Below are 83885 nucleotides of genomic sequence, written 5' to 3' on the forward strand. Positions count from 1 at the left end.
CGCCGGGCTGCCGAAATCACGTCTGCCGCTTGAAACCACACTGACGGAAGTTTAATCCCCTGCCTAAGCCGGACGCCCGTCCGGCTTTTTTCACCTTTCTGCCAGGTTCCTCAATGATCAATGGCGCGAAGTGCCAGGTTTTACATCGCTAGTGTTAACTTCCTCTCTCAACCCATTGAAAAATAAATAACATTTAAAACTGGCACGCCGTTTGCCATATCTGGATACCCCCTATCTGGATGAAGGAGAAAACGGCGTGACACCGGTTTGCGCCTACGATGGCGATATTGTCACCACGGGGTTGGCCCTCCCTGGCATGTCATCAAAATCGGGCGCTAAACCCAACGTTATAACGGGTTTGATTGCCATCACTTAACCCTGCCGTTTGCGACAGCCCGGCGAAAGCGGACACCGTTGCCGACAGCGGAAAATCTGCGCCAATCGCGATATCAACCCAGTTTTTATCCTGCGTTTTTCCGTCGCGGCTAAACGTCAGCGCGGTCGATTTAAGGCCGCCGTTCGCCACATACGTATCATCGCCAAACTGACGGCGATAATTAATCTGCGCCCAGGAGTGAATGATGCTGTGGCGAAGATCCAGACGCCAGCCAGCGCTACCCACCTGCGAATGGGCGTTTTGGTCGCCAAAACGCATTGATGTACTGGTATTGAGCTTCTCGCTATAGCCATTAACGTGGCTGTAATCCCATGCATATTGCAGCATCGGTCCGGTCGTTAACCACGGCATCATGACAAAATCATAACCACTGGTTAACCTCGCGCCCCACAGCCGACCGTTGGTTTCGCCCTCTTCCACCCGTCTTAGCGCACCGAGCGTTATACTGCGCTGAATGTTACTGAATTTAGCGGACAGATAGTGTAAATCGCTATCCAGCCACGCCTGACCGGCGCGCAAATGGCTGAATACGGCGGCCTGAAAACCGCGGGCATCATAACGATAATTATCGTCAGGATGTTGCTTATCCAGAGAACCGGCTATCAGCCCTCCCAGCAGTACCTGCTCGTTAAGCTGATAATCGACGCCAACCGTCAGATTATTATGATTACCGTTCCCGTCGGCCTCATTATTATCATAACGTTGATATCCCCCGCTGTATCCGCCGAACATGCCCAGTGAACCAACAGGATTTTCCCCCTGGCGAAGCTGCTGATAACGGCTGTCAAGCGTGGTACGACTGCCTTGCGCCATCGACTGAACGCTTTGGTTCAGGTATGTCGCCTGTACCGGCGCGGCAATGATCGACTGGATATATTGCGCAATAATGGTATGGACCTGCGGACCGGGATGTAAATGATCGGCAAACAGATAGTCCTGTGATGCATTAAATCCAGGCATTGCCGAGGAGCACGCCGAAGCGGATACGCCCGGCGGGCAGGCCATACCTACGGTATTTGTCAGACCAAACGCCTGCGGGTTGGCAAGAATTTCCTTAAAGAGGCCGTTGATATCGGCACGGGCTATATTGCCGCCGTGTTGCTCCAGCCCCTTCTCTTCCATCTGATTATAATAATCGGTCAGAGCTGACGCCTGCTCTGCCGCCGTTTCATAGCCCGCCAGCAGTTGATCAACGAGCAGTTGCTGAATAAATGGATTGCTGCTTACCGTTGCAGCCGCCGCCAGCAACGCCTTGCGGATCGCCTGTTGCCGACTGGCGAAATCGGGCGTAGATCCCCCCGCCAGCGCGTCTAACGCCGCTTTTAGCGCCGGAGGCGCCGCTGCGCCCAGCCCGGCGGTGATTACCGCCTCCAGAAGCATTGGCGTCGCACTAATATCCGGTACGTTTGGCACCACGACCAGCCCGGCGCCGGCATCCAGTAACAGCCCTACCTGCGCCGCCGCGCTAGTGGCGCTATTACCGGCTATTTGCTGTGCCATGGTTGGTTGCGCGATGGCCGCCGCCAGATCGTTTCCGCCGACCCAGTGAATATACAAACCGTTGTGGTCGGCTTTTCCCCCCGTTTTGGCAAGCCACTGCCGTACCTGATCCGCGGTATTATCCTGCGGGTTTAATTCCGGGGTCGCCGTCGCGCCGCCGGCGGCATAATTAGAACCGCCATTGTTGGAAGGGCTTAATGCCAGCCCAAATCGTTCGGCCAACTGTTCGTCGTAGAGCTTATTTTGACCACTATCCCAGGTCCAGCGACCGTTATTCCCGGTATCGCTAAGGCTATCGCCAAATACCGTAAGAGAGTCAAACGCACAGGCAGATAATGGCGCGGCCAGCGCCAGCGAGAGTATGCCGTATTTTAGCAGGGTACGCTTTTGGGTCATCCGATGTTCCTTAATGTTATTGTTGATAGGTACGACGGTGCTAATCATCATCCGACAGAAACATTGCAATCGTTTTAAGCATTCTGGTTAAAATGTTTTCATCCATTGTTGACGAACTGGCGCCTGTTCAAAAAGAGGGAACCGCGTAAAATAACGACGTTTATAGGGCGCTGGATAAAATATAGCGTATGGATAACCCCTGAAGCGCTTTTACCCGTCTGTTGCTGATTATGCCTGAAGCGCAGGCGTCCTGATTTGCATAAATGCCATTCAGCAGTCATCATAGGCTGCTGTTTATAAAGGAGAGATTATGCAGGAATTGATATCCCGGGTAGAAGATTTAGCGGGAATTGAAATGAATCACACCACGTCGCTGGTGGTGATATTTGGTATTATTTTTCTGACAGCAGTTGTCGTGCATATTATTTTGCACTGGATAGTACTGCGCGCTTTCGAAAAACGTGCCAGCGCCAGTTCCCGCCTGTGGCTGCAAATTATTACCCAGAATAAATTATTCCATCGTCTGGCTTTTACGCTGCAAGGCATCATTGTCAATATTCAGGCCGCGCTCTGGCTACAAAAAGGCAGTGAGGCTGCGGATATCCTGACGACCTGCGCGCAATTATGGATTATGACCTACGCCCTGCTGTCGTTATTTTCTCTGCTGGACGTGATTTTCAATCTATCGCAAAAATGGCCTGCCGCCTCTCAGTTGCCGCTAAAAGGAATATTTCAGGGCATTAAGCTCATCGGCGCAATTATCGTCGGCATTCTGATGATCTCACTACTGATTGGCCAGTCACCAGCAATTTTAATCAGCGGGCTGGGCGCGATGGCCGCGGTATTAATGCTGGTCTTTAAAGACCCGATTCTTGGCCTGGTTGCCGGTATACAGCTTTCCGCCAACGATATGCTCAAACTGGGCGACTGGCTGGAAATGCCGAAATATGGCGCAGATGGCGCGGTCATTGATATTGGTTTAACCACGGTAAAAGTACGCAACTGGGATAATACCATCACCACCATTCCCACCTGGTCGCTGGTTTCCGACTCGTTCAAAAACTGGAGCGGCATGTCTGCGTCCGGCGGGCGCCGGATTAAACGCAGCATTAATATTGACGCGACCAGTATCCATTTTCTGGATGATGATGAAAAACAGCGGCTGTTAACCGCGCACCTGTTAAAGCCGTACCTTACCAGCCGTCATCAGGAAATCGATGAATGGAATAAACAACTGGATGCGCCGGAATCAGCCTTAAATCACCGCCGAATGACCAATATCGGGACATTTCGCGCCTATCTGAACGAATATTTACGCCACCATCCGCGCATCCGTAAAGACATGACGCTGATGGTACGCCAACTGGCGCCTGACGATCATGGTTTGCCGATAGAGATCTACGCCTTTACCAATACCGTCGTGTGGCTGGAATATGAGAGCATTCAGGCCGATATTTTCGACCATATATTTGCGGTGGTGGAAGAGTTCGGCTTGCGTATTCATCAGACGCCGACCGGCAGCGATATTCGCGCGCTGTCAGGGACATTGCGGCATTAATGGATTGCCCGATCGCATGAGCATGGGATCGGGCAAAAAAGTTAATGAGCCTTACGGCGCAAAACTGTAAACGCGATAAACAGGAATACAATCCATACCGGCAGCAAAATCGCCGACAATCGCATATCGTCCATCGTACACATTAACACCAGAATCAGCGCCAGAAACGCAATGCACAAATAGTTTCCGGCGGGATAGAACAGCGCCTTAAATTGCGTCTCGCGCCCTTTACGACGCATCGCCGCGCGAAAACGTAAATGCGCGAGACAGATCATTATCCAGTTTAGCAATAGCGTCGCGACAACCAGCGCCATCAACAGGCTAAACGCTTTTTGCGGCAACAGATAGTTGATCAGCACCACCAGCGAGGTAATCGCTCCGGAAAGTATCAGCGAGTTCACCGGTACGCCGCGATGGCTGACGCGGGTTAAAAATTTCGGCGCGTTGCCTTGTACGGACAGGCCGAACAGCATTCGGCTATTCGAATAAACGCCGCTGTTATACACCGAAAGCGACGCGACCAGAATAACGAAATTCAACGCCGAAGCCACCACATTACTGTCCAGGTTATGGAAGATCATCACAAAAGGGCTGCTATTGGATTTCACCTCTACCCACGGATAGAGCGCCAGCAACACCACCAGCGAACCGATGTAGAACAGCAAAATACGGTATACCACCTGATTCACCGCTTTCGGAATGCTTTTTTGCGGATCGCGCGCTTCCGCCGCAGTAATGCCGATCAGCTCCAGTCCGCCAAAAGAAAACATAATCACCGCCAGCGACAGAAGCAAACCATGCCAACCGGTAGCGAAGAAACCGTTATAACGCCAGAGGTTATCAATGCTGGCATGTTCGCCGCCGTGGCCGGAGAACAGCAGCCACAGACCAAAACCTATCATGCCGATAATCGCCAGCACTTTAATGAGCGCGAACCAGAATTCCGTTTCGCCATACAGACGAACGTTCACCAGATTTACGGCATTAATGATAATAAAAAACGCCGCCGCCCATATCCATGTTGGTACGTCAGGCAGCCAGTACTGCATATAGATGCCCGCCGCGGTCAGCTCCGCCATCCCGACCAGCACAAACATGACCCAATAGTTCCAGCCCGACAAAAAGCCCGCAAACGGCCCCCAATATTTCCAGGCGAAGTGGGCAAACGATCCGGAAACCGGCTCTTCCACGACCATTTCACCCAACTGGCGCATAATGAGAAAAGCGATAATCCCGGCAACGCCATAGCCCAACAAAACAGCCGGCCCCGCCATTTGAATCGCCGGGCCGATGCCCAAAAACAGTCCGGTGCCAATGGCGCCGCCCAGCGCGATTAGCTGAATATGGCGGTTTTGCAACCCCCGTTGAAGCGTCGGTTCATTATTCGACGCGGCATCCGACACGCTGGCGCCGGATGCAGTTGACGCGTTTTTCACGTCCTACCCCTGTATCGTTTTTATTGAGGGGCACCTTTTAACATTTCGCTCTCGCTGCCGCAAGGCGCAATCGTTTGTCAAGGCTCAACTCCGGACGTTAACGTTATCTTGTAAAAAAAGATGTCGCGGGGAGTAAAAAGAAAAGAGTGCGCGCCGATATAGAACGTTACAGGTGACAGACGCTGGGTATAAAATATGTGAATAACTCTGGACGAAAAGTACGACACCCTACAGAATACATTTAGTATTTTTTCAGTATTTTCAAAAAGGTGAATCAGACCTGGTATCTGTTATCCGTTTTTGAGCCACGCCAGGCATCAACGTCATGAATAAGATCATCAAACGTTTAGAGATCATCAAAAGCGCCATTGAACTTGAGGACGAAGAGATTATCCGTCAGCAGCTCATCTACCTGAAAAATGAGCCGCAGGATGCCGTAATCAGCGCGATTGCCCAGGCGATTGAAGCTCGTCGATTCAGTGACGCCATGCAAGAGATCGCCGCCTGGCTACAGGCTCAACGGGCGCTCTCGACGTGGCAAGATCCCTCTATTGCCGCCAGTAAACTGGAGCTGAAAGCGCTTGAAGCCCAGCTTCGCGATCTGATTGACAAACGAAATGCGCGGGTACAAATCCTCGACGATTTCAACGATCTCTATCATCTGCGCCTCGGGCCGTTGATGAGCCGTATTCTGGAGTTGCGTAAACAGCTCGCGGTGAGTATGCAGCGTAAGCAAGAAGCCGAAATAAAACGCCGGGAAAAGGATTATCAATCCTGCCTGCAATTTATTTCCCAGGCCGTGGATCAACTGGCAACGCTAAAACAGCAGTGGACAGGATTGAATGCCGCCTCGCGCGAGGCGGTGGGCATCCGTCAGCGAATCCAGCAGCAGACGGAGTTAATCACCGCGTTGCTGGCGGAAATTCGCGAGCTGGAAGCGGATTTTTCCCATCAGGACGACAGCGCATTCCGCCAGGCGCAGGAAAATGCGGAACAGGACTATCACCAGTATCGGGAGCAGCAGCAGGAAGCGCAATTCCGCTACGCCCGCGATCAACGTTTGTCGGCTGACGAACGCAGTGAATTGAAACGTTTGTGGCGTCAGGCCAGCCGCCTGTGTCACCCGGATGTGGTCGCCGATGAATTGAAAGAAAAAGCGCACCAGATGATGGTACAGCTTAATCAGGCGCGGCAGAATGCCGATCTGGCGGCAATTCGCGCGTTATTGACGCAGCTGCAAAGCGGCCTGGAACCGATGATGGCAAGCGACAGGCTAAATAATCTGGAACATCTGCGCCATAAAATACGCCAGCTCCGCACGCAAATCGACGCGCTGTTGAAAGAGATAACGCAACTGGAAACGGAAAACGCCTGGCGGCTCGCCTCTTCCGTTGCGGATAAGGAAGCCTATTTCTCCGAGCAGGAACGGGCGCTAACCGAAATTCGCAATACGCTGGAGGCGCAGGTTCAACAGGTGGAACAGGAACTTCTGTCAGGGTAGTCCATCATTCATCAATAAATTGTCGGATGGCGCAAGCGCCACCCGACGAATCGCGGCATAAAGAGGGTAAGAGGGGCGCTACTGTCGCTGTAAAAGTAACGAACGGGCGGAGTCCGCCATGATCATCACCGCACCTGCCAGCATTAACGTATCTTTTAATACCAGCCGCCCGGCGCCCGATAAATACGGAAAACCATAATGCGCATCGCCCAGCGGCATAACCCAGGCCTCCGGCGTGGTGATTAAAAACGACAGCGTGACAAATGGCGTCAGGAATGCCAGCACGCCGCCCGCCAGCCCTAACCAGCGGCTGACAGGGTTAGCCAGTACCAGCGCCGCGATAATCAATTCCACCACGCCCAGACCATCCGAAAACGCATACGTATTATTGGCCGTTTGCCAGGCGCGTTCCTCCGGTTTTAGTTCGCCCTCATGAGTCAGATGCTGACGATATTCTTCAGGATGTTCATAGAAAAAAGACATAAACGGACTGTTCGCTACAAACGGGGTAATACTGTCTGCCTCATAGGGCACAAATTTTAGTAGTCCAATCCAGATAAAAACGATGGCGATACTCAGGCGAATTAATGTTAATCCCAGCCGATCCCCCTGACTTAACAGACGAAGATATTTATCCATCTCAGGCTCTCCTTATTTATATAATATCGCAGTGGCGTAACCCGTATTATCAATACGCATGGACGTAATTTTCCATGACGACGCCTGTTTACTTTGCGCCAGTCTGGCAATAGCGTCTTCAAGCATTGACGGCGTTGCTGCCACCGCAGAAACGCTGATATATTCAACGTCAGTTAGCGGCTGGGCGGAGGCGGAAAACGCCAGCGGCGCAGCCAATAATGAAGCAATAAGCGTGGTAATTTTTAACATCGAGATTTCCAGTCGTGGGTTATTTCAATGGTGTTATAATACGTTACGCCTGACTAAAGCCTTTTCTTTCAGACGCCAGCATATTTGTCCTGGCGTATTTTTATAGCCTGACAGGCAAAAAAAAGCCCTGATTAACAGGGCTACGTTATTTATGTTTTACTTAATGAGAGAGAAGAGATCGTTTAAAGACTCACTCATTGTAGGATGGGTAAATATCTGGTCGCGTAACACCGTATAAGGTAAATCTGCATCCATAACGGTTTTAACGATATTAATCATTTCATGAGAATCGACGCATAACAATGACACCCCTACAATACGCTGCGTATTCACGTCCACTACCGCTTTTAGTACGCCACGGGTATCGTTCATAACACGGGCGCGAGGGATCGCCGCCACCGGTAATGTCACCACCTGCACCGTTGCGCCGCTTGCCCGCGCTTGCTCTTCCGTCAGCCCGACACGAGAGAGCGGCGGCGTCATAAAGACGGAATACGGAACGTTCTGGCGATCGCGGGTACTGCGTTTGCCATCTCCCAATAACCCGTCGCGTACAATACGAAAATCATCCAGTGAAATATAGGTAAACTGCAACCCACCGGTAACGTCGCCCATCGCCCAGATATTGTCCGCCGTGGTACGCAGGTAATCATCCACGATGATCCCGCCGCGTTCGTTCACCGCCACGCCGGCGTTCTGCAACTGTAAGCCAGCCGTCGCCGGTTTTCGCCCCGACGCCACCAGCAGGGCATCCACAAGATGCGCGCCTTCCGGCGTTTCTACTTGTACCGCGCCCTCCTTTGAGGATACGGCCTGTACGTTGGCGTTTAAAATCAGCTCGACGCCCTTTTCCTGTAAAATACGGGTAATTGCCTGCGCGATATCCCGATCTTCACGAGGCAGGAATTGCGGCGCTGCTTCAAAGATAGTGACCTTCGTACCGAAGTTGGCGAACATTGAGGCAAATTCAAGGCCAATATAACCGCCGCCTAAAATCCCCAGGCGCGCCGGACGCTGGCTCAGGCTGAGTAGCCCGGTGCTATCGAACACCCCTGCCGTCGTTGTTAAGCCCGTAATAGCCGGGATCACCGACTCTGCGCCAGTATTAATGAAGATCTTTTCTCCCCGTAACACCCGCTCGCCGTCCGCCTGAAATACCCGTAAGGTATGGTTATCAATAAACTCCGCCCTTCCCTCAATCACATCGACATTGTCCAGGTCGGCAAGATTATGAAAATTTTTGTCGCGTAAAAAATTTACGACCGCCGCTTTACGTTGCATGGCGACAAAAAAATCGCCCTCACGTTCCGCATCATGCACCAGCGTTTTCGTTGGAATACAGCCAATGTTGATGCAGGTTCCGCCGAACATACTGGCGGACTGTTCGATAATCGCCACGCGCCATCCCGTCTTCGCCAGAGTTGCCGCCAACGTTTTTCCTGCCTTGCCAAAACCAATAATGAGCGCCTGATACTGTGTCATCTTCTTTCTCCGCCAAATCACCATCTGTTTGTCAGGACAAGTATAAATAACGTCAAAAAAGACAGGGTTATCCGTAACGCGCCAATTTTTGTCTTATCGTCTAAATTAGCGGTTAGCAAAAACAAGAGTAGAAATGACATTGAGTCCGAAATATAGTGAACAGAGACAAAAATGGTTATCCCTATTTTTGAAAAAGAATCTGTTCTGGAGTCTATATGGATGCGCTTAGTCGGCTATTGACGCTTAACGCCCCTCAGGGCTCAATCGACAAGAATTGCCCGTTAGGCGGCGACTGGCAGTTGCCGCACGCCGCTGGCGAGCTATCGGTGATTCGCTGGCATACCGTTACGCAGGGCGAAGCGCAACTGGAAATGCCTACCGGCGACGCCATGACGCTTACGCCGGGAAAGGTGGTGATTCTGCCGCAAAACTCCGCCCACCGTTTGCGCCAGTCTGGCGAAGCACCGACACATATCGTGTGCGGTAGTCTACGTCTGCACACAACGTCACGTTATTTCCTTACCGCGTTGCCGGAAGTGTTATGTCTTGCCCCGCCGCCGCATAGCCCCGCCAGTATCTGGATTAACGCCGCCATTTTGCTGTTACAGCAGGAGTCAGAACGCCATTTACCTGGCGCTGAGGTCTTATACAGTCAGCAGTGCGCCACGCTGTTTACCCTCGCCGTTCGCGACTGGCTATCGCAGGCTGGCACGGCGAAAAGCGTGCTCAATTTATTACTGCATCCCCGGCTGGGCCGCGTGATCCTTCACATGCTGGAAACACCGGCGCATCCCTGGACGGTCGAAACGCTGGCGCAACGGGTACACATGTCGCGGGCGAGCTTCGCCCAGCTATTTCGCGACGTGTCCGCTACAACGCCCTTAGCCGTGTTAACAACGCTGCGCCTGCAAATCGCCGCCCAGACCCTGTCGCGTGAAGCGCTGCCGGTGATGGTGATTGCCGAGTCGGTAGGTTATGCGAGCGAATCTTCTTTTCACAAAGCGTTTGTCCGTGAATTCGGTTGTACACCAGGCGAGTACCGCAAACGGGTCAATGCGCTCGGACGATAAGCGTATACTGAACCCGCCTGCAGTTTGACTGCCGCAGGCGGGCGACACACGTTAGCCGCAAGGCGACGATGCCTGCGCAGCCACATCAGCTTGTAGGCTGCCGGAATGATGAACAGCGACAGCAACGGCGCGGTAATACGGCTCATCACCTCAGAACCCGCGCCGGTCCCCCATAAAACAGGTAGCAGACCGGCGATAATCACCGCTACCGTCATGGCTTTTGGCCGCCCCCGGAGCACCGCCCCGTGGTAAAGCGCCTCATCGAGTTTTTCTGCCGAAAAGGTGTTGGGAGCTTGCGCTTTGAAGGCCGCGCCTGCTGAATCACCGGCGATCCCATCATGCTGCGCAGAGCGATCAGTAATTTACTCTCTAATACAATGCGCTATACGCCGCCGGGTAAAACCATTACTCTTCGGATAAAAGAAGCGGACGACCAGATGCATATTATTGTTGAAAACCCCGGTACGCCAATCGCGCCGGAACATTGCCGCGCCTTTTCGATCGTTTTTATCGCGTTGATCCCTCCCGCCAGCGTAAAGGGGAGGGCCGCGGTATAGGCCTGGCAATTGTAAAATCCATCGTCACTGCGCACCGGGGAAAAGTTTCTGTCACCTCCGATACGCGCGCTACTCGTTTTATTTTGACATTACCCAAACACCTCCGTTGAACTGTAGCGATAGTGAAAGGCGCTATCACTAGCCAGCAAAATAATCTGATATAATCGTCATTATCCCGTCACGCGCCAGACCCAATGACTGTTTTATTATTTCTCTTCTTAACCCACACCGGAGAAATAAGATAAATAAGTTTACATCCCTTTTAGCTGTCGTTTTTTTATTTCAGCTGGCGTAAAAGCCGCAGAGAAAATGGAATCCCGCCAATTATCCGCCACGGCGCATGAGATGATGAATAACGGTGACGCCTTCGCGCATCAGCAAATAGCTCAGACACAGAAACCCAGCGCCCCGGCTACTGTGGAAAATGCGACCCCCTTTTCTGAAATGGACGACCATGAAAAAGCAATGGTCATCCATCAATCGATGAATAATGCCCATTCTTTCTCCCACGAGATCCAAGCTGAGGAGCACCATAAACAGATTAAACGCAATTAGTTATTTGCATATTAGCGTCACGTACTGCGGATGGCGCAACATCGCCGCCGCAGAAGCTTACGGATTAACGTAATTTTGAGAGGTTAAATGACGCGCCCTGCAGAATTCGAACCTGCGATCCACGGCTTAGATGTTCCTGGAACTAACTGAGTTAACAACAAGTTATCCCATTACTACGGCGCTCACTCGCCCCACCTTCGAAAAACATGCAAAGCCTTGCAAGCCGATGCAAAGCTTTGTGTGTCCCGTTTTTGTCCCAAACTACTTAGCAATCAGTAGCCCCAATTGATCGGTAACAACGATCAATTAATAAGATAACAATAACTTTAAACTATTAAATACCACATTATTGATCGTTTATATCGATCAAAACAATTTGTAGTGCTACACTCCAGACCTTTCCGAATCCGCTGATTTTCATAATGTTGAAGTTATTCGCTAAGTACACATCGATCGGTGTTCTTAACACGCTTATTCATTGGGGCGTATTTGCTTTTTGTGTGTATGGGATGCATACGCATCAGGCGTTGGCGAACTTTTCCGGTTTTGTTATCGCCGTATCGTTTAGCTTCTATGCCAATGCGCGCTTCACCTTTAACGCCAGCACCACCACGCTTCGCTACATGATGTACGTGGGATTTATGGGAACACTGAGCGCTGTTGTTGGCTGGATGGCTGACAAATGCTCCTTGCCACCACTCCTTACTCTTATCACCTTTTCAGCTATCAGCCTGATATGCGGATTCATTTATTCAAAGTTCATTGTCTTTAGGGATACGAAATGAAAATCTCTCTTGTCGTTCCAGTTTTTAATGAAGAAGACACGATACCGATTTTCTATAAAACGGTACGTGAGTTTAATGAACTAAAAGAATATGAAGTGGAGATCGTTTTTATTAATGACGGAAGCAAAGATGCAACTGAATCAATAATTAACAAAATAGCTGCATCTGATCCGCTCGTTATTCCGCTTTCGTTTACGCGAAACTTCGGTAAAGAACCTGCTCTTTTCGCGGGGCTCGACCACGCAACCGGGGATGCGGTCATTCCTATTGATGTCGATTTACAGGATCCGATAGAAGTAATCCCCCATCTCATTGAGAAGTGGCAGGCTGGCGCAGATATGGTGCTGGCTAAGCGCTCAGACCGCTCAACTGACGGGCGCATGAAGCGTAAGACAGCTGAGTGGTTTTATAAGCTGCACAACAAAATCAGCAATCCGAAAATCGAAGAGAACGTTGGCGACTTTCGGTTAATGAGTCGTGAAGTTGTCGAAAATATTAAATTAATGCCCGAACGCAACTTGTTCATGAAGGGTGTGCTGAGTTGGGTTGGGGGACACACTGATGTTGTGGAGTATGCGCGCGCGCAACGTGTGGCTGGCAACACTAAATTCAACGGATGGAAGCTATGGAATCTGGCGATAGAAGGTATAACTAGCTTCTCAACTTTTCCTCTGCGTATGTGGACCTATATCGGTCTGGTTGTCGCAGGAATGGCTTTTATTTACGGGGCGTGGATGATTTTGGATACGCTCGCCTTCGGAAACCCAGTAAGAGGATATCCTTCATTACTCGTCTCCATACTTTTCCTTGGAGGGGTGCAGTTGATAGGGATAGGCGTGCTGGGAGAATATATTGGCAGAATTTATATTGAAACCAAAAAACGTCCAAAATATTTACTTAAGGATATTAAAAAATGACCAAAAAGGGGCTTTCGGTAATATTAGTTTTTTTGATATTTTCATATATTTTTACCGCATTAAGCTATAAATTTATCCCAAGCTCTGACAGCATGAGTGGTATTTTAGAGGCTGCTGACATTGCAAACGGAAACATAACACTAAAAGGATGGTACTTATCTACAGTAACTTTCTATTTTACTGACTTAGTCTGGTTTGCTCTTGCTATAAAGCTTTTTGGTTATTCTGAATGGATAACATACGTTATACCTGGATTAATGGCTGGTAGCCTGTTCGCTTCATGCTATGCACTGGGAACAATTTCTGGCTACAAAAAAGCATGGGCTTTGCTACTGTTCCTTGCTTTCCCTGGTGCTGCTGTCAGTTACATGCTTTCTGTAGCGATAATCCATGTCCCTACATATACTTATATCGTTGTTTCATATATATTAATTGATTTTTATTGTCGCAGAAGAAATAGATTATATTTATTTCTATCATCAATAATCGCATCTTTAACGATATTTAGCGATGATATAACAATATATTTATTTTTTTTGCCAATTGCATTGAGCTGTTTTATAGCCAATGAAAATGCAAAAGATAAATTTGTAATATTTTCGTCTTTGGTTTTTTCGTATTTTTTATTCAAGTTAATCTTACATTTTACTAACTCGGCTGATTTTTTTTATTTGCCAGGGGTTGGTTCGCCTACATTTGTTAGTTATGACAAGTTAACTTTTAACATCTCGCTACTTTTTAAAGGGCTTTTGATATTATTCAACGCTGATTTTTTTAGTAAAATAATCAGTTCACCTGAAGGAATATTCTCTTCTTTAAAATTCACATCATTAGTTATATTTTTTATACTTTTAATTTCTTCGCTTATAAAAATAAGAAAGTTTAGTCTCGTTGACGCCGCGCTATTGATAGCATCTCTTATTATGATTCCTGCATATGCCTTAAGCGATAAACCAGTGGATGAGGGTACAACAAGATATTTAATTCCTGTCATTATTTTTGGTTCAATTTTCTTATGTCGAAATGCGAATGTACCAAAGATATCAAATATAGTTTTATGGTTTTTTTCAATTTCAATTTCTGCTTATTCATTAATATATGTAAATCAGCCTGATTTTTTATTTCGCAATGACAGAACCACATCAAAATATAGGCTTATATCTAATTTTTTGACTCAACACAACTTATCTAATGGATATGCAACATTCTGGAATGCGGCAGCGGTGAGTGTGGAAAAGAAATTCAATATAGCCCCTGTTAACATCGACATAGAAAATAAAAAAGTTTTGCCATCTTTTTGGTTAACAAAAATATCATATTTTAACAATGGAAATAACTTTTTCATTGTTGATAATGACCAACAAAAAAAAGTCATAGAAGAATTATATGGCAAACCAAAATTAACATATATGGTGTGGGATTCCCCCATCCTGGTTTACAGTCATTCTATTAATATTTATGATGGCGATATAGAAGGAAGTGCCAATGTAGTAAAAAGTGACTTCAAGGTTGGGGACAATAATCAAATATGCAATGCTGGCGTACAAGGCATGGTTGCATATGGGCCCTATAAGACTCTTGGTCGTGGGTGGTATTCTTTAAAAATTAATGCACATGGCGATCAGTATGAAGCATTAATTTTTTCTTATATAACAGGAAAAAAAATCAAGATGTCTGATAATAAATATAAAAATGGTTCTTATATTTTCGAAATAAACGAAGATATGCCATCTGCAGAAATACAGTTATTCGCTCAAAAAGATTCAAATGTATGTTTTGAGTCATACTCACTTCAGCATATAAAATAATAAAGTCATGGAAAAGCGTCAGTAATTAATACAGGCGCTTTTTGTCTATAGAAAACTCATGCTGTTAAGCGGGTTTTGGTTGAAATGTTCCGAAAATCGGAATAGTTATTCCACACCAGCGCTATGAATTAGATGGCGAAGAGCATGCCGTAACCCCCTACTATAGTAGCACCTTCAGATTGAACATACATGGTACCAATCTTATATAATTGCCTGGCGTCGAACGCCCCGATAAGTACCGTACCAGTAGTTGCCGTCGATTATGTCTGGCGAGCGCCGATAACTTTCATGCCGCCTACTGAACAAGATGTTACCACATTAAGAGAGGAGACCAGCGATTACGATATTGCATCTGTTTTCGACACGTAGTCGTTCTCAATAGAAGAGGCGAAAAAACACCAAGCCACTTGATGGCGTTTTTTATTAGAGGCAATAAATGTCGGCTTTGGCAATGAAGGTTTTGAAATGCTAATCGCAGGAAATGTCAGCATCACCAGTGCTACTCTTACTTCTATTGCGTGTGATCTGAAAAAGAATATTAATGGTGACGGCTTTGACACGCCATATGATCCAGCAGGCTTCCGCAGATGTGTCTGGCTTGTTCAGCAGTCTCCAGAATCAGGGATACATCCGAAAAACGTCAAAATGAGTTCCGGAATTCAAAGATACCCTCAGTAAATCGGACTCCCTCGTTGCGCTGTTAAAGTCTGAAATGGAGACACGCAGGAATGTAGCACCAACAACTCGCTAGAGAATCAAAAAGCTGAGCCAGATGCCCCCGGAATCACACAGCCTCACACTTGATGATGCCAGTGTATTTCTTCAAGTTACCAAACCCATCGCTACTAACTGGATTCACACAGGCTGTCTGTAAACATCATGTAAAGATTCCGCCAAGTCAGTCAATAGGTATGCATAAATTTAACCGAACACGCTAAGCAAATAGGCGTAATATTGAACGATTGTGTCCCAGCTTCCCCACAATGAAAGAGCAGAGAAAATAAAAGAAATGTAATTTGTTGATTTTTAGATGGCGCGCCCTGCAGGATTCGAACCTGCGACCCACGGCTTAGAAGGCCGTTGCTCTATCCAACTGAGCTAAGGGCGCCTTGTGAAGTGAAGACTTCGTGTAGACGAAACGCGAGAATTATACGGTCAGGCACTCCTGAGTCAATGGCTTTTGTTCTGGTTGCTGACTAAGTGTACGAATATCGTCTTTTCTGGCGCAATGCCAGGTTCCAGGAAATCGCCTGGACACATCTCAGCACGCATAAAGTGGGAATTAAGGCCGCCAGTATTTAGATAATCAATCAGTTTCTTTAATATTTCACCATGATTCACCTGCCGTGTAGGATATTTTTTATGCTGAGTATCGCTATTAAGGAACAAAACAGTCACTTTGAGCATGGGTTGAAAATCATCATGACGCGTCTGGCGAATCAATGGCAGCAGAAAATTGACTTTCTGCCGCCAGAAGAGATAGATAATGCCGATATCGCTTTTCTGGCCCTGGATGATGATTGGTTCAGCGCAGGTTGTTACCAGATACCTATGCATACCCAACATCAGCTACGGGTGATTATTTGTAATAAATGCGATAAAGAAAAGCTCATGTTCAGACCATGTCTGTATATGCTGCCGCATATTTATCGGGAAGATGATGTTGAAGAAATTACCCGGAAAATGATATTGATCTTACATAAGCGAGCGCTTCGACATAGCGTCCCTTCTGGCATTTGCCACTACTGCACGACTCGTCATTTTTCAGTAACAGAACGTCACCTGTTAAAACTGATCGCCAGCGGTTATCATTTAAGCGAAACGGCTGCTTTACTTTCACTTTCTGAAGAGCAGACAAAGTCACTCCGCCGGAGCATTATGCGAAAATTACATATTAAAACGGAGCAGCAGTTTTTAAAGTATATTAGAGTCAACCTTCATTTCTTACTCAGTAAGTAAACTCACTTAACTTTTTACAAGGCTTACGAAATATCTCACCAATAATTAAGTAACGATACCTACAGGCATTTTTTTAACGCTGCCACAATGATGCCCATAATATCCTGATAGATTCAGGGGTCAAAAATATATGGCTGCATCATAAATGCCTGGAGGAGTGTTTGGTGGCACAGGGTACTTTATTAAAGGAAAGGATAAATCCCCCACACCTGGCGTCTTCGCCAACACGTCATTTATATCTCAACAGCGGATTGTTAAAATCTGAGCCAATCGTTCATCTCTCAACTGCGCAATTAATCGGCTATGAGGTTCTGACGCAACTTCCGTCAGAACATGATAGCGAAGTTTTTTTTCAGCAGTTAATGCTGATGGAAGGCATTGAAACATCAGAGCAACGAAGCATTGCTTTTTACGCTGGTGCAACGATGGGACAAGGTTATTTATGGCCAGCCATATTACCAGATATATATTAGAGCAATGGAAAAAGCAGGATGCGCAGCGTACCACGCAGGGAAAGACACCGCCGTTTAAGAAATGCCAAAGACTGCGCCTGCCGTTATCACTCTCCAACGCCGCAGATATTTGATCGCCTTGAGTTACTGAACCAACAGCTTAATTATGCCTTGCCGGTTGGTATCATTTCTCAGGCAATAATTACAACTGACAACTACCTCGGCTATTCGCTGAGTCATTACTTATTTTCCGGAAAACGTACCGCTGCATTCCGCTCATTAGATGACATTTCTTTGTGGATTGAAAAGGGGTCGCTCAGACAACTGATTGTAGATATGGAGACGCTACCTGTCTCCTGTATTGAGGCGCTTAACCAGCTACGCGCGCTCAGTTGGCAACAAAGCGATATCCAGATTTACCTGCTGGTATCAGATAAAACCCCCGCTATAGCTCAGTTTATCCGTATGGCTGGGCGTTTTTTTGTCCTGTCGCGACGACAAAATCTGGCCTCTGTACGCGAAGCCTTGTTATCAGCCGCCGAACCTCGCTTATCGGAAAGCTTTAGCCGTACTGACTGGTTGATGATTGAAACTTTAGCGCAAGGCGCCTCTTTAAAAGAAATAGCACGGCAGCAAAGCGTACCTTATCATCGTGTGGTTTACCGGATTAAACAACTTATCACCCTCCTTAACCTTCCCCACAGGCAAAGCTTTCTTCGGCTGATCCAGCAGCTAAACGTTACTTTCCACGATATTTTTTAACGAAGTAACGTTTTGGTGAATAAGATTTTTTAAGAAATTACTTATTTTCACTTCCATTAAATGTAAATATTTCACATAAAATTAATATTTACAACTCGTCCTGGTAAGCGATAAAAATTTTTTTCTTACACCGTCCCCTGTTCCTCCTCGTTTTTTGAGGTCTCCAGCGTAAACATGTTTCTGTTATTACATAACAAATACTAAACAATTAGTCTTTCATATTATTTTTATACTTAAAAACAACAGTTTAAACTACTCAATGTCAACTCTAAAGAAAATAGCTCTACCACGAACAAATTTTCTATAACGCCACAGAACATCCTACCCGCTATCCATAATTCGCATTTCGCAAGACTTTTCCGAGAAATCAGACCAGGTATAATCCATATTGTTTTTACTTAATCAGAAATTTCTTTTTTGTTGGTGCGAAATGGATATTCCACATATTTATTACTCTTACGCAAAATAGCCAGTCAACAGGGAGGTCTCATTCTTTATTATTGCTCCACTGTGTGGTGTGTAGATCTGGCTATTTCACAATCTTTAAGGTGTCTGACGCTTATTCTAAAACGAAGGACGCATAACAGTCTGAGGCATACAACAATGAAACCTGCATCTGTTATCATTATGGACGAACACCCTATTGTAAGAATGTCGATCGAAGTTTTACTCGGTAAAAATAGCAATATCCAGGTTGTCCTGAAAACGGATGATAGCCGAACAGCGATAGAGTATCTGCGCACTTATCCTGTTGACCTTGTCATTCTGGATATTGAATTACCGGGCACCGACGGCTTTACCTTACTTAAACGAATCAAATCTATCCAGGAACATACCCGGATACTTTTTTTATCGTCAAAATCAGAGGCTTTTTATGCCGGAAGAGCAATAAGAGCGGGCGCAAACGGATTTGTAAGTAAACGCAAAGACCTCAATGATATTTATAATGCGGTAAAAATGATTTTATCCGGCTATTCTTTTTTCCCATCTGAGACGCTTAATTTCATCAGTAATACCCGTCCCCCCAAAGGCGGGCACCATGATATGCCACTATCTAACCGCGAAGTTACCGTGCTGCGCTATCTGGCCAATGGAATGTCTAACAAAGAAATTGCCGAGCAACTTTTATTGAGTAACAAGACTATCAGCGCGCATAAGGCCAATATATTTTCTAAACTTGGCCTTCACTCTATCGTTGAGCTTATCGATTACGCCAAATCACACGAATTATTGTAAAGGTACTCCCGGCGAATTATCGTTCGGGAGCCACAATAACGGGCATTAATTGTAATTGATCAGGAAAGTCGCATCCGCGTTAGCAAGTCCGGGCTGCACGCCATCTGCTAAGGCGATATAGTTCGCATAGAATTTCAGGGTAGCATTGCCGTTGTTGTCAATATCGACGGCCTTGCTGGCCTGTTCAAGTGGCAATCGACGTTGATCGCCATCGCGAATTTCAATCGCCAGTTTTTGCGCCATTGCCGTATCAGCAAGCGCCAGTAATGCCGTGCCAGGCGCTGGCGTCCCGGAAAACGTTATAGACGCCGACCCCGGCGGGCAACCTTCAAGTTTTAGGCTAAAGGCTACCGGTTGCGTGGCGTCACCGACGGCGTGAAGCTGTTTTGTCGGCCAGGTGCCGAGATTAACCGACTTGTTACTGTCGCCCGCCACCACGGCGCAGGTAAAATCCACCACGTTACCGCGCAGTTCAATATTCACTTCGCCCAGAGATGAGGTGGCCTGACTCAGCGGGCTTAACAAAACACAACCGATAGCGATGAAAACGCGCCGAAGGATCATTATGCCTCCTTAATCATAATCGACTCGTAGATAGCCGCGCGCAGTAAACGGCCCTTCCACCGGTTTATTCCCCGTCACGCTGATCGGCCAGGCGCGAATACCTACGCGAGCGGCGGCGTTATCATCAAGATGAAACGGAATTTTGCTCGACAAATTATTGGGTGTGAGCGGCGTACCGTTGCTATTAGCAACCACAAAGCCTAAATCCGGATTATCGGACACCATCGCCTGTCCTGAGGCCTTTTCGGCTTCAAGCCGCATCGATAAATAGGCCTGCGCCGCGACGTTGGTACATTTGATAGCAATGGTTTTCGTTTGCGGCGTGACGCCTTGCGGACGATTACCCGCCCCCGCCTGACTAAATAACGACGCGCCGATATCGCCGAAATCAAACTCCACGACCTGTCCGGCATTCACTTCACAGTTTTGCGGTACTTCCACTTTGCCGCTGTAGCTAATGGTATACACCGGCGTGCTCAACGCGTCGCCGGTAGAGGTCGTCACATAGACGGTAAACATTGTCTGGCGAGGGATCGTCACCATATTAATAAAAGGCCGTATCACTTTTAATTTAAAAACCAGCTTTGAGTCCTGCACGCCAAACGGCATTTGCTGCGACACGTTAGAATCGACGCCCATGCGAATATAGTTACGGGGCGGATAAAATACGCCAGCGACACTATCGGTGATGCTCATCGCGCCCAGAAGGTAGTCATTCAGTTTGAGGTATTTAAAATTTCCTTCGGTGCTTCGTACCGGTAATTCTGATACATAGCTTCGGTAGGTATAATTTACCATTGTCCCCTCCGGGCACGTCGCGTTTACGCCGACCCAACCTGATTTTTCCGGCAACGTCACCACCTGTCCCGGCTGATTATTGCCGCTGGTGAAAACATCTGACAGGTCGTAAAAGATATCGGTCGCCGTCCCGTTTGAATTGCGGCAAACCGTCGCCAGCGCGGGATGGGTGAAAAAGAGCGCGGTCCCCGCCAGCAATAGCGCTGAGTATATTTTCATCTCTATTTTTCCTTTTATGACGCCGGACGGATACAGGTCGCGCTGGCTATCGTAATCGCCTGCTTCAGACTATCCTCCGCCAGGGCGTAAGGGGCGATACAACGTGCGTTTTTCCCCTCTCCCCACTGGATGAACAATTCACCTTTTAGCGGCAAGCCGCTCAGATAAATTTGCCCGTCATCGCCGACCATACTGGTAATGCCGCTGGCGGTTTCTCGTACTATCGCGCCAAACGGTAACGGACGTCCGCCAAGCCTCGCGGTAATGATTGCCCTTACGCCTATCCGCGTATCAAAAGCAGCCCGCACCAGCGCGCCCTCTGTCGGCACTACGCTGCTGACGTTATTTTCGACATCGGTATGGTTGTCCATCGTGTTGGTATCTAACGCGACGCGGTTATAGCGATATACCGTGGCGTAGGGCATTACCGCATAGCCCCGCCAGTCCGTTTTCACGCCGGTCTGGTTTTCGATGCGCACGCCTTTCGCTCCCGGCGCTTTAATCAAGACATTGGTATCGCCCAACGGTTGGCTAAACGTAATACCATCCGCATGACCGACCACGCCGCCGGAAAGTTGCCAGTTATAGTCATGCTGATCGCGATCGTAGTTATATCCCACGCCCAGCGTGCCATACGTCGCCTGCCAGCTAGCGCTGGCGCTGCCGCTATAACCATTGGTACTGCTACGCCCCTGCGTCACGCTGTAGCTCAGATTACGTCCTTCCAGAAGCGTGCCGCCCACGCCGGTCTGCCAGCTATTGTCGCCGTCGCGGTTGCGGTTGGCGTTAAACGTGGCATAAGTACGATCAAGAATAGTGTCGCGCGCATAGCGCCGTCCGGTCAGAACGCTAAACGGAACGGACATATTGAATGCCAGAATGCGGTCGGCGCCTGAGATCCCCACCGACTCGCTCCACGACCATGACAGCGAATAACTTATGCCTTGCCATCCACTGGCGTATCCCAGTTGATACCAGGTATTGGTATCCGCCGTATTCCAGTAATTTTGTTGACTGCCGGAAAGATACAGTGACCCGTAATCCCCCAGGTTTTGCGAAATATTGACCTGAAAGCGGCCTTTTTTGCTGTAACGGAGATTGTGGTAGCTCTGCGCCACCGGCACTTTATGGCGGCGTCCGTCGCTATCGTATTCGTAGTCGTACCCTTCCATACTGCGATATACCACATCATCCAGGGTGTAAAATCCGCGCGTGGAATAGCGGTAACCCAGCAATTGAAAATTCGTCCCGTAATTATTCAGCGATTTGGCGTACAGAAAACGCAACGATTGCCCCTGATGGGTGCTGTCATCTGCCAGTTGGCTACGCGCATGTGTGACATCGACCGACACGGCTCCCCAGTCGCCCAAATTTCGCCCCGCCCCGACCACCACGGCACGGTAACGATCGGCAAGTTGCGTACCGCCGTAAGCCGTCAGCCCCGCAGGCAGGCCGGCAATCACCGTTCCCTGGAAAAAGAATGGCGAAGACTGCTGACTATTGCCGCTGCGAAAATCCCCGGCCACCAGGTCATACTTCACCCTGCCCTCACGCTGCAATAGCGGAACGGTAGAGTAAGGCACCGTGTAACGTTGTTGGCTACCGTCTTTTTCATCTACCGTCACCTCAAGGTCGCCGCTGGAAGAGGTAGGATTAAGATCGGTAATCGCAAACGCGCCCGGCGACACATAGCTTTGGTAGATAACATACCCGTTCTGTCGTATCGTCAGCTTTGCCGCCGTCCGGGCGATCCCTCTGACCGTGGGGGCGTAGCCCTGCAGGCTATCGGGATACATATTGTCAGAAGAGTACAGCCGCGCTCCGCGAAAGCCGACGCTGTCGAAAACATCGTTCCCGGTATTGCTGTCCCCCATGACCAGTTCGCTTTTTAGCGGAATGATGGCGCGCTGTACCCAGGTGCCAATGTTGTTCCAGCGTTGCGAATGATAGCCGTCCCCTTTCGAATAGTTCCAGGCTCCGTTATTACGCAGCCGCCAGGGGCCATAGTTCAACCCGCTCAGCAGACTCAAAAAATAGCTATCGCTGTCTGTTCCGCGGCTACCGGTAAAACTGTAATTGATGAGTGCGGCAGGTATCCCTTCATCCCACTCTTCCGGCGGGATATAGCCACGCGCGCTGTTGAGCAATGACGCCTGCGGCAAGCTAATATTTAAGCGCATCAACGCAAAATCAAACGCGACCTCCGCGCCCGGGATTTTCTCAGGAAGGTGAATACACGTGGTATCGACGCCTTTATCTGAGACAGGGAACGCCGCGGTATTCACGCCCAGCCGTTTAATCCACTCCGGTGTAAAACAAGGCATCAGGCCGCCGGATTTATCGCCGGCGCCCACGGCGCCCGCCTCAAAACGAATATCCTGCGTCGCTACGAATTCGTCGTTACGCCAGATATCCACCCGGTAAATACCGGGCGGCTGATGATTACCTTTTTCAAAGCGAGATAAATCCGCCACGGACGCGGTATCCGCCGACAAAAACGCAGGGTTGAAATAACTTTCGCCGCGGCTCGTCAGCGGACACAGCGCCGCCAGCACCGACAGCGCCACGCCGTTTAACGGTGATACATAGCCGGGAAATCGCCCTGCAAACCAGGTTGTCTTCTTCATCGTGTTCTCGTGTGGCTTCACGCTCTCTGCTTAACCGAGACTGGCCGTTGTCGCCGACGTCAATGCGCCGTAATCATTGACGGTCTGAAATGTCACGCTGCCCTGCGCGCCAGTCGGTAAGGGAATTTGCATGTCGCTTTTTGGCGCGATCATCACGTTATCAATCTTTTTCGCGCCCACGCTGATATTGACCAGCGTGAGGTAATAAGCAGATGGGTTGGTTATCTTGAGATGGTTGCCGACACGGGAAAATTTCAGCAAGGTCGGCGCGTCTTCCGGCGTCTGCGGCAAATTCGCCGGACGCACGAACAGTTTGATGCGCGACAGAATCGCCAGTTGCAGAACGTTTTTTCCTTCAATATGACTTTTATCGACCGACGGGATGGCTTTCACGTTCATCCAGAATAACGACTCCCGATCCCCGGGTAGCGGTTGCCCGGCGTAGATAATACGCAGCGTGTTTTCGCTTTTGGGTTCGCTGACGAATAAAGGCGGCGTAACGATAAACGTTTTTTCTTTCTGCCCGGCGCTATTTTCGATCCATGAATTGACGAGGTAACGTTCTTGAGTATCGCTATTACTGATTGCCAGAGAAGTCTGTTTCGCCTCCGAGGGATAAATAACGCGCGTGGCGCCTAATGCAATCCCCCCCGCTGCCTGTACGTTCAGCGAAGTAAATAACGTGAGAAGAACAATAAAGCCTAATTTTATACTATTCAGCATGGTAAAAAATACCTTTTGCATTGAGTCACGTCGGCAAGAAAATTCATGGGTAAACCAGCGTAAACCACACTTCTGTATGAATTCGTCCCGGCGTCATATTTTCTGAAATTGCCCGATAGCGGGCAGTAAAATGCAAAGTCATTTCTGACGTTAAAATGGGCGTGTAATGAAGCGGTAACGTGTTAGGTATGATTTGCCGCTGCTGGTCATCAAATAATGCCAGGCCGATTCCGGCATTACCGATACCCTCGCCGCTGGCCAGAAAAACATGGGGATCTTCCGCAGGCGTAACGCCGGCAAACGCAATGCCGACATGACGCCAGACCTCCGCGCTACAGGAGATTAACCGTAACGAAAATGGAACGCTGACGGGAGCGAAGCTGCCAGGACCGGTAAACGCATTCGTGCGGTACTGTCCCATCAGTACGCGCAAATCCTGGCTTTCAGTGGCGACAGCGCAGCCGCCATTGACCAGTTGTCCGCGCAGGTGAACACGCCCGCTCTCCACCATTACCGGCTGCGCAATGACGGGCGACATCAAAACAAGCCCCGCTAGCGCCGCACCTTTCCTTATCATCTGCTATGTTCTCTATTTATCCCCGATAGCCTCTTCCGTTGAGGCGCCTCCCTTCCCTGGCGTTCCCTGACGGGATTATTCGTATTTCATGATAAAGGTGGCGTCGGCATTAGCCTGGCCTGGCGTCGTGGCGGTGGCGGTTGCCTTATAGCGTGCGGTAAAACGCAGCGTATTGGTGCCTTCAACCAGCGCCTGCTTCGCCGAGAAGGTTGCGCCGTCCGGTTTCAACGGTGAGGAGGTGTTATCAAGAATCTCAATCCCGACGCCGGTTGCGGTAGTGCTATTGTCCGCAGAGGAGACAGCCAGCAAATTAGGGTTGGTGTTATCTGCCTGACCAGAGAAAGCCACGGCAGCGGTAGCCGCCACTTTCGGATCGCAGTCATTCAGGACGATGGAGAAAGGCACCTGCGCGGTCGTATCATCAATCGCCGTAAAGCTGGCGGTACGGTATTGACCCAGCGTCACCGTTTGATCGGCGGATTTAGTGCTAACGGCACAGGCTGCATTAACCAGTTTACCTTCGAAATGAATAGTACCGCCACTCACGCTCACCGGAGTAGGATCAGCCGCAACCGCTGCGCCAGCGACAAACATCAGACTCGCAATAGTAGAGGTCATTAATTTATGTTTCATGGATTTCCCTTGAATTACACACACCCGGTTTCGGCATCCTGTCGGCTCCGTTTGAATTATTATCGACATAGCATGTCAGAAAAGTTATCTCTGCATCCTGTAAAGATAGATATCGCGGATTAATTAGTTTTCTGTTTCTCCCCTGAGTATCAGACGCAGTAATTAATCTTTGCAAATATGACATTTCGTCACGGTAATAAATTAAACATTTCGCTAAATAAAAAATAGCCGCAAACTCTTTTAATGACCTAAGCTAATTCTTATTGGGATATAAGAAGGGTCTAATCTTATTTTGTATAAAATGTCGCATTATGCCGCCCGATGCTATTAACGGCGAGGGATTACGGTAACCATAACCAGGGTGATGAATTGTTTCTTTTTGGTTAATCATGGCTCGCTTACTGGTCACGTCTCAGTATCGTCAACAGACGGGGGAGACGTCGCGTTTGCATCGGAAACACAAACGTTAACTGACAGCGAGGCCCGCTTCTGACAAAATAGCGTCATCCCCTTTGACTTGAAGTAACAGATGGAATCTTCTCTCTGATGGCAGCAAAGATTATTGACGGTAAAACGATTGCGCAGCAGGTGCGATCTGAGGTTGCTCAAAAAGTTCAGGCACGCGTCGCAGCAGGTCTTCGCGCTCCCGGCCTGGCTGTGGTGCTGGTCGGCAGCAATCCGGCCTCACAGATTTATGTCGCAAGCAAACGTAAAGCGTGCGACGAAGTGGGATTCGTCTCCCGCTCCTATGACCTGCCAGAAACCACCAGCGAAGCCGAACTGCTGGCGCTTATCGATACTCTGAATGCAGATAACACAATCGACGGTATTCTGGTGCAGTTGCCTTTACCGGCAGGTATCGACAACGTTAAAGTGCTGGAGCGTATCGCGCCAGATAAAGACGTAGACGGTTTTCATCCTTATAACGTCGGTCGTCTGTGCCAGCGTGCGCCGCGCCTGCGTCCCTGTACGCCCCGCGGTATTGTGACCCTGCTTGAGCGTTACAATATTGATACCTACGGCCTGAATGCGGTGGTCATTGGCGCGTCCAATATCGTTGGACGCCCGATGAGCATGGAGCTGCTGCTGGCTGGCTGTACGACTACCGTTACGCACCGCTTTACCAAAGATCTGCGTCACCATGTCGAGCATGCTGATTTGCTCATTGTCGCCGTAGGTAAACCGGGCTTTATTCCCGGCGAATGGATTAAAGAAGGCGCAATTGTGATTGATGTCGGTATTAACCGTCTGGAAAATGGCAAGGTCGTTGGCGACGTCGTGTTTGACGAAGCCGCGGCGCGCGCGTCATACATCACGCCAGTTCCGGGCGGCGTCGGCCCGATGACGGTCGCTACGCTTATCGAAAACACGCTGCAGGCGTGCATTGAATATCACGATCCACAAGGAAAATAACATGGCGACATTCTCTTTAGGCAAGCACCCGCACGTCGAGCTGTGCGATCTGCTCAAGCTGGAAGGCTGGAGCGAAAGCGGCGCACAGGCGAAAATCGCCATTGCCGACGGGTTGGTGAAGGTTGATGGCGCGGTTGAAACGCGTAAACGCTGCAAAATTGTCGCCGGGCAAACCGTTAGCTTTGAAGGCCAAAGTGTGAACGTCGTGGCCTGATACAGAGTGCCGGATAGCGACGCAAAGCGTCTTATCCGGCCTGATTACGCTGTCTTTTCAGATAATCATCCACTTAATCCTCTGCGTTCCAACTGCTAGCATGGCTATTTCCCTGTGAACCATCGCTATGCCTACCGTTATCACCCACGCCGCCGTTCCCCTGTGTTTTGGCGCAGGCTTAGGCCTGAAAGTTATCCCTCCTCGCCTGCTGTTTGCCGGTGTTGTGCTGGCGATGCTCCCCGATGCCGACGTGCTGGCCTTTAAATTTGGCGTCGCCTACGGCAACGTTTTCGGCCATCGCGGATTTACCCACTCTTTACTTTTCGCATTCGTCCTCCCCCTGTTGTGCGTACTCGCGGGACGACGATGGTTTCGAGCTGGGCAGGTGCGCTGCTGGCTGTTTTTAACCGTTTCATTGTTGTCGCACAGCCTGCTGGATTCGATAACCACGGGGGGTAAAGGCGTCGGCTGGCTGTGGCCGTGGTCAGATGAACGTTTTTTTGCGCCCTGGCAGGTGATTAAAGTCGCGCCGTTCGCGCTTTCAAGCTACATCACGCCGTATGGGCATCAGGTCATTCTCTCAGAATTGCTGTGGGTGTGGTTGCCGGGAAGTATTTTAGTGTTATTTCTATGGGTACTTAAAACGCATATTAAAAGGAATCAATATGAATAAAATGACATTCGCCGCCGCGGTCATCTGTTTCTCATTTTCCCACGCCAGCTATAGCGAAGAAATGTCTGCCACTGGCTGGTATGCGGCATCGTCTGCGGTTGTCAGCGTGGGCAGTTCCGCACTGGTTAGCGGAATTATACTCTCCCCCGTACTGCTGCCGCTCAACCTGATCATTGGATCTGTTGTCGAAAATAAAAAGCAAAAAACCGCGCTGATAACCACTAAGTCTCCCGATAACAAAGACATTAAAATGCAAGTTCCGCTAAATGTCGTCAAAGAAGGCAACCTCAAAGCAGGTGATAAAGTCACTCTGGAAAAAACGCAGGAAGGCACCGGCGCTTATTTGAAAAAAGAGGGCAAAGTCCTTGCCCATATGGTAAATCAGGACGACGCAGGACTTTCCAGCAACCAGACGGTACCGGCCAAATGAAGCGATTCGCGTTTGCCCTGTGGCTCAGCGCAATCTCGCTCAACGCTTATGCAGACAGTGCTAACTGTCACCAAAAAGCAAACACGCCGGAGAGCATCGCAGCGACAATGGATCAGGCGCTACAGCTCAAACAACAGCTTAACAGTCAACCCGATCCGGTCGTCATTCTGGTTCGCCAGGGGCAAGATATGTCGAGCCGACATTTAACCTGGTCACATGCTGGCTATGCCATGCGCCAGCTAAACGGAGACTGGCGGGTTTACCATAATCTGAATACTTGCGGAACCGCTGAATCAGCGCTCTATATACAAGGTCTGTATGAGTTTCTGGCTGATGACCTGGTGAATCAGAGCATTGCCGTTTTGCGCCCGCGTTCAGATATCGCGACGGCATTACAAACGCTCTTACATAGCGCTATCAAACTCAATCTCTTCCACAGTCCCCGCTATAACCTGATTGCGTGGCCTTTTTCCGGCCCTTATCAGAATTCGAATGGCTGGCTTCTCGAAGTGTTTGCGCGAGCAAACGATGCGCAGGTTTGGTCACGCAATGATGCCCGCCGCTGGTTGCAGCTTCAGGGTTATCAACCCTCTATCGGTAGTGCTGGCACTTTTGAACGATTAGGCGCAAAACTGTTCACCCCTAACGTTTTCACCGACGATCAGCCAGCAGAATTGCTGCGAAAAGGAAATGTGGGGCTAAACAGCGGCGACAGCGTCATCCGCTTTATTGCCCATTACAGCCGGGCAATACCCGGGTGTGAACATCAGAATCTGGGGGAGTCGGTGTGTGTTTATCTTTCGCCCGGTGCGAAAAAATAAAAAACAGGCCGTTCTATGCAAATAGAGCGGCCTGTAAAAGCGCTTACTTACGCCGCCAGGTGGTGCCCTGCGGGCCATCTTCCAGAATAATACCCATTTCAGCGAGACGATCGCGCGCCGCGTCCGCCGCCGCCCAGTCTTTCGCTTTACGGGCATCCAGACGCTGTTGAATCAAGGCTTCAATTTCCGCAACTTCACCGTCATCCGCCTGCGCGCCGCTTTGCAGGAAAACATCCGGCTCCTGCTCCAGCAGTCCCAGCACGCCGGAAATCTTCCGCAGATGAGACGCCATCGCATTCGCGGCGGTCATATCCTCGCCCTTCAGACGGTTGACTTCACGCGCCATATCAAACAGGACGGAGTAGGCTTCCGGCGTATTGAAATCGTCATTCATCGCCTCCACGAAACGCGCTTCAAACGCTTCGCCGCCCGCCGGGGCCGCTGATTTATCCGTTCCACGCAATGCAGTGTATAACCGCTCCAGCGAGGCGCGCGCCTGCTTGAGGTTCTCTTCGCTGTAGTTCAGTTGGCTACGGTAATGCCCGGACATCAGGAAGTAGCGCACGGTTTCCGCATCGTAGTATTTCAGCACGTCGCGCACGGTAAAGAAGTTGCCCAGCGATTTGGACATCTTCTCGCGATCCACCATCACCATACCGGAGTGCATCCAGTAGTTGACGTATTCGCCGTCATGCGCGCAGGTAGACTGGGCAATCTCGTTTTCATGGTGCGGGAACATCAGATCGGAACCGCCGCCGTGAATATCAAAATGGTTGCCCAACTGCTTGCAGTTCATCGCCGAACATTCAATGTGCCAGCCCGGACGCCCTTCGCCCCACGGCGACGGCCAGCTCGGCTCGCCCTCTTTCGACATTTTCCACAGCACGAAGTCCATCGGGTTACGCTTCACATCAACGACATCCACGCGCGCGCCCGCCTGAAGCTGCTCAAGATCCTGACGGGAAAGCTGCCCATAAGTCGGATCGGTCGGTACATCGAACATCACATCGCCGTTATCCGCCACATAGGCGTGCCCTTTCTCGATTAAGGTGCGGGTGAGCTCGATAATTTCCTGAATATGGTGCGTCGCACGCGGCTCGCTGTCCGGACGCAGAATATTCAGCGCGTCGAAGTCCTGATGCATTTCCGCAATCATTCTGTCGACCAGCGCGACAAAACTTTCGCCGTTTTCATTGGCGCGTTTAATAATTTTATCGTCGATATCGGTAATGTTACGCACATACTTCAGCTTATAACCGAGAAAACGCAAATAGCGCGCGACAACGTCAAAAGCGACAAACGTGCGTCCGTGGCCAATGTGGCAGAGATCGTAAACGGTGATACCACACACGTACATGCCGACTTCCCCGGCATGAATGGGTTTGAATTCCTCTTTTTGGCGCGTCAGTGTATTAAAAATTTTTAACATCGAAGATTCCGTATAGACGTGTGTGGGTAATAATCTTCGTATGATACATATTATTCGTAATCGAAGCAGCACACTTTGCAAGGTGATCGCAGCTTACGGTTATGCTATAACAAGCCCCTATATGTGCCCCATTGCGGGCTAAAGCACCACTCTCTTGGAACAGGATGCAAAAATGGTTACTTTCCACACTAATCACGGCGATATCGTAATCAAAACCTTTGATGATAAAGCGCCTGAAACAGTTAAAAACTTCCTGGACTACTGCCGCGAAGGTTTTTACAACAACACCATTTTCCACCGTGTGATTAACGGTTTTATGATTCAGGGCGGCGGCTTTGAGCCGGGCATGAAACAGAAAGCCACCAAAGAGGCGATCAAAAACGAAGCCAACAATGGTCTGAAAAATACCCGTGGTACGCTGGCAATGGCGCGTACTCAGGCGCCACACTCGGCTACCGCGCAATTCTTCATCAACGTGGCAGACAACGACTTCCTGAACTTCTCCGGCGAAAGTCTGCAGGGCTGGGGCTACTGCGTCTTTGCGGAAGTCGTAGAAGGTATGGACGTGGTAGATAAAATCAAAGGCGTCGCCACTGGCCGTAGCGGTATGCACCAGGACGTACCAAAAGAAGACGTCATCATTGAAAACGTGACCGTCAGCGAGTAATCGTGGCGACACTGTTTATTGCAGACTTGCATCTGCAAACGGAAGAACCGGCGATCGTCGCCGGTTTTCTGCGTTTTTTAGCCGTGGAAGCCCGTCAGGCCGACGCGCTGTATATTCTTGGCGATCTCTTCGAGGCCTGGATTGGCGACGACGACCCCAACCCGCTACATCGTGAAATGGCCGTTGCCATTAAATCGCTGGTTGATTCCGGCGTCCCCTGCTTCTTTATTCATGGTAATCGCGACTTCCTGATTGGCAAACGCTTTGCCCGCGAAAGCGGCATGATTCTACTGCCGCAGGAAAAGGTGCTCGACCTGTATGGCCGCAATGTATTGATTATGCACGGCGATACGCTCTGTACCGATGATGCCGGTTATCAGGCGTTTCGCGCCAAAGTCCATAATCCGTGGGTGCAACGACTGTTCCTTACCCTGCCGCTGTTTATCCGCCGCCGTATCGCCGCCAGAATGCGCGCCGGCAGTAAAGCCGCCAACAGCAGCAAATCGCTGGATATTATGGACGTCAATGCGCAGACCGTCGTCGCCGAAATGGAAAAACACCGCGTACAGTGGCTGATTCACGGTCACACCCACCGCCCGGCGGTGCATGAACTTTCCGCCAACGACCAGCCCGCATTCCGCGTGGTGTTAGGCGCATGGCATCATGAAGGTTCAATGGTAAAAGTCACACCGGACAACGTGGAGTTAATCGCCTTCCCCCTGTAAATGTTCGTCGAATCGTCCGTTATGGCGCGCACGCAACCGTTTTCCTTGCCTGATTATCATGCTATTCTCTGACACCTCAAAAGCAGCGTGTCCCGCACCACAGGAGTTTTAAGACGCATGTCTTCCCGCAATAATCCGGCGCGTGTCGCCATCGTGATGGGGTCCAAAAGCGACTGGGCTACCATGCAATTCGCCGCCGAAATTTTTGAAATTCTGGATGTCCCGCACCATGTAGAAGTGGTTTCCGCCCATCGCACCCCCGATAAGCTGTTCAGCTTCGCCGAAACGGCGGAAGAGAACGGATATCAAGTGATTATTGCCGGCGCGGGCGGCGCGGCACACCTGCCGGGAATGATTGCGGCAAAAACGCTGGTCCCGGTGCTCGGCGTGCCGGTACAAAGCGCTGCGCTAAGCGGCGTGGATAGCCTTTACTCCATTGTGCAGATGCCGCGCGGCATTCCGGTGGGTACGCTGGCGATCGGTAAAGCCGGTGCCGCTAACGCCGCCCTGCTCGCCGCGCAGATTCTGGCGCAACACGACGCGAAACTGCATCAGCGCATTGCCGACTGGCGCAAAGCACAAACCGATGAAGTTCTGGAAAATCCCGATCCGCGGGGGACGCTATGAAGCAAGTTTGCGTTCTCGGCAACGGACAACTGGGCCGAATGCTGCGCCAGGCGGGAGAACCGCTGGGTATCGCCGTCTGGCCGGTTGGCCTGGATGCAGAGCCTACCGCCGTGCCGGTACAGCAGAGCGTCATTACTGCAGAGATTGAGCGCTGGCCGGAAACCGCGCTTACCCGCGAGCTGGCGCGCCACCCGGCCTTTGTCAATCGTGATGTATTTCCGATCATCGCCGACCGTCTGACACAAAAACAGCTTTTCGATAAACTGGGACTCGCGACCGCGCCGTGGCAGCTGCTGACCAGCGCCGACGAGTGGTCCGGCATCTTTGACCGTCTGGGCGAACTGGCGATTATTAAGCGTCGCGTTGGCGGCTACGATGGTCGCGGGCAGTGGCGTCTACGCGCGGACGAAACCGGGCAACTGCCGGATGACTGCTATGGCGAATGTATTGTTGAGCGCGGTATCCATTTTTCCGGCGAAGTGTCGTTAGTCGGCGCTCGCGCTCATGACGGCAGTACCGTGTTTTACCCGCTAACGCACAATTTGCATCAGGACGGCATCTTGCGGACCAGCGTCGCGTTCCCACAGGCGAACGCCGAACAGCAGGAGCAGGCGGAATCGATGCTGTCAGCAATTATGCAGGCGCTGAACTACGTCGGCGTAATGGCGATGGAATGTTTTATCACGCCGGAAGGCCTGCTAATCAATGAACTGGCGCCGCGCGTGCATAACAGCGGACACTGGACGCAAAATGGCGCCAGCATCAGTCAGTTTGAATTGCATTTGCGCGCGATTACCGGCCTGCCGTTGCCCGCGCCGGTGATTAACGCCCCGTCGGTGATGATCAACCTGATCGGCAGCGAGCTGAATTACGACTGGTTGAAGCTGCCGCTGGTACATCTGCACTGGTATGATAAAGCGGTACGTCCGGGGCGAAAAGTCGGCCATCTGAATCTGACCGACAGCGATACGTCACGTCTTAGCGCCACCCTGGAAGCGCTCTCTCCGCTCCTGCCGGGCGAATACGCCAGCGGCATTATCTGGGCGCAAAGTAAGCTTAAATAAACAGCGTGGGCGGCGCATTCTCTGTCGCCGCCCGTCGCGATCACAGACAGATGCAGGTTCCCGCCCTGCCCGCCAGGGTATCGTCAATACGCGACAGCGCGCCAATCCATGCCGGCTTTCCGCACCGCTTCACATACCCGCTTACCGCGGTCACCTTCGGCCCCATCGCGCCATCGGCTTTGGCAAACGGCGCCAGCTCATCGGGCGAAGCCTGACGAATAGCGCGCTGCTGCGGCGTTCCCCAATGTTCATACACCGCATCCGCATCCGTCAAAATGATCAAACCATCGGCCGCTATCTGCTCCGCCAGCAATGCCGCCGCCAGGTCTTTATCTATCACCGCCTCGACCCCTTCGCCCTCACCGGCAACAGGAACCCCGCCACCGCCGCTACAAATCACCACATGGCCCTCTTTTAGCAATAACTCAATAGCGGCGCTTTCGATAATCTGACGCGGCGCCGGGGAAGCGACGACACGGCGCAGATATTTTCCATCACGTTTCATATGCCAGCCATAAGTCGCTTCCAGCGCCATTTGCTCTTCTGGCGAATAAACGGGACCAATAAACTTTTCCGGTTCAAGAAAAGCAGGATCGTCCGCCGATACCTTTATTCGCGTTAATACCGCAGTCACCGGCGGCATATCGGGTTCAAGCGCCAGACGCTGCGCCAGCATATAGCCGATCATTCCCTGACTTTCCGCCACCAGCACATCCAGCGGATAAGGCTCAACGGCTTTCCAGGCAAGGTTCTGTAAAGCCAACAGGCCGACCTGGGGGCCGTTGCCATGTACTATCGCCAGCCGATACGAGCGGGCAAGTCGCGCCAGCGCAGGCACCGCGTCGGCAATATTGCGATATTGATTCTCTGCCGTTAGCGCTTCTCCGCGCTGCAATAATGCGTTGCCGCCAAGAGCAACTACCAACGTTTTCATTCCCTATCCTTTTACTATTTGTTGTCCAAGCCAGAACCCCAGCAGCGTATCCGCGCCAGAGGTGTGCCCCAGCGCCAGCAGTCCATCAATCGCCGTTTCTGTGCGAGCATCTCGTCGCAGCGCATGAATAAAGTGGAGTAAAGGCGACGCGAAATAACCCATAGCCGCATAGCGTAAATAGCTGACGCTCACGAGCGTCGTCGCCCGATCAAGGCTGCCGGATTGGGCAAAAAAATTACGCCCGGCGCGTTCATCTATGGCGCCAAAATACCAGGCCGCCAGCAACATTCCCGTCAGCGTGTCGTCATGACTGGGCGTTAAGCCCGGCCCTTTACCCAGCCATAGCCGCCAGTCAGTCGCAGCACCTGCAAGCGCCGACTGAAAGCAGTGACAAAACTGGCGAAGTTCCGGACATAGAGGCTGAGCTGCGGCGACGGTTAACGGCCCAAACAGTCCCGTCTCCTCACTACGCTGCATGTACGTCGCGTTAAGACGCGGCGACGCAAGATAGCGTGGAACCCGCAGCGAACAGCGCCTCTCCGGCTCGCATAAAAGAAACTCGCCAATCTGAATACCGGCAGCGGTTGACTGCGGTTTTTCGCCATCGGTGAGCACATCGCGCAAGGCGTCAAAATCGCCGCCGCGCAGTATCCACCCTCCCGGACTGAAGCCGCTCCCCCGACGGTGAAGCGTTAATAACTCACCGCTTTTCGCCACAAAATTAATAGAGCGACGCCATACCCCTGACATCTGCCAGGGTTGCCGATAATCCGCCGATTGTCGGCTTGCCATAAGAGGATGGATACGTTTCATGAGGCGCTCTCTTAACTTACGCCCATGCTTTCCGCCAGCGCTTCCAGCGCCTGCTCGAAACAGGCCAGCGGCGCACGGACGGTTCCCGCGCCAATCTGTCCAATCCCCGCCTCTTTATGCGCGATACCCGTGTTAATCAGCGGCGTAATTCCGGTCTCGACCACGCGGCGGATATCCAGTCCCAGACAGGCCCCCTGAAAATCCCAGCCGGGGATTTGTAGCTGCATGTTGCGTTCGAGATAAATTTCAGCCATCTCTTCAGAAACAGATTTCGCCGCTTCCATTCCCCCGGCACCGACAAAACGCGTTACGCCAGGCGCGGCAATCATCGCTGCGCCGCCAATACCAAACGTTTCAGTAATGGCGCTGTCGCCCATGTCCGGGTTGGCCTGATCCTGCGAAAAACCGGTAAAAAATAGCCCCTGCGGCGTATTAACAGGCGCGGTGAACCAACGGTCGCCCAGACCGCTAACCCGAATGCCAAACATATCGCCATTACGGGTCATCGCCGTCACAATACTGCCGGCGCGAATCTGCGCGCCCGCGTCCATGGCGGCTTTACAGTAGGCCATCGCCAGATTAAGGAAGAATTGATCGGTGACGCTCAGAAAATCCATCACTTCCGCTATCTGCTGCTTATCGTGTTCCAGACGGGCGATATGCGGCGCCAACGTGCGCATCAGCAATGCGGAAGAAGCGATATTGCGCTGGTGGAATTCATCTCCCATCGTAATGCCCTGCGCCATCATTGCGGTCAGGTCGAGGCCCCGCTCCAGACGTCCCAGCGCCGCGCTTAATACCGGCATCAGCACATCGCGCATCCAGCGCAAACGTTGCTGAACATCCTCGCCATAGGCGCCGAAACGCATCACCTTGCCGATCCCTTCGTTGAGATTGCAGTACGCGCGATTGCCGTCGGTGATATTTTCCACGACCAGCATCGGCATACTGGCTGAGGTAATACCGCCCATCGGCCCCACAGCGTTAACGTGATGGCAGGGAATAAAGTTGACCTTTCCCTGCTCTAACAGCGCGAGCGCGCTCATTTCATCTTTGGCCCATCCTTCAAACAGGCATGCGCCGATACAGGCGCCTTTCATCGGGCCGGTCATCTCTTGCCAGCGCATCGGCGGCCCGGCATGAAGAAGCGTTTTCCCCTGATTGAGCACGCTAATTAATGAAGAAGCTGGCTTCACATCCAGCCAGTGCGGACGTGCGCGACGAATTTGTTCGATGACTGCAGCGTTGGCTTGCGCCACTGATGTAAACATGGGAACCCCTTATTGCAAACGTTCTAACAGACGAGCCAGTTTTTTATTACCGCCAGCGACAGGCGCCCACTGGTAGTGCACCACGGGCATACCGGCAGCCTGTAAATCCAGCGCGAAGCTACGTAACCCGGCATTAATCACCGCTACCGCTTCCAGTAACCGGGGAGCTGATGGATGAGTGGAAGAGAGAGTGGGTCGAATCAGTTCCGCGGCCAACAGAGTGGCTTCGGGAAGAGAATCCACTACCGTGATGCCGGCATCTTCGAGCGCGGCGATTTGTTGCGAGCGGCACTGAGGATCGCGTTCCGTTCCGGTGACGGTTGCGATGGCGAACAGCGGCTGGTCGCTGGCGCGTGCGGCACATGCCTTCTGCCAGGCCTGAATCAGCGATGCGGCGGGATCGGCGGTCGCGCCAAAACCAATAACGACGTCCACTAATAACACGCGTACCTGCGGCTGTGCGCCAAGTCCGGCGATAAGCTGATTACGTAACGCCGGGTCGATCATCGGATGTGGTCGCCCAACGGTATAAAAGTCATCGCCCAGATCGATAATCTGGTGGCCGTCAGCGTCAAGCATCATGCCATGGTGATGTTCCGTATCCGCCGCGACGCCCAGGTAGCCGGCCAGCAGCCCCGCCGCTTCCGCCGCCAGCGTTCCGCCGGTATAGAGACCACGAATCACGCCGCCTGTTGAAACCATGTCTTTACGTTGCGACGTCACGCGAGACAATAAACATGCCAGCCGGGCGGCTTCATCCAGCGTCGAGGCAAACCAGACGTTTTCCTCACGCGCAACGGGGGAGGAAAACCCTAAGAACAGCGCTACAACGGGTTTGCCGGTGGCTTTCATCGCCGCGATAATATGCTGACGAACCGCATCGGCAGGCGGTTTGGAGACAAAGGCCAGCACCTGGCTCTTTTCATCCGCGCTGAGTATGTCCAGTGCCGTTAGCGCGCTGATCCCGCCGACCTCGGCGCTCAAATCGCGTCCGCCAAGCCCGATGGCATGGGTAATCCCTTCCCCCGCCAGCGCAATCTGTGAACAGAGCTCCTGAATACCGGTGCCGGAAGCGCCAATCACCCCGATGTTGCCCTCTGGCATGACGTTAGCGAAAGCCAGCGGCGTATTGGCGATCATAGCGGTGCCGCAATCCGGCCCCATGACCAGCAGTCCTTTATCACGCGCCCGGCGTTTTAGTCTGATTTCATCGTCCAGCGTGACATTATCGGAGAAGATCATCACGTTCAACGAACGATCCAGCGCCTGCTCTGCCAGTTCCGCCGCATATTCGCCGGCCACCGATACCAGCGCCAGATTCGCCTCTGGCAGTTTCTGACAGGCGCTTTCCCAGCGTCTGACCTGGATTAACGACTGGCTGCCGCTGCTTCCCTGCGCCAACTGCTGCAATGCTTCTTCGAGCTGTTGCACAATCACCTGCGTAATGCCGTCATCTACCGCTTCGGTACGAATCGCCACGCAAATGTCATTGGGCGTAGCGCCATGAAAATCGTCATGCCAGAAACCGGTAGTTTCCAGCAGCGACTTATTCGCAGGCGTTCCCATCATTACCGATACATCATCAACATTTTCGGACTCACTCAGCTTTCGAGAAATAATCATTAAGCTGACAGAGTCCTGAAAACACCCTTTTTTAATAAAGGCGTGGATCATAACAACTCCTTAATAATTGCACCCATTGCAATTGCACGAGCAGTGTTAATGTGCGCTTCACGGTATATATCCGGGAGGGTAAATAGAGTGATTAACGTCACATCAAATTTATTAACAAAAGAATTCAAACAACGGCTAAAGGATTAGTTATGATTTTCTAAAAAAGCTTTTTATTTAAGCAAAAAGATAAAACCCGCCTGATTATCAAATAAATTCTAATTATATTTTTTTGCCTGTCTGGATCACATAATCATTTTATTTTCCCGGTATGTTAATCGCAGTCATGCTTCACACCGTCGTTAAAAAGGAAGACAGATGAAAATCAGTCGGGAAACACTCCATCAGCTTATCGAAAATAAGCTTTATAAAGCCGGACTAAAACGTGAGCACGCCGCCATCGTCGCCGACGTACTGGTTTATGCAGATGCCAGAGGTATTCACTCACATGGCGCCGTACGCGTTGAATATTATGCCGAACGAATTTCAAAAGGCGGCACCAACCGGGAGCCGACGTTCCGCATTGAGAATACCGGTCCCTGTACGGCGATACTGCATGCCGATAATGCTGCCGGACAGGTCGCAGCCAAAATGGGAATGGAGCATGCTATTGAAATAGCCAAAAAAAATGGCGTCGCGGTTGTCGGCATTAGCAGAATGGGCCATAGCGGCGCCATCTCTTATTTCGTCCGCCAGGCTGCTCGCGAAGGCCTGATTGGTCTGTCTATCTGTCAGTCCGATCCTATGGTCGTGCCGTTTGGCGGGGCGGATATTTACTATGGCACTAATCCGCTGGCCTTTGCCGCGCCGGGCGAAGGCGATGACATCATTACCTTTGATATGGCCACCACCGTGCAGGCCTGGGGAAAAGTCCTCGATGCACGGTCCCGCAATGAGTCCATTCCGGAGAGTTGGGCCGTCGATAAAAATGGCGCGCCGACACATGATCCTTTTGCCGTCAATGCGTTATTACCCGCCGCAGGCCCGAAAGGTTACGGCCTGATGATGATGATCGATATTCTGTCCGGTATTCTGCTGGGGCTGCCGTTTGGCCGCCAGGTCAGTTCGATGTATGAAGATTTACACGCCGGACGCAATTTAGGACAACTTCATCTGGTCATTAATCCGGCGTTCTTCTCTTCCTGTGAATTATTCCGCAAACATATTAGTCAGACCATGCAGGAACTCAATTCCGTGAAGCCCGCCCCCGGTTTTAAACAGGTTTATTATCCTGGACAGGATCAGGATATTAAACAGAAAAATGCCGATATGAATGGTATCGATATTGTTGATGATATTTATCAATATCTGATTTCCGATGCCCTCTATCTCAAGTCATACGAAACAAAAAATCCCTTTGCCCAATAATTATTGAAACAGGAATTTTCTATGATAAAGCATTTTCGCCACGCGATAGAAGAAACATTGCCCTGGCTCTCTTCCATTGGAGCCGATCCTACGGGTGGAATGACGCGTTTACTTTATTCGCCTGAGTGGCTGGAAACACAGCAGCAGTTTAAAAAGCGAATGGCAGAAAGCGGTCTGGAAACACGCTTTGATGACGTCGGAAATTTATATGGCCGCCTTTGCGGCACACAGTTTCCGGAACAGGTGATTTTAAGCGGTTCGCATATTGATACGGTCGTCAACGGCGGCAATCTGGACGGGCAATTCGGCGCGCTTGCCGCCTGGCTGGCGCTCGACTGGCTAAAAGCGACCTACGGCGCGCCGCTGCGCACCGTCGAGGTAGTATCAATGGCTGAGGAAGAAGGCAGCCGTTTCCCTTACGTTTTTTGGGGCAGCAAGAACATTTTTGGCCTGGCGAATCCTGAAGAGGTACGCCATATCCAGGACGCCAAAGGCACAGGCTTTGTCGACGCTATGCAGGCGTGCGGATTTACCCTTCCCGCCGCGCCGCTCGCTGCACGAACCGATATCCGCGCCTTTGTTGAATTGCATATTGAGCAAGGCTGCGTTCTGGAGAGCAACGGACAGTCGATTGGCGTCGTCAACGCCATCGTCGGGCAACGTCGCTACACGGTGACGCTCAACGGTGAGTCCAACCATGCAGGCACAACGCCAATGGGCTATCGTCGCGATACGGTGCATGCCTTCAGTCGTATTTGCAGTCAGTCCATTGAAAAAGCCAAACAGCATGGCGATCCCCTGGTATTAACGTTCGGCAAAGTTGAGCCGCAGCCGAATACGGTCAATGTTGTCCCTGGAAAAACCACATTTACAATCGATTGCCGGCATACGGACGCCGCGGTACTTCGCGAATTTACCGAACAGTTGGAAAACGATATGCGCGCCATCTGCGATGAAATGGATATCAGCATCGATATCGATTTGTGGATGGACGAAGCGCCGGTGCCGATGAACGCCGAACTGGTCGCGGCCCTCACCAGGCTGTGTGAAACCGAACAACTGAACTATCGCATAATGCATAGCGGCGCAGGTCATGACGCGCAAATTTTCGCGCCGCGCGTCCCTACCTGTATGATTTTCGTCCCCAGCATTAATGGTATCAGCCATAACCCGGCGGAACGTACCAACATTAATGACCTTGCTGAAGGGGTCAAAACTCTGGCATTAATGCTGCATCAACTTGCCTGGCAAAAATAAGGAGCCATCAATGGGATATCTGAATAACGTCACGGGTTACCGCGATGATTTACTGGCGAACCGCGCCATTGTGAAACACGGTAACTATGCGCTCTTAACGCCGGACGGTCTGGTGAAAAATATTATTCCCGGCTTTGAAAACTGTGACGTCACCATCCTTTCGACGCCGAAGCTGGGTGCTTCTTTCGTCGATTATCTGGTTACCTTACATCAGAATGGCGGCAACCAGCAGGGCTTTGGCGGCGAGGGGATTGAAACTTTTCTCTATGTCATTACGGGAAATATTGAAGCTAAAGCAGAAGGAAAAACATTCTCTTTAACTCAGGGCGGATACCTCTATTGTCCACCGGGCGAGATGATGACCTTTAGCAACGCTCAAACGGAAGACAGCCAGCTATTTTTATATAAACGCCGCTATACTCCTGTCGAGGGGCATGCCCCGTGGTTGGTTTCCGGCAATGCCAGCCAGCTGGAGCGTATTCATTATGAAGGCATGGAAGATGTTATTCTGCTGGATTTCCTGCCTAAAGAGCTGGGCTTCGATATGAATATGCATATTCTGTCGTTCGAACCGGGCGCCAGCCACGGCTATATTGAAACCCACGTCCAGGAACATGGCGCTTATATCCTTTCCGGCCGGGGGGTTTATAACCTCGACAACAACTGGGTGCCGGTGAAAAAAGGCGACTACATCTTCATGGGCGCTTATTCCCTGCAGGCCGGATACGGTGTAGGTCGTGGCGAAGCATTCAGCTACATCTACTCCAAAGACTGTAACCGCGACGTTATGATTTAACGGCGGACAGCCCTCCTGATTATTTTTAATTTAGCTATGTTGGATTTTGCCACGGTGAGAACCGTGGCTTTTTTTATGCTTAACGAGTCCCGATATCCTGGCCAAGTTTGATGACGCGGGCAATATTACAGGCGCTGTGGTAGAGATTTTGTTCACCGTTCGCCAGAACTTCCGGCAAAGGCGCCAGCCGCGGCAAAATACTGAATACCGCATCAATACCGTGGCGATGAACCACTTCCACGCCGTCTCCCAGTACGCCGGCAATGCCGATAACCGGGACGTGATGCCGTTTCGCCACTGACGCGACGCCTATCGGCGCTTTTCCTCCCGCCGTTTGCGAATCGATTCGCCCTTCTCCGGTAATCACCAGCGAAGCCTCTTTTACCGCCTCCTCCAGCTTCACCGCCTGCATAACAATCTCAATACCGGGCTTCATTTCCGCTTCCAGGAAGACGATAGCGGCAATCCCCATTCCTCCGGCCGCTCCACCGCCCGGTATTTGAGACATGTCGCGTCCGGTCAGGGCATGTAAGACACGGGCATAATTACGCAATCCATTTTCCAGCGTCTCGACCATTTCAGGCGTCGCCCCTTTCTGCGGACCGAATACCGCCGCCGCGCCGCGTGGCCCCACCAACGGGTTATCAACATCACAGGCGACCTCAATACGACACTCTGAAATTCGCGGATCGCACCCCTGCAGGTCAATGCTCGCCAGGCGCGATAAATTGCCCCCTCCGGCGCCAAGCGGCGTTCCCTGCGCGTCCAGAAAACGCACACCGAGCGCCTGCGCTACTCCCATTCCGCCATCCACCGTGGCGCTGCCGCCGATACCCAGAATAATATGGCGAATCCCCGCGTCCAGGGCATGACGAATCAATTCGCCGGTGCCGAAACTGGATGCCAGCAGCGGATTACGCGCCTCTGGCGCCACCAGCATCAATCCGCTCGCCGCCGCCATTTCAATAATCGCCGTTTTGCCGTCGCCGGTCAGGCCATAAAATCCGTTTACTTTTTCCCCCATCGGCCCGCTAACGTCCACATAAACCCGTTTCCCGCCGGTCGCTGCCACCATCGCGTCCACGGTTCCTTCTCCACCATCGGCGATCGGTAAACAGACATAGCGCGCATCAGGAAATACGGTTGAAAATCCCGCTTTAATAGCCTGACAGCATTTATCAGCGCTTAAGCTCTCTTTAAATGAATCTGGCGCAATTACAATCTTCATCATGTCTCCTTGTTTTCTCATGTTATTTAATGCGTTCCCACGGAATAAGATTTTCCATAAGCACTGCCAGTAAGATTCCCACCAGTAATCCGTTGCTAAGCAAAGGACGAATCATCAGTGGAAGATCCTGTAAATAGACCGGAGGAAGCCCCATCAAAAAAATGCCGACAAAAAGCGGTAATGCCAGGCGATAAATATTCCGCGCGGTAAACGTAATTTGCTGGCTAAAAACCAAACCGGAATAAAGTAAAGGTAAATAAGAGACCAGCATAACGGCGCTGCTGATCGCCAGTGGAATAGCGCAAAATAAGCGGGTTAACGGCGTTATAATGGCAACCAGCAGACACAGCGCGCTACCGCAGATAAAGGATTTGCGAGAACTGTCGCCGGTTTGCGTTAATAAACCAATGGAAGATACAAAAGGCGAAAAAGGCACGACCGCGAAAGGCACCGTCACTAACGTCATCAGTCCGGAAATCATAAAGCTTCGGCGATAACGAGAACTGCCCGACCCTTGATGCAGATAAAAGATATCGGTACCGCGGATGGCGCCGTAAGTGTTGCTGATGTTGACTAACCCCGTCATCACCGCCGTCACAATAATACCCGGCATCAGCGTGCCGTGGCTGCCCAGCGGAAACCATCGCCAGCTTAATTCACCCGGCGGTAAGTGTGATGAAGGAAAGCATAACCGCCATAGCCCCCACCCGACCACGGTCCCTACCAGTAACGCGTAACGGGAGATACGCTGCTGCAGGAAAATAATCATCGCGAGGATAAAACACATCACCGCGACCGCCAGCCCAAAGGGGGCCAATTTGATTCTGGCGCTGGTATCGGCAATGCCAAAAGGCAGCCCCAGCATGCCTTTAAAAAATATTGAGGTCAGCTGCGCGCCCAAAAGCAGCATGAAAAAAACCATTACCGCTGGCGTAAACAGGCGAGCCAGACGGTGTCCTAAGCCGCTAATGCCGATAAATATCGTCACCATCGCGGAGATCGCAATCCCGACCGACAGGCTGGAGGCGATATCGTTCAGCGGCGTGCCGCGAGACGCCTCGCCAAGCGTAATCGTAAGAATAGCGCCCCACCACAGCCCTGTCGGCCCTTCCATAATGGCGCGGCGATGGCCGCAAAATGCCTGAACCAGGCAGGCCAACGCGGTGGTCAAAAAAGCGTATTGTGTGAGCATTAACAGGTTATCAGCGGGAAGATGAAAAGCGGACAGCAAGGTAGGGGGAACCACAACCGTGTTACAGAAAATAAAGAAAAACCACTGAAAGCCGGACAATACACTTTCGCGGTTAATAACAGGGAACATATCCACACCTTAAAATAGAGAATGCCCGTCGTGACGACGGGCATTAAATCACACCGGATTACTGCTGATGTTTAAGGATAAACTGACCTTTTGGCGGCACAGGGAAGCCATGCTCGATGTCATAAATAACATCGCCGCGCAAAATCGTTTTGGTAATACGCGCGCCAATAGTACGGCCAACATACGGACTGACTTTATGGCGATATTCCAGATCTTCATTTTTCAGAACATAGCTGCTGTCAGGCTGAATAAAGACCAGGTCAGCATCTTTGCCGGGGGCAATACGTCCTTTATGTTTCAGACCAAAAATATCGGCGGCGTTGGTCGCCATTAATTTGCCAAACATCGGCAACGACATACCGCGTTTTTGCACCGCTTCATCAAACATGACGTCCATGCAGTTTTGCAGTCCGGCAATTCCGCCCCATGCTTGCATGATATTGCCTGCTTTCATTTCCGGAGGGCATGGAGAGTGGTCGGATACCAGGCAGTCGATTTCGCCGTTAAACAGTTTTTCCCACATCCCTTTCTGGTTTTCCTGGTCGCGAATTGGCGGAGAACATTTTGCCAGGGTGCCAATCTCTTCGAACTGATCGGTATCGAGGACAAAATAGTGCGGGCACGATTCACAGGTGACATCCTGGCCTTCCTGACGCGCGCGCGTTACTTCCTCTACCCCCTCCGGGCTGCTGATATGGCAAACGTGCAGACGGCAACCTGCCGCTTTCGCCAGATACAGCACGCGACGAATGGCTTCCACTTCAGTAAATACCGGACGTGAGGCGACATAATCATGCGCCGTTACACGACCTTCGCGTTTAGCTTCCTCGCCCAGCTCATCGCAAATCAGAGCATTTTCGCAATGTACCAGTACCGTCTGGTCCATCTCCCCCAGTTTCTGCGCGCCTTTGTAAAACTGCCAGTCATTAACGTCGCGAAAATCATTATCGATGCCACGATCGCCGCAGGTGGCGACAAAGCACTTGAAGCCGACAACGCCCACTTCGTCCAGCTCATGAAGCCGATCCAGGTTATAAGAAACCAAACCGCCCAACTGCGCGGCGTCGATGGTCAATTTACCTTTTGCCGCGTCAAACTTGAGTTCAATCGTCTCACGATCGACCGTCGCCGGCAGCTGATTGAGCGGCATCTCAATCATCGTGGTAATACCGCCTTTCGCCGCCGCGCGCGTACCGGTTTCATAGCCTTCCCAGTGGGTACGGCCCGGTTCAGAAATGTGGGTATGCGCGTCAACCATGCCCGGCGAAACGATCAATCCCGTCGCATCCAGCACATTTTTCGCTTCCCCCAGGTTCTCGCCAATCGCAGCGATTTTTCCGCCCTGGACGGCGATATCGATAACTCTCGCTTCGTTTTCTAAGATGACAGTACCGTTCTTAATAATTAAATCAAAAGACATAACAAACTCCTTGTATGGATACAGATAGTTTTTAAATAGCGCACACTTCATTAAATACGCTTAATGCTTTTTCAATATTTAACCTGCGAGTTTTTTCTCTCCTGTATTTTCAAAACCCGTGCGTTTCTTCAATAGCGCATAAGCAACGAACGCAACTATTACGCCTACAAACCAGGACACGCGGGATAAAGGCTCCATAAATGGTATAAACTTGCCGCCTAATGACAGAATGACTGCGACCAGGGTGACTGAAAATGCAGTCAGGTTAAATCCATTATCATAATATTTGTAATCACCGCTGGCGGTGTACAGCTCATCAAGATTAATTTTTCCACGCATTACCACAAAATAATGAGCTAACATTACGCCGATTACCGGGCCAAGCATACCGCCGATAATATCGAGGAACAGATAAATACTGTCCTGATTCTCCATTAATTTCCATGGGCAAATCAGTAAACTGATAATACTGGCAATCATTACGCCATTTTTATAGTTAAGCTTTGTCGGGGCAAGTGCCGCAATTTGATACCCCGCAGGTATAATATTACCGGTGGCGTTGGTTGAAATTGTCGTCATCAGAATCACCAGCACCGCAAAGAATGAAGCAAACAGGCTGTCCCAGCGCTGCACAATATCCAGCACGTTCCAGGTATCCATACCATAATGAATACTGGCTCCGGCAATAATGCACACGCTGGCTACGGCGAATAATATATACGCTACGATAAGCCCCAATGTTTGTCCCAATGCCTGAGCGCGAAATGAATGCGCGTTTTGCGTGAAATCGGACGCGCTCACAGCTGGCGCAGCCCAGACGGCGACTACGGCGTTAATCACCACCAGGAACAGAAAGCCGCTGTGCTCTGCTTTTTGCACGCCTGAAGGCAGATAGTCCAGAATCGGGCCAATGCCAACCAGCGATATTGCCCAAATAGCCATGCCGCCAAAGACAATGTAAATACATGGATTGAGAATAGCGGTAAATTTATTTAATACTTTACCACCGCCAAAACCGATGCCAACGTTAATAATCCAAAAAATTAGAAAAGTAATTAGTCCTGGCAGTGAAAGACCCAGCAGCTTGAAATCTCCGCCTAATGTCAGAAATCCTGGCCAGATCTTCCCAATCAAAATAAGAAATGCCAGCGATCCCGCGTAACACTGCAAGCCGAACCACATGATTGCCGCGATCCCCCCTCGCAATAATCCAGGGAATAGCGCGCCGCGGACGCCGTAAGAACCTCGCAATATCATAGCAAAAGGAACGCCATATTTGCTGCCTGCCGCGCCATTCATTACCATCGCCGCCGCAATAAATAATGCGCTGATAATAATGGCCAACATGATATTAAATGTTGATAGCCCCAGTATAAAAAAACCGCCGACCATAACGTAATTTGGCACGTTATGTACAGATCCCATCCATAAGGTGAAATAGTTAAATGCTTTCCAGTTTCGTTGGGTTTCTGTTTTAGGTAATAAGTCTTCGCTATAACCGCGTTGCTGATATAGCTCTCTTTGATGTTCCATAAATCCCTCTTTTCACGCATCGGATAACGTTGTTATGGGTTTAGCTATGAGGAACAAATAAATATAAAATAAAGAAATAGTAGATATAATTATTTTTAAGCTGAAGCAATACGTTGCGTTGCTTTCTTTTTATATAATGTGACAGCAGCAAAGATCAGCGTTCCGGTAACCACTAAACATGCTGAAATCACAAAACTGATCTCCTTCGACCCCGTTACATCCGAAATAAACCCGGTCAACGTTGGGGCGACAACCGCCGAGCTCATGCCAAAGAAATTAAAAAGGCTGAAAGCTCTTCCCAGACTTTTTGCCGAAGCCTGTTCAGATACAAAGGAGATCAGGATCGGGTCTACTGCCATTTTCCCCAGCAAGCCGTATAGCGTCAGACTGACCATCAGCATCGTGGTATTCGGGGACAAAACCGTAAACGCCAACATTGCTGCCGCCACAATTTCCAGACCGAGAATAACCTTAACTTTACTGTTACGGAATTTATCTGACAGATGGCTAAAAAATAACGCCCCCGGTACGCCAACCACCGCCACCAGCGCTGATGCCAGCCCGATAGCTCCGCCATCAAATCCTCTTTCAGTCTGTAGATAAGAGGGCAGCCAGGTCACTATCAAATAATAACCGTAGCAGGTACAGAAATAGAGGAAGTAAACGCTACACAATAAACCAGAGAATAAAGGCGCGCGTTTCTCATCTTCCGTGACGGTTTGGGTTTGCTTTTCCGCTTGCGCAGAGTCGCTTTTGGCTTTACCGCGAATGATCAGCGTAAAGACGCACAGCATGATTACTAATATCGCGGCCACGATATACAGTACATTCTGCCAGGCCATGCTCATGTTTTTTACTAATATGCTGGAACCGATTAAGCCAATCCCCATCCCTATAGCCGACCCGCTGTTGATAATCGCGTTGGCTAATGCCCGACGGGCCTGCGGCACGTTTGCCGAAGAGAGTGAATAAGCCGAGCTAAAGAAAGAAGCGCATCCGCCGCCTGCCATTAGCGACCCTATATAGATCATGGTCAGGCCATTGGCTTTCGCGATACAGAGTGTACCAATAATAAAAAGCGTAAATCCGGCCATCAGCATGATTTTTTGACCGAATTTATCGACCAATATTCCGCAAGGAATTTGCATACTGCAGTAAGCAAAAAAGTAAAAACTTGCAATGGCGCCTATTTCTGCATTACTTACATTGTCTAAAGATGCCTGAATTTCTGGATAAATTGGCGTAAGCACGGTGCGATAGATCCAAATCGCTACCCAGCCCAGACTCATTACGACAACAATTTGTTTCCAGTAATCAATCCCGGATTTTTTAGTTTCACTCATGTTCTTCACCTTTACAGAGTGTTCCTTGTGAACAGGTATCGCTGCAGCCGCAGCGATACACATAATTAGGACAATTTATGATTGGCCATTAATTCCAGCGCCTGTACCATTGCCGAATGATCAAGCTGGCTCCCGCCATTTGCCGCACAGGTATTGAATAATTCCTGGCAGGTCGCCGTATTCGGTAAATTCAGCGCCAGCGCTTTTGCGCTTTGCAATGCAAGATTAAGGTCTTTCTGATGAAGCGCGATTTTGAAACCAGGCTCGAACGTCCGGTTGATCATCCGCTCGCCGTGAACTTCCAGAATGCGTGAAGAGGCGAACCCGCCCATTAACGCCTGGCGCACGCGTACCGGATCGGCACCTGCTTTTGAAGCAAACACTAAGGCTTCAGAAACCGCTTCAATATTCAGCGCAACAATAATTTGGTTAGCCACCTTACAGGTTTGCCCATCCCCATTGCCGCCCACCAGGGTGATATTTTTTCCCAGGATGTCAAAGAGCGGTTTAACGCGGTCAAAGACTTTCTGCTCGCCGCCGACCATAATCGACAGAGTGCCTTCACGCGCCCCGATTTCGCCCCCGGAAACCGGGGCATCCAGGTAATCAGCGCCCATTTCATTAACGCGCTGGGCAAAACGTTTGGTTTCGATAGGAGAAATAGAACTCATATCGACGATGGTTTTTCCCTGAAGCGATGTTTTAGCGCAACCGTGTTCGCCAAATAACACCTCTTCAACCTGCGGCGTATCCGGCACCATTATGAAGATGATGTCTGCAAATTCAGTTACCTGACGTGCAGTCTCAACATTTACCGCCCCCAGCGAGAGCAGTTCGTCCGCGACCGGACCAATAGTCGTAACGTGTAATTGATGACCGGCGCGTGCCAAATTGATAGCCATTGGCGAGCCCATAATTCCCAGGCCAATAAATCCCAGTTTCATATACAACCTCTTTTATTGCTTTCGGTGTTTCCAGATTCAGGCAACACAATCCCCTTCCAACACAGTGGAAAAAAAAGCGCTGCCCGAATTATTCTGCGTTTTAACGGTACTGATTAATCCACGATAATCCCGCTTCCGTGGTAGTCAGTGGTTTATATTCACAGCCAACCCAGCCATCATAGTCAGACTGTTTAATGACATTAAAAATAAAGTCATAATTGATTTCCCCGGTCCCCGGCTCGCCGCGACGCGGGTTATCAGCAATCTGTAAATGGCCTATTTTATCGGCCCATGCCGTCATGGTTTGCGTTAATTCCCCTTCCATGCGTTGCATGTGATAAATATCATACTGAATTTTGATATTATCGCTGCCGATATCCTTAATTAATGCTAACGCCTGTTGAGTGCCGGTGAGATGGAATCCCGGCATATCAAAGTGATTAATAGGTTCGATAAGTAATAAAATGTCTTCTTTCGCCAGCATATTTGCCGCATAGCGCAGGTTTTCGACCAACGTGTCGTGGATCTCCGTTGCGGAGAATCCTGACGGCGTTTTACCTACCAGACAATTTATTTTCTTATTGCCTAACGCGCGTGCATAGCGGATTGCGGCAGCTACGCCATCGCGAAACTCTTCTTCGCGCCCCGGAATACAGGCAATTCCACGTTCGCCAGCCGCCCAGTCGCCAGCCGGTAAATTATGTAACGTATGTTCCAGATTATTATCCCTGAGCTTACGTTTTAACACTTCGATGTCGTTATCGTAGGGAAACATGAATTCCACGCCGCGAAATCCCGACAACGCCGCTTTATCAAAGCGTTCCAGGAAATCATATTCCGTAAACAGCATAGAAAGATTGGCAGAGAAACGTAACATCGATTACCTCCCTTACTCATATTTCATAAAACAGGTTTCTGTTGGCGCATCTTTCGCACTATCCGCAACCTCTTCAAACTCGGTTACGTTATCCAGTTCGCTGCCCATGGAAATATTGGTTACGCGTTCCAGAATGACTTCCACCACCACCGGAACGCGATATTGCGCCATTAGCGCTTTGGCTTGTTCAAATGCAGGCGCAATATCTTCCGGTTTAAAGACACGAATGGCTTTACAGCCTAACCCTTCCGCCACTTTTACATGGTCAACGCCATAGCCATTCACTTCGCTGGAGTTGATATTTTCAAAGGCGAGCTGTACGCAGTAGTCCATGTCAAATGCGCGTTGCGACTGGCGAATCAGGCCAAGATAAGCGTTGTTAACCAGCACATGGATATACGGAATGTTAAACTGCGCGCCGACGGCTAACTCTTCAATCAGGAACTGGAAGTCGAAATCGCCGGAAATCGCCACCACATTGCGTTGCGGATCGGCAGCACAAACTCCTAATGCCGCCGGGATTGTCCAGCCAAGAGGCCCCGCCTGGCCGCAGTTGATCCAGTGTCTGTCTTTAAACACATGCAGCATCTGCGCTGCCGCGATTTGCGACAATCCAATGGTGGTGACATAGCACACATCGCGACCAAAGGCTTTGTTCATCTCTTCATAGACGCGCTGCGGCTTCACTGGCACGTTGTCAAAGTGGGTTTTACGCAGCAAAGTCCGTTTACGCTGCTGGCATTCGTCCACCCAGGTTTTCCGGCATGGCAAACGCCCCGCTTTTTGCATCTCCTGCGCGACATCGATCAGCAACGTTAGCGCCGCTTTGGCGTCCGAAACGATGCCCAGATCCGGACACAACACGCGGCCAATTTGCGTTGGTTCAATATCGATATGGATGATTTTTCGCCCCTGAGTATATTTCTCAACGGACCCCGTATGACGGTTGGCGAAACGGTTACCGATGCCAAAAACCATATCGGATGCCAGCAGAGTGGCGTTACCGTAGCGGTGCGCCGTTTGCAGGCCGACCATCCCCGCCATTAAGGGGTGATCGTCCGGGATACAGCCCCAGCCCATCAGAGTAGGGATCACCGGTACGCTGGTTAGTTCGGCAAACTGCTGCAGCAGTGGCGCGGCGTCGGCGTTAATAATCCCTCCGCCCGCGACAATTACCGGACGCTCGGACTGAATCAGCATCTCCAGCGCCTTTTCAATCTGTACGCGGCTGGCGGCTGGCTTATATACCGGCAGCGGCTCATACATATCCGGATCGAATTCGATCTCTGCAACCTGGACATCAAACGGTAAATCAACCAGCACAGGACCTGGGCGGCCTGAGCGCATCAGATGAAAAGCCTGTTGTAATACGCGCGGCACCAGCGCCGCCTCACGAACCGTCACTGCCATCTTGCTGACTGGTTTTGCAATCGCTTCAATATCGACTGCCTGGAAATCTTCCTTGTGCAGACGCGCTCGTGGCGCCTGACCGGTAATGCATAAAATCGGGATAGAGTCGGCAGAAGCGGAATAGAGCGCGGTGATCATGTCGGTTCCCGCCGGGCCGGAAGTGCCCAGGCAGACCCCAATATTACCTGCCGCCGCACGTGTGTAGCCCTCAGCCATATGCGAAGCGCCTTCCACATGACGCGCCAGTATATGGCGAATGCCTCCATGCTTACGCATTGCAGAATAGAAGGGGTTGATTGCAGCCCCAGGAACGCCGAATGCTGTGGTGATACCTTCTTTTTCCAGCACATACATTGCCGCATCCACGGCTCTCATTTTTGCCATTTTATTGCTACCTCTTTTTATTGGAAAAAATTTCCAACTTTTAAAAATTTTAAAAAAGTCCCGCTCCAGCGAGCGGGATGCGGCTCAGGCTACAGGGGGTTTTAGCCCAAGCGCCGTACTGATGTCTTTCGCGGTATCCCGTACCAGTTCACCCTGGCTGATAAATCGATCTTCCGTCAGCCGGGAAGCCGGTCCCGATATTGAGATAGCGGCGACCACGCTGCCCGCATCGTCATAGATAGCGGAGGCGATACAATTCAGCCCGACAACATGTTCTTCCTGGTCAATGGTGTAGCCCTGTTCACGCGCCTGCTCCAGATTTTTAAGCAGGATAGGTAAATCCACCAGAGTGGTCGGCGTAAACCGCCGCAAACCGGTATTGACGACGATCCCCACCAGCTCTTCTTCGGTGAGCGGGTAAAGCAGCGCTTTTCCGGCGCCGGAAGCATGTAACGGCAGACGACTCCCTAAGGGCGCGCACATTCTGACCATCGATTTGCACTCCTTTTGACCGATTAACACCGCTTCATTACCGTTGCGAATCGCTACGTTGACCGTCTCGCCAGAAAGCAGCATAAGTCGGTGCATAAAGGGTCCGGCCACCGAGAGGACATCGCGATTGTGAATATACGCAGAGCCCACATTAAATACGCCTAAACCAATATGCCACCAGCCAAGCTGGCTATCCTGGTACACAAAATCAGCCGCTTGCAGTACCTTTAACAGGCGAAACGTCGTAGAAAGCGGTAAATCCAGGCTGCCGGAAATATCGCTAACTGATGAACTGCCGCCGCTTCTTTCGAGATATTGCAATATCGCTATGCCCCTCTCCAGCGCCTGAGCGCCTTTCTGCGCAGTCGGCTCTGCCTGTCCTGGCCTGCCGCGTCGTCTTACTTCCGTCATATTTACGTTAACTCCGGCCCAAAATATGAGCATAAACAATGAACAATATGTTCATCTTATGCAAGAAGGCCAATAGCGTCACGCAAAACAGAGTTCATGTGTCGGGATACTTTCAACATCACAGTTATCGCTGCCGCCGCGATCCACCGTCAGAAAATCGGTAACCGTCTGCCACGCAAACAGCGGGTGATGCCATACATTACGGTGATAATTGACGCCCTGCCGTCCATTGCTAATAAACGCCCGCAGCGTGGAGAGATCGGGTTTATCATCGCCGAGCGCGACAATAACGACAAAAGCCTCGCCGTTCATCGGCACAAACGCCTGCGTACCTAAAGGATGACGTTCCAGTTCATGTACCACAATAGGCATCGCGGCCGGTTGCGCCCTGTTAATACTGATCAGCGTGCGATCCTGCTCCAGAACTTCAACCTTCGCCAGGTCGTGATATCGCTCAACTAACCCGTTGTTTATATGAAAAAAGTCACGTTCCTGCGTCTCAATAACATCGCCATAAGCGCTGAACGTCTTCTGATCTAACGGTAATACCTCAAGTTTCATTATTTTTCCCTTGTAGCTCGATTCCGTTTAACCGCGGTTTGGACTCTGTCCGGTTTCAATACCATGCAATCTAAAACCTTCGGGATTTAACATCAACATAAAAGTTGGAATATTTTTCCAAAAGTAGATTTAGACCACAAATCAAACATGGCTATTATGTAAAACTACTTAAAAATCATAGGAAAACAATTCTGGTTTTATCAGGATCGTAAGGAGGCGTCTGACGATGTTTGACCCGGAAACACTGCGTACCTTTATCAGCGTTGCCGAAACGGGGAGTTTCTCCAAAGCGGCGGAGCGCCTGTGTAAAACCACGGCAACCATTAGCTACCGCATCAAACTGCTGGAGGAAAATACCGGCGTAGGACTGTTCTTTCGCACAACGCGAAGCGTCTCGTTGACGGCGGCGGGCTCTCACCTTCTCTCTCAGGCAAAAGACTGGCTTGCGTGGCTGGATAGCATGCCTGACGAGCTACGCCAGGTTAACGACGGCGTAGAGCGTCAGGTCAATATTGTGGTGAATAACCTGCTCTATAGCCCGCAAGCGGTCGCCAGTCTCTTATCGTGGCTTAATGCGCGTTACCCTTTCACTCAGTTTCACTTTTCCCGGCAAATTTATATGGGCGTCTGGGATTCGCTCCTGTATGAAGGTTTTTCGCTGGCAATTGGCGTAACTGGCACCGAGCCGTTGGCTAATACCTTTATGCTCGACCCTTTAGGTTCCGTACAATGGCGTTTTGTGATGTCCGCGGATCATCCTTTAGCTCACGTCAGCGGGCCTCTAACAGAAGCGCAGTTGCGCCGTTTCCCGGCAATTAATATCGAAGACAGCGCGCGTACGCTGACCAAACGTGTAGCCTGGCGCCTTCCGGGGCAGAAGGAAATTATCGTGCCTGATATGGAAACCAAAATCGCCGCTCATCTGGCAGGCGTCGGTATCGGTTTTGTCCCGCAGCCGCTTTGTCAAACGCTGATCGACAAAAACGAACTGGTGAGCTGTACCATCCCTACGATGCGTCCGCCCTCACCGTTAAGCCTCGCCTGGCATAAATTTGGCGGAGGCAAAGCGGTAGAAGACATTGTGAAATTATTTACCCAACGACAACCCGAAATAGCCGATTTTTTATCCATTTTCAACACGGTACGCTGTTAAAAATCAAGCCACTTTGCGAATTGGCGCGTAAAATAACGCAAGGGATGATTTGAGGTTACGTTTTACGTTATGCAAGACAGACAAAAAGCACAGGACTATCGCGCGCTCCTCCTTGCCGATACGCCTTTAATTGATGTACGCGCGCCGATTGAGTTTGAACAGGGCGCCATGCCGGGCGCTATCAACCTGCCATTGATGATGGATGACGAGCGGGCCGCCGTCGGCACCTGCTACAAACGTCAGGGCGCGGATGCGGCGTTAGCGTTGGGGCATCGGCTGGTTTGCGGCGACATTCGCCAGCAGCGGCTTGAGGCCTGGAAAGCCGCGTATCAACGTTTCCCCAACGGGTATCTGTGCTGCGCGCGCGGCGGTCAGCGGTCACATATCGTACAACGTTGGCTGCAAGAAACAGGGATTGACTGCCCGCTTATTGAAGGCGGCTATAAAGCGCTGCGCCAGACAGCAATTCAGGCGACCTGGCAACTGGCGCAAAAACCGATACTTTTAATTGGCGGCTGTACGGGCAGCGGCAAAACGCAACTGGTGCGACAACAGCCCAACGGCGTGGATCTGGAAGGTCTCGCGCGTCATCGCGGCTCCTCTTTTGGCCGCACGCTGAAACCCCAACTCAGCCAGGCCAGTTTTGAAAACAAACTTGCCGTTGAATTGCTGAAAATTAACGCGCGTCAGACGCTAAAAAGGTGGGTACTGGAAGATGAAGGGCGAACGATCGGCGCCAACCATCTGCCTGAGTGTTTACGCGAAAGAATGGCGCAGGCCCCCATTGCGGTAGTGGAAGATCCGTTTGCGCTTCGTCTGGAACGACTGCGTGAAGAGTATTTCATCCGTATGCATCACGACTTCACCCACGCCTACGGCGATGAAGCCGGTTGGCAGGCGTATAGTGAATATCTTCATCATGGACTGTTCGCTATTCGCCGCCGTCTGGGGTTGCAACGCTTTGCCGAACTGACGGACACGCTGGATAGGGCGCTGGCGGAGCAATTATCCAGCGGCAGCACCGGCGGCCATATGGCATGGCTGGTTCCGCTACTTAACGAATATTACGACCCAATGTATCGCTATCAACTGGAGAAAAAAGCCGCGAATATCGTTTTTCGCGGCACATGGCAAGACGTTGCCAACTGGCTAAAAGCGCAATAGCTTATTTTTATTGCCGGCTGACGCTACATTGAGCCGGCTTAGTGTCTGTCGCGCTTGTCGGCACGTTTTGCCAGCCAGTCGCCCAGCATCTGAACGACCTGAACCAGCACAATCAGCGCCACTACGGTAACAACCATCACTTCGGTTTCGTAACGGTAGTAGCCATAGCGAATCGCCAGGTCGCCTACCCCGCCGCCGCCGACAATCCCGGCCATCGCCGAGTAGCCGATTAAGCTTACCAATGTAATCGTCAGGCCGCGCAGCAGCCCTGCGCTGGCTTCCGGCAACAGTACGGTACAGATAATACGCATCGGACTAGCGCCGAATGCCAGCGCCGCCTCAATAATCCCTTTATCAACTTCACGGAGCGCGCTATCTACCAGGCGTGCATAAAACGCGATTGCGGCCACCGACAGCGGGACGGAGGCTGCAATCGGGCCAATCGTATTACCCAGCAAAAGCTGCGTTAGCGGCAGTAACAGCACCAGTAAAATAACAAATGGCACCGAGCGGATAATATTCACCAGAACCGAGGCGACGAGATAAATAAAACGGTTCTGCCAGAACAGATGACGATCAGTGACAAAAATCAGAAAACCGAGCGGTAGACCGCCAAGAATCGCCAGCACCGTTGAAATACTCAACATCTGGAAAGTTTCATTGAACGCCAGCGTTAAATCCGGCAATAAATCATCCACGGATCACCTCCACCTGTGCGGTACGTTGACGGATATGCTCCACGGCGGCGGCCACCGCCGTTGGATTATGCGGCGCGGTTAATTGCACCACCAGAATGCCCAACGCGCGTTCGCCGATATATTCAATCTTGCCATGCAGGATATTGACCGCGACGCCAAACGTGATCGCCACCTCCGACAGTACCGGCTGCTCCGCCGAATCGCCGATAAACAAAATTTTCAGCAACTGCCCGGGCAGGTGTTCCCGTAAACGTTCCGGCAGGGTCAAATTAAGGGTATGAGACACCAGTTGCTGTGTGAAAGCGTGTTGCGGGTGGGCAAACACATCAAACACCTCGCCCGATTCCACAACCTTACCGCCCGACATCACCGCCACGCGATCGCAAATAGATTTGATCACGTTCATTTCATGGGTGATCAGCACAATAGTAATCCCGAGCTGTGCGTTGATCTGTCTGAGCAGGGCCAGAATCGTGGCGGAAGTTTCCAGATCCAGAGCGGAAGTCGGTTCGTCACATAGCAACACATCCGGATGGTTAGCGATGGCGCGGGCTATCCCCACCCGCTGTTTTTGCCCGCCGCTGAGCTGTACCGGAAAACGGTTCGCTTTATCGGCAAGGCCCACCAGCGTTAAAATTTCCGCCACTCGCGGCGCGATTTTGCTGCGTTCCCAGCCAGCCGCTTTCAGGCTAAACGCAACGTTTTGCGCCACTGTCCGGGTATGCATTAAGTTAAAATGCTGGAAAATCATACCAATACGCTGCCGCGCCTGGCGTAACGCTTTTCCGTCCAGCGCCGAGATTTCCACGCCGTTGACGTTGACGCGCCCCTGGCTGGGACGCGTTAAGGCGTTCAGGGTACGCAGCAGAGTGCTTTTTCCTGCGCCGCTGGTACCAACAATGCCAAAAATCTCGCCCGCGGCGATATGCAGGCTCACATCATCCACCGCGCGCGTGGGGGTACCGCGACCGGCGGTAAAATCGACGCAGACTTTTTCTATTTCAATCATATTCACCTCAGAAATTGGGGATGGCCACCGCTGCGATCAGGGTGTCGCGGTCATCCATTCCGGTTTCTGGAAGGCGCTATAAATATTCTTTGGATCGTCGATGACCGCGCGATAAGCCGGCGATTTCACCGCCTCGACAATATCTTTGGCAAACGGCTTATCGGCATCTTCACTGCGTACCGCAATGATATTTTTCAGATTCTCATCCAGGTGTTCCTGCTTAATCGCGCTGGAGAGATCCAGTCCTGCCGCCACCGCAAAGTTCCCGTTAACCAGCGCGCCGGTCACGCCATCCAGCGTGCGCGGTAGCTGTGCGGCTTCCAGCGGTTTGAAAACCAGTCCTTTTGGATTGCTGGCGATATCTCGTTCAGAGGCTTTGGTCGGATCGATATTGTCCTTAATCGTGATAAGCCCCAACGATTGCAGGAAGCGAAGGCCGCGCGCCAGGTTGGTCGGATCGTTGGAGAGGGTAATAATGTCCCCTTTTTTAAGCGCATCCAGACTGTTGATTTTACGTGAATAGAAGCCCATCCCGGCGGTCGGTACCACAATAAGTTTGCTGAGCTTCAGCCCTTTGTCAGCGGTGAATTTGTCAAAATAGAGGGTATGTTGAAAGAGGTTGGCGTCAATGCTGCCGTTAGCTAACGCCATATTGGGCTGGACATAGTCGCTAAACTCGCGCACCACGACCTTATACCCTTTTTCTTTTAATGTCGGCGCAATCGCCTGCTTCACCATGTCGCCATACGGCCCTGGCGCGACGCCAAATACGATCGTTTGCGGGGAACTATCGGCATGGGCAAACTGTAATCCGCAGGCCAGTAATAGCGTGCTGGCCGCAATGCGTAAACTCTGACGCAATCCCATAATTTCTCCATTTTAAATAGTGTGATGCTGTGCCGGATGCCGTTCATGCGGCATCGTCTGTTTTGGCCCAAACGAAAGGCTATTTCTTAACATGACACAGATCACAGCCTGCTGTCCTTGAAATTATTTCATGATGTTTCCTGGTGTGTCGTTAAATGTACGAGGCAGGCGCTCAGGCGTGTGTCAGGCGGGAATGGCGTAAAGGGAAATGCCGGATAAGACGTCTTAACGCCAACATCCGGCACAGGAAAACGCTTTAGAAATCGTAACGCAGACGCACCAGGTTCATATCGCCCAGATTGTCAGTGCTGGAGGTGAAAACATGTTCATAATCAACGCGGAAACCATAATCCAGTTGGAAGGTGATCCCCACGCCGTTATCGGTGCGCAGATAGTCGCGGCCATTCACATATTCAATGCGGTCGCCCATAAAGTACGGTTGAATAGCTTTCACGGCATACTGACCAATCGGGAAAGCGTAACCGACAAAATATTCCAGACCCCACGCATCGCCGGCAAAGTAATCATTCACAGACACTTTTTTGGTCGTCATAAAGTTCTGATACCAACCGCCGCCTGCGGCGATAGTCCAGTTTTCCGGCGTCCAGCTTAACGCGGTACCGACAATATTTTGATCGTAAGTTTTATTGCCGTTGCCGCGCATCTCCGCACGGGTATAGTTCCATGCCGTCCCCCAGGTCAGATCGTCGGTGAGATGGTAATCCGCGCCTAAAGAACCGCCGCCTTTACGTTTGTAATTCAGACCGTTATTGGCATTATAATCGTCGCTGAACAGATAAGACGCGTAGAGATCGACATTGCCAATGCTTTTCTTATACTTCAATGACTTACGCGTACGGTAAGAACCATCGTAGTCGCCGTTAATCCCGTTGCCCGGCGCCTGACCTATCATGTCGTAATCCCAGATATCGGTTTTTACGCCCACCACATCGTAATAAATGCTGTTCTGTTGACCGAAGGTCAGCGTTCCCCACGTCGCGCTCTTGAAGCCGGTATACAGCATACGGCGAGTGGTATCAGTCGCGCCCTTCGCATAATGATTATCCCAGTCAAATACCGCAGGGATATTGACGCCCAGCTCGTAATAGCTAATCCAACTGATATCATCAAACAGATAATAATCCGCGGCGAAGCGGAAACGCGTCCCGCCATCAAAACCATTACGTTTATAACCGTTCGCGCCGTCATTGCCGGTCATATTCTGGAACTGCGGACGAATACTCCCGCCAACGGTGAAATTGAGTCGGCTGAGTGGATTACCCGCCTGGGGATCTTGTTTTAAAACGGTGATTTCCGCCTGAGTAGCGAAAGGCATGAAAGCCACTGCCGCGCCGATCGATGCCGCCAACGCTGTTATTTTAATTGTCATTATATTTTCCTTGATAGATAGCCAATCCAAATCATTTAGCAGGCAAATAATAACTGTTATAAAACCTTACGTGTTGTGTATTTTTTAATGATTTGTGCTACTAAAAATCAAGGAGTTATCAATTTGTGCGACTAAAAAAGTACGCGCCGTTTTAAAAACCGGCGCGAAATTATTCACATCATGAATCATCCGCTAAACTGTCGGAATAGCGCTTTGCCTTTCAGCAAACGAACGCCAAGCCAGCCGCCGCATACGGAAAGCAGCAGCGCGCCGCAAAACGGCAGTGCGCCCCATAAACGCCAGTCCGGCTCCCAGGGGAAATCAAAAACGTTAATTTGTAAGATCGCCAGCGCCGTCTCCGCGCCAATCGCGGCGACCAACCCGGCAACTAACCCCAGCATGGCGAATTCGCACCAGAGTGTGGTACGCAACAGTTTCTTTCCGGCTCCTAACGTGCGCCACACCACCAGCTCCTGATGGCGCTGACGCATCCCGACCTGTACCTGGGCCAGTAATAGCAACATGCCGCAGAGGGTGACTAGCACAACCATCACCTCCAGCGCCCGACTGACCTGCTCCAGCACCTGTCCCACCTGTTTCAGGATCGCCCCGATATCTAACAGGCTGACGGTAGGAAACTCGCGGTTAAGCTGCGTTAACATGCCGTTGCCATTCTCCCAGCGAAAACTGGTCAACCAGCTTTGCGGTTGCCCGTCCAGCGCCCCGGAAGGAAAAATGAAGAAAAAGTTGGGCCGCAGGCTTTCCCAGTCCACTTGACGCAAGCTGGTGACTTTAGCGCTAAATGCCTGGGTATCGCCCATAAAGGTTACGCTATCGCCGAGTTTGACGTTCAGCCGCTTCGCCAGCCCCTCCTCCATAGAGACTTCGCCCGATTTTGGTGGCCAGTGACCGGCGACCAGCGGATTATGCGCCGGGCGCGTATCCTGCCAGGTCAAATTCAGTTCACGGTTGAGCGACTCATCCTGCTGACCTTCCGTCGGATTACCGTTTATCTTCGTTAACCGCGCCCGCACAATCGGATAAAACGTCTGCGGAATCACCTGATGTTCCGCCAAAAAGGCTTTCAGCGGCGCGACCTGCTCTGAAGCAATATTGATAAGGAAATAGTTCGGACTTTCCGGCGGGAGCTGCTGTTGCCAGCGATCAAGGAGGTCGCCGCGCAGCACCAGCAAGAGCGCCAGCAGCATAAACGAAAGCGAAAACGCCGAAAGCTGACTCAACGTTGACCACGGCTGACGCAGAAGTCGGCTGACGGCCAGACGCAGCGGTAGCGACGTCAACGTCATGCCGCGCAGCACGTTAAGCAGCATCCAGCCCACCAGACCGCACAGCAGCGCCAGTATCACGGCGCCCGCCAGAACCGCCCACAACAGCATACTTCCGCCCATCAATCCGGCGAGCAGCGCCACCACGACGGCGCAGGCGACAGGCAAATAAATTTTTAACGGCCAGACGCGAGCGACAACGTCGCGGCGCAGCACCCGTAGCGGCTGGGTCGCCAGCAACAATCGATAAGGCCGTAAACCGACCAGCAGAGAGATGACCGTCATCGCGCCCAGCGCCCACAGCCAGGGCCACAGGCTGGCGGGCGGCAAATCGGCGGGCAGTACCGGTTTTAGCAGCACCAGCAATATGTTTTCAAACAGTAACCCAATCGCGCCTCCCGTGACGGCGGAAAGCCCCAGCACCGTCAACCACTGTCCGATGATAAGTTTACGTAACTGGGTCCGGCCCGCGCCCAACGTTTTTAAAATCGCCACCAGATCGTAGCGGCTACGGCAGTAATGGCTCATCGCCACCGCGACGGCAGCTACCGCCAGCAGTAGCGTTAATAACGCCGAAAGCAGCAAAAACTGCTGCGAACGTTCGAGCGATTTCCCCAATGCCCCGTCATCCTGCTCCAGTCCGTACCAGCGATGTTCCGGTTTAAGCTGCGGTAACAGCCAGCTTTCATAGCCAGCAAGCTGTTGCGGCGTTCCGCCGAATTTATACCGCCACATCACGCGGCTCCCCGGCTGTATCGCACCGGTTTTTGCCACATCGGCCATATTCATCATCAGACGCGGCGCCATCTGAAAAGGGTTAAACCCGGAATCCGGCTCCTGCACCACTTCACCGGCAATACGCAAGGTCACGTCGCCGACATCAATGGTATCGCCCGTTTTCAAATTAAGCAGCGCCATCAGACGCGGCGCCAGCAGTACGCTACCCGGCTGCGGTTTCACTCCGCCTGGACGGGTTTGCAATTCGCCGTACATCGGATAAACGCTATCTACCGCCTTCACGCTGGCCAGTTGCGGCGTATCGCCGGCAAACGTCATGGTCGCAAAGGTTAACTGCTCGCCCACGTTAAGGCCGCGTTTACGCGCCTCTTCAAGCCAGGCCTTCGGTACCTCCCGCGAACTTTGCAGCGTCCGATCGCCTGCCATAAACTCGCGGCTTTGCTGACTTAACCCTTTTTCCATCCGGTCGCTAATACTGCCGAGCGCCAGTACGCAGGCCACCGCCAGACTCAACGCCAGCCAGACAATAATCAGCGACGGCGAGCGCCATTCGCGCCAGAACCAGCGAGCTATCATGCCTCCTCCTGTAACTGACCGTTGACCAACCGCAGCCGCCGGTCGCAGCGCGCCGCCAGCGCCGGGTCGTGCGTCACCAGAATCAGCGTGGTGCCGTGTTCGCGGTTAAGCGAAAATAACAGGTCGGCGATTTTATCTCCGGTCTGACGGTCAAGGTTGCCCGTCGGCTCATCGGCAAACAGCACATCAGGACGCCCGTTAAACGCGCGCGCCAGCGCTACGCGCTGCTGTTCGCCGCCGGAAAGCTGTGCCGGAAGGTGGTCAAGCCGTTTTCCCAGTCCCAGTTGTTCGAGCAGCGCTTTCGCCCCCGCCTTACTCTGACCGCTGTTTTCACCGCGTAGCAGGGCCGGTAGTTCAACGTTTTCCAGCGCGTTAAGCGTAGGAATAAGCATGAAGGATTGAAAAACAAAACCGACATGCTGAGCGCGAAGCTGCGCCCGCGCCTCTTCGTCCATCTGGTGAAGCGGTTTCCCCACCAGACTGACCTCTCCGCTACTGCCGTCATCCAGTCCGGCGAGAATCGCCAGCAGCGTAGATTTTCCCGATCCTGATTCGCCAATCAGCGCAATGGTTTCACCGCGTTTGACAACCAGTTCAACTCCGGTAAGGATGGAAAGCTCATGCTCACCCTGACCGACGGACTTCCTGAGACGATGAACTTCAACACTGTTTTCCGCTGGCATTTGCCCTTCCTGTTTTTGATCCTGTTAACTTTCCGTGCCGCCGCCGCAGACACCTTATTAATTCTGGGCGATAGTCTCAGCGCCGGTTACCGTATGGCCGCCAGCGCGGCATGGCCGTCGCTCCTTAATGATAAATGGCAAAACAAAACGTCGGTCGTTAATGCCAGTATAAGCGGTGATACCTCGCAGCAGGGACTGGCGCGTTTGCCGGCGCTGTTGCAACAGCATCACCCGCGCTGGGTAGTGGTGGAACTTGGCGGCAACGATGGCCTACGCGGTTTTGCGCCTGCGCAAACCGAACAGACGCTACGTAAAATCATTCAGACGGTGAAAGCCGCCGATGCCCAACCGTTACTGATGCAAATTCATCTGCCCGCTAACTACGGTCGCCGTTATAATGAATCCTTTAGCGCCATTTATCCTAAGCTCGCCAAAGAGTTCGATATTCCTCTGTTACCGTTTTTTATGGAAGAGGTATATCTGAAACCGCAGTGGATGCAGGATGACGGCATTCATCCCAACCGCGACGCCCAGCCGTTTATTGCCGACTGGATGGCGAAGCAGTTGACCCCTTTTCTCTCCTGAATAATTCGAGTTGCATGAAGGCGGCACGTAAGAGAATTTCCAGGAGCATAGATACCTATGTGACTGGAGTAAACGAACGCACAGGCAACTTGAAGTATGACGGATATAGTTAACCACGACTCTTAAATCAACGGAGATCCTGACAGGTAAAGTTATGCAAAAATCGGTCTTAATAACAGGATGTTCCAGCGGAATCGGTCTGGACAGCGCGCTTGAACTTAAACGCCAGGGCTTTCAAATCCTGGCGGGCTGCCGCAAACCTGATGATGTCGCCCGGATGAACAGTATGGGATTTACCGGCGTGTTGATCGATCTCGACTCCCCTGAAAGCGTGGATCGTGCCGCCGATGAAGTGATCGCCCTGACCGATAATCGTCTGTATGGGATCTTTAACAATGCCGGCTACGGCGTATATGGCCCCCTTTCCACCATCAGCCGTGAGCAGATGGAGCAACAGTTTTCCAGTAATTTCTTCGGTGCGCATCAGCTTACTATGCGCTTACTTCCCGCCATGTTGCCGCATGGTGAAGGACGCATTGTGATGACCTCATCGGTGATGGGGCTGATTTCCACCCCAGGGCGCGGCGCTTACGCCGCCAGCAAATATGCGCTCGAAGCCTGGTCTGACGCGCTACGTATGGAGCTACGGCACACAGGCATTAAAGTGAGCCTGATAGAACCGGGGCCGATTCGTACCCGTTTTACGGATAACGTTAACCAGACGCAGCGTGATAAACCGGTAGAAAATCCCGGCATCGCCGCACGTTTCACCCGCGATCCTGACGCGGTAGTAGCGAAAGTCCGTCATGCTTTTGCAAGCGATAAACCCAGGCTGCGCTATCCCGTTACGCTGGTCACCTGGGCGGTGATGGCGCTGAAACGCCTATTGCCGGGCCGGATGCTGGATAAAATTTTACAAAGCTGAGTTGAAGCGCGCCCGTCAGCCCCCATGTAAACGTGACACAGACAAAAGAGAGCGACGCCATGTCCGTACAGAACATTGTCAATATTAATGAATCCAACCTGCAGCAGACCTTAGAGCAGTCCATGACCACGCCGGTACTGTTCTATTTCTGGTCTGAACGCAGCCAACACTGTCTGCAATTAACGCCAGTGCTGGAAAGTCTGGCTGCCCAGTACCACGGTCAGTTTATTCTGGCAAAGCTGGACTGCGACGCCGAACAGATGATCGCCGCTCAGTTTGGTCTGCGCGCCATCCCGACTGTCTATCTGTTCCAGAATGGCCAACCGGTCGATGGTTTCCAGGGGCCGCAGCCGGAAGAGGCGATCCGCGCTCTGCTGGATAAAGTACTACCGCGCGAAGAAGAGCTAAAAGCGCAACAAGCGATGCAGTTAATGCAGGAGGGCAACTACATTGACGCTCTGCCGTTGCTCAAAGACGCCTGGCAGCTCTCTTCGCAGAACAGTGAGATTGGCCTGTTACTGGCGGAAGCGCAAATTGCGCTGAACCGTTCTGAAGAGGCCGAAGCGGTATTAAAAACTATCCCGCTACAGGATCAGGATACCCGTTATCAGGGGCTGGTTGCGCAGATCGAACTGCTTAAACAGGCGGCGGATACGCTGGAAATTCAGCAACTTCAGCAGCAAGTCGCGGAGAATCCGCAGGATGCGGCTTTGGCAACGCAACTGGCGTTGCAGTTGCACCAGGTCGGACGTAATGAAGAAGCGCTGGAATTGCTGTTCAGCCATCTGAGAAAAGATCTTACCGCCGCCGAGGGACAGACGCGCAAAACCTTCCAGGAGATCCTTGCCGCGCTCGGCACCGGCGACGCGCTGGCGTCGAAATACCGCCGCCAGTTGTACGCGCTACTGTATTAATCCTCTCTTGCCTGATGGCGCGCTTATCTGGCCTACCTGTCGTCCTCAGGCCGGATAAGGCGCTTGCGCCATCATCCGGCCACTATCATGATTTCTTGAGCGGCATCACTACCAACTGATGACGCGAATTATAGAACTTCCGGTAGGTTAAATAGCAGGCAATGATGGTAGACAGGCTGGCTGTCGACAACAGCATAAACGTTACCATAATTTGATATTTAATCGCTTTTACCGGATCGATCCCGGCAAAAATCAGCCCGGACATCATCCCCGGCAGGCTCACCAGCCCAACGGTCTTTGCCGAGTCGATCGTCGGGATAAGCGATGCGCGGATGCTATCGCGGATAAGCCCGGCGGAAGCCATTTTCGGCGTTGCGCCCAAACTTAATTTTTCCTGGATTTGCTGCTGCTCGCTATGAAAACGCAGCCCCAGTTGGTTGTAGCACAGCCCTACCGCCACCATCGCATTGCCGGCAACCATGCCAGCGATGGGAATCACCTGCATCGGCGCAAATTCAATCGAACCGGTAAGCACCAGTACCGTCAGCGTTAGTCCGGCGCCGACGGTGATGGCGATAAACGAGGAGAGAAATGCCTTATCGATATATTTACTGCGCTTTTGCGCGTTCCAGGCGGCGTTAAAACAGATGAACAGTACCATCAGCAGCGTCAGGGCGGCATGATTAACGCCAAAGATGTATTTCAGTACATAGCCGACAATAATGAGCTGTATCACCGCCCGGCATACGCTCCACAGAATATCTTTTTCCAGCGCCAGCTTTTCCTTGTGACTGATGAGCATCGCGACCACCACCAGCAGCATCGATAACGCCAGCGAGGTATTGGTAATATTATGCTCGTTCATAACGCGCCTCCTGCATCTCTCCGGCAGATGGCGTTAACGTTATCACCTTATCCGCGTGTTGAATTTCATCTTTATCATGCGTTACCCACAAGACAGCGACCTGCTTATCGCGAACATAGCGATGAATAATATCATTTACATTCCGTTTGTTATGTTCATCCAGCGCGCTGGTTATTTCGTCGAGTAACAGTATTTTCGGCAGAAACTGTAGATTACGAATTAGAGCAATACGCTGTTTTTCCCCGCCGGAAAGCGCGGCAATCGGTTTTTGCAGAATCGTCTCCGGCAGTTCAAAACGCGCCAGATCGTCTGCGAAGGCTGTCGGCTGCGGGCGCTGATGGCGAATTTGCCAGGGAAAAATCAGGTTATCGTAAACCGTATCGCCAAATAGCGCTGGCGTCTGAGCGCAATAAGAAACCTGCTGGCGATAGGCTTCCGGACTCAGAGTAGTAATATCCCGCCCCTCAAAAAGAATCACGCCGATATCAGGGCTTATTAACGAGGCCACCATTTTCAACAACGTACTTTTTCCGCAGCCAGAAGGACCGGTAATTAACTTAAATTCGCCGCGTTGCAGCGTAAAACTGATGTTATTCACTATTTTTGTCGTCGCAGTCCGGTAACCGACCTGCTTTAACTCAAGCAACATGCTACGTTCTGTCATTTATTGCGCATCCGTTGTTCATATTTTTATAGCGATAGTGTATCCCTGTAATTAATAAGGGGGGAACATGCTTTACTGAATCAGGTATAATTCGCTTAATTCGTCAGCAAAATCGGTTTATGGACAACGCAACAGGAGGTTTAGCTATGCTCATTCTTATCCCTATTCTCATTTTCGTCGCGCTGGTGATCGTCGGCGCGGGCGTCAAAATCGTTCCGCAGGGATACCAGTGGACGGTGGAGCGCTTTGGACGTTACACCAAAACCCTGCAGCCGGGATTAAGCCTTGTTGTACCGTTTATGGACAGAATTGGCCGCAAGATCAATATGATGGAGCAAGTGCTGGATATTCCGTCGCAGGAGGTGATCTCAAAAGATAACGCCAACGTCACTATCGATGCGGTCTGTTTTATTCAGGTTATTGATGCGCCGCGCGCCGCTTATGAAGTCAGTAACCTGGAACTGGCGATCATTAACCTGACCATGACCAATATCCGTACGGTGCTCGGTTCGATGGAGCTGGATGAAATGCTCTCCCAGCGCGACAGCATCAACACGCGGCTGCTGCATATTGTCGATGAAGCCACCAATCCGTGGGGAATTAAAGTTACCCGTATCGAAATTCGCGATGTCCGCCCGCCCGCGGAATTGATCTCCTCTATGAACGCCCAGATGAAAGCGGAACGTACCAAACGCGCCTATATCCTTGAGGCCGAAGGGGTACGTCAGGCGGAAATCCTGAAAGCCGAGGGGGAAAAACAGTCGCAGATTCTGAAAGCCGAAGGCGAACGTCAGTCCGCTTTCCTGCAGGCGGAAGCGCGCGAACGTTCCGCCGAAGCGGAAGCCCGCGCTACGCAGATGGTGTCTGAAGCCATCGCCGCCGGGGATATTCAGGCGATAAACTACTTCGTGGCGCAGAAATACACCGAAGCGTTACAGCAAATCGGCTCGGCGAATAACAGCAAAGTGGTCATGATGCCGCTGGATGCCAGCAGTCTGATGGGCGCTATCGCCGGGATCAGCGAGCTGGTTAAGGACAGCGCCAGCGAACGGAAAAAAGCATGATAGCGATGATTCTGGTACATCCGCATATCTTCTGGCTTAGCCTCGGCGGCCTGTTGTTGGCTGCGGAAATGCTCGGCGGTAACGGCTATTTGCTGTGGAGCGGCGTGGCGGCAGTGATTACCGGCTTAACCGTCTGGCTCTTACCGCTCGGCTGGGAATGGCAGGGCGTGCTGTTTGCGGCCTTAACGTTACTGGCGGCCTGGCTTTGGTGGCGCTGGCTGGCGCGTCGCGTGCGGGAACAAAAGCCGACCGACAGCCGCCTTAACCAACGCGGACAACAACTGGTAGGCCGCCGGTTTATGCTTGATGCCGCGTTAGTGAACGGACGGGGTCATATGCGAGTCGGCGACAGCTCGTGGCCGGTATGCGCTGACGAAGACCTGCGCGCAGGTACGCATGTCGAAGTGATCGCCGTGGAAGGCATCACCTTACGCATTCGTGCCGTTTAATCAACGTGGCTTTTGCGCCTTGTGATGACAGCAGCCGGAAAGATTATCAATAATCGGGCAGTCGGCGCTGTCATCGCCGGGACAACTCTCCGCCAACGCCAGCAGTTGATCGCGCATTGATTGCAGCTCGCTGATATGGCGCTCGATCTCCGCGACCTTTTCCAGCGTCCGCTTTTTCACATCTGCGCTATGGCGTCGCGGATCGTTAAACAGATTGACCAGTTCGCCACACTCTTCCAGATTAAACCCCACCTGCCTCGCCTGTCGCAGCAACGTCAGCTCGTTTAAATGCTTCTGCGTGTAGGTGCGATAACCATTTTCGCTACGTAATGGCGGCGTCACCAGCCCTTTCTCTTCATAAAACCGAATGGCTTTGCTGGTTAAACCGGTTTTTTTCGCCACATCGCTAATATTCATATTTCCCCCTTGACCTTAACCTTGCTGGAAGGTTTAACCTTTATCACAGTGAGTCACTACGATTACTAAGGTCAATGAATTGATGACCAATCATAAAGGAGTTTTTACTATGTCTCAAACTATCGACCTGACCCTGGACGGTTTGTCCTGCGGTCATTGCGTTAAACGCGTGAAAGAAAGTCTTGAACAACGTCCGGATGTTGAGCTGGCGGACGTTACCGTAACCGAAGCGCACGTTACCGGTACCGCCAGTGCGGACTCGTTAATTGAAACCATCAAACAGGCCGGGTATGGCGCGACGTTAAGCCACCCAAAGGCTAAACCGCTGACGGAGTCATCAATCCCGTCGGAAGCACTGGCAGCGGTTCCTCATGAGCTTCCGGTAGCGACGGCCGATGAAGAAAGCCAACAGTTGCTGTTAAGCGGCATGAGCTGCGCCAGTTGTGTCACCCGCGTACAACATGCGCTACAAAGCGTACCGGGCGTCACGCAGGCACGGGTAAACCTGGCGGAACGCACTGCGCTGGTGATGGGCAGCGCGTCCGCCGCTGATTTAGTGCAGGCGGTGGAAAAAGCCGGCTACGGCGCAGAGGCGATTGAAGATGACATCAAACGCCGCGAGCGCCAGCAGGAAACCGCCATCGCCACCATGAAACGTTTTCGCTGGCAGGCAATCGTCGCCCTGGCGGTCGGTATACCGGTCATGGTCTGGGGGATGATCGGCGATAACATGATGGTGACCGGCGACAACCGCAGCCTGTGGCTGGCTATTGGCCTGATCACGCTTGCGGTGATGGTCTTTGCGGGCGGTCACTTTTACCGTAACGCGTGGAAAAGCCTGCTGAACGGCACGGCGACGATGGATACGCTGGTGGCGCTCGGCACCGGGGTCGCCTGGCTCTACTCCATGAGCGTCAACCTGTGGCCGCAGTGGTTCCCGATGGAAGCGCGGCACCTCTATTACGAAGCCAGCGCGATGATTATCGGTCTGATTAATCTCGGACACATGCTGGAAGCGCGCGCCCGTCAGCGTTCCTCAAAAGCGCTGGAAAAATTACTCGATCTCACCCCGCCCACCGCACGCGTCGTGTCAGAAGACGGCGAAAAAAGCGTCCCGTTGGCGGACGTTCAGCCAGGGATGCTACTGCGGCTAACTACCGGCGATCGCGTGCCGGTGGATGGCGAAATTACCCAGGGCGAAGCGTGGCTTGATGAAGCCATGCTGACCGGCGAACCTATTCCGCAGCAAAAAGGCGAAGGCGACAGCGTTCATGCCGGCACCGTCGTCCAGGACGGCAGCGTCCTGTTCCGCGCCAGCGCGGTGGGCAGTCATACCACGCTGTCACGCATTATTCGCATGGTACGCCAGGCGCAAAGCAGTAAACCGGAAATTGGCCAACTGGCCGATAAAATCTCCGCGGTATTCGTTCCCGTCGTCGTGGCCATTGCGCTGTTCAGCGCCGCTATCTGGTATTTCTTCGGGCCGGCGCCGCAAATTGTTTATACGCTGGTCATCGCCACCACCGTACTGATTATCGCCTGCCCTTGCGCATTAGGCCTGGCGACGCCAATGTCGATTATTTCCGGCGTAGGCCGCGCTGCCGAATTCGGCGTGCTGGTACGCGACGCCGATGCCCTGCAACGCGCCAGTACGTTGGATACCCTCGTTTTTGATAAAACCGGGACGCTGACGGAAGGCAAGCCGCAAGTGGTGGCGGTAAAAACCTTTAACGGCGTTGAGGAAGCTCAGGCATTACGTCTGGCAGCCGCGCTCGAACAAGGCTCCAGCCACCCGCTGGCCCATGCGATTCTGGAAAAAGCCGGCGACGATAAACTGCCGCAGGTGAACGGTTTCAGAACGCTGCGCGGACTGGGCGTCAGCGGTGAAGCGGAAGGTCATCAACTGCTTCTGGGGAACCAGGCGTTGCTGAACGAACAGCACGTCGCCACGGATGATATGACGGCGGAAATCACCGCGCAGGCCTCGCAAGGCTCTACTCCGGTCCTGCTGGCGATTGACGGTAAAGCGGCGGCGTTACTGGCGGTACGCGATCCATTGCGCAGCGATAGTATTGCCGCGCTTGAACGCCTGCACAACGCCGGATACCGTCTGGTAATGCTCACCGGGGATAACCCAACGACGGCTAACGCGATTGCCAAAGAAGCGGGCATTGATGAAGTCATTGCGGGCGTTCTGCCGGATGGCAAAGCTGATGCGATTAAACGTCTGCAAAGCCAGGGGCGTCAGGTCGCGATGGTCGGCGATGGTATCAACGATGCGCCCGCGCTGGCGCAGGCGGACGTCGGTATCGCGATGGGCGGCGGCAGTGATGTGGCGATTGAAACCGCGGCGATTACGCTGATGCGCCATAGTCTGATGGGCGTGGCGGATGCGCTGGCCATTTCGCGCGCGACGTTGCGCAATATGAAGCAAAACCTGCTTGGCGCATTTATCTACAACAGCATTGGTATCCCGGTGGCCGCCGGTATTCTGTGGCCGTTTACCGGTACCTTGTTAAACCCGGTAGTAGCGGGCGCGGCAATGGCGCTGTCTTCCATTACCGTCGTCAGCAATGCCAACCGGCTATTGCGCTTTAAACCGAAAGCGTAAAAAGTCTATACCCAAAATAATTCGAGTTGCTTAAAGGCGGCAAGGGAGTGAGTCCCCAGGAGCATAGATAACTATGTGACTGGGGTGAGCGACAAATCTGCTGGGAGCAGATTTGAACGTCGCGTGCGACGGCCCGTCAGGGTGAGGCCCATGGATGGGCCGAGTAATCCGTAGCCAACACATAAGCAACTTGAAGTATGAAGGGTATATATCAGGCAGCATTAGCTGCCTGATATATTATTAAGCCATCAGTAATTTACCGTATCAATATATAAAAATTTAACCGCACATCCTATAGAAAAATAAAAAACAACATTTTATAATATTTTTTTGAATCATAAGGATGTGTTATTTATGTTTAGAAAAGCAGTTGCGCTTCTTTTCCTGCTTTCTCCCGCAGTTAGTTATGCAGGATTATTTGATTCCAGTCCAGAGTTAAAATGCGGCAACGATAATGCAGTCACGGCGGCAAAAGAGTGGATTTACAATGAAGCATTAGGTCGTTTACAGCAAAGCTATATTAAAGCGCCCTCCACGCTTTTCTTCGATATCCCCCAGACTCAGTACGAGCAGCAACTCCGGGCTATTCCTATTCAATTCAGTGATGTAATAACGCAGAACCCTCAACCAGAAAATGCCAACCTACGAACTTGCTCGGCTACCGTCACCATAGGTATTCCTCAGCCATTTTTTAAATTAATGAAAGACTTACCAGATACTCTATCCTATATTTCACAAGAAAACAGCCAGGTAATAAATAATACGATGACCTGGAAAGAGGTTAACTACAATATCCAGCTTGCTGACAACAACAAAGATATTGTCGTCACCCCTGTGAAAAAAATTTATAAATTGACGTGGTCTATTTATGTAATGGCAAGAATGACGGTATCTGGTGATAAACTCATAAAGAAAAAAAATAGCTCACTGATTGAAATCGCAGCAAAGAAATTTGAGAGTAGAGATCGCGAGCTTAATCAGGTCTGGAATTCACTACCCGCCTCTGCCCGAACGGCATTAAAACAAGAGCAGCGAGTCTGGGTGACAAAAAAAGAGCAGCAGTGCGGCAAACTTAGCGATGCAAAATCCGAGGCCATACCTGCTGAAAAGCGCATCAGTATTTATAAATGCCAGCTTGAAATGACCATCGCCAGAACGGCCTATCTCGACGGCAGCGAATAACCCGACCGATCGTTGACGTCCCGTCAGGGCGCATTGCGCCCTTTTCTCCAACGCGCTAGCATGAGCTTTTTCAAAGGGAGCGCGTATGGAGCTATTAAATCAACTTAAACGTTTATGGCGCGCGCTGCGTGGTACCCCAAATAGTTGGCCTGCTATCGATCTCTCCCTGCCCGGCGGTCGTCATCTGCATCTGGTTGGCAGTATTCATATGGGGACGCGCGATATGGCTCCTCTTCCAGCAAAGCTGGTGAAAAAGCTACGCCAGGCCGACGCGCTGGTCGTTGAAGCGGATATTTCCGGTAACGAAACGCCATTCAGCAATCTCCCCAAATGTCCGCCGTTGGTCGAACGTCTCAGCGCCGGGCAGCTAAGCGCACTGGAAAAACGGGTCAGCGAGTTGGGTATGCCGCTGATCCATTTTGATAATCAACCTTTATGGCAGATAGCTATGGTGCTACAGGCCACGCAGGCGCAACGGCTGGGATTGCGTCCGGACTATGGCATTGATTATCAGCTATTACAGGCTGCCCGCGAAATGTCGCTGCCGGTGCAAGAGCTGGAAGGGGCGAAACACCAGCTCGAACTACTCTGCGATCTGCCCGATGGCGGGATGGCGCTGCTCGACGACACGCTGACGCACTGGCACACCAACGCACGGCTTTTGCAGGTGATGATCGGCTGGTGGCTTGAACAGCCGCCGACCAGCGTCGGCGCTTCGCTCCCCAGAACGTTTAGCCAACCGCTGTATGATGTACTGATGGTAAAACGCAATGAAGCCTGGCGCGACGCGCTGCTGGCACTGCCGCCGGGACGCTACGTGGTAGCCGTAGGGGCGCTACATCTGTACGGCGAAGGCAACCTACCGCAAATATTGAAATAAAAAAATGGCCAATATCGCTATTGGCCCGTCAAAGAGGAATTTCATCGTTATTATTATCCCGACGCTTTCGCTTCGGATCTTCAGATTGTCGCTCAAAGTTGCCGCAACTGCCAAGACCTAATGCACAAGATTATACTATTTTTTAGTCCGCTTTCGGGCGTATGCTGATGGCAAATCACGTCTGTAGTAAGAAGGAACGTTATGACACCCGCAGTTAAGTTACTCGAAAAAAACAAGATTCCGTTTAACATTCACACCTACGATCACGATCCGAATGAAACTAACTTTGGCGATGAAGTGGTGCGTAAGCTCGGGCTAAACGCCGATCAGGTGTATAAAACGCTTTTGGTTGCCGTGAATGGTGATATGAAGCAACTGGCCGTCGCCGTGACGCCTGTAGCCGGACAGCTGGATTTGAAAAAAGTCGCCAAAGCTCTGGGCGCGAAAAAGGTCGATATGGCCGACCCGATGGTGGCGCAACGCACCACGGGATATCTGGTCGGCGGGATCAGTCCGCTGGGACAGAAGAAACGGCTGCCTACGCTGATTGACGCGCCTGCCCGCACGTTTGCCACTATTTATGTTTCCGGTGGTAAACGCGGGCTGGATATTGAACTGGCGGCTGACGATTTGGCCGCCATACTGGGTGCTAAATTCGCTGATATCGCGCGTCGGGATTAAGCCTGCGTAAAATACATTGCCGGATAGCGGCGCAAACGCCTTATCCGGCCTACAGCAGACATAATCCGTAGGCCTTAAGGCTGCGCGCCATCAGGCAGTGATGGCTATCCGTACCGCTACAACCAGCTCACCTCGCCTTTTGGCGTAAACGCCGCCGCATCCAGCGGTGAATTTTGCTGAATAAACTCTTTCAGCACTTCCGCATCAATAAACCCAGTATTCACGTATCCCGGTTTGTTATCGATGCGCGGATAACCATCGCCGCCCGTGGCGTTGAAACTCAGCGTCGCCATGCGATAGGTTTTAGCCGGATCAACAGGCTCGCCTTTGATTTTCAGATCGGTGAGCTTGCCCTCTTTGGCGACAAAGCTCACATTGGCGAACTGTGGATAGGCGCCGGAGTCCGGTTTCATCTGTGCTACGGCGGTGAGATAATCAACCACCTCTTTGCCGCTCATATCGGCATACACCACAATGTTGCCGAACGGCTGTACCTTGAGCACGCTTTTATAGGTAATATCTCCCGCCTCAATCGAGTCGCGAATACCGCCGCCGCTCATCACGCCAAAATCGGCGCCGGTGCGCGCGATCTGCGCAGCCAGAATCACCCGTCCCATATTGGTCTGGACAAATCTGACCTTACTGCGATCGCCTTCAAGAAGGCCATTCACGCTACCAATTTTCACCTCCAGTTGCGCTTTACCTTTATTCTGGAACGGCGTTAATAACGAGAGCATTTGCGGATTTTCGGCGATTTCCGGCGTGTAAAGTACACGCTCGCTTTTCCCGTTATCCCAGGTCACTTTTTTCTTGAGATTTACCGGAATAAGCTGGTAGTTAACCATTTTCATCTCGCCGTTACGGAATTCGAAATCCGCGCGGCCCACATATTTACCCCACTCATGCGCCTGCACGATCCAGATACCATTTTGCTTATCCGGCGCGCAGGGCGTTCCCGGTACGTAATTCACCTGTTTTTTATTTTCCGACGCCATGCATACCGGGTCTTGTGAGTGACCGCCCACAATCATCGCCAACGAACCGGCAGGCAGGCTACGCGCCATCTCAACGTCGCCCGGCGCGTTCGAACCGTGATCGCCGTTGTCATAATGTCCCATATGCGTGGTCGCGATAATCACGTCCGGTTTTTCATTCATATTAAGTTCCTGAATCACCACCTTTGCTTCTTCAGCAGGTTTACGAAACTCAATATCGGTGAAATATTCCGGGTTGCCTATTTTCGCCGTGTCATCGGTGGTTAAGCCGATTACCGCGATTTTTATATCCTGGCGTGTAAAAATAGCCCACGGCTTAAACAGACGCTCGCCGGTACTTTTTTGATAAATATTGGCGGAAAGAAAGGGAAACTTCGCCCACTTTTCCTGCTGGCGCAATACGGTGAGCGGATTATCAAATTCATGATTACCGACGGCCATAGCGTCGTAGCCAATCAGATTCATCCCGCGGAAATCGGGCTCCGCATCCTGGAGATCGGATTCCGGCACTCCGGTATTAATGTCGCCGCCGGATAACAACAGGACGCTTCCCCCCTCTTGCGCCACCTCTTTACGGATACTGTCCACCAACGTTTTTTGCGCCGCCAGACCATATTCGCCATATTCGCTGCGCCAGAAGTGACCGTGGTGATCGTTGGTATGCAGGATAGTAATTTTATAGGTTTTATCTTTTTCGTAAGCCTGTGCAGGCTGAGTCGTCAGCGCGAACGCCGCCAGTAACGCCAGCGCCACACCCCGTTTCAAAAATTTCATCTTTCTCTCCCTGACTCAATATCAACCGCAGAAATTACCTTTCCTTGCAATAATAGACAAATATGTTTTCAGAATTGAGACTTCCTTCAAACACATTTCACAGGTATGTTAGGCAAGTAATAATTACACATCCTACTATCTCCAACATCGCATAAAATTTAAGTGACTTTCTATGGCCATGAGTGAACCAACCCAGCCGTTAGCCGGCGCGCCCGCAGCGGCCGCTAAAGCACGTACTTCGTTTGGTATTTTGGGCGCGATCAGTCTTTCCCATCTGCTGAACGATATGATTCAGTCGCTAATCTTAGCCATTTATCCCCTGTTGCAGGCGGAGTTCTCACTGACTTTCGTCCAGATAGGTTTGATTACCTTGACGTTCCAGCTCGCCTCATCGCTACTGCAACCGGTCGTCGGCTACTGGACGGATAAATATCCCATGCCGTGGTCGCTGCCTGTCGGCATGTGTTTTACCCTGAGCGGGCTGGTACTGCTGGCAATGGCGGGAAGTTTTGGCGGCGTATTGCTCGCTGCGGCGCTGGTGGGTACCGGCTCGTCCGTTTTTCACCCGGAATCGTCCCGCGTGGCGCGCATGGCCTCCGGCGGACGTCATGGTCTGGCGCAGTCTATCTTCCAGGTCGGCGGTAACTTCGGCAGTTCGTTGGGCCCGCTGCTGGCCGCCGTGATTATCGCGCCCTATGGCAAAGGGAATGTCGCCTGGTTTGTGCTGGCCGCGCTGCTGGCGATCGTGGTGCTGGCGCAGATCAGCCGCTGGTATGCAGCCCAGCACCGGATAGCGAAAGGCAAGCCAAAAGCGATAATCGCTAACCCGCTGCCGCGCAATAAAGTCGTGCTGGCGGTCAGCGTATTATTGCTACTCATTTTCTCGAAATATTTCTATATGGCGAGCATCAGTAGCTATTACACCTTTTATCTGATGCAAAAATTCGGATTATCAATACAAAACGCGCAGCTCCATCTGTTTGCCTTCCTGTTTGCGGTGGCTGCAGGGACGGTAATCGGCGGGCCGGTGGGCGATAAAATCGGCAGGAAATATGTGATTTGGGGCTCTATTCTCGGCGTCGCGCCGTTTACCCTTGTTTTACCCTACGCCACACTGTACTGGACGGGGATTTTAACGGTGATTATCGGCTTTATTCTCGCGTCGGCGTTTTCCGCCATTCTGGTGTATGCCCAGGAGCTGCTGCCAGGACGCATCGGTATGGTTTCCGGCCTGTTTTTCGGGTTTGCCTTCGGGATGGGAGGCTTGGGCGCAGCGGTGCTGGGGCTGATTGCCGACCATACCAGTATCTACTTAGTTTATAAAATCTGTGCTTTCCTGCCGCTTCTGGGGATACTGACCATATTCTTACCTGATAATCGACATAAAGCGTGATTTTATGGCGGTTAAAGGTACGCTTTAACCGCCTGTACATCCCGATGCCATCATGCTTTGCCCATCCCATACTTATCACTTTTCCGTTCCGTGCTCTTTTTACCGTCAGATTGTATTTTTTTATAAAACACAACCATTTTTTATAAACATCCTGATTGAAATTGTCATAAACTATTACCCGGAGTTTTGGAGTCCAGCAACCAAAGGAGACGGAATGCATCACGCTACCCCGCTTATCACCACCATTGTCGGCGGCCTTGTGCTCGCTTTTATTCTCGGCATGATTGCCAACAAATTGCGTATTTCTCCACTGGTGGGATATCTGTTAGCGGGCGTTCTGGCGGGACCTTTTACCCCGGGTTTTGTTGCGGATACCAAACTGGCGCCGGAGCTGGCGGAGCTCGGCGTGATTCTATTGATGTTCGGCGTCGGGCTGCATTTTTCGCTGAAGGATTTGATGGCGGTAAAGTCTATCGCCATTCCCGGCGCTGTCGCTCAGATAGCGGTGGCGACGCTGCTGGGTATGGCGCTTTCCGCCGTGCTGGGATGGTCATTAATGACCGGCATCGTTTTTGGGCTCTGTCTGTCTACCGCCAGTACCGTCGTCCTGCTGCGCGCGCTTGAGGAGCGACAACTCCTTGATAGCCAGCGCGGGCAAATCGCCATCGGCTGGCTGATTGTCGAAGATCTGGTGATGGTGCTGACGCTGGTCTTGCTGCCCGCCGTTGCCGGCATGGTGGAAAAAGGCGATGTCGGCATAGCCTCGCTGGCAGTCGATATGGGGATAACCATTGGTAAAGTGGTGGCGTTTATCGCCATCATGATGCTGGTCGGACGCCGCCTGGTGCCGTGGATTATGGCCCGCAGCGCCGCCACCGGCTCGCGCGAATTATTTACCCTTTCCGTACTGGCGCTGGCGTTAGGCATTGCGTTTGGCGCGGTAGAACTGTTTGACGTCTCTTTTGCGCTGGGCGCGTTCTTCGCTGGAATGGTACTTAATGAGTCGGAACTGAGTCACCGGGCGGCGCACGATACGTTGCCGCTGCGCGACGCCTTTGCCGTCCTGTTTTTTGTTTCCGTCGGCATGTTGTTCGATCCGTTAGTCTTGATTCAACAGCCGCTGGCGGTGTTGGCGACGCTTGCCATTATCGTCTTTGGTAAATCGATCGCTGCGTTTTTCCTGGTGCGTATGTTCGGCCACTCGCCGCGAACCGCGCTGACCATTGCCGCCAGCCTGGCGCAAATCGGCGAGTTCGCCTTTATTCTCGCCGGACTCGGCATGGCGCTCAACCTGCTGCCGCAAGCGGGACAGAACCTGGTGCTGGCAGGCGCTATTTTGTCGATTATGCTTAATCCCGTACTGTTTACCCTGCTGGAGAAGTATCTGGCGAAAACCGAAACGCTGGAAGAGCAAACTCTGGAAGAGGCTATCGAAGAAGAGAAGCAAATTCCTGTGGATATCTGTAATCATGCCCTGCTGGTGGGTTTTGGCCGCGTAGGCAGTCTGCTGGGAGAAAAATTACTGGCGGCGGGGATTCCGCTGGTGGTTATCGAAACGTCCCGTACCCGCGTGGATGAGCTGCGCGAACGCGGGATTCGCGCCGTGCTGGGCAACGCCGCTAACGAAGAAATCATGAATCTGGCGCATCTGGACTGCGCCCGCTGGCTGTTATTGACCATCCCCAACGGTTACGAAGCCGGTGAGATTGTCGCCTCAGCGCGGGAAAAAAGTCCTGATATCGAGATAATCGCCCGCGCGCACTATGATGATGAAGTGAAATATATTACCGAGCGGGGAGCCAATCAGGTAGTGATGGGCGAGCGAGAAATTGCCCGGGCGATGTTGGAACTGCTTGAAACGCCGCCCGCAGGTGAAGTCGTCGCCAGTTAAGGGTTTTCCGGACGGCCCGATGCGCGCAGCGCCATCGGGCAAGCCAGATTAGCGATCCCAGTACGACTCTTCCAGGCTGTCCTCACGCTCCGGCAGCCCGCGTGTCAGACGCGGAGAATGCTGGTTCAGTACCTGATAACTGACACGGTTAGCATATTTACACACCTGCGCCAGCGACGAATAGGTCAGCCAGGTGAATTTGTGCTTACTGGAGTTCGGTACGTTGCTACGATGGTAACTGTTCGCCGTAATATCGTGCAGCAGCGCCGCCAGCGCGCCATCGCCCGCGCCGTTGGTGTTCATGATTTTTTCCGGCCCGCCCATATACGGCGCAATATGCGAATAAACGCGCAGCGGATTAATACAATCTTTATGGCGCATTGCCCGGCTAAATTCATACTGGTTAAATTCAGCAATAGCCCCCGGCAGCAGCGGATGCTGGGTTTTACGTTTTGCTTCCTCTTCGGTGAAGCCTGCCATATATAACCCTATCGGCCCGGCGGTGCATAACACCAGATCGACCCAGTCCAGCGCCTTATCCGCCGCCAGCAGCGGGTCGTTTTCGCCGGTCAGCGCTTCCGCTTCTTCTTCATTCATTGCCAGAATCGAGACATTCTCTTTGAGAAACGCCTGCCACCACTGCGGATTATCGGCGATCACAAATTTGGTGCCCAGCGTCATGACAACCGGCACGTTATGCTTTTTCGCGTATTCGATCGCTTTCATCGTCGCGTCAGGCATCGGTTCGCCAGGCTTACAGCGCACCAGATATGAGGTCAACACCAGCGCAGAAGCGCCAGCGATCACCGCTTCCGGAATACTTTCCGCCCGTAGCTGATTCATATGGCCGGGGCTGATAGCGAAGGTACGCTCGCCGGATTCGCCAATCAGCGTGAAACAGCGGCCAATCGGGCCATCTACCGCTTGCAGATAATTCAGGTCGGTACGGCTGGAAGTATTACACAGGTAGCGATAAGCGTAGCTGCCAATCTCAATGTTGCTGCACATCACGCCCAGTAACACCGAACGGTCATCCGCCAGTACCGAGTAATTGTGCATCGTATTGCCTATGGTGCCGCCAGCAAACTGATGGGTGATCAGATTTTCCCGCGTCAGTTCCTGATACAGCTTCTCCGCCACCTCGTCTTCTATCACCAGAGAATGCCCGGCGCTTAATCCATAGCGTGTAATAAAATCGTCATCCACTTTCGCCTCAATATCCACCAACGTCTGGTCGATACCGACGACCCAGGAGGCGTTGGTTTCCTGTTCTGGCTGAATTTGTTGCAACAACGGGTCACGCGCATTGACGGGAAAATAGTGTTTGGATTTACGTTTACCGGGAAATTTCATGATTGTGCTTACGGATGAATAACGGAGCGCTGCATGGTAGCACATTCCCCCCGCTGCGCGCGACGGACGATGGCGTTTCAATATCGGACGACGAGATCGCAGTTTCTCCAGCCGCGTTTTTTACAATGGTTCACTTTCACAAGGAGCGTTTTATGAAGCCGGAAAATAAAATTCCCGTACTCACCCGACTGTCTGACGAAATGACAGCCGTCGTAAACTTCCAGCAACCAGGCCTTCCCCCCTGGCCTGCCGATGGCGATATTGAGACCCAGCGTCAGTATTATCTTCTTGAGCGCCGTTTCTGGAATGCCGACGCGCCGTCCATGACCACCCGCACCTGCGCCGTCCCTACGCCTTATGGCGATGTAACAACCCGGCTCTACTCGCCGCAGCCGACCAGTCAGGCCACCTTATACTATCTGCACGGCGGCGGATTTATCCTCGGTAATCTGGATACGCATGACCGGATAATGCGTCTGCTGGCGCGTTATACCGGCTGCACCGTGATCGGTATTGATTATTCGCTGTCGCCGCAAGCGCGTTATCCGCAGGCCATTGAAGAAACCGTCGCGGTATGCAGCTACTTCTCTCAACATGCCGATGAATACTCGCTCAACGTGGAGAAAATCGGTTTCGCCGGAGATTCCGCAGGCGCCATGCTGGCGCTTGCCAGCGCGCTCTGGCTACGTGATAAGCACATTCGCTGCGGTAACGTTATCGCGATTCTGTTGTGGTATGGGCTGTATGGGTTGCAGGATTCGGTAAGCCGCCGTCTGTTCGGCGGCGCGTGGGACGGCCTGACGCGTGAAGATCTGGACATGTACGAAAAGGCCTATCTGCGTAACGATGAAGATCGGGAATCGCCCTGGTATTGTCTGTTTAATAACGATCTCACGCGCGATGTGCCGCCCTGCTTTATTGCCAGCGCGGAGTTTGATCCGCTCATTGATGACAGCCGCTTGCTGCACCAGACATTACAGGCGCACCAGCAGCCCTGCGAATACAAAATGTATCCCGGCACGCTGCACGCCTTTCTGCACTATTCGCGAATGATGACAATCGCCGACGATGCCTTGCAGGACGGCGCACGCTTCTTTATGGCGAGGATGAAGACGCCGCGTTAACGGTACGGCGCCGTGAGTTTCAGCATCATATCAATATGTTCCGGCGTCGCGTTCAGCGCCGGAATGTACGCATATTTTTTACCGCCCGCTTCAAGGAAAATCTCGCGGTTCTGTTCCGCTATCTCTTCCAGCGTCTCCAGACAATCCGCGGCAAATCCCGGACACATAACCTGAATATGGCCAGTCCCCTTTTCACCCAACATTTTTAGCGTTTCATCGGTGTACGGCGTCAGCCACGGTTCACGGCCAAAGCGCGACTGGAACGTCATCATTACCTTTTCCGGCGGCAGCCCCAATGCGGAAACCAGTTCGCGCGTGGTATCGCGACAGCGCTGCGGGTAGTCATCGCCTTCATCCGCATAACGTTGTGGAATGCCGTGATAAGAGAGCAGAAGCACATCCGGCTCGCCGTGTCTGGCGAACGACTCACGCGCGCTTTTCGCCAGCGCATCGATATAAGCGCCGTCATCCGCGTAATCGCGAATAAATGAGATACCGGGAATACGACGTTTACGCGCCAGTATCCGCCCCAGTTCGTCCCAGACTGCGCCCACCGTTGAGCAAGAGTATTGCGGGTACAACGGCAGCACGACGATATGGTCGACGTCGCTTGCTAACAGTTCATCGACAGCGCTTTCCAGCGAGGGCGAGCCGTAGCTCATCCCCAGCGCGACGGGCGTGTCTGGCAACCGCGCGGCCAGCACCTGTTGCTGTTCGCGGCTATATACCATGAGCGGCGAACCGCCATCCATCCAGATAGATTGATAGAGTTTCGCGACGCGCGGCGAACGCAGCGGTAAAATAACGCCACGCAGCAGCGGCCACCACAGCAGACGAGGAGTATCCACCACGCGTCTGTCGCTTAAAAATTGTTTCAGGTAGCGCTTTACCGCTTCAGGAGTTGGGGCATCTGGCGTGCCAAGGTTAGCCAGCAGGATACCGGTTTTCGTCTGACGCATTGCCGCCTCTTATCTATTCAAATTGTTGATAATTGTAGCGGAAAAGCGATAAAGAAGAACTAATTGCTGCGAGAGGTAAGACGAGAATTTGCCGAATGGCGCTAACGATGCCAGTAGGCCGGATAAGGCGTTCAGGCCGCCATCCGGCACCGATTGCCTGATGGCGCTACGCTTATCAGGCCTGCGGGATAATGGCAGGCCTGATAAGCGGTTCACTACGCGAAAAAATTAACCGAGGATTTTTTCCAGCGCTGCGCGCACGTCGGCAACGGCCTGCGTACCGTCAACTTTAGCGTATTTGGTGTTGCCCGCTTCCGCTTCTTTCTGGTAGTAGCCAATCAGCGGCGCGGTCATCTGATGATATTCCACCAGACGTTTGCGAACGGTCTCTTCCTGATCGTCTTTACGGGTGGTCAGATCTTCGCCGGTGACGTCATCTTTGCCTTCCACTTTCGGCGGATTAAACTTTACGTGGTAAACGCGGCCAGAGGCGGCGTGTACGCGACGGCCCACAATACGGTCAACGATCAGTTCGTCCGGTACGTCGAATTCCAGCACGTAATCCACGACAATACCCGCTTCTTTCATCGCGTCAGCCTGCGGGATCGTGCGCGGGAAACCGTCCAGCAGAAAACCGTTACGGCAGTCTTCCTGGGCGATACGCTCTTTAACCAGCGCAATCACCAGTTCATCGGTCACCAGTTTACCGGCGTCCATGATATCTTTCGCCTGTTTGCCCAACTCGGAGCCTGATTTCACTGCGGCGCGCAGCATATCGCCAGTGGAGATTTGCGGAATACCATATTTCTCCATGATGAACTGAGCCTGAGTTCCTTTACCCGCGCCCGGAGCGCCAAGCAGAATAATACGCATTACGAAAATCCCCTCAAAGGTTGTCGATATTTTTTAAAAAGCGCTAAACGATACCACCATCACGCATTTCGCTCAAGGAAGCCGCCTGATGCTGAAACGGTTAACGAAGAGAAATCGAGAAAAGAGAAGGTATTATAAAAAATGCCGGATGGCGCTGGCGCTTATCCGGCCTACAAACAGTACCCGCCCGTAGGCCGGATAAGACGCTTCGCGTCGCCATCCGGC

At 51.8% G+C, this 83885-nt stretch carries 77 protein-coding genes, 1 tRNA gene and 3 pseudogenes (1 of these 81 cut by a window edge); 40 read left to right on the forward strand and 41 right to left on the reverse strand.

Annotated features, from left to right (window positions below):
• Window positions 1-55 carry the end of an oxygen-insensitive NAD(P)H nitroreductase gene (gene nfsB, locus ACLJZ5_RS05830; RefSeq protein ID WP_024797999.1) on the forward strand. It extends 599 nt beyond the left edge of the window, so the window shows 55 of its 654 coding nt (coding positions 600-654); its start codon lies off the left edge, out of view; its stop codon occupies window positions 53-55.
• Window positions 56-322: 267 nt separating this feature from the next.
• On the opposite strand, the gene ACLJZ5_RS05835 is transcribed toward nfsB, so the two are convergent.
• Window positions 323-2293 (reverse strand): autotransporter domain-containing esterase, encoded by a 1971-nt coding sequence (locus ACLJZ5_RS05835; RefSeq protein ID WP_024798000.1) that lies wholly within the window; start codon window positions 2291-2293, stop codon window positions 323-325.
• 310 nt (window positions 2294-2603) lie between these two features.
• Between ACLJZ5_RS05835 and ACLJZ5_RS05840 the strand changes: the two genes are divergently transcribed.
• A complete protein-coding gene (locus tag ACLJZ5_RS05840) occupies window positions 2604-3851 on the forward strand; it encodes a mechanosensitive ion channel family protein (RefSeq protein WP_024798001.1) in 1248 nt (415 codons plus the stop codon).
• A gap of 41 nt (window positions 3852-3892) precedes the next feature.
• On the opposite strand, the gene pheP is transcribed toward ACLJZ5_RS05840, so the two are convergent.
• Window positions 3893-5287: a phenylalanine transporter gene (gene pheP, locus ACLJZ5_RS05845; protein ID WP_024798507.1), complete on the reverse strand. Its 1395-nt coding sequence runs from the start codon at window positions 5285-5287 to the stop codon at window positions 3893-3895.
• A gap of 325 nt (window positions 5288-5612) precedes the next feature.
• Between pheP and ACLJZ5_RS05850 the strand changes: the two genes are divergently transcribed.
• The gene (locus tag ACLJZ5_RS05850) at window positions 5613-6788 is read left to right on the forward strand and encodes a DnaJ family molecular chaperone (RefSeq protein ID WP_001033457.1); all 1176 of its coding nucleotides are present in this window, start codon (window positions 5613-5615) and stop codon (window positions 6786-6788) included.
• A gap of 78 nt (window positions 6789-6866) precedes the next feature.
• On the opposite strand, the gene rclC is transcribed toward ACLJZ5_RS05850, so the two are convergent.
• The 3 genes from rclC to rclA form a co-directional block, all read right to left on the reverse strand.
• On the reverse strand, window positions 6867-7427 hold the full coding sequence (gene rclC, locus ACLJZ5_RS05855; protein WP_000362177.1) for a reactive chlorine resistance membrane protein RclC: 561 nt from the start codon (window positions 7425-7427) through the stop codon (window positions 6867-6869).
• Window positions 7428-7439: 12 nt separating this feature from the next.
• Window positions 7440-7676: a reactive chlorine resistance periplasmic protein RclB gene (gene rclB / locus ACLJZ5_RS05860; RefSeq protein WP_023220881.1), complete on the reverse strand. Its 237-nt coding sequence runs from the start codon at window positions 7674-7676 to the stop codon at window positions 7440-7442.
• 156 nt (window positions 7677-7832) lie between these two features.
• Window positions 7833-9158, reverse strand: a complete 1326-nt coding sequence (gene rclA / locus ACLJZ5_RS05865) for a reactive chlorine resistance oxidoreductase RclA (RefSeq protein WP_024797978.1) — start codon at window positions 9156-9158, stop codon at window positions 7833-7835.
• 215 nt (window positions 9159-9373) lie between these two features.
• Between rclA and rclR the strand changes: the two genes are divergently transcribed.
• Window positions 9374-10228: a reactive chlorine-specific transcriptional regulator RclR gene (gene rclR / locus ACLJZ5_RS05870; RefSeq protein ID WP_024798617.1), complete on the forward strand. Its 855-nt coding sequence runs from the start codon at window positions 9374-9376 to the stop codon at window positions 10226-10228.
• Window positions 10229-10293: 65 nt separating this feature from the next.
• Here rclR and ACLJZ5_RS05875 read toward each other — a convergent pair.
• Window positions 10294-10518, reverse strand: a pseudogene (locus tag ACLJZ5_RS05875) (hypothetical protein); the annotation flags it as partial.
• 3 nt (window positions 10519-10521) lie between these two features.
• Between ACLJZ5_RS05875 and ACLJZ5_RS05880 the strand changes: the two are divergent.
• The 6 genes and pseudogenes from ACLJZ5_RS05880 to ACLJZ5_RS05905 all read left to right on the forward strand — a co-directional run.
• Window positions 10522-10895: pseudogene (locus ACLJZ5_RS05880) on the forward strand (ATP-binding protein); the annotation flags it as partial.
• 199 nt (window positions 10896-11094) lie between these two features.
• Window positions 11095-11340 carry a hypothetical protein gene (locus ACLJZ5_RS05885; RefSeq protein ID WP_024797976.1) on the forward strand — a complete coding sequence of 82 codons (246 nt, stop codon included), beginning with the start codon at window positions 11095-11097 and terminating at the stop codon, window positions 11338-11340.
• A gap of 422 nt (window positions 11341-11762) precedes the next feature.
• Window positions 11763-12125, forward strand: coding sequence for a GtrA family protein (locus ACLJZ5_RS05890; protein ID WP_024797975.1), 363 nt, complete (start codon window positions 11763-11765; stop codon window positions 12123-12125).
• Window positions 12122-13042 (forward strand): glycosyltransferase family 2 protein, encoded by a 921-nt coding sequence (locus ACLJZ5_RS05895; RefSeq protein WP_000703644.1) that lies wholly within the window; start codon window positions 12122-12124, stop codon window positions 13040-13042. Before ACLJZ5_RS05890 ends, ACLJZ5_RS05895 begins: the two co-directional genes overlap by 4 nt.
• Window positions 13039-14850, forward strand: a complete 1812-nt coding sequence (locus ACLJZ5_RS05900; RefSeq protein ID WP_024798616.1) for a hypothetical protein — start codon at window positions 13039-13041, stop codon at window positions 14848-14850. The genes ACLJZ5_RS05895 and ACLJZ5_RS05900 overlap by 4 nt, the downstream gene beginning before the upstream one ends.
• Before the next feature lie 436 nt (window positions 14851-15286).
• A pseudogene (locus ACLJZ5_RS05905) lies at window positions 15287-15601 on the forward strand (hypothetical protein).
• Window positions 15602-15881: 280 nt separating this feature from the next.
• On the opposite strand, the gene ACLJZ5_RS05910 reads toward ACLJZ5_RS05905, so the two are convergent.
• Window positions 15882-15958, reverse strand: a tRNA-Arg gene (locus ACLJZ5_RS05910).
• A gap of 254 nt (window positions 15959-16212) precedes the next feature.
• Between ACLJZ5_RS05910 and fimW the strand changes: the two genes are divergently transcribed.
• The 4 genes from fimW to fimZ all read left to right on the forward strand — a co-directional run bounded on the left by fimW (window position 16213) and on the right by fimZ (window position 19259).
• Entirely contained in the window at window positions 16213-16809 is a 597-nt protein-coding gene (gene fimW / locus ACLJZ5_RS05915) for a fimbria biosynthesis transcriptional regulator FimW (RefSeq protein WP_024797973.1), read from the forward strand.
• Between the two features lie 161 nt (window positions 16810-16970).
• Window positions 16971-17282 carry a hypothetical protein gene (locus tag ACLJZ5_RS05920; RefSeq protein ID WP_000226491.1) on the forward strand — a complete coding sequence of 104 codons (312 nt, stop codon included), beginning with the start codon at window positions 16971-16973 and terminating at the stop codon, window positions 17280-17282.
• Window positions 17283-17300: 18 nt separating this feature from the next.
• Window positions 17301-18023, forward strand: a complete 723-nt coding sequence (gene fimY, locus ACLJZ5_RS05925) for a fimbria biosynthesis regulator FimY (RefSeq protein WP_024797972.1) — start codon at window positions 17301-17303, stop codon at window positions 18021-18023.
• 603 nt (window positions 18024-18626) lie between these two features.
• Entirely contained in the window at window positions 18627-19259 is a 633-nt protein-coding gene (gene fimZ, locus ACLJZ5_RS05930) for a fimbria biosynthesis transcriptional regulator FimZ (RefSeq protein WP_000801272.1), read from the forward strand.
• Between the two features lie 45 nt (window positions 19260-19304).
• Here fimZ and sfmF read toward each other — a convergent pair whose 3' ends face one another.
• The 6 genes from sfmF to fimA all read right to left on the reverse strand — a co-directional run bounded on the left by sfmF (window position 19305) and on the right by fimA (window position 25400).
• The gene (gene sfmF, locus ACLJZ5_RS05935) at window positions 19305-19823 is read right to left on the reverse strand and encodes a fimbria assembly protein (RefSeq protein WP_000603409.1); all 519 of its coding nucleotides are present in this window, start codon (window positions 19821-19823) and stop codon (window positions 19305-19307) included.
• A gap of 9 nt (window positions 19824-19832) precedes the next feature.
• On the reverse strand, window positions 19833-20840 hold the full coding sequence (gene fimH, locus ACLJZ5_RS05940) for a type 1 fimbria D-mannose specific adhesin FimH (protein WP_024797971.1): 1008 nt from the start codon (window positions 20838-20840) through the stop codon (window positions 19833-19835).
• 14 nt (window positions 20841-20854) lie between these two features.
• Entirely contained in the window at window positions 20855-23467 is a 2613-nt protein-coding gene (locus ACLJZ5_RS05945; RefSeq protein WP_024797970.1) for a fimbrial biogenesis usher protein, read from the reverse strand.
• A gap of 30 nt (window positions 23468-23497) precedes the next feature.
• On the reverse strand, window positions 23498-24190 hold the full coding sequence (fimC, locus tag ACLJZ5_RS05950) for a type 1 fimbria chaperone FimC (protein ID WP_024797969.1): 693 nt from the start codon (window positions 24188-24190) through the stop codon (window positions 23498-23500).
• Between the two features lie 43 nt (window positions 24191-24233).
• Window positions 24234-24767, reverse strand: coding sequence for a type 1 fimbrial protein subunit FimI (gene fimI / locus ACLJZ5_RS05955; RefSeq protein ID WP_024797968.1), 534 nt, complete (start codon window positions 24765-24767; stop codon window positions 24234-24236).
• 75 nt (window positions 24768-24842) lie between these two features.
• Complete coding sequence (gene fimA, locus ACLJZ5_RS05960; RefSeq protein WP_000681026.1) at window positions 24843-25400, reverse strand: type 1 fimbrial protein subunit FimA; 558 nt, start codon at window positions 25398-25400, stop codon at window positions 24843-24845.
• A 546-nt stretch (window positions 25401-25946) separates the two neighbouring features.
• Here fimA and folD point away from each other — a divergent pair.
• The 5 genes from folD (at window position 25947) to ACLJZ5_RS05985 (ending at window position 28951) form a co-directional block, all read left to right on the forward strand.
• On the forward strand, window positions 25947-26813 hold the full coding sequence (gene folD / locus ACLJZ5_RS05965) for a bifunctional methylenetetrahydrofolate dehydrogenase/methenyltetrahydrofolate cyclohydrolase FolD (protein ID WP_000729165.1): 867 nt from the start codon (window positions 25947-25949) through the stop codon (window positions 26811-26813).
• A 1-nt stretch (window position 26814) separates the two neighbouring features.
• The gene (ybcJ, locus tag ACLJZ5_RS05970; protein WP_000190278.1) at window positions 26815-27027 is read left to right on the forward strand and encodes a ribosome-associated protein YbcJ; all 213 of its coding nucleotides are present in this window, start codon (window positions 26815-26817) and stop codon (window positions 27025-27027) included.
• Window positions 27028-27154: 127 nt separating this feature from the next.
• A complete protein-coding gene (locus ACLJZ5_RS05975; RefSeq protein ID WP_001143507.1) occupies window positions 27155-27700 on the forward strand; it encodes a metal-dependent hydrolase in 546 nt (181 codons plus the stop codon).
• A complete protein-coding gene (locus ACLJZ5_RS05980) occupies window positions 27693-28130 on the forward strand; it encodes an STM0539 family protein (protein WP_001603031.1) in 438 nt (145 codons plus the stop codon). Before ACLJZ5_RS05975 ends, ACLJZ5_RS05980 begins: the two co-directional genes overlap by 8 nt.
• Window positions 28127-28951, forward strand: a complete 825-nt coding sequence (locus ACLJZ5_RS05985; protein ID WP_024797967.1) for a DUF2145 domain-containing protein — start codon at window positions 28127-28129, stop codon at window positions 28949-28951. Before ACLJZ5_RS05980 ends, ACLJZ5_RS05985 begins: the two co-directional genes overlap by 4 nt.
• Before the next feature lie 43 nt (window positions 28952-28994).
• Here the strand turns inward: ACLJZ5_RS05985 and cysS are convergent, their stop codons facing one another.
• A complete protein-coding gene (cysS, locus tag ACLJZ5_RS05990) occupies window positions 28995-30380 on the reverse strand; it encodes a cysteine--tRNA ligase (protein ID WP_000912376.1) in 1386 nt (461 codons plus the stop codon).
• A gap of 172 nt (window positions 30381-30552) precedes the next feature.
• Here cysS and ppiB point away from each other — a divergent pair, with 172 nt between their 5' ends.
• The 4 genes from ppiB (at window position 30553) to purK (ending at window position 33463) form a co-directional block, all read left to right on the forward strand.
• The gene (gene ppiB, locus ACLJZ5_RS05995; RefSeq protein WP_000255991.1) at window positions 30553-31047 is read left to right on the forward strand and encodes a peptidylprolyl isomerase B; all 495 of its coding nucleotides are present in this window, start codon (window positions 30553-30555) and stop codon (window positions 31045-31047) included.
• A 2-nt stretch (window positions 31048-31049) separates the two neighbouring features.
• Complete coding sequence (gene lpxH / locus ACLJZ5_RS06000; RefSeq protein WP_000212284.1) at window positions 31050-31772, forward strand: UDP-2,3-diacylglucosamine diphosphatase; 723 nt, start codon at window positions 31050-31052, stop codon at window positions 31770-31772.
• Window positions 31773-31889: 117 nt separating this feature from the next.
• Complete coding sequence (purE, locus tag ACLJZ5_RS06005) at window positions 31890-32399, forward strand: 5-(carboxyamino)imidazole ribonucleotide mutase (RefSeq protein ID WP_023197009.1); 510 nt, start codon at window positions 31890-31892, stop codon at window positions 32397-32399.
• Window positions 32396-33463: a 5-(carboxyamino)imidazole ribonucleotide synthase gene (purK, locus tag ACLJZ5_RS06010; RefSeq protein ID WP_000815601.1), complete on the forward strand. Its 1068-nt coding sequence runs from the start codon at window positions 32396-32398 to the stop codon at window positions 33461-33463. Before purE ends, purK begins: the two co-directional genes overlap by 4 nt.
• Before the next feature lie 40 nt (window positions 33464-33503).
• Here purK and ACLJZ5_RS06015 read toward each other — a convergent pair whose 3' ends face one another.
• From ACLJZ5_RS06015 to ACLJZ5_RS06030, 4 genes are read right to left on the reverse strand one after another with little or no spacing between them, the layout of a single operon-like run.
• Complete coding sequence (locus ACLJZ5_RS06015; protein ID WP_000855337.1) at window positions 33504-34397, reverse strand: carbamate kinase; 894 nt, start codon at window positions 34395-34397, stop codon at window positions 33504-33506.
• Window positions 34398-34400: 3 nt separating this feature from the next.
• A complete protein-coding gene (locus tag ACLJZ5_RS06020; RefSeq protein WP_000821191.1) occupies window positions 34401-35210 on the reverse strand; it encodes a DUF2877 domain-containing protein in 810 nt (269 codons plus the stop codon).
• Window positions 35211-35221: 11 nt separating this feature from the next.
• Window positions 35222-36481, reverse strand: coding sequence for a DUF1116 domain-containing protein (locus tag ACLJZ5_RS06025; RefSeq protein ID WP_000495330.1), 1260 nt, complete (start codon window positions 36479-36481; stop codon window positions 35222-35224).
• 9 nt (window positions 36482-36490) lie between these two features.
• The gene (locus ACLJZ5_RS06030) at window positions 36491-38155 is read right to left on the reverse strand and encodes an acyl-CoA synthetase FdrA (RefSeq protein ID WP_024797966.1); all 1665 of its coding nucleotides are present in this window, start codon (window positions 38153-38155) and stop codon (window positions 36491-36493) included.
• A 315-nt stretch (window positions 38156-38470) separates the two neighbouring features.
• On the opposite strand from ACLJZ5_RS06030, the gene allD reads away from it, so the two are divergent.
• From allD to allE, 3 genes are read left to right on the forward strand one after another with little or no spacing between them, the layout of a single operon-like run.
• A complete protein-coding gene (gene allD / locus ACLJZ5_RS06035) occupies window positions 38471-39520 on the forward strand; it encodes an ureidoglycolate dehydrogenase AllD (protein ID WP_000703936.1) in 1050 nt (349 codons plus the stop codon).
• Window positions 39521-39541: 21 nt separating this feature from the next.
• The gene (gene allC / locus ACLJZ5_RS06040) at window positions 39542-40777 is read left to right on the forward strand and encodes an allantoate deiminase (protein ID WP_000589769.1); all 1236 of its coding nucleotides are present in this window, start codon (window positions 39542-39544) and stop codon (window positions 40775-40777) included.
• Window positions 40778-40787: 10 nt separating this feature from the next.
• Window positions 40788-41573, forward strand: coding sequence for a (S)-ureidoglycine aminohydrolase (gene allE / locus ACLJZ5_RS06045; RefSeq protein ID WP_024797965.1), 786 nt, complete (start codon window positions 40788-40790; stop codon window positions 41571-41573).
• 79 nt (window positions 41574-41652) lie between these two features.
• Here the strand turns inward: allE and glxK are convergent, their stop codons facing one another.
• From glxK to allA, 10 genes are all read right to left on the reverse strand, one after another.
• Complete coding sequence (glxK, locus tag ACLJZ5_RS06050; protein ID WP_024797964.1) at window positions 41653-42801, reverse strand: glycerate 3-kinase; 1149 nt, start codon at window positions 42799-42801, stop codon at window positions 41653-41655.
• A gap of 22 nt (window positions 42802-42823) precedes the next feature.
• Window positions 42824-44122 (reverse strand): uracil/xanthine transporter, encoded by a 1299-nt coding sequence (locus ACLJZ5_RS06055; RefSeq protein ID WP_000484505.1) that lies wholly within the window; start codon window positions 44120-44122, stop codon window positions 42824-42826.
• 58 nt (window positions 44123-44180) lie between these two features.
• Entirely contained in the window at window positions 44181-45542 is a 1362-nt protein-coding gene (gene allB / locus ACLJZ5_RS06060; protein WP_000006865.1) for an allantoinase AllB, read from the reverse strand.
• Window positions 45543-45620: 78 nt separating this feature from the next.
• Window positions 45621-47075, reverse strand: coding sequence for an allantoin transporter (locus ACLJZ5_RS06065; protein ID WP_000401063.1), 1455 nt, complete (start codon window positions 47073-47075; stop codon window positions 45621-45623).
• Window positions 47076-47170: 95 nt separating this feature from the next.
• A complete protein-coding gene (locus tag ACLJZ5_RS06070) occupies window positions 47171-48418 on the reverse strand; it encodes an MFS transporter (RefSeq protein ID WP_024797962.1) in 1248 nt (415 codons plus the stop codon).
• A 65-nt stretch (window positions 48419-48483) separates the two neighbouring features.
• The gene (gene glxR / locus ACLJZ5_RS06075) at window positions 48484-49362 is read right to left on the reverse strand and encodes a 2-hydroxy-3-oxopropionate reductase (RefSeq protein ID WP_000765815.1); all 879 of its coding nucleotides are present in this window, start codon (window positions 49360-49362) and stop codon (window positions 48484-48486) included.
• 100 nt (window positions 49363-49462) lie between these two features.
• On the reverse strand, window positions 49463-50239 hold the full coding sequence (gip, locus tag ACLJZ5_RS06080) for a hydroxypyruvate isomerase Gip (protein WP_000943590.1): 777 nt from the start codon (window positions 50237-50239) through the stop codon (window positions 49463-49465).
• Window positions 50240-50251: 12 nt separating this feature from the next.
• On the reverse strand, window positions 50252-52033 hold the full coding sequence (gene gcl, locus ACLJZ5_RS06085) for a glyoxylate carboligase (protein WP_001096861.1): 1782 nt from the start codon (window positions 52031-52033) through the stop codon (window positions 50252-50254).
• Between the two features lie 84 nt (window positions 52034-52117).
• Complete coding sequence (gene allR / locus ACLJZ5_RS06090) at window positions 52118-52936, reverse strand: HTH-type transcriptional repressor AllR (RefSeq protein ID WP_024797961.1); 819 nt, start codon at window positions 52934-52936, stop codon at window positions 52118-52120.
• Window positions 52937-53014: 78 nt separating this feature from the next.
• Window positions 53015-53497, reverse strand: a complete 483-nt coding sequence (gene allA, locus ACLJZ5_RS06095; RefSeq protein WP_000764659.1) for an ureidoglycolate lyase — start codon at window positions 53495-53497, stop codon at window positions 53015-53017.
• Window positions 53498-53723: 226 nt separating this feature from the next.
• On the opposite strand from allA, the gene allS reads away from it, so the two are divergent.
• The gene (gene allS / locus ACLJZ5_RS06100) at window positions 53724-54650 is read left to right on the forward strand and encodes an HTH-type transcriptional activator AllS (protein ID WP_023249777.1); all 927 of its coding nucleotides are present in this window, start codon (window positions 53724-53726) and stop codon (window positions 54648-54650) included.
• 69 nt (window positions 54651-54719) lie between these two features.
• Window positions 54720-55814: a tRNA 2-selenouridine(34) synthase MnmH gene (mnmH, locus tag ACLJZ5_RS06105; RefSeq protein WP_001154070.1), complete on the forward strand. Its 1095-nt coding sequence runs from the start codon at window positions 54720-54722 to the stop codon at window positions 55812-55814.
• Window positions 55815-55852: 38 nt separating this feature from the next.
• Here mnmH and ACLJZ5_RS06110 read toward each other — a convergent pair whose 3' ends face one another.
• The 6 genes from ACLJZ5_RS06110 to ybbA all read right to left on the reverse strand — a co-directional run bounded on the left by ACLJZ5_RS06110 (window position 55853) and on the right by ybbA (window position 63061).
• Window positions 55853-56512 carry a methionine ABC transporter permease gene (locus tag ACLJZ5_RS06110; RefSeq protein ID WP_000342247.1) on the reverse strand — a complete coding sequence of 220 codons (660 nt, stop codon included), beginning with the start codon at window positions 56510-56512 and terminating at the stop codon, window positions 55853-55855.
• Complete coding sequence (gene sfbB, locus ACLJZ5_RS06115; RefSeq protein ID WP_000569662.1) at window positions 56505-57521, reverse strand: virulence-associated ABC transporter ATP-binding protein SfbB; 1017 nt, start codon at window positions 57519-57521, stop codon at window positions 56505-56507. Before sfbB ends, ACLJZ5_RS06110 begins: the two co-directional genes overlap by 8 nt.
• A gap of 36 nt (window positions 57522-57557) precedes the next feature.
• Window positions 57558-58388: a MetQ/NlpA family ABC transporter substrate-binding protein gene (locus tag ACLJZ5_RS06120; RefSeq protein WP_000524317.1), complete on the reverse strand. Its 831-nt coding sequence runs from the start codon at window positions 58386-58388 to the stop codon at window positions 57558-57560.
• Window positions 58389-58644: 256 nt separating this feature from the next.
• Window positions 58645-59778 (reverse strand): porin, encoded by a 1134-nt coding sequence (locus ACLJZ5_RS06125; RefSeq protein ID WP_000152869.1) that lies wholly within the window; start codon window positions 59776-59778, stop codon window positions 58645-58647.
• Window positions 59779-59963: 185 nt separating this feature from the next.
• Window positions 59964-62378 carry a putative ABC transporter permease subunit YbbP gene (gene ybbP, locus ACLJZ5_RS06130; RefSeq protein WP_024797960.1) on the reverse strand — a complete coding sequence of 805 codons (2415 nt, stop codon included), beginning with the start codon at window positions 62376-62378 and terminating at the stop codon, window positions 59964-59966.
• A complete protein-coding gene (ybbA, locus tag ACLJZ5_RS06135; RefSeq protein ID WP_001110598.1) occupies window positions 62375-63061 on the reverse strand; it encodes a putative ABC transporter ATP-binding protein YbbA in 687 nt (228 codons plus the stop codon). Before ybbA ends, ybbP begins: the two co-directional genes overlap by 4 nt.
• On the opposite strand from ybbA, the gene tesA reads away from it, so the two are divergent.
• The 3 genes from tesA (at window position 63032) to cnoX (ending at window position 65485) form a co-directional block, all read left to right on the forward strand.
• Window positions 63032-63646: a multifunctional acyl-CoA thioesterase I/protease I/lysophospholipase L1 gene (tesA, locus tag ACLJZ5_RS06140; protein WP_001010574.1), complete on the forward strand. Its 615-nt coding sequence runs from the start codon at window positions 63032-63034 to the stop codon at window positions 63644-63646. The two genes, ybbA and tesA, sit on opposite strands and share 30 nt — an antisense overlap.
• Before the next feature lie 154 nt (window positions 63647-63800).
• Window positions 63801-64571 carry an SDR family oxidoreductase gene (locus ACLJZ5_RS06145; protein ID WP_001172804.1) on the forward strand — a complete coding sequence of 257 codons (771 nt, stop codon included), beginning with the start codon at window positions 63801-63803 and terminating at the stop codon, window positions 64569-64571.
• Between the two features lie 59 nt (window positions 64572-64630).
• Window positions 64631-65485 (forward strand): chaperedoxin, encoded by an 855-nt coding sequence (cnoX, locus tag ACLJZ5_RS06150; protein ID WP_024797959.1) that lies wholly within the window; start codon window positions 64631-64633, stop codon window positions 65483-65485.
• Window positions 65486-65570: 85 nt separating this feature from the next.
• On the opposite strand, the gene fetB is transcribed toward cnoX, so the two are convergent.
• Together fetB and fetA are read right to left on the reverse strand one after the other, a co-directional pair.
• Window positions 65571-66350 (reverse strand): iron efflux ABC transporter permease subunit FetB, encoded by a 780-nt coding sequence (gene fetB / locus ACLJZ5_RS06155; RefSeq protein WP_001002130.1) that lies wholly within the window; start codon window positions 66348-66350, stop codon window positions 65571-65573.
• Window positions 66337-67014, reverse strand: coding sequence for an iron efflux ABC transporter ATP-binding subunit FetA (fetA, locus tag ACLJZ5_RS06160; RefSeq protein ID WP_023137944.1), 678 nt, complete (start codon window positions 67012-67014; stop codon window positions 66337-66339). Before fetA ends, fetB begins: the two co-directional genes overlap by 14 nt.
• Before the next feature lie 146 nt (window positions 67015-67160).
• Between fetA and ACLJZ5_RS06165 the strand changes: the two genes are divergently transcribed.
• Window positions 67161-68078 (forward strand): SPFH domain-containing protein, encoded by a 918-nt coding sequence (locus tag ACLJZ5_RS06165; protein ID WP_000906146.1) that lies wholly within the window; start codon window positions 67161-67163, stop codon window positions 68076-68078.
• Complete coding sequence (locus ACLJZ5_RS06170) at window positions 68075-68527, forward strand: NfeD family protein (RefSeq protein ID WP_000561177.1); 453 nt, start codon at window positions 68075-68077, stop codon at window positions 68525-68527. The genes ACLJZ5_RS06165 and ACLJZ5_RS06170 overlap by 4 nt, the downstream gene beginning before the upstream one ends.
• Here ACLJZ5_RS06170 and cueR read toward each other — a convergent pair whose 3' ends face one another.
• Window positions 68528-68944, reverse strand: a complete 417-nt coding sequence (cueR, locus tag ACLJZ5_RS06175) for a Cu(I)-responsive transcriptional regulator (RefSeq protein ID WP_001026760.1) — start codon at window positions 68942-68944, stop codon at window positions 68528-68530. It abuts the gene before it with no gap.
• Between the two features lie 109 nt (window positions 68945-69053).
• Here cueR and copA point away from each other — a divergent pair, with 109 nt between their 5' ends.
• From copA to ybaK, 4 genes are all read left to right on the forward strand, one after another.
• Complete coding sequence (copA, locus tag ACLJZ5_RS06180; protein ID WP_024797958.1) at window positions 69054-71555, forward strand: copper-exporting P-type ATPase CopA; 2502 nt, start codon at window positions 69054-69056, stop codon at window positions 71553-71555.
• Between the two features lie 354 nt (window positions 71556-71909).
• Complete coding sequence (locus tag ACLJZ5_RS06185; RefSeq protein ID WP_024797957.1) at window positions 71910-72737, forward strand: lysozyme inhibitor LprI family protein; 828 nt, start codon at window positions 71910-71912, stop codon at window positions 72735-72737.
• 85 nt (window positions 72738-72822) lie between these two features.
• Window positions 72823-73617 (forward strand): TraB/GumN family protein, encoded by a 795-nt coding sequence (locus ACLJZ5_RS06190; RefSeq protein ID WP_000421861.1) that lies wholly within the window; start codon window positions 72823-72825, stop codon window positions 73615-73617.
• 201 nt (window positions 73618-73818) lie between these two features.
• On the forward strand, window positions 73819-74298 hold the full coding sequence (gene ybaK, locus ACLJZ5_RS06195) for a Cys-tRNA(Pro)/Cys-tRNA(Cys) deacylase YbaK (protein WP_000186618.1): 480 nt from the start codon (window positions 73819-73821) through the stop codon (window positions 74296-74298).
• A gap of 116 nt (window positions 74299-74414) precedes the next feature.
• Here the strand turns inward: ybaK and ushA are convergent, their stop codons facing one another.
• Window positions 74415-76067, reverse strand: a complete 1653-nt coding sequence (gene ushA, locus ACLJZ5_RS06200; protein ID WP_000670398.1) for a bifunctional UDP-sugar hydrolase/5'-nucleotidase UshA — start codon at window positions 76065-76067, stop codon at window positions 74415-74417.
• Window positions 76068-76239: 172 nt separating this feature from the next.
• On the opposite strand from ushA, the gene ACLJZ5_RS06205 reads away from it, so the two are divergent.
• Both ACLJZ5_RS06205 and ybaL read left to right on the forward strand, forming a co-directional pair.
• Window positions 76240-77460: an MFS transporter gene (locus ACLJZ5_RS06205; protein ID WP_001251593.1), complete on the forward strand. Its 1221-nt coding sequence runs from the start codon at window positions 76240-76242 to the stop codon at window positions 77458-77460.
• 214 nt (window positions 77461-77674) lie between these two features.
• Entirely contained in the window at window positions 77675-79351 is a 1677-nt protein-coding gene (ybaL, locus tag ACLJZ5_RS06210) for a YbaL family putative K(+) efflux transporter (RefSeq protein WP_000546202.1), read from the forward strand.
• Window positions 79352-79399: 48 nt separating this feature from the next.
• Here ybaL and gsk read toward each other — a convergent pair whose 3' ends face one another.
• The gene (gene gsk / locus ACLJZ5_RS06215; protein ID WP_000671592.1) at window positions 79400-80704 is read right to left on the reverse strand and encodes an inosine/guanosine kinase; all 1305 of its coding nucleotides are present in this window, start codon (window positions 80702-80704) and stop codon (window positions 79400-79402) included.
• A gap of 152 nt (window positions 80705-80856) precedes the next feature.
• Between gsk and aes the strand changes: the two genes are divergently transcribed.
• Window positions 80857-81828, forward strand: coding sequence for an acetyl esterase (gene aes, locus ACLJZ5_RS06220; RefSeq protein WP_000801786.1), 972 nt, complete (start codon window positions 80857-80859; stop codon window positions 81826-81828).
• Here the strand turns inward: aes and hemH are convergent.
• Both hemH and adk read right to left on the reverse strand, forming a co-directional pair.
• The gene (hemH, locus tag ACLJZ5_RS06225; RefSeq protein WP_020839523.1) at window positions 81825-82787 is read right to left on the reverse strand and encodes a ferrochelatase; all 963 of its coding nucleotides are present in this window, start codon (window positions 82785-82787) and stop codon (window positions 81825-81827) included. The genes aes and hemH overlap by 4 nt on opposite strands.
• A 228-nt stretch (window positions 82788-83015) precedes the next feature.
• A complete protein-coding gene (adk, locus tag ACLJZ5_RS06230; RefSeq protein WP_001220237.1) occupies window positions 83016-83660 on the reverse strand; it encodes an adenylate kinase in 645 nt (214 codons plus the stop codon).
• Between the last annotated feature and the right edge of the window lie 225 nt (window positions 83661-83885).

The sequence above is a fragment of the Salmonella sp. 5800 genome (assembly GCF_046558195.1).
In the GTDB taxonomy this organism is placed as follows: Bacteria; Pseudomonadota; Gammaproteobacteria; order Enterobacterales; family Enterobacteriaceae; genus Salmonella; species Salmonella enterica.

Bases quoted from the DNA above. Each gene is read 5' to 3' on its own strand.
- ACLJZ5_RS05835 (WP_024798000.1), bottom strand. From the start codon at position 2,293: ATGACCCAAAAGCGTACCCTGCTAAAATACGGCATACTCTCGCTGGCG.
- ACLJZ5_RS05840 (WP_024798001.1), top strand. From the start codon at position 2,604: ATGCAGGAATTGATATCCCGGGTAGAAGATTTAGCGGGAATTGAAATG.
- ACLJZ5_RS05850 (WP_001033457.1), top strand. From the start codon at position 5,613: ATGAATAAGATCATCAAACGTTTAGAGATCATCAAAAGCGCCATTGAA.
- rclC (WP_000362177.1), bottom strand. From the start codon at position 7,427: ATGGATAAATATCTTCGTCTGTTAAGTCAGGGGGATCGGCTGGGATTA.
- rclB (WP_023220881.1), bottom strand. From the start codon at position 7,676: ATGTTAAAAATTACCACGCTTATTGCTTCATTATTGGCTGCGCCGCTG.
- rclA (WP_024797978.1), bottom strand. From the start codon at position 9,158: ATGACACAGTATCAGGCGCTCATTATTGGTTTTGGCAAGGCAGGAAAA.
- rclR (WP_024798617.1), top strand. From the start codon at position 9,374: ATGGATGCGCTTAGTCGGCTATTGACGCTTAACGCCCCTCAGGGCTCA.
- ACLJZ5_RS05885 (WP_024797976.1), top strand. From the start codon at position 11,095: ATGGAATCCCGCCAATTATCCGCCACGGCGCATGAGATGATGAATAAC.
- ACLJZ5_RS05890 (WP_024797975.1), top strand. From the start codon at position 11,763: ATGTTGAAGTTATTCGCTAAGTACACATCGATCGGTGTTCTTAACACG.
- ACLJZ5_RS05895 (WP_000703644.1), top strand. From the start codon at position 12,122: ATGAAAATCTCTCTTGTCGTTCCAGTTTTTAATGAAGAAGACACGATA.
- ACLJZ5_RS05900 (WP_024798616.1), top strand. From the start codon at position 13,039: ATGACCAAAAAGGGGCTTTCGGTAATATTAGTTTTTTTGATATTTTCA.
- fimW (WP_024797973.1), top strand. From the start codon at position 16,213: ATGCTGAGTATCGCTATTAAGGAACAAAACAGTCACTTTGAGCATGGG.
- fimY (WP_024797972.1), top strand. From the start codon at position 17,301: ATGCGCAGCGTACCACGCAGGGAAAGACACCGCCGTTTAAGAAATGCC.
- fimZ (WP_000801272.1), top strand. From the start codon at position 18,627: ATGAAACCTGCATCTGTTATCATTATGGACGAACACCCTATTGTAAGA.
- sfmF (WP_000603409.1), bottom strand. From the start codon at position 19,823: ATGATCCTTCGGCGCGTTTTCATCGCTATCGGTTGTGTTTTGTTAAGC.
- fimH (WP_024797971.1), bottom strand. From the start codon at position 20,840: ATGAAAATATACTCAGCGCTATTGCTGGCGGGGACCGCGCTCTTTTTC.
- ACLJZ5_RS05945 (WP_024797970.1), bottom strand. From the start codon at position 23,467: ATGAAGAAGACAACCTGGTTTGCAGGGCGATTTCCCGGCTATGTATCA.
- fimC (WP_024797969.1), bottom strand. From the start codon at position 24,190: ATGCTGAATAGTATAAAATTAGGCTTTATTGTTCTTCTCACGTTATTT.
- fimI (WP_024797968.1), bottom strand. From the start codon at position 24,767: ATGATAAGGAAAGGTGCGGCGCTAGCGGGGCTTGTTTTGATGTCGCCC.
- fimA (WP_000681026.1), bottom strand. From the start codon at position 25,400: ATGAAACATAAATTAATGACCTCTACTATTGCGAGTCTGATGTTTGTC.
- folD (WP_000729165.1), top strand. From the start codon at position 25,947: ATGGCAGCAAAGATTATTGACGGTAAAACGATTGCGCAGCAGGTGCGA.
- ybcJ (WP_000190278.1), top strand. From the start codon at position 26,815: ATGGCGACATTCTCTTTAGGCAAGCACCCGCACGTCGAGCTGTGCGAT.
- ACLJZ5_RS05975 (WP_001143507.1), top strand. From the start codon at position 27,155: ATGCCTACCGTTATCACCCACGCCGCCGTTCCCCTGTGTTTTGGCGCA.
- ACLJZ5_RS05980 (WP_001603031.1), top strand. From the start codon at position 27,693: ATGAATAAAATGACATTCGCCGCCGCGGTCATCTGTTTCTCATTTTCC.
- ACLJZ5_RS05985 (WP_024797967.1), top strand. From the start codon at position 28,127: ATGAAGCGATTCGCGTTTGCCCTGTGGCTCAGCGCAATCTCGCTCAAC.
- cysS (WP_000912376.1), bottom strand. From the start codon at position 30,380: ATGTTAAAAATTTTTAATACACTGACGCGCCAAAAAGAGGAATTCAAA.
- ppiB (WP_000255991.1), top strand. From the start codon at position 30,553: ATGGTTACTTTCCACACTAATCACGGCGATATCGTAATCAAAACCTTT.
- purE (WP_023197009.1), top strand. From the start codon at position 31,890: ATGTCTTCCCGCAATAATCCGGCGCGTGTCGCCATCGTGATGGGGTCC.
- purK (WP_000815601.1), top strand. From the start codon at position 32,396: ATGAAGCAAGTTTGCGTTCTCGGCAACGGACAACTGGGCCGAATGCTG.
- ACLJZ5_RS06015 (WP_000855337.1), bottom strand. From the start codon at position 34,397: ATGAAAACGTTGGTAGTTGCTCTTGGCGGCAACGCATTATTGCAGCGC.
- ACLJZ5_RS06020 (WP_000821191.1), bottom strand. From the start codon at position 35,210: ATGAAACGTATCCATCCTCTTATGGCAAGCCGACAATCGGCGGATTAT.
- ACLJZ5_RS06025 (WP_000495330.1), bottom strand. From the start codon at position 36,481: ATGTTTACATCAGTGGCGCAAGCCAACGCTGCAGTCATCGAACAAATT.
- ACLJZ5_RS06030 (WP_024797966.1), bottom strand. From the start codon at position 38,155: ATGATCCACGCCTTTATTAAAAAAGGGTGTTTTCAGGACTCTGTCAGC.
- allD (WP_000703936.1), top strand. From the start codon at position 38,471: ATGAAAATCAGTCGGGAAACACTCCATCAGCTTATCGAAAATAAGCTT.
- allC (WP_000589769.1), top strand. From the start codon at position 39,542: ATGATAAAGCATTTTCGCCACGCGATAGAAGAAACATTGCCCTGGCTC.
- allE (WP_024797965.1), top strand. From the start codon at position 40,788: ATGGGATATCTGAATAACGTCACGGGTTACCGCGATGATTTACTGGCG.
- glxK (WP_024797964.1), bottom strand. From the start codon at position 42,801: ATGAAGATTGTAATTGCGCCAGATTCATTTAAAGAGAGCTTAAGCGCT.
- ACLJZ5_RS06055 (WP_000484505.1), bottom strand. From the start codon at position 44,122: ATGTTCCCTGTTATTAACCGCGAAAGTGTATTGTCCGGCTTTCAGTGG.
- allB (WP_000006865.1), bottom strand. From the start codon at position 45,542: ATGTCTTTTGATTTAATTATTAAGAACGGTACTGTCATCTTAGAAAAC.
- ACLJZ5_RS06065 (WP_000401063.1), bottom strand. From the start codon at position 47,075: ATGGAACATCAAAGAGAGCTATATCAGCAACGCGGTTATAGCGAAGAC.
- ACLJZ5_RS06070 (WP_024797962.1), bottom strand. From the start codon at position 48,418: ATGAGTGAAACTAAAAAATCCGGGATTGATTACTGGAAACAAATTGTT.
- glxR (WP_000765815.1), bottom strand. From the start codon at position 49,362: ATGAAACTGGGATTTATTGGCCTGGGAATTATGGGCTCGCCAATGGCT.
- gip (WP_000943590.1), bottom strand. From the start codon at position 50,239: ATGTTACGTTTCTCTGCCAATCTTTCTATGCTGTTTACGGAATATGAT.
- gcl (WP_001096861.1), bottom strand. From the start codon at position 52,033: ATGGCAAAAATGAGAGCCGTGGATGCGGCAATGTATGTGCTGGAAAAA.
- allR (WP_024797961.1), bottom strand. From the start codon at position 52,936: ATGACGGAAGTAAGACGACGCGGCAGGCCAGGACAGGCAGAGCCGACT.
- allA (WP_000764659.1), bottom strand. From the start codon at position 53,497: ATGAAACTTGAGGTATTACCGTTAGATCAGAAGACGTTCAGCGCTTAT.
- allS (WP_023249777.1), top strand. From the start codon at position 53,724: ATGTTTGACCCGGAAACACTGCGTACCTTTATCAGCGTTGCCGAAACG.
- mnmH (WP_001154070.1), top strand. From the start codon at position 54,720: ATGCAAGACAGACAAAAAGCACAGGACTATCGCGCGCTCCTCCTTGCC.
- sfbB (WP_000569662.1), bottom strand. From the start codon at position 57,521: ATGATTGAAATAGAAAAAGTCTGCGTCGATTTTACCGCCGGTCGCGGT.
- ACLJZ5_RS06120 (WP_000524317.1), bottom strand. From the start codon at position 58,388: ATGGGATTGCGTCAGAGTTTACGCATTGCGGCCAGCACGCTATTACTG.
- ACLJZ5_RS06125 (WP_000152869.1), bottom strand. From the start codon at position 59,778: ATGACAATTAAAATAACAGCGTTGGCGGCATCGATCGGCGCGGCAGTG.
- ybbP (WP_024797960.1), bottom strand. From the start codon at position 62,378: ATGATAGCTCGCTGGTTCTGGCGCGAATGGCGCTCGCCGTCGCTGATT.
- tesA (WP_001010574.1), top strand. From the start codon at position 63,032: ATGAACTTCAACACTGTTTTCCGCTGGCATTTGCCCTTCCTGTTTTTG.
- ybbA (WP_001110598.1), bottom strand. From the start codon at position 63,061: ATGCCAGCGGAAAACAGTGTTGAAGTTCATCGTCTCAGGAAGTCCGTC.
- ACLJZ5_RS06145 (WP_001172804.1), top strand. From the start codon at position 63,801: ATGCAAAAATCGGTCTTAATAACAGGATGTTCCAGCGGAATCGGTCTG.
- cnoX (WP_024797959.1), top strand. From the start codon at position 64,631: ATGTCCGTACAGAACATTGTCAATATTAATGAATCCAACCTGCAGCAG.
- fetB (WP_001002130.1), bottom strand. From the start codon at position 66,350: ATGAACGAGCATAATATTACCAATACCTCGCTGGCGTTATCGATGCTG.
- fetA (WP_023137944.1), bottom strand. From the start codon at position 67,014: ATGACAGAACGTAGCATGTTGCTTGAGTTAAAGCAGGTCGGTTACCGG.
- ACLJZ5_RS06165 (WP_000906146.1), top strand. From the start codon at position 67,161: ATGCTCATTCTTATCCCTATTCTCATTTTCGTCGCGCTGGTGATCGTC.
- ACLJZ5_RS06170 (WP_000561177.1), top strand. From the start codon at position 68,075: ATGATAGCGATGATTCTGGTACATCCGCATATCTTCTGGCTTAGCCTC.
- cueR (WP_001026760.1), bottom strand. From the start codon at position 68,944: ATGAATATTAGCGATGTGGCGAAAAAAACCGGTTTAACCAGCAAAGCC.
- copA (WP_024797958.1), top strand. From the start codon at position 69,054: ATGTCTCAAACTATCGACCTGACCCTGGACGGTTTGTCCTGCGGTCAT.
- ACLJZ5_RS06185 (WP_024797957.1), top strand. From the start codon at position 71,910: ATGTTTAGAAAAGCAGTTGCGCTTCTTTTCCTGCTTTCTCCCGCAGTT.
- ACLJZ5_RS06190 (WP_000421861.1), top strand. From the start codon at position 72,823: ATGGAGCTATTAAATCAACTTAAACGTTTATGGCGCGCGCTGCGTGGT.
- ybaK (WP_000186618.1), top strand. From the start codon at position 73,819: ATGACACCCGCAGTTAAGTTACTCGAAAAAAACAAGATTCCGTTTAAC.
- ushA (WP_000670398.1), bottom strand. From the start codon at position 76,067: ATGAAATTTTTGAAACGGGGTGTGGCGCTGGCGTTACTGGCGGCGTTC.
- ACLJZ5_RS06205 (WP_001251593.1), top strand. From the start codon at position 76,240: ATGGCCATGAGTGAACCAACCCAGCCGTTAGCCGGCGCGCCCGCAGCG.
- ybaL (WP_000546202.1), top strand. From the start codon at position 77,675: ATGCATCACGCTACCCCGCTTATCACCACCATTGTCGGCGGCCTTGTG.
- gsk (WP_000671592.1), bottom strand. From the start codon at position 80,704: ATGAAATTTCCCGGTAAACGTAAATCCAAACACTATTTTCCCGTCAAT.
- aes (WP_000801786.1), top strand. From the start codon at position 80,857: ATGAAGCCGGAAAATAAAATTCCCGTACTCACCCGACTGTCTGACGAA.
- hemH (WP_020839523.1), bottom strand. From the start codon at position 82,787: ATGCGTCAGACGAAAACCGGTATCCTGCTGGCTAACCTTGGCACGCCA.
- adk (WP_001220237.1), bottom strand. From the start codon at position 83,660: ATGCGTATTATTCTGCTTGGCGCTCCGGGCGCGGGTAAAGGAACTCAG.